Annotated in this window: 108 protein-coding genes, 3 tRNA genes and 2 pseudogenes (2 of these 113 cut by a window edge); 82 read left to right on the top strand and 31 right to left on the bottom strand. The window is 57.7% G+C overall.

Annotation, left to right across the window (positions count from 1 at the left end; genetic code table 11):
* The 4 genes from NOR51B_RS02895 to NOR51B_RS02880 all read left to right on the top strand — a co-directional run.
* On the top strand, positions 1-284 hold the 3' portion of the coding sequence (locus NOR51B_RS02895; RefSeq protein WP_009020811.1) for a nuclear transport factor 2 family protein. The gene continues 241 nt to the left of window position 1, outside the view; only the last 284 of its 525 coding nucleotides appear in the window; the start codon falls outside the window, past its left edge; it ends in the stop codon at positions 282-284.
* Between the two features lie 74 nt (positions 285-358).
* Positions 359-1,129 carry an SDR family NAD(P)-dependent oxidoreductase gene (locus NOR51B_RS02890; RefSeq protein ID WP_009019546.1) on the top strand — a complete coding sequence of 257 codons (771 nt, stop codon included), beginning with the start codon at positions 359-361 and terminating at the stop codon, positions 1,127-1,129.
* Positions 1,130-1,136: 7 nt separating this feature from the next.
* Positions 1,137-1,499 carry an EthD domain-containing protein gene (locus NOR51B_RS02885; RefSeq protein ID WP_040482278.1) on the top strand — a complete coding sequence of 121 codons (363 nt, stop codon included), beginning with the start codon at positions 1,137-1,139 and terminating at the stop codon, positions 1,497-1,499.
* Positions 1,500-2,507: an MDR family NADP-dependent oxidoreductase gene (locus tag NOR51B_RS02880; protein ID WP_009021187.1), complete on the top strand. Its 1,008-nt coding sequence runs from the start codon at positions 1,500-1,502 to the stop codon at positions 2,505-2,507.
* A 62-nt stretch (positions 2,508-2,569) separates the two neighbouring features.
* Here the strand turns inward: NOR51B_RS02880 and NOR51B_RS02875 are convergent, their stop codons facing one another.
* The 4 genes from NOR51B_RS02875 to NOR51B_RS02860 form a co-directional block, all read right to left on the bottom strand.
* A complete protein-coding gene (locus NOR51B_RS02875; protein WP_009020198.1) occupies positions 2,570-3,835 on the bottom strand; it encodes a ribonucleotide-diphosphate reductase subunit beta in 1,266 nt (421 codons plus the stop codon).
* Between the two features lie 25 nt (positions 3,836-3,860).
* Positions 3,861-6,746 (bottom strand): ribonucleoside-diphosphate reductase subunit alpha, encoded by a 2,886-nt coding sequence (locus NOR51B_RS02870; RefSeq protein ID WP_009019507.1) that lies wholly within the window; start codon positions 6,744-6,746, stop codon positions 3,861-3,863.
* A 331-nt stretch (positions 6,747-7,077) separates the two neighbouring features.
* Positions 7,078-7,983, bottom strand: a complete 906-nt coding sequence (gene argF, locus NOR51B_RS02865; protein WP_009019225.1) for an ornithine carbamoyltransferase — start codon at positions 7,981-7,983, stop codon at positions 7,078-7,080.
* Between the two features lie 3 nt (positions 7,984-7,986).
* A complete protein-coding gene (locus NOR51B_RS02860) occupies positions 7,987-9,192 on the bottom strand; it encodes an aspartate aminotransferase family protein (protein WP_009019636.1) in 1,206 nt (401 codons plus the stop codon).
* A 141-nt stretch (positions 9,193-9,333) separates the two neighbouring features.
* On the opposite strand from NOR51B_RS02860, the gene grxD reads away from it, so the two are divergent.
* Entirely contained in the window at positions 9,334-9,654 is a 321-nt protein-coding gene (gene grxD / locus NOR51B_RS02855; protein WP_009021169.1) for a Grx4 family monothiol glutaredoxin, read from the top strand.
* 78 nt (positions 9,655-9,732) lie between these two features.
* Here the strand turns inward: grxD and bfr are convergent, their stop codons facing one another.
* On the bottom strand, positions 9,733-10,218 hold the full coding sequence (gene bfr, locus NOR51B_RS02850) for a bacterioferritin (RefSeq protein ID WP_009019044.1): 486 nt from the start codon (positions 10,216-10,218) through the stop codon (positions 9,733-9,735).
* A 127-nt stretch (positions 10,219-10,345) separates the two neighbouring features.
* Positions 10,346-10,600, bottom strand: a complete 255-nt coding sequence (locus tag NOR51B_RS02845) for a (2Fe-2S)-binding protein (RefSeq protein ID WP_009019189.1) — start codon at positions 10,598-10,600, stop codon at positions 10,346-10,348.
* Between the two features lie 134 nt (positions 10,601-10,734).
* On the opposite strand from NOR51B_RS02845, the gene NOR51B_RS02840 reads away from it, so the two are divergent.
* From NOR51B_RS02840 to NOR51B_RS02785, 12 genes are all read left to right on the top strand, one after another.
* Positions 10,735-11,988: a glutamate-5-semialdehyde dehydrogenase gene (locus NOR51B_RS02840; RefSeq protein WP_009019915.1), complete on the top strand. Its 1,254-nt coding sequence runs from the start codon at positions 10,735-10,737 to the stop codon at positions 11,986-11,988.
* Positions 11,989-12,648, top strand: a complete 660-nt coding sequence (gene nadD / locus NOR51B_RS02835) for a nicotinate-nucleotide adenylyltransferase (RefSeq protein WP_040481652.1) — start codon at positions 11,989-11,991, stop codon at positions 12,646-12,648.
* Positions 12,645-13,001 (top strand): ribosome silencing factor, encoded by a 357-nt coding sequence (gene rsfS / locus NOR51B_RS02830; protein WP_009018993.1) that lies wholly within the window; start codon positions 12,645-12,647, stop codon positions 12,999-13,001. Before nadD ends, rsfS begins: the two co-directional genes overlap by 4 nt.
* Complete coding sequence (gene rlmH, locus NOR51B_RS02825; protein WP_230198386.1) at positions 12,971-13,468, top strand: 23S rRNA (pseudouridine(1915)-N(3))-methyltransferase RlmH; 498 nt, start codon at positions 12,971-12,973, stop codon at positions 13,466-13,468. Before rsfS ends, rlmH begins: the two co-directional genes overlap by 31 nt.
* 3 nt (positions 13,469-13,471) lie before the next feature.
* On the top strand, positions 13,472-15,319 hold the full coding sequence (gene mrdA, locus NOR51B_RS02820; RefSeq protein WP_009020122.1) for a penicillin-binding protein 2: 1,848 nt from the start codon (positions 13,472-13,474) through the stop codon (positions 15,317-15,319).
* Positions 15,312-16,451, top strand: coding sequence for a rod shape-determining protein RodA (rodA, locus tag NOR51B_RS02815; protein ID WP_009019093.1), 1,140 nt, complete (start codon positions 15,312-15,314; stop codon positions 16,449-16,451). Before mrdA ends, rodA begins: the two co-directional genes overlap by 8 nt.
* Positions 16,452-16,538: 87 nt before the next feature.
* Complete coding sequence (mltB, locus tag NOR51B_RS02810; protein ID WP_009021080.1) at positions 16,539-17,534, top strand: lytic murein transglycosylase B; 996 nt, start codon at positions 16,539-16,541, stop codon at positions 17,532-17,534.
* Positions 17,531-18,304 carry a septal ring lytic transglycosylase RlpA family protein gene (locus NOR51B_RS15835; RefSeq protein WP_081443877.1) on the top strand — a complete coding sequence of 258 codons (774 nt, stop codon included), beginning with the start codon at positions 17,531-17,533 and terminating at the stop codon, positions 18,302-18,304. The genes mltB and NOR51B_RS15835 overlap by 4 nt, the downstream gene beginning before the upstream one ends.
* A 66-nt stretch (positions 18,305-18,370) precedes the next feature.
* On the top strand, positions 18,371-19,516 hold the full coding sequence (locus NOR51B_RS02800; protein WP_009018881.1) for a D-alanyl-D-alanine carboxypeptidase family protein: 1,146 nt from the start codon (positions 18,371-18,373) through the stop codon (positions 19,514-19,516).
* A gap of 2 nt (positions 19,517-19,518) precedes the next feature.
* A complete protein-coding gene (locus NOR51B_RS02795; RefSeq protein WP_009020885.1) occupies positions 19,519-19,788 on the top strand; it encodes a YbeD family protein in 270 nt (89 codons plus the stop codon).
* Between the two features lie 4 nt (positions 19,789-19,792).
* A complete protein-coding gene (gene lipB / locus NOR51B_RS02790) occupies positions 19,793-20,413 on the top strand; it encodes a lipoyl(octanoyl) transferase LipB (protein WP_009021204.1) in 621 nt (206 codons plus the stop codon).
* 42 nt (positions 20,414-20,455) lie between these two features.
* Positions 20,456-22,201 (top strand): carboxypeptidase regulatory-like domain-containing protein, encoded by a 1,746-nt coding sequence (locus tag NOR51B_RS02785; protein WP_009019298.1) that lies wholly within the window; start codon positions 20,456-20,458, stop codon positions 22,199-22,201.
* Here NOR51B_RS02785 and NOR51B_RS02780 read toward each other — a convergent pair.
* From NOR51B_RS02780 to NOR51B_RS02765, 4 genes are read right to left on the bottom strand one after another with little or no spacing between them, the layout of a single operon-like run.
* Positions 22,187-23,461: a hypothetical protein gene (locus NOR51B_RS02780; protein WP_040481646.1), complete on the bottom strand. Its 1,275-nt coding sequence runs from the start codon at positions 23,459-23,461 to the stop codon at positions 22,187-22,189. The two genes, NOR51B_RS02785 and NOR51B_RS02780, sit on opposite strands and share 15 nt — an antisense overlap.
* Positions 23,462-23,481: 20 nt before the next feature.
* Positions 23,482-23,895: a hypothetical protein gene (locus tag NOR51B_RS02775; RefSeq protein WP_009020430.1), complete on the bottom strand. Its 414-nt coding sequence runs from the start codon at positions 23,893-23,895 to the stop codon at positions 23,482-23,484.
* Between the two features lie 9 nt (positions 23,896-23,904).
* Complete coding sequence (locus NOR51B_RS02770; protein WP_009021708.1) at positions 23,905-24,234, bottom strand: hypothetical protein; 330 nt, start codon at positions 24,232-24,234, stop codon at positions 23,905-23,907.
* 3 nt (positions 24,235-24,237) lie between these two features.
* Complete coding sequence (locus NOR51B_RS02765) at positions 24,238-24,708, bottom strand: hypothetical protein (RefSeq protein ID WP_009020167.1); 471 nt, start codon at positions 24,706-24,708, stop codon at positions 24,238-24,240.
* A 333-nt stretch (positions 24,709-25,041) separates the two neighbouring features.
* Here NOR51B_RS02765 and NOR51B_RS02760 point away from each other — a divergent pair, with 333 nt between their 5' ends.
* Positions 25,042-26,625, top strand: a complete 1,584-nt coding sequence (locus tag NOR51B_RS02760) for a peptide chain release factor 3 (RefSeq protein ID WP_009019339.1) — start codon at positions 25,042-25,044, stop codon at positions 26,623-26,625.
* On the opposite strand, the gene NOR51B_RS02755 is transcribed toward NOR51B_RS02760, so the two are convergent.
* The 5 genes from NOR51B_RS02755 to NOR51B_RS02735 all read right to left on the bottom strand — a co-directional run bounded on the left by NOR51B_RS02755 (position 26,622) and on the right by NOR51B_RS02735 (position 31,823).
* Positions 26,622-27,107, bottom strand: a complete 486-nt coding sequence (locus NOR51B_RS02755) for a glutathione peroxidase (protein ID WP_009021498.1) — start codon at positions 27,105-27,107, stop codon at positions 26,622-26,624. The two genes, NOR51B_RS02760 and NOR51B_RS02755, sit on opposite strands and share 4 nt — an antisense overlap.
* A gap of 54 nt (positions 27,108-27,161) precedes the next feature.
* On the bottom strand, positions 27,162-28,505 hold the full coding sequence (locus NOR51B_RS02750) for a glutamine synthetase family protein (RefSeq protein WP_009019306.1): 1,344 nt from the start codon (positions 28,503-28,505) through the stop codon (positions 27,162-27,164).
* A gap of 87 nt (positions 28,506-28,592) precedes the next feature.
* Positions 28,593-29,432 carry a helix-turn-helix transcriptional regulator gene (locus NOR51B_RS02745; protein ID WP_009018982.1) on the bottom strand — a complete coding sequence of 280 codons (840 nt, stop codon included), beginning with the start codon at positions 29,430-29,432 and terminating at the stop codon, positions 28,593-28,595.
* Positions 29,433-29,485: 53 nt separating this feature from the next.
* The gene (locus tag NOR51B_RS02740; protein WP_009019218.1) at positions 29,486-30,106 is read right to left on the bottom strand and encodes a lytic transglycosylase domain-containing protein; all 621 of its coding nucleotides are present in this window, start codon (positions 30,104-30,106) and stop codon (positions 29,486-29,488) included.
* A 34-nt stretch (positions 30,107-30,140) separates the two neighbouring features.
* Positions 30,141-31,823, bottom strand: coding sequence for a proline--tRNA ligase (locus NOR51B_RS02735; protein WP_326544566.1), 1,683 nt, complete (start codon positions 31,821-31,823; stop codon positions 30,141-30,143).
* A 252-nt stretch (positions 31,824-32,075) separates the two neighbouring features.
* Here NOR51B_RS02735 and NOR51B_RS02730 point away from each other — a divergent pair, with 252 nt between their 5' ends.
* From NOR51B_RS02730 to queC, 16 genes and pseudogenes are all read left to right on the top strand, one after another.
* Positions 32,076-32,495, top strand: coding sequence for an HU family DNA-binding protein (locus NOR51B_RS02730; RefSeq protein ID WP_009018866.1), 420 nt, complete (start codon positions 32,076-32,078; stop codon positions 32,493-32,495).
* 351 nt (positions 32,496-32,846) lie between these two features.
* Positions 32,847-33,167 carry an FmdB family zinc ribbon protein gene (locus tag NOR51B_RS02725; protein WP_009021733.1) on the top strand — a complete coding sequence of 107 codons (321 nt, stop codon included), beginning with the start codon at positions 32,847-32,849 and terminating at the stop codon, positions 33,165-33,167.
* A 34-nt stretch (positions 33,168-33,201) separates the two neighbouring features.
* Positions 33,202-34,992, top strand: coding sequence for an aspartate--tRNA ligase (aspS, locus tag NOR51B_RS02720; RefSeq protein WP_009019846.1), 1,791 nt, complete (start codon positions 33,202-33,204; stop codon positions 34,990-34,992).
* 11 nt (positions 34,993-35,003) lie between these two features.
* Positions 35,004-35,747, top strand: coding sequence for a YebC/PmpR family DNA-binding transcriptional regulator (locus NOR51B_RS02715; RefSeq protein WP_009021311.1), 744 nt, complete (start codon positions 35,004-35,006; stop codon positions 35,745-35,747).
* 64 nt (positions 35,748-35,811) lie between these two features.
* Positions 35,812-36,342, top strand: coding sequence for a crossover junction endodeoxyribonuclease RuvC (gene ruvC, locus NOR51B_RS02710; RefSeq protein WP_009019656.1), 531 nt, complete (start codon positions 35,812-35,814; stop codon positions 36,340-36,342).
* On the top strand, positions 36,339-36,962 hold the full coding sequence (ruvA, locus tag NOR51B_RS02705) for a Holliday junction branch migration protein RuvA (RefSeq protein ID WP_009018979.1): 624 nt from the start codon (positions 36,339-36,341) through the stop codon (positions 36,960-36,962). Before ruvC ends, ruvA begins: the two co-directional genes overlap by 4 nt.
* Entirely contained in the window at positions 36,959-38,017 is a 1,059-nt protein-coding gene (ruvB, locus tag NOR51B_RS02700; RefSeq protein WP_009019710.1) for a Holliday junction branch migration DNA helicase RuvB, read from the top strand. Before ruvA ends, ruvB begins: the two co-directional genes overlap by 4 nt.
* Positions 38,014-38,439, top strand: coding sequence for a tol-pal system-associated acyl-CoA thioesterase (ybgC, locus tag NOR51B_RS02695; protein WP_009019249.1), 426 nt, complete (start codon positions 38,014-38,016; stop codon positions 38,437-38,439). Before ruvB ends, ybgC begins: the two co-directional genes overlap by 4 nt.
* Positions 38,440-38,453: 14 nt before the next feature.
* Positions 38,454-39,158 carry a protein TolQ gene (tolQ, locus tag NOR51B_RS02690; RefSeq protein WP_009021611.1) on the top strand — a complete coding sequence of 235 codons (705 nt, stop codon included), beginning with the start codon at positions 38,454-38,456 and terminating at the stop codon, positions 39,156-39,158.
* Between the two features lie 6 nt (positions 39,159-39,164).
* Positions 39,165-39,580, top strand: a pseudogene (gene tolR / locus NOR51B_RS02685) (protein TolR).
* An 8-nt stretch (positions 39,581-39,588) separates the two neighbouring features.
* Complete coding sequence (locus NOR51B_RS02680; protein WP_009019085.1) at positions 39,589-40,311, top strand: energy transducer TonB; 723 nt, start codon at positions 39,589-39,591, stop codon at positions 40,309-40,311.
* Positions 40,311-41,618, top strand: coding sequence for a Tol-Pal system beta propeller repeat protein TolB (gene tolB, locus NOR51B_RS02675; protein WP_009021281.1), 1,308 nt, complete (start codon positions 40,311-40,313; stop codon positions 41,616-41,618). Before NOR51B_RS02680 ends, tolB begins: the two co-directional genes overlap by 1 nt.
* Positions 41,619-41,729: 111 nt before the next feature.
* Positions 41,730-42,272, top strand: a complete 543-nt coding sequence (locus NOR51B_RS02670) for an OmpA family protein (RefSeq protein ID WP_009021380.1) — start codon at positions 41,730-41,732, stop codon at positions 42,270-42,272.
* Between the two features lie 13 nt (positions 42,273-42,285).
* The gene (gene ybgF, locus NOR51B_RS02665) at positions 42,286-43,200 is read left to right on the top strand and encodes a tol-pal system protein YbgF (protein ID WP_009019490.1); all 915 of its coding nucleotides are present in this window, start codon (positions 42,286-42,288) and stop codon (positions 43,198-43,200) included.
* Between the two features lie 18 nt (positions 43,201-43,218).
* Positions 43,219-43,872 (top strand): 7-carboxy-7-deazaguanine synthase QueE, encoded by a 654-nt coding sequence (gene queE / locus NOR51B_RS02660; protein ID WP_009019412.1) that lies wholly within the window; start codon positions 43,219-43,221, stop codon positions 43,870-43,872.
* 7 nt (positions 43,873-43,879) lie between these two features.
* Positions 43,880-44,554 (top strand): 7-cyano-7-deazaguanine synthase QueC, encoded by a 675-nt coding sequence (gene queC / locus NOR51B_RS02655; RefSeq protein ID WP_009020092.1) that lies wholly within the window; start codon positions 43,880-43,882, stop codon positions 44,552-44,554.
* Here queC and NOR51B_RS02650 read toward each other — a convergent pair.
* Complete coding sequence (locus tag NOR51B_RS02650) at positions 44,545-44,979, bottom strand: VOC family protein (RefSeq protein WP_040482275.1); 435 nt, start codon at positions 44,977-44,979, stop codon at positions 44,545-44,547. The two genes, queC and NOR51B_RS02650, sit on opposite strands and share 10 nt — an antisense overlap.
* Before the next feature lie 79 nt (positions 44,980-45,058).
* On the opposite strand from NOR51B_RS02650, the gene NOR51B_RS02645 reads away from it, so the two are divergent.
* Positions 45,059-45,134: transfer RNA gene (locus NOR51B_RS02645), tRNA-Lys, on the top strand.
* 190 nt (positions 45,135-45,324) lie between these two features.
* On the opposite strand, the pseudogene NOR51B_RS15885 reads toward NOR51B_RS02645, so the two are convergent.
* The 3 genes and pseudogenes from NOR51B_RS15885 to NOR51B_RS02635 form a co-directional block, all read right to left on the bottom strand.
* Positions 45,325-45,465, bottom strand: a pseudogene (locus NOR51B_RS15885) (integrase core domain-containing protein); the annotation flags it as partial.
* Positions 45,466-45,521: 56 nt separating this feature from the next.
* Complete coding sequence (locus tag NOR51B_RS02640; protein WP_009021490.1) at positions 45,522-47,315, bottom strand: DUF885 domain-containing protein; 1,794 nt, start codon at positions 47,313-47,315, stop codon at positions 45,522-45,524.
* Positions 47,316-47,682: 367 nt separating this feature from the next.
* Positions 47,683-49,944, bottom strand: a complete 2,262-nt coding sequence (locus NOR51B_RS02635) for a TonB-dependent receptor (protein WP_009019717.1) — start codon at positions 49,942-49,944, stop codon at positions 47,683-47,685.
* Between the two features lie 586 nt (positions 49,945-50,530).
* Here NOR51B_RS02635 and NOR51B_RS02630 point away from each other — a divergent pair.
* The gene (locus NOR51B_RS02630; RefSeq protein WP_195891461.1) at positions 50,531-50,965 is read left to right on the top strand and encodes a VOC family protein; all 435 of its coding nucleotides are present in this window, start codon (positions 50,531-50,533) and stop codon (positions 50,963-50,965) included.
* Positions 50,966-51,011: 46 nt separating this feature from the next.
* Here NOR51B_RS02630 and NOR51B_RS02625 read toward each other — a convergent pair whose 3' ends face one another.
* From NOR51B_RS02625 to NOR51B_RS02610, 4 genes are read right to left on the bottom strand one after another with little or no spacing between them, the layout of a single operon-like run.
* Entirely contained in the window at positions 51,012-52,418 is a 1,407-nt protein-coding gene (locus tag NOR51B_RS02625) for an NAD(P)/FAD-dependent oxidoreductase (protein ID WP_009019524.1), read from the bottom strand.
* Positions 52,411-52,734 (bottom strand): (2Fe-2S)-binding protein, encoded by a 324-nt coding sequence (locus NOR51B_RS14775; RefSeq protein ID WP_009020791.1) that lies wholly within the window; start codon positions 52,732-52,734, stop codon positions 52,411-52,413. The genes NOR51B_RS02625 and NOR51B_RS14775 overlap by 8 nt, the downstream gene beginning before the upstream one ends.
* Positions 52,734-53,933: an NAD(P)/FAD-dependent oxidoreductase gene (locus NOR51B_RS02615; protein WP_009019697.1), complete on the bottom strand. Its 1,200-nt coding sequence runs from the start codon at positions 53,931-53,933 to the stop codon at positions 52,734-52,736. Before NOR51B_RS02615 ends, NOR51B_RS14775 begins: the two co-directional genes overlap by 1 nt.
* Positions 53,934-54,857, bottom strand: coding sequence for a dihydrodipicolinate synthase family protein (locus tag NOR51B_RS02610; protein WP_040481637.1), 924 nt, complete (start codon positions 54,855-54,857; stop codon positions 53,934-53,936). It abuts the gene before it with no gap.
* A gap of 156 nt (positions 54,858-55,013) precedes the next feature.
* Between NOR51B_RS02610 and NOR51B_RS02605 the strand changes: the two genes are divergently transcribed.
* The 10 genes from NOR51B_RS02605 (at position 55,014) to NOR51B_RS14770 (ending at position 66,172) form a co-directional block, all read left to right on the top strand.
* The gene (locus tag NOR51B_RS02605; RefSeq protein WP_009021003.1) at positions 55,014-55,931 is read left to right on the top strand and encodes a LysR family transcriptional regulator; all 918 of its coding nucleotides are present in this window, start codon (positions 55,014-55,016) and stop codon (positions 55,929-55,931) included.
* Positions 55,932-56,368: 437 nt separating this feature from the next.
* The gene (locus NOR51B_RS02600; protein WP_009021697.1) at positions 56,369-57,643 is read left to right on the top strand and encodes an amidohydrolase family protein; all 1,275 of its coding nucleotides are present in this window, start codon (positions 56,369-56,371) and stop codon (positions 57,641-57,643) included.
* A 42-nt stretch (positions 57,644-57,685) separates the two neighbouring features.
* The gene (locus tag NOR51B_RS02595; protein ID WP_009019523.1) at positions 57,686-58,999 is read left to right on the top strand and encodes an NRAMP family divalent metal transporter; all 1,314 of its coding nucleotides are present in this window, start codon (positions 57,686-57,688) and stop codon (positions 58,997-58,999) included.
* Between the two features lie 19 nt (positions 59,000-59,018).
* Complete coding sequence (locus tag NOR51B_RS02590; RefSeq protein ID WP_040481633.1) at positions 59,019-59,510, top strand: VOC family protein; 492 nt, start codon at positions 59,019-59,021, stop codon at positions 59,508-59,510.
* The gene (locus NOR51B_RS02585) at positions 59,507-60,964 is read left to right on the top strand and encodes a DPP IV N-terminal domain-containing protein (RefSeq protein ID WP_040481630.1); all 1,458 of its coding nucleotides are present in this window, start codon (positions 59,507-59,509) and stop codon (positions 60,962-60,964) included. Before NOR51B_RS02590 ends, NOR51B_RS02585 begins: the two co-directional genes overlap by 4 nt.
* A complete protein-coding gene (locus NOR51B_RS02580) occupies positions 60,937-61,734 on the top strand; it encodes an alpha/beta hydrolase family protein (RefSeq protein WP_040481628.1) in 798 nt (265 codons plus the stop codon). Before NOR51B_RS02585 ends, NOR51B_RS02580 begins: the two co-directional genes overlap by 28 nt.
* A 32-nt stretch (positions 61,735-61,766) precedes the next feature.
* Positions 61,767-62,186 (top strand): RidA family protein, encoded by a 420-nt coding sequence (locus NOR51B_RS02575; RefSeq protein WP_009020170.1) that lies wholly within the window; start codon positions 61,767-61,769, stop codon positions 62,184-62,186.
* 2 nt (positions 62,187-62,188) lie between these two features.
* A complete protein-coding gene (locus NOR51B_RS02570) occupies positions 62,189-63,847 on the top strand; it encodes a DUF885 domain-containing protein (protein WP_040481625.1) in 1,659 nt (552 codons plus the stop codon).
* Positions 63,848-63,884: 37 nt separating this feature from the next.
* Positions 63,885-64,610 (top strand): hypothetical protein, encoded by a 726-nt coding sequence (locus tag NOR51B_RS02565; RefSeq protein WP_154647583.1) that lies wholly within the window; start codon positions 63,885-63,887, stop codon positions 64,608-64,610.
* 695 nt (positions 64,611-65,305) lie between these two features.
* A complete protein-coding gene (locus NOR51B_RS14770; protein WP_009021040.1) occupies positions 65,306-66,172 on the top strand; it encodes a sugar phosphate isomerase/epimerase family protein in 867 nt (288 codons plus the stop codon).
* 196 nt (positions 66,173-66,368) lie between these two features.
* Here the strand turns inward: NOR51B_RS14770 and NOR51B_RS02555 are convergent, their stop codons facing one another.
* Positions 66,369-66,791: a hypothetical protein gene (locus NOR51B_RS02555; protein WP_009020382.1), complete on the bottom strand. Its 423-nt coding sequence runs from the start codon at positions 66,789-66,791 to the stop codon at positions 66,369-66,371.
* 200 nt (positions 66,792-66,991) lie between these two features.
* Positions 66,992-67,375, bottom strand: a complete 384-nt coding sequence (locus NOR51B_RS02550) for a hypothetical protein (RefSeq protein WP_009019369.1) — start codon at positions 67,373-67,375, stop codon at positions 66,992-66,994.
* Between the two features lie 399 nt (positions 67,376-67,774).
* Between NOR51B_RS02550 and NOR51B_RS02545 the strand changes: the two genes are divergently transcribed.
* Positions 67,775-68,515, top strand: a complete 741-nt coding sequence (locus NOR51B_RS02545; RefSeq protein ID WP_040481623.1) for a TorF family putative porin — start codon at positions 67,775-67,777, stop codon at positions 68,513-68,515.
* A 239-nt stretch (positions 68,516-68,754) separates the two neighbouring features.
* On the opposite strand, the gene NOR51B_RS02540 is transcribed toward NOR51B_RS02545, so the two are convergent.
* The gene (locus NOR51B_RS02540) at positions 68,755-69,996 is read right to left on the bottom strand and encodes an aromatic ring-hydroxylating oxygenase subunit alpha (RefSeq protein ID WP_009019376.1); all 1,242 of its coding nucleotides are present in this window, start codon (positions 69,994-69,996) and stop codon (positions 68,755-68,757) included.
* A 67-nt stretch (positions 69,997-70,063) separates the two neighbouring features.
* Entirely contained in the window at positions 70,064-71,128 is a 1,065-nt protein-coding gene (locus NOR51B_RS02535; RefSeq protein ID WP_009020380.1) for an Ldh family oxidoreductase, read from the bottom strand.
* 91 nt (positions 71,129-71,219) lie between these two features.
* Here NOR51B_RS02535 and NOR51B_RS02530 point away from each other — a divergent pair, with 91 nt between their 5' ends.
* The 7 genes from NOR51B_RS02530 to recQ all read left to right on the top strand — a co-directional run bounded on the left by NOR51B_RS02530 (position 71,220) and on the right by recQ (position 80,592).
* The gene (locus NOR51B_RS02530) at positions 71,220-72,122 is read left to right on the top strand and encodes a hypothetical protein (RefSeq protein ID WP_009020192.1); all 903 of its coding nucleotides are present in this window, start codon (positions 71,220-71,222) and stop codon (positions 72,120-72,122) included.
* A 58-nt stretch (positions 72,123-72,180) separates the two neighbouring features.
* On the top strand, positions 72,181-72,984 hold the full coding sequence (locus NOR51B_RS02525) for an EthD domain-containing protein (RefSeq protein WP_009020533.1): 804 nt from the start codon (positions 72,181-72,183) through the stop codon (positions 72,982-72,984).
* 17 nt (positions 72,985-73,001) lie between these two features.
* Positions 73,002-73,397, top strand: a complete 396-nt coding sequence (locus NOR51B_RS02520; RefSeq protein WP_009020626.1) for a nuclear transport factor 2 family protein — start codon at positions 73,002-73,004, stop codon at positions 73,395-73,397.
* Between the two features lie 424 nt (positions 73,398-73,821).
* Positions 73,822-75,411: a class I adenylate-forming enzyme family protein gene (locus NOR51B_RS02515; protein ID WP_009021148.1), complete on the top strand. Its 1,590-nt coding sequence runs from the start codon at positions 73,822-73,824 to the stop codon at positions 75,409-75,411.
* An 84-nt stretch (positions 75,412-75,495) separates the two neighbouring features.
* The gene (locus tag NOR51B_RS02510; protein ID WP_009020233.1) at positions 75,496-77,682 is read left to right on the top strand and encodes a TonB-dependent receptor; all 2,187 of its coding nucleotides are present in this window, start codon (positions 75,496-75,498) and stop codon (positions 77,680-77,682) included.
* 169 nt (positions 77,683-77,851) lie between these two features.
* Positions 77,852-78,646, top strand: coding sequence for an SDR family oxidoreductase (locus NOR51B_RS02505; protein ID WP_009020038.1), 795 nt, complete (start codon positions 77,852-77,854; stop codon positions 78,644-78,646).
* Between the two features lie 107 nt (positions 78,647-78,753).
* The gene (recQ, locus tag NOR51B_RS02500; RefSeq protein ID WP_009021319.1) at positions 78,754-80,592 is read left to right on the top strand and encodes a DNA helicase RecQ; all 1,839 of its coding nucleotides are present in this window, start codon (positions 78,754-78,756) and stop codon (positions 80,590-80,592) included.
* Positions 80,593-80,787: 195 nt separating this feature from the next.
* Here the strand turns inward: recQ and ppnN are convergent, their stop codons facing one another.
* On the bottom strand, positions 80,788-82,215 hold the full coding sequence (ppnN, locus tag NOR51B_RS02495; protein WP_009019325.1) for a nucleotide 5'-monophosphate nucleosidase PpnN: 1,428 nt from the start codon (positions 82,213-82,215) through the stop codon (positions 80,788-80,790).
* A 54-nt stretch (positions 82,216-82,269) separates the two neighbouring features.
* On the bottom strand, positions 82,270-83,808 hold the full coding sequence (locus tag NOR51B_RS02490; protein WP_009021293.1) for an AbgT family transporter: 1,539 nt from the start codon (positions 83,806-83,808) through the stop codon (positions 82,270-82,272).
* A 416-nt stretch (positions 83,809-84,224) separates the two neighbouring features.
* Here NOR51B_RS02490 and NOR51B_RS02485 point away from each other — a divergent pair, with 416 nt between their 5' ends.
* The 13 genes from NOR51B_RS02485 to feoB all read left to right on the top strand — a co-directional run bounded on the left by NOR51B_RS02485 (position 84,225) and on the right by feoB (position 100,211).
* A complete protein-coding gene (locus NOR51B_RS02485; protein ID WP_009020260.1) occupies positions 84,225-86,099 on the top strand; it encodes a putative nucleotidyltransferase substrate binding domain-containing protein in 1,875 nt (624 codons plus the stop codon).
* Entirely contained in the window at positions 86,099-86,764 is a 666-nt protein-coding gene (locus tag NOR51B_RS02480) for a 3'-5' exonuclease (RefSeq protein WP_009018834.1), read from the top strand. The genes NOR51B_RS02485 and NOR51B_RS02480 overlap by 1 nt, the downstream gene beginning before the upstream one ends.
* 113 nt (positions 86,765-86,877) lie before the next feature.
* Entirely contained in the window at positions 86,878-87,414 is a 537-nt protein-coding gene (locus NOR51B_RS02475; RefSeq protein WP_009019943.1) for a YeeE/YedE thiosulfate transporter family protein, read from the top strand.
* A 4-nt stretch (positions 87,415-87,418) separates the two neighbouring features.
* Complete coding sequence (locus NOR51B_RS02470) at positions 87,419-87,946, top strand: YeeE/YedE thiosulfate transporter family protein (protein WP_009021352.1); 528 nt, start codon at positions 87,419-87,421, stop codon at positions 87,944-87,946.
* Positions 87,947-88,086: 140 nt separating this feature from the next.
* Entirely contained in the window at positions 88,087-89,958 is a 1,872-nt protein-coding gene (locus NOR51B_RS02465) for an AMP-binding protein (RefSeq protein WP_009018918.1), read from the top strand.
* 348 nt (positions 89,959-90,306) lie between these two features.
* Entirely contained in the window at positions 90,307-91,302 is a 996-nt protein-coding gene (locus NOR51B_RS02460; protein ID WP_040481618.1) for an NADPH:quinone oxidoreductase family protein, read from the top strand.
* Complete coding sequence (locus NOR51B_RS02455) at positions 91,299-92,450, top strand: iron-containing alcohol dehydrogenase (RefSeq protein WP_009020979.1); 1,152 nt, start codon at positions 91,299-91,301, stop codon at positions 92,448-92,450. The genes NOR51B_RS02460 and NOR51B_RS02455 overlap by 4 nt, the downstream gene beginning before the upstream one ends.
* A complete protein-coding gene (locus NOR51B_RS02450) occupies positions 92,447-92,884 on the top strand; it encodes an acyl-CoA thioesterase (protein WP_009021018.1) in 438 nt (145 codons plus the stop codon). Before NOR51B_RS02455 ends, NOR51B_RS02450 begins: the two co-directional genes overlap by 4 nt.
* A 303-nt stretch (positions 92,885-93,187) precedes the next feature.
* Complete coding sequence (carA, locus tag NOR51B_RS02445; RefSeq protein ID WP_040482268.1) at positions 93,188-94,321, top strand: glutamine-hydrolyzing carbamoyl-phosphate synthase small subunit; 1,134 nt, start codon at positions 93,188-93,190, stop codon at positions 94,319-94,321.
* A gap of 18 nt (positions 94,322-94,339) precedes the next feature.
* A complete protein-coding gene (gene carB / locus NOR51B_RS02440) occupies positions 94,340-97,561 on the top strand; it encodes a carbamoyl-phosphate synthase large subunit (protein ID WP_009019271.1) in 3,222 nt (1,073 codons plus the stop codon).
* Positions 97,558-98,034, top strand: a complete 477-nt coding sequence (gene greA / locus NOR51B_RS02435) for a transcription elongation factor GreA (protein ID WP_040481616.1) — start codon at positions 97,558-97,560, stop codon at positions 98,032-98,034. Before carB ends, greA begins: the two co-directional genes overlap by 4 nt.
* A 75-nt stretch (positions 98,035-98,109) precedes the next feature.
* A complete protein-coding gene (locus tag NOR51B_RS02430; protein ID WP_040481614.1) occupies positions 98,110-98,382 on the top strand; it encodes a FeoA family protein in 273 nt (90 codons plus the stop codon).
* A complete protein-coding gene (feoB, locus tag NOR51B_RS02425) occupies positions 98,379-100,211 on the top strand; it encodes a ferrous iron transporter B (RefSeq protein ID WP_009021255.1) in 1,833 nt (610 codons plus the stop codon). The genes NOR51B_RS02430 and feoB overlap by 4 nt, the downstream gene beginning before the upstream one ends.
* Here feoB and NOR51B_RS02420 read toward each other — a convergent pair.
* Positions 100,208-100,552, bottom strand: coding sequence for a hypothetical protein (locus tag NOR51B_RS02420; protein WP_009019859.1), 345 nt, complete (start codon positions 100,550-100,552; stop codon positions 100,208-100,210). The genes feoB and NOR51B_RS02420 overlap by 4 nt on opposite strands.
* Positions 100,553-100,555: 3 nt before the next feature.
* Positions 100,556-100,879, bottom strand: a complete 324-nt coding sequence (locus NOR51B_RS02415; protein WP_009019618.1) for a YhbY family RNA-binding protein — start codon at positions 100,877-100,879, stop codon at positions 100,556-100,558.
* Positions 100,880-100,941: 62 nt separating this feature from the next.
* Here NOR51B_RS02415 and rlmE point away from each other — a divergent pair, with 62 nt between their 5' ends.
* The 15 genes from rlmE to pnp form a co-directional block, all read left to right on the top strand.
* Complete coding sequence (gene rlmE, locus NOR51B_RS02410) at positions 100,942-101,562, top strand: 23S rRNA (uridine(2552)-2'-O)-methyltransferase RlmE (RefSeq protein ID WP_009019055.1); 621 nt, start codon at positions 100,942-100,944, stop codon at positions 101,560-101,562.
* Positions 101,563-101,790: 228 nt separating this feature from the next.
* Positions 101,791-103,710, top strand: a complete 1,920-nt coding sequence (ftsH, locus tag NOR51B_RS02405; protein WP_040481611.1) for an ATP-dependent zinc metalloprotease FtsH — start codon at positions 101,791-101,793, stop codon at positions 103,708-103,710.
* 13 nt (positions 103,711-103,723) lie between these two features.
* Entirely contained in the window at positions 103,724-104,602 is an 879-nt protein-coding gene (folP, locus tag NOR51B_RS02400; protein WP_040481609.1) for a dihydropteroate synthase, read from the top strand.
* Complete coding sequence (gene glmM, locus NOR51B_RS02395; protein ID WP_009021017.1) at positions 104,599-105,939, top strand: phosphoglucosamine mutase; 1,341 nt, start codon at positions 104,599-104,601, stop codon at positions 105,937-105,939. The genes folP and glmM overlap by 4 nt, the downstream gene beginning before the upstream one ends.
* A 98-nt stretch (positions 105,940-106,037) precedes the next feature.
* Positions 106,038-106,775 (top strand): triose-phosphate isomerase, encoded by a 738-nt coding sequence (gene tpiA / locus NOR51B_RS02390; protein WP_009019314.1) that lies wholly within the window; start codon positions 106,038-106,040, stop codon positions 106,773-106,775.
* Between the two features lie 17 nt (positions 106,776-106,792).
* Entirely contained in the window at positions 106,793-107,209 is a 417-nt protein-coding gene (gene secG / locus NOR51B_RS02385) for a preprotein translocase subunit SecG (protein WP_009019161.1), read from the top strand.
* 11 nt (positions 107,210-107,220) lie between these two features.
* Positions 107,221-107,306: transfer RNA gene (locus tag NOR51B_RS02380), tRNA-Leu, on the top strand.
* A gap of 690 nt (positions 107,307-107,996) precedes the next feature.
* Positions 107,997-108,073: transfer RNA gene (locus NOR51B_RS02375), tRNA-Met, on the top strand.
* Positions 108,074-108,193: 120 nt separating this feature from the next.
* Positions 108,194-108,700 carry a ribosome maturation factor RimP gene (rimP, locus tag NOR51B_RS02370; RefSeq protein WP_009020477.1) on the top strand — a complete coding sequence of 169 codons (507 nt, stop codon included), beginning with the start codon at positions 108,194-108,196 and terminating at the stop codon, positions 108,698-108,700.
* A 36-nt stretch (positions 108,701-108,736) separates the two neighbouring features.
* Positions 108,737-110,236: a transcription termination factor NusA gene (gene nusA / locus NOR51B_RS02365; RefSeq protein ID WP_009021414.1), complete on the top strand. Its 1,500-nt coding sequence runs from the start codon at positions 108,737-108,739 to the stop codon at positions 110,234-110,236.
* 52 nt (positions 110,237-110,288) lie between these two features.
* Positions 110,289-112,976: a translation initiation factor IF-2 gene (gene infB, locus NOR51B_RS02360; RefSeq protein WP_009020437.1), complete on the top strand. Its 2,688-nt coding sequence runs from the start codon at positions 110,289-110,291 to the stop codon at positions 112,974-112,976.
* A 19-nt stretch (positions 112,977-112,995) separates the two neighbouring features.
* Entirely contained in the window at positions 112,996-113,400 is a 405-nt protein-coding gene (gene rbfA, locus NOR51B_RS02355; protein ID WP_009019735.1) for a 30S ribosome-binding factor RbfA, read from the top strand.
* Position 113,401: 1 nt separating this feature from the next.
* Entirely contained in the window at positions 113,402-114,334 is a 933-nt protein-coding gene (truB, locus tag NOR51B_RS02350) for a tRNA pseudouridine(55) synthase TruB (protein ID WP_009019876.1), read from the top strand.
* 77 nt (positions 114,335-114,411) lie between these two features.
* Positions 114,412-114,681: a 30S ribosomal protein S15 gene (gene rpsO, locus NOR51B_RS02345; protein ID WP_009021372.1), complete on the top strand. Its 270-nt coding sequence runs from the start codon at positions 114,412-114,414 to the stop codon at positions 114,679-114,681.
* A 54-nt stretch (positions 114,682-114,735) separates the two neighbouring features.
* On the top strand, positions 114,736-115,343 hold the start of the coding sequence (gene pnp / locus NOR51B_RS02340) for a polyribonucleotide nucleotidyltransferase (RefSeq protein ID WP_009019775.1). Its footprint extends 1,546 nt past the window's final position; only the first 608 of its 2,154 coding nucleotides appear in the window; the start codon lies at positions 114,736-114,738; its stop codon lies off the right edge, out of view.

Here is a 115,343-nt window from a genome sequence, read left to right as displayed (position 1 = left end):
ATATCAGCATCCATGGTGATCGTGCCGAGGGTGAAATTTACTTTTTCGCCCAGCATCGCGTCATTGACGGTGACAACGCCTTCGATCTGTTGGTATCGGGCCGCTACGTGGATGAATACGAGTGTCGCGCTGGTGACTGGCGAATCGTCAAACGCTATGAAATTGTCGACTGGGTCCGCAATGATCCCGCCACCGATCAGGATTTCCGCGAGCAGAACCCCAGGGTTCCCTTCGGCCAGCGTGGTGGCAGGGATTTCAGCAGCCTGCGCAACTGGCCGGTATAGGCCGTTTCACTGCTTCGGCGGCACTGATCAGGCACAACAACAGACAAGACAGACAAGGTAGGAGGGAGATAGTGATGGGGTTACTCGAAGGTAAGGTAGTCGTCGTTTTGGGCGCATCCGATGAACGCAGTATGGGTGCCGCCGCCGCCAGGTATTGTCTTGAATCGGGAGCGCAGGTGGTTGTCGCGTCACGTTCCGGGGAAAAGGTCGCCGCGCTCGCCAAGAATCTGGGTTGTGCCGCATTTACCTGTGACATTACCAGCGATGAGCAGCTGGAAGGGCTCGCGAGTTTTGCCGTTGAACAGTTTGGCCAGCTGGATGTGGCGCTCAATTTTGCCGGTGTTGAGGCCGGAGGCGCCATCGCCGAACTCACTCGCGATGCCGTGATGCACAGCGCCGATGTTCATCTGGCCGGTACCGTCATGTTTATCCGCTTTATGGCGGAGAAAATGAGCGATGGCGGTGCCATCGTTACCACGTCATCGCAAACGGCGCTCCTCGCGCCCCCCGGACTTGCAGCCTACGCGGGCGCCAAAGCGGGCGCCGATCACGTGGTGCGAATCGCGGCCAATGAATACGGCGCCCGGGGCATTCGAGTTAATGCCGTCGCCCCCGGATTTACCCCTTCCGCCATGACAGAGGCCTATCTGCAGATGCCGACGGTCGAGAAGGCGTTTAAAAAAGAGATTGCCCTGCCTCGACTCGCGTCGGTACTCGATATTGCCAAAGCCGCAGCCTGGCTGGCGAGCGACGATTGCTTCGCGACCGGTGTCGTGCTCGATGTCTCGGCGGGGCAGACGCTAAGGCGTATCCCTACCGTTGATGAAATGATGGGTGAGGGCTGAGATACTCATGATCAAAATGGTAACGCTACTTACTCGACGCCCGGATATCAGCCGGGAAGAATTCCAGCAGCGCTACGAAAACGGGCATCGGTTGATCGGTGAGAAGTACCTCAGGGGGTATGCCGAGCGTTATGTCAGACGCTATTGTCGCCCTGCGACGGGAGCGCCGAAGGCAGGGGAGCTGCCCTGTGATGTGGTCCTGGAGATCTGGTTCCCTGACCAGGCGACGTTTGATGCGGCCATGGTTGCGCTGAGTGAACCAGAGGCGGCAGCAGAAATTGCAGCAGACGAAGCGCGGTTATTTGATCGCGATAAAATTGTGAGTTTTATGGTCGATGAGTTTGAATCATCGATAAAGGAGAAAAGTTAGATGCCTAAAGCCGTTGTTTTGGCCCGATATCCACAGGGTGAGATTGCCGAAGAGGACTTCGCTGTTGCTGAGGTGCCTATGCCTGCCGTTGAGGAGGGGTTTTTTCTGATCAAAAATCGCCTGTTTTCCCTCGATGCCGGTTTCCGGGCGTGGATGAATGAGGGCGCCGGTGATAACTACCTTGAGGGGATGAAACTCAACGAGCCGGTACAGAGTATTGTGCTCGGCGAAGTCATTGAGTCCCGACACCCTGACTATCCTGTAGGCGCTATCGTCAATGCGCGCACCGCGTGGGAAGAATTCAGCGTGCTCGATGGCAGCGACCTGACGTCAATCCTTGAAACGACACCGGGCGTGCCCCTGCATGAATACATGTCCACCCTGGGTCCGACGGGTGTTACCGCCTGGATAGGATTGATGGAAGTGGGTAAGCCCCAGCGCGGGGACACCGTGGTGGTGAGTGCCGCCGGTGGTGCTGTGGGAACGGTTGTGGGCCAACTGGCCAAGGCCGAAGGGTGTTACACCGTTGGCTTGACAAGCTCGGCGGCAAAAGCGAAATGGTTGGTCGAAGAGGTGGGTTACGACGCCGCGATTTCGCGGGAAGAATCTCCCGACCTGGACGCTGCTCTGAAGCAGGCGCTGCCTGAGGGTATCGACCTGTTCTTCGACAATGTCGGTGGAGCGGCGTTGAACACCGTGATGGGCCAGTTACGGGAAAACGCGCGCTTGGTGCTTTGCGGTGCGATATCTCAATATGAGGCAGAAGCTCCCGATCCTGTCACCAACTGCTGGGAATTGATTACCAAGCGCGCGCGTATGGAAGGGTTTATGTTCTCTGACTACATCGATCAGTTTCCCGCGATTATGGACGATCTGGGCAGACGCCTGAAGAAAGGCGAGTTAAAAGGTTTTGACCAGCAATACCATGGCATTGAGAAAACGCCACAGGCCTTCTGCGACATGATGCACGGCAACGCCCGGGGTAAGTGTCTCGTTACCCTCGATTGAGGGTCGGGAATAAAAAAAAGGCCGACAACGTGTGTTGCCGGCCTTTTTTAAGGTCTAGCTTTTTAGTCCCAGGTGAGGGCGCCGCCCGTCTGGTACTCGATGACCCGAGTCTCGAAAAAGTTCTTTTCCTTGCGCAGGTCCATGATCTCTGACATCCAGGGAAAGGGATTCTGTACGCCGGGGTACTGCTCTGACAGGCCCAGCTGGTTGAGTCGTCGATTACAGATAAACTGGAGATATTCTTCCATCATGGCGGCGTTCATACCCAATACGCCGCGCGGCATGGTGTCACGGGCATATTCAATCTCGAGTTGGGTGCCCTCGAGTATCATCTGCACCACTTCTTCCTGGAATTCCGCAGTCCACAGATGTGGATTTTCCAGTTTGATCTGGTTGATCACATCGATACCGAAATTCAGATGCATCGACTCATCCCGCAGGATGTACTGGAACTGCTCGGCAACGCCGGTCATTTTGTTGCGTCGGCCCATGGATAATATCTGGGTAAAGCCGCAGTAAAAGAAAATACCCTCGGTGACACAGTAAAACCCGACCAGATTCCGCAGCAGCTGTTGATCCGTTTCAACGGTACCGGTCTTGAAGTTTGGATCCGACAGGGAGTGGGTGTGGCTGAGGCTCCAGGTCGCTTTTCTGGCGACCGACGGTACTTCGCGATACATATTGAAGACCGCGCCCTCATCCATCCCCAGCGACTCAATACAATACTGATAGGCGTGGGTATGAATCGCCTCTTCAAAGGCCTGGCGCAGCAGGTATTGGCGGCACTCGGGGTTGGTGATCAGGCGGTAAATACCCAGTACCAAATTGTTGGCCACCAGCGAATCTGCGGTCGAGAAGTAGCCCAGCGAGCGGAGTACGATGCGACGTTCGTCCTCGGTGAGCCCATCACTGCTCTTCCAGGTGGCCACATCGGCCGTCATGTTCACTTCCTGCGGCATCCAGTGATTGGCGCAACCATCAATGTACTTCTGCCACGCCCAGTCGTACTTGAAGGGCACCAGCTGGTTGAGGTCGGCGCGACAATTGATCATTGCTTTTTCGTCCACGGAGACGCGCTGCGCACCCATCTCCAGCTCCTCGAGACCGGGAGCAACGTCGAGGCTGGCGACAGCCTCTGCCGCCTTCCGGATCGCTTCGGAAGCCATGGGGTCTTGAGCTTCAGGGGTCGCGGTGGACACAGACGCCGCACCATCATCGATAGCCTCGGCCTGCGTTATTGTATCCAGGGTTTTTTCAACCACAGCGGGGGCGATATCAGCTGCGTTATTGCCGCCGTCTTCTTCGTGGTAGTCATCCCAATTCAACATAATTCATTCCTCTTGTTGTGCTTACTTACTGACAGGCTTCGCAGTCGGGGTCGTCCAGGGAGCATGCCTGGGGAACCGGAGCGGGTTGGGGCGTTGCCGAGCCGCTGGATACCGCGTTGAGCTTGCCACTTTCGACGGTGGATTTCTCTGTCCCGGTCGCCGCCAACGAGCGCAGGTAATAGGTCGTCTTCAATCCGTTAAACCAGGCCATACGGTAGGTCACATCGAGCTTCTTGCCGCTGGCGTTATTGATGTAAAGATTGAGGGACTGTGCCTGGTCTATCCACTTCTGCCGACGACTGGCGCTGTCGACGAGCCAACGGGGCTCAACCTCAAAGGCGGTTGCGTATTTTGCCTTGAGATCGTCGGGTATCCGGTCGATGGCCTGGACACTACCGTCGTAGTACTTAAGGTCATTGACCATGACCTTATCCCACAACCCGCGAGCCTTCAGATCCTTGACCAGATAGGGGTTAACTACCGTGAACTCCCCAGAGAGGTTGGATTTCACGTACAGGTTTTGATAGGTCGGCTCGATCGACTGTGAGACCCCGGTGATGTTGGCGATGGTCGCAGTGGGTGCGATCGCCATCACGTTGGAATTGCGCATCCCGTTGGCGGCTACCTTGGCTTTGAGCGGTGCCCAGTCCATGGATTGGTCACGATTGACCTGAATGTAGTCTTCACCGCGGTGCTGGATGAGCAGATCCAGCGAATCGTGAGGGAAAATGCCCTGGCTCCACAGTGAGCCTTCATAGGACGAGTAGCTGCCGCGTTCCTCTGCGAGCTCGCTCGACGCTTCAATCGCGTAGTAGCTGATGGCCTCCATGGACTGGTCGGCAAAGCTCACCGCCTGGTCGGACCCGTAGGCGACATCGAGTTTGTAGAGCGCATCCTGGAAGCCCATGACACCCATACCAATAGGTCGATGTCTAAAGTTGGACTGCTCTGCCTGCGGTACCGAGTAATAGTTGATATCGATGACGTTATCGAGCATTCGAATGGCGGTACGAATAGTGCTGCGCAACTTATCCAGATTGAGTACGCCATTTTCTATATGCTGCGGCAGGTTGACGGAACCCAGATTGCATACCGCGATTTCATCCGCACTGGTGTTCAGTGTGATCTCGGTGCACAGGTTTGAGGAATGCACCACGCCGCAGTGTTGCTGGGGTGATCGCAGGTTGCAGGGATCCTTGAACGTCATCCAGGGATGGCCGGTTTCAAAAATCATTCCCAGCATCTTGCGCCACAGACTCTGCGCCTTGAGGGTTTTATGCAGCTTGAGTTCGCCGGACGCCGCCATCGCCTCGTACTGCTGGTACCGCTCTTCAAACGCCTTGCCGTAAAGGTCGTGCAAGTCAGGTACGTCGTTGGGTGAAAACAGGGTCCAGTCACCATCGTCGAAGACACGCTTCATGAACAGGTCGGGAATCCAGTTGGCCGTGTTCATGTCGTGGGTACGGCGACGGTCATCGCCGGTGTTCTTGCGCAGTTCAAGAAACTCTTCGATATCCATATGCCAGGTTTCAAGGTAGGCGCAGACCGCGCCTTTTCGCTTGCCGCCCTGATTCACCGCAACGGCGGTGTCGTTGACCACTTTCAGGAAGGGGACAATGCCCTGGCTTTTGCCGTTGGTGCCCTTGATGTAAGCGCCCAGCGCTCGCACCGGGGTCCAGTCATTGCCCAGACCACCGGCAAATTTGGACAACATGGCGTTGTCCTGGATCGCGCCGTAGATACCGAACAGGTCATCGGGAACCGTGGTCAGGTAGCACGACGACAGCTGCGGCCGCAGCGTCCCTGCATTGAACAATGTGGGTGTCGAGCTCATGTAGTCAAACGAGGACAGCAGGCGATAAAACTCGATCGCGCGCGCGTTCTTGGCTTCTTCGCGAGCCGCCAGACCCATGGCTACGCGCATAAAGAAGATTTGGGGTAGTTCAAAGCGCGTGTTGTCGCTGTGGATAAAGTAGCGGTCGTACAGGGTCTGCAGCCCCAGGTAGGAAAACTGCAGGTCACGCTCGGGGAGCAGAGCGGAGCCAAGCTCTTCAAGATCGAAGTCCTGCAGGTCGGGTGCCAGCAGTTCAAGCTCAATGCCGCGCTTGATAAAGGCCTTTAGTGCGGCGGGGTAGTGGATTGTCATATCCTGCTGGGTCGCCAATTCGGCGACGCCCATGAAACTGAGGCCTTCAGCGCGAAGGTTATCGAGTAGTAACCGGGCAGCGGCGTAACTGTAATTGGGTTCCTGTTCGATCAGGGTTCTGGCGGTAATCACCAGCGCCGTGCTGACCTCTTCTGCGGCGACACCATCGTAGAGGTTACGCAACGCTTCATCGATGATTGCGGCTTCGCTGACGTCAGCCAGCCCCTCACAGGCTTCCGCCACAATGGTTCTTACCCGCTCAATATCCAGCGGGCTGCGACTGCCGTCAGCCTGTACCACGTTGATCCGTTCTGCGGCCTGCTGCGACTCGGGGGACAGTGCGGCCTTGGCGGCGCGCTCCTGTGCCCGCGCTTCACGATAGATCACATAATCACGCGCTATCTTGTGCTCGCCGGCTCGCATCAGGGCCAGCTCAACCTGATCCTGAATATCTTCGATATGGATGGTGCCCCCCGAGGGCATCCGCCGCTTGAAGGTGGCAACGACCTGCTCGGTCAGTTTTGCTACGGTTTCATGAATACGAGAGCTGGCCGCCGCTGTTCCGCCCTCTACGGCCAGAAATGCTTTGGTGATCGCCACTGAAACTTTGCTGTCTTCAAACGCGACGACGGTTCCATTTCGTTTGATGACTCTAAGCTGACCGGGCGCTGTGGCTGCCAGTGGGCTGGCGCCGGGGTTGCTGGTAGTAGGAATAGGGTTGGAACGGGTTGGGGCGGTTGCTGGTAAGTCGGTCCCTGGTTGCATTACGTCTCCACCTTCGTGCCTGGCCTGGGCATCGCTGGGTTTATTGTTGGGGTGACTCGTCGACGAAACCCCATATGTTGGGGTTTCTTGTCCGAGAAACCCCAAGATAGGCGGGTCGCGATGCCAATGCAAGGGTATTGGAGCGGGGTTATTTTGTGGAAAACATGTTCGCAACACGACGAGCTAGTGCTCGCTAACTTGCCAGATCAGTAAATGCAACAAATCAGTCTGGGGACAAGGCGAATCGCGGGTATCGAGCGAGGTGGATTATTTTTTTATAACCATAATCTGTTTTAGCGACTTTGGTTATTGGTCGACTTCCCGGCCGGTGCTAGCCCAGCAGGAATTCGAGCAGCGCTTTCTGCGCATGCAGCCTGTTTTCGGCCTCATCCCAGATGACCGAGTCGGGGGCGTCCATAAGCTCGGCGGTAATTTCTTCACCCCGATGGGCCGGCAGGCAATGCAGGTAAAGCGCATCTTTTGCCGCCCGGGCGAGCAGGCCGCGCGACAACTGGAAGGGGGCCATTGCCGCCTCCCTGATTTTCTGCTCTTCCTCCTGACCCATCGATGCCCAGACATCGGTCACCAGCAGGTCGACACCCTCAACTGCAGCATCGGCATCGTGTTCGATCCGGACGCGCTCGGCATTCTTTGCGACCAGATCAGCGTCGGGTTCGTAGCCCTCGGGGCAGGCAATGACCAGTTCAAAGTCCAGTAATCTCGCGGCGTTGATGTAGGACTGGCACATGTTGTTGCCGTCACCCAGCCAACACACCCTGCGGCCGGCGATATCACCGCGATGCTCAAACCAGGTTTGCATGTCGGCCAGCAGTTGGCAGGGGTGAAAATCATTGGTCAGCCCGTTGATGACCGGGACGCTGCTCATGCGGGCGAAGCGTTCCACCGTGCTGTGTTCGAAGGTGCGAATCATGACAGCGTCAACCATCGAAGAGATAACCCGCGCCGTGTCCTCAACAGGCTCGCCGCGACCCAGTTGCGTATCGGCGGCGGACAGGAACATGGCGCTGCCGCCGAGTTGCGTCATTCCGGCCTCGAAGGAGACCCGGGTTCGGGTGGAGGCCTTGGCAAAAATCATTGCCAGCACTTTGCCCGGATAGCGCGCGTGACTGATACCCTCGCGCTGCAAACGTTTAAGTTCCGTTGCGCGAGCGATAATCGAACGAAACTCGTCCGCATTGATATCATCTAGCGTCAGGAAATGCCGGGGCTGAGCCATGGTTCACGCTCCTTTTGTTTGCGTTTGTCGGGCCATCATTGCGCCGATAGCCTCTGCAACACCACCGCCGAGGACCCGGGCGTTTTCATCGGACATGACCAATGGTGGCAGCAGGCGTACCGTACGGCCTGCAGTCACATTGAGTAAAACCCCCTGATCGAGGCCGCACTGAACAAGCCCGTCACAGGGAAGGGTCAGTTCAATACCGATCATCAGTCCCGTACCCCGTACCTCCCTGACCCAACCGGGTTCGGCGAGTCGTTCCCGAAACCCTTCAAGCACGGCGGCCCGAATCGGGTCTGCCCGATCCCAAAGCTGCTCGCCGATGAGGGTATCGACGACGGCCTGAGCCGCGCTGCACGCCAGCGGATTGCCGCCGTAGGTGGTGCCATGATGGCCGGGTGCCATGACCTCGGCGGCGTCGCCCCGCGCCATGCAGGCCCCAATGGGAACACCGTTACCGAGGCCTTTCGCTGTGACCAGGACGTCGGGGGTAACACCGATGCGCTGGAACGCGTAAAGGCTGCCACAACGCCCGTTGCCGCACTGGACTTCGTCAAACATCAGCAGCCACTGGTGTTGGTCGCAAATTGCCCGAAGCTGCTTCAGGTACTCAACGGGGAGCGGATATACGCCGCCTTCTCCCTGAATCGGTTCCACGAGTACGGCAACAATATTGGCGTGCGCTTCAGCCAGCCTTGATATGGCCTCGATGTCGTCTCTCGCCACCCGATAGAAGCCCTCGAGCATTGGGCCAAAACCTAGCTGCAGCTTTTCATTCCCGGTCGCTGAAAGGGCGGCCATGGTGCGACCGTGGAATGCCGCCTCGAGCACCACGATACCGGGGTGCTCGATGCCTTTTTGTGCGCCGTACTGGCGCGCGAGCTTGATCGCTGTCTCGTTACCTTCCGCACCCGAGTTGCAGAAAAACACGTTATCCATACCGGTCGCATCGGTGAGCGTTGCGGCCAGTGCTTCCTGCGTATCAATGCGGTAAAGATTGGAGGTATGCACCAGCGCACCAGCCTGGGCTGTGATCGCCTTGGTGACGGCGGGGTGGCAATGGCCGAGGTTGGTCACGGCGATGCCGCTGACACCATCGATATAGGGTCGATCGTCGCCATCGAACAGGAGCTCGCCTGCGCCGCGGCTGAAGGACACGGGCAGGCGACCGTAAGTAGGCATGATGCGGGATGCGTAGGTGGTCATGAAGAAAACCAAACCTTAGAAAAAAGAGCGCTGAAGCATACCGATTAAGCGGTGCCCGCGAAACACCCGCCGCTTGAATTAACACCTTGGCACCACAACCTATTACACTAGGACATTGAACATTTTTGTTGAGGAAGCGTTATGGACGTTATAGAGACTATCAAGGATCAGATCAGCAATAACCGTGTGATTCTGTACATGAAGGGTTCGCCCAATCAGCCCCAATGTGGCTTTTCGGCGAGAACGGTGCAGGCGCTGATGGCGTGCGGTGAGCGGTTTGCCTATGTCGACGTGCTATCGAATCCGGAAATTCGCGCCAATCTTCCCCAGTACGGCAACTGGCCCACGTTTCCCCAATTATGGGTTGATGGCGAATTGGTGGGCGGTTGTGACATCGTTTGTGAGATGCACGAAGCCGGCGAGCTCAGTGAAGTAGTGGCGGGGGCGCCGGAGTCCGAGTAACAGCCCGCTGAAGTCTGGCATCCGCCAGACGCAAAAAAGGCGGGAATTCCCGCCTTTTTTTATTTCACCAACTGCCCATTATTCGTCAGGCTTGACGGTCTTCATGGCGGTCTGGAGATAATTCTGCTCTCCGACACGATCCATGAGTGATATCTGGGTCTCGAGCCAGTCGATGTGCTCTTCTTCGGCGTCGAGAATCCTCAGCAGCAAGTCCCGGGAGACGAAGTCACCCACTGTCTCGCAATGAGCAATGCCTTCTTTCAGGTCGACGTGGGCGATATGCTCCAGCTTAAGATCGCATTCGAGCATTTCACGGGGCGTCTCACCAATCAGTAATTTACCCAGGTCCTGCAAATTTGGCAGACCCTCAAGAAAAAGAATGCGTTCGGTCAGCTCATCGGCGTGCTTCATCTCATCGATGGATTCGTGGTACTCGTGCTCGCCGAGTTCGGTCAGGCCCCAGTCCTTGTACATCTTCGCGTGCAGGAAATACTGATTGATGGCCACGAGCTCATTGCCCAGAACTTTATTCAAATACTCGATTACTTTTGCGTCGCCTTTCACGGTTGTGCCTCCGGTGTATTAAGACCGCAGTGTAACGACTGTCGCGCGCGTGCTGCAACTGATCGTCTGCGTAAGTTTCTGAAATTTAAGAAAAAATAATGATAATCAGAGTGATTATTGACTGCACTCAGGCGGTGGCGAAGCCGCCGGCATCGTAGAAGTTGTTGCTCTTTTCGCTGGCTTCGATGCAGTCGGAAACCACTTCTCGGGCGAGTGAAGTGCACTTGCCACACTGGGTGGATACGCCCAGCTCGTCGCGCACTTCACGGAACGACCGCGCGCCACCGGCAACCGCTTTTGCGATCGCTCGATCCGACACCTTTTTGCAGACGCATACGTACATGCGATTAAAGTTAATGCGATTGAGAATGATTGTCAACAAAATTTATGGCGCGGTAAACCAGCCCCCATCGTGCCGCGTCGGGCCCTGCACACGACGCACTCCATAAAGGTACTCCGGCGCCTTACATCGCGGGCGGCACCCCTTATACTGCGCGCTGGAAAAGAGGACTGAAAATGGACCCGAAAACCCTGGTCGCCGAACTTGGAAACAATGCGAGAGTCGCAGCGCGGCAACTGGCGGCGGCGCCTGTGGCAGTGCGCAACCAGGCGTTGGCTGCCATTGGCGCGGCGATATCAGATCACCGCACAGGCTTGCTGGAAGCCAATCAAAAGGATCTCGAGCGCGGCAGAAGCACGGGCCTTGACCCGGCGTTACTGGACCGACTCGAATTGACGCCGGCGCGTATCGACGACTTGCTGCTCAGCCTGGAACAGGTGGCGTCATTGGCCGATCCGGTGGGCGCCATGGATGACGTGCGTACCATGGATTCTGGAATCCGCGTGGGCAAAATGCGGGTGCCGCTTGGGGTGGTCGGGATGATTTATGAGTCGCGTCCGAATGTAACGGTTGAGGCCGCGAGCCTGTGCCTCAAGTCGGGCAATGCGGTGATTTTGCGCGGCGGTTCCGAGGCGATCGACAGCAATCGGTTTCTCGGCGCGCTGATAGAGAGCGGTCTTGAGCAGGCTGGGCTTGATAAGTCGGCGGTGCAGGTGGTTCAGGTCACCGACCGGGCCGTCGTCGGCGCATTAATTGCCGCCCCCGAGGCGGTGGATGTGATCATACCCCGTGGGGGCAAGGGGCTGATCGAGCGCGTCGCGGCCGACGCCAGGGTGCCGGTCATCAAGCATCTTGACGTATTTGCCACGTCTACATCGATGACAGCGCCGACCCCGCGATGGCCGGCCATTGCGCTGAACGCTAAAACCCAGCGCTACGGCACCTGCAATACCATGGAAACACTCCTGGTGTCGCAGGGCATGCAGTCGCTACTCCCGGGATTGGTCGATGCCCTGCAGCAGCGAGGAGTGGAGTTAAGGGGTTGCCCCCGGAGCCGAAAGATTGCTCCTGCTATCGCCATCGACGCTACCGAAGAAGATTGGGGCACCGAGTATCTCGCTCCGATTCTCTCGATTCGTGTGGTTGACGATCTCGAAGACGCCATGGAGCACATTGCGCGCTACGGATCGGGCCACACCGAGAGCATTGTCACCGAGCACCACGGTCGCGCGATGCGTTTTCTTCGCGAGGTTGATTCCAGTTCCGTCATGGTCAATGCATCGACCCGTTTCGCCGATGGCTTCGAATACGGACTGGGCGCCGAGATCGGCATTTCCACGGATAAGTTCCATGCTCGCGGACCGGTTGGCCTCGAGGGATTAACCTCGCAGAAGTACGTTGTTTTTGGCGAGGGACACGTGCGCAGTTAAATGGCGACCGCAATTGGCATTCTGGGCGGCACCTTTAACCCAATACATATTGGCCATCTTCGCGGGGCGATTGAGGCCCGAGAGCGACTGGGATTGGAGCGTCTCGTTCTGCTGCCGGCCGCTGCCCCGCCGTTGAAAGACGCACCCACGGTCACCCCCCGGCATCGCGCGGCGATGGTTGAGTTGGCCATTCGTGGGGTCCCGGGGTTTGAATTGGACGATAGGGAGCTCAGGCGTGAAGGCCCGTCCTACACCGTTGACACGTTGCGGGAATGGCGTTCGGAGTTGGGCGATCACGTGTCGCTGACCTTTATTATGGGTAGCGATTCCCTGTGCAGCCTCGATCGCTGGTCCCGCTGGCAAACCCTGCTCTCACTGGCCAACGTCGCCATCCTTGAACGGGCAACCGGTATCGGCGGGGTTCCCGACGGTGTCAGTGCCTGGCTAGAGGCGCACAACGCCGCTGCCGGAACGCTTCGTAACAGTGCCCATGGCCGTATTGCGATGATACGGCAGCCGCCCTTGACCGTATCGTCGACCGACCTTCGGGAGCGACTAACTAGTGGTAGCGATGTTCGATTTCTACTGCCGGACCCCGTTATCGAGTATATTGCCATGCATGATCTCTACTCATTTACCAAAGCCCCGGGGAAGCCGTGACTGAAGACAGCATCCCCCACGGCGACGAACTATCAGCATTGGCATTGTCAGCGCTCAACGATCTCAAGGCGGTTGAGCCTGTGGTCATAGACGTCCGCTCGGTATCTTCGGTGATGGACTTCCTCGTGATTGCCAGCGGTACATCATCGCGGCATGTGAAGTCGCTGGCGGACAACGTCATTGTTACCGCCAAGGAGCAGGGTGCCCGACCCATTGGGGTCGAGGGCCAGAATGCCGGGGAGTGGGTACTGGTCGATTTTGGCGATGTTGTGGTCCATGTTATGCAGCCCGCTACACGCGGCTTTTACGACCTGGAGCGGCTGTGGTCTGCAGCCGCCCCCGCACCGGGCTGATGGCGATTCGCGTCCTCGCAGTAGGTGCGAAGATGCCGCGGTGGGTCGATACAGGGGTCGATGAGTACCAGAAGCGGTTGCCCCGCGACTTCAAGGTAAGCTGGCACAGCATTCCACCGGCCAAGCGGCAGGGCGACGCGCCGCAGCGCTTGATGGCGGCCGAGGCCGACGCGATCCGTCGCCAGATTAAACCGCGAGAGCATCTCGTCGTGCTCGACGTGGGTGGTACCCTGGTGTCCACCGAAGCCATAGCGGCACAGATTGCCCGTTGGCAGCTGAACGGTGAATCGGCGGCCATTGTGATTGGTGGCCCCGACGGTATCGATCCCGAACTCGGGCAGAGCGCCACTGCCCAATGGTCTCTCGGTCGCATCACATTGCCGCACCCACTGGTCAGGGTGATTTTGGCAGAACAGTTGTATCGAGCGTGGTCGATCAACGCACAACACCCCTACCACCGGGCCTGATGCATGCTCGGTGAGCGCGATTCCCTGCGGGACACAGGCCGCGAATCAAGCATCAATACCGGCCGGGTGCTGCTGGCAGGGTTGTTGGTGACGGCCCTGATGGTCGGGCTGGTTGCCCGGTATTACTCGCTTCAGATCACCAACTACGAGCAGTTCCTCACCGAATCCGATCGCAACCGCGTCCGGCTCGAGCCGATTCCACCGACCCGTGGCCTGATTATGGATCGCAAGGGTCGACTGCTGGCGACCAATAAGCCCTCGCATCGTTTGTCGATCGTGATTGAGCGCGCCGATGACATCGATCGACTGCTCGATCGACTCGGCGAATTAATCGTTATTGAACTTGAGGACCTGGCGCGATTCGAATCGCGACGACATCGCCGCAGGCCCTACGAACCGGTGCCGCTCAAGCTGCAGTTGACCGATACCGAGCAGGCAATAATCGCGGTCAACCGCCATGACCTGCCCGGGGTGACCATTGAGGCGCAATTGACTCGCTATTACCCGCACGGTGACTTGCTCAGTCATGTCGTGGGTTATGTCGGACGTATCAATGAGCGCGAAGCCGCTCGCATTGATGCGGCGAATTACAGCGGCACGCTCCATATTGGCAAGGTCGGTCTGGAGCGGCGCTATGAAGCAATCCTGCACGGTCAGGTCGGTTACCAGAATGTCGAGGCCAACGCGCACGGACGCGTTCTCCGCGTGCTCGACAAACAACCTCCAAAAGACGGTGCGATCCTGCGGCTGCACCTCGATCTCGATTTACAGCGCGCCGCCTACGATGCGCTGGGAGAGCAGCGTGGAGCCGTCGTGGCAATGGACCCGCGAACCGGCGGTGTTCTGGCCTTGGTATCCAACCCCGGCTTTGACAGCAATTTATTCGTGAACGGCATCAGCAGTCGCGATTATGCGGCTTTGCGCGATTCGCCCGACACGCCGCTTCTGAATCGCGCGGTCCAGGGCCAATATCCGCCGGGCTCAACGGTAAAGCCCATGCTGGGGCTTGCCGGGTTGAAACTCGGACTGGTTACCCCCGAGAGCACCGTACCCGACCCGGGTTGGTATCGGATTCCGGGAGATTCTCGTCGCTATCGAGACTGGATATTGCGTATTCGTGGCACTGGTCACGCTCCCGAGGTCGATCTCAAGATGGCGATCGCAGAATCCTGCGACGTCTACTACTACGATCTCGCCCGGCGTATGGGTATTGACCGACTCGCACAGTCCCTCAAACCTTACGGATTTGGTGAAAAAACGGGAATCGACATTACCAGTGAAAAGGCGGGCATACTGCCCAATAGAGAATGGAAGCGGGGTTATCTGGGGCAGCCCTGGTATCCCGGTGAAACCCTGAGTGCAGGGATTGGTCAGGGCTATATGCTCGCGACGCCGGTGCAACTGGCCCAGGCCACCATGGTACTGGCCAATCGGGGGACAAGTCGTGTCCCGTCGCTGGTGCGTCGAATCGACAACCAGCCCGTGGGGTTCCTGCTGCGAAAGCCGCTGACGGCGTCAGAGAAAGACTGGTCTGCGGTGATCGCCGGCATGATGGATGTGGTGCACAGTCGCCGTGGAACGGCGCGAGCCATCGGCAAGGGCGCGTCTTACACGATCGCCGGAAAAACGGGGACGTCCCAGGTCATCGGCATCGCGCAGGACGCGGTTTACGACGAGGATGCCATCGCAGAGCGACATCGCAACCACGGTTTATTCGTTGCCTTTGCCCCGGTGGACGATCCCGAGATTGTGGTGGCAGTGCTTGCTGAGAATGGAGGTGGCAGTAGTGCCGCTTATCCGGTCGCACGAAAGGTCATGGACGCCTGGTTCGGAGGTATTGCCGATGGCTGATTACGAGCGGTCTCTACCGGGCTCAGAGCGCGATTTTTCTCGACGTAAAACCGTGCTGCAATTCCTGCACATTGATGCCTACCTGCTAATCCCTCTGCTGGCGCTGGTCGCCGGTGGCCTGGTGGTGCTCTATAGCGCGTCTAATGAGCACGTCGATACCGTAATGCGCCAGGTGCGTAATTTCGTGATCGGTTTTATTGTCATGTTGGCGGCGGCCCAGATCGGTATCGAGACCTACCGGCGATGGGCGGTGGTATTCTATGCTATGGGCCTGATGCTATTGGTGGCGGTACCCTTTTTCGGCGTGGGTGCCAAGGGTGCGCAGCGTTGGCTGGATCTATCTGTTATCCGTTTTCAGCCCTCAGAGATTATGAAGTTGGCGATGCCACTGATGATTGCCTGGTGGTTCAGTCGCTACACGATTCCTCCTCGGCCCCTGCCTCTGATCGGATCTTTGCTGCTTGTCGCATTGCCCGCTGGACTGATTGTGATCCAGCCCGATCTGGGCACTTCACTGCTGGTCGCCGCCAGTGGCCTTTTTGTTATTTTTATGGCTGGTATCAGTTGGCTTTACATCGGGGGCGCTGTCGCGCTCTTTGTCGCCTCCGCGTGGCCGGCCTGGCTGTTTCTGCTGAAGGATTATCAGAAGCAGCGTATTCTGACGCTGCTCGACCCCGAGTCCGATAAGCTGGGTGCGGGCTGGAACATCATCCAGTCTAAAACCGCCATTGGCTCCGGGGGATGGAACGGAAAGGGCTGGCTTGAGGGCACGCAATCCCACCTCGATTTTCTGCCTGAAAGCCAGACCGACTTCATCATTGCGGTGCTGGCGGAGGAGTTTGGACTGCAGGGCGTACTGGCACTACTCGGCGTTTATCTGCTGCTGGTATTGCGCGGCTTCTGGATTGGCCTGCATGCCCAGAGTGCATTCGGTCGGCTACTGGCAGGTGCCATTACGCTCACATTTTTCGTCTATATATTCGTCAATATGGGTATGGTTGCAGGCATACTCCCGGTGGTGGGTGTGCCGCTGCCGCTAATCAGTTTTGGCGGCACGTCGGTGGTAACACTGATGCTCGGTTTTGGCGTCCTGATGGCAATCAGTACCGAGCGGCGCATTATCGTGCAATGACAGCCGTGCAATGACAGCCGTGCAATGACAGCCGTGCAATGACCGTACTGGAGTATTGGGCAGTAAGTGAAGGATAAAGGAGTCAGGATGAACTATCGGGTACTAACCGTGACGGCCACACTGGTGTTTGTGCTCGGCTGTGGTGCTTCGCAGCGGTTGCTGGCTGGAGACTATGCCTCCCAGCCCGCCGGTGTCGCTGTGGTGGATGCGGCGGTTGCCGAGGGTGTGGATCGAGAGTGGGCGGAGTCTGTCATCGCCGCGGCGTCACGCCAGCAAAGCATCCTCGATGCCATGTCGCGCCCGGCTGAAAAAACCAAACCCTGGCACGAATATCGCGATATTTTTATGACGCAGAAGCGGATCGACGCGGGGGTGGAGTTCGCCGCCCAACACGCCGATGTGTTGTCGACGGTCGCCGCTGATACCGGAGTGCCGGTGGAGATCATTACGGCCATTATCGGTGTGGAAACCTACTACGGCCGTATTGCCGGGAGTTATCGTGTGGTCGATGCACTGGCGACATTGGCATTTGACTACCCCAAGCGGTCCGAATTTTTTACGTCCGAGCTTGAAAATTTCCTGGTTCTAGCCTGGGAATCAGGTAAGGATCCGCTTCAGCTGAAAGGCTCCTATGCCGGAGCGATGGGTTTCGGTCAGTTTATGCCGAGCAGTTACCGGGCGTATGCCGTGGATTACGACGGTGATGAGGTCATCGATATCTGGGAAAACCCGTCCGACGCCATCGCCAGTGTGGCCAACTACTTTATCGAGCACGGCTGGCGGGCAGGGCGAAAAGTGGTGGTTCCCGCCTCCGGTGATAAGGCGTCCCCCGAGGTGTTTGGCGGTGGGTTGAAGCCTCGTTTCACCGTATCCGAGCTTATTGAAATGGGCTTCGAGCCGCTCGGTGAGGTGTTCGTCGATGACGCCGCCACAGCGATGAAACTTGAGGGTAAGAACGGACCGGAGTACTGGATGGGATTGCATAATTTCTACGTCATCACCCGGTACAACCACAGTTCGATGTATGCATTGAGTGTCTGGCAACTGAGCGAAGCCATTGCCGAGGCGATGCGGTCCCAGTGAGGTCAATCACGCTAGTACTGCTGATGTTGATGGCAGCCTGCGGTGGCGCACCGCCAGGGGATGACGGCGTCAGTGATGGTACGCCGCCACCGATCGATCCCGCGATGGTGGCCGACGCCGTTGTGCGTCCCGATCCAATCCGGCTGTCGGGGAATATCAGCCCTTACACTGTGAATGGCCGTACTTACACCGTGCTTGATTCCGCAGCGGGCTATCGCAAGAAGGGTACGGCCTCCTGGTATGGCACAAAATTCCACGGTCGCAGGACGTCCAACGGCGAGATTTTCGATGTGTATGCGGCGACGGCCGCACATAAAACCCTGCCCATACCAAGCTATGCCCGCGTCACTAACCTGGATAATAACCGCAGCATGGTCGTCCGGGTAAACGACCGTGGACCGTTTCACGACAATCGAATCATCGATCTCTCCTATGGCGCTGCGGTCAAGCTGGGATTCGCCAACCAGGGCACAGCGCCGGTCATCGTTGAGGCGCTGTCGGTGGTAGGCGCGGAGGATCGACGGTTTAGTGAGGACGGTGATTACCGTAACCTGCAGATCGGTGCCTACTCGAACAAGGCATCGGCAGAAAAGCTCGCCAGCGGCATTGCCACAGTGATTGAAACACCGGTGCAGCTGAGTCCTGTGGATGGCCCTCATGGTAGGCTCTATCGGCTTCGCGCCGGGCCATTCAGTGATGCAGCTGCACTGGCGCAGGCACAGGCAGCGCTTCGCGCGGCGGGCTTTCCCGAGGGTCAGCCGTTACCGTGAGTACGCGTTTTGTCGCTAACTCAAGTCAACCTATAATTCATCCACATCCAGTTAATGAGAGTCAGAATGCTGCGATTTGTAATTTTGATGATGTTCAGCACATCTGTTTTGGCGTCGTCCGTTGTTCCGGCACCACCGAGTATCGCCGCAGACGGCTATCTGCTAATGGATTTCCATTCTGGTGAGGTGCTGGTTGAGCACAATGCCGACGATGTGCTTCCCCCCGCCAGCCTGACCAAAATGATGACGGCCTATATTCTCGCCGAGGAGATCGACGCGGGTCGGCTGTCGTTATCCGACGAAGTGCCGGTCAGCCGCACAGCGTGGTCACAAAATCCCACTTTTCGAGGATCGTCACTCATGTGGATCGAGCCCGGTAAGACGGTGACGGTAGGAGAGCTGGAAAAAGGCATCGTGATCTCCTCAGGCAATGACGCCACTGTGGCGATCGCAGAGCATATCGCGGGATCCGAAGAAGCCTTTGCGGGAATGATGAACCGCTACGCCGAGATTCTGGGTATGACGGCGACCCACTATGTGAACAGCCATGGACTGCCCAACTCTGCGCACGTGACCTCAGCCAGAGACCTTGCCACACTGGCGGCGGCGATTATTCGCGACCATCCCGAGCGATATAAAGTCTATAAACAGCTTTCCTTCACCTACAACGACATCACCCAGTACAACCGCAACCATTTGCTGCGTGACGACCCTTCCGTCGACGGACTGAAAACCGGCTACACCAGTGTTGCGGGCTACGGACTGGTGGCGTCTGCAGAGCGGGATGGCATGCGTTTGATATCGGTGGTCATGGGCAGTAACAGCACCCGCTCGCGCAAGGCAGAAACCCGTTCTCTGCTGAATTATGGCTTCCGCTTCTACGAAACGGTACAGCCCGTGGTTGCCAACGTCGCATTGGCCAGTACCCGTTTGTGGAAAGGGCTTGATGATGCCGTCGCAGGAGGGGTTCTTGAATCCAGCGCAATGACTATTCCCCGGGGCAGTGCACAGCCCGAAGTGGTCGTGACCTTTAATGAGCCGATTGAGGCGCCCCTGTCTCGGGGTGATGTCATCGGTGAGGTCGAAGTGCGAGTCGCGGGCGAGGCTGTGGGTCGTGAATCGCTGGTTGCCCTGGCCGATGCGCCGGAAGCTGGATTTTTTAAGCGACTCTGGGATGCATTGACACTCTGGTTCACCGGACTTTTTAAGTAATCATGTCGCCTCAGGATCCGCCCAAGATAGAGTTTCCCTGTCCCTACCCGATCAAGGTGGTGGGGCGCGCCGGGGAAGCGCTCGAAGTAGCCATTATCGAGATTTTTACCCGTCACGCCGATGATTTTGACCAGTCACTCATGCAGGTCAGGGCCAGTCGAGCCGGTACCTTTGTCTCCATCACTATCGTTATAGAGGCCACCGGTAGTGACCAGTTATCGGCTCTGCATGAGGATTTGATGGCAACGGGCCTGGTTTCGATGGTGATTTAGTCCTGTGAAGCTGCGCCGGCTGGGGCTCGTCGAGTATCCGTCTGTCTTTGAGCAGATGAAGGCGTTCACCAAAGCGCGGGAGGCGGATGCCGAGGATGAACTCTGGTTGCTGCAGCATCCACCCGTGTTCACCCAGGGTATCTCCGGAAAGGAAGAGCACATTTTGGCGCCGGGTGACATTCCCGTTATCCAAATTGATCGCGGCGGCCAGGTGACTTATCACGGACCGGGCCAGTGGGTGGTTTACCTGCTTATCGACATTCGCCGTGCCGGTATCGGTGTGCGGCAGCTTGTCACGCTGATCGAGGGATCGGTTATCGATCTGTTGGCGGGCTTCGGCATCAAGGCCGAGGCGGACCCCAAAGCCCCCGGGGTTTATGTCAACGGTGCAAAGATTGCGGCACTGGGGTTAAAGGTCAGTAAAGGGTGCAGTTACCATGGCGTGTCGTTGAATGTGGATATGGACCTTGAGCCGTTCCAGCGTATCAATCCCTGTGGCTACCAGGGGCTGGCGGTAACGTCGGTGCGACAGGAAATCGGTAGCGAGATTCCGACATTGCCCGTCGTCGGAGAGGCACTTCTGACCGCCCTGGCCGACGGCGTCGCCGCGGCAGTCGCCCGGTAACGGGCAATGTGCGGTCGATTCTTAATGCAGAGGGGGTGCTCCATGGTGAAGCGGGTAGTCAAACGAGGAGTCAGGACCAGCGGCGGTTTGGCTGCACTGATGCTGTTACTTTTCAGCGTGCCGGTGTTGGCCTCCCTGTCAGGCTCCGTGATCAACGCGGATGCAGACCCCCTCGAGGGTGTGGTGGTCAGCGCCACGGAACCCGACAGTGGTATGACTGTCTCGGTCAGCACTGACAGCGATGGTCAATTCGTATTTCCAACGGATCGTCTGAGCGAAGGTGCTTATGAACTCTCGATTCGCGCGGCGGGTTTCGAATGGGCCCAACCGGAAAACAGACGTGTCGCCATTCCCGCGGAGGGCTCTTCGCTCACCATTACCGTGAGACCAGTGACCGATCCGGAGGTGCTGGCCTCCCAATTGACGTCGCTGGAGTGGTTGAACAGTTTTCCCGGTTCGACAGCAGATAAGGATTTACTCACCCGCAATATGGTCAATTGCGCGTTTTGCCATTCCCTGGAGCGAATCGCCCGGTCGAACCATGATGCGGACGGTTTTATGAAGGTCATCCAGCGGATGAAAACCTACGAGACCGATCACTCCTCATCGGTTCGGATTCAGCGGGTTGCAGAGCCCGAGCCCCTGGAAGGGCTCGCCTGGTACGGACGCGATGCCCGGGCGATCTCGGAGTACCTGGCAACGGTCAATCTCGCGGGTGAAAAAACAGGCTGGGACTATCCGTTGCAAACACTACCGCGGCCTGCCGGCGCGGGTACCCGCGCTGTGGTTACTGTGTTCCCGATCCCGCGACCGGCCAGTGTTGTTCACGATCTGGACGTCGATGCACAGGGTAATGTGTGGTACGGCAATACCGGCTGGGATTACCTCGGTAAGTTGAATCCTACCACCGGTAAATTTTCGGAATGGCCAGCACCCAACTTTTTGCCCCCGGCTGCCGGCGAGGGCGTTGATCGAATCGTTGGTGTGCAGGATATCCAGGTCGATCCTCAAGGTAAGGTGTGGGCCGCGGTCATGGGCAATAAGCACGCCGCTTTCGATCCAGAGCTTGAGCGTTGGCAGGTTTTTGACCTGCCGGTCATTTGGAAAAATCCCTTTCTCGGTCCCGTGCGTGACGACGAGGTGATGCTCTGGGGATCGGGTATCACCCAGCCTCCCGAGGGCGAGGAGCGCTACGAGCATGCCTTTGCCCTCAATACCGCCACCGGAGAGTTGAGTAAAGGCATTGCGCTTTTCGCTGGTCTGCCGTCGCCGACCTCACCGACCCACGCGGATCGTCTCAATTACTGCTACATGTTCGATCAGGATGAGGCCGGCGATTTTATCTGTACCGCCTCAGAAACATCGGCGATTGTTCGCGCAGGACTCGATGGGTCCGTAGAGCGAATACCCACACCGACCCCCCATGCCTACCCACGTCGGGGTTATCGCGATGACAATAACCGCTTCTGGTTTTCCGAGTTTTTTGCCGATCGCGTCGGCATGCTCGATCTGGCCACCAATCAGATCACAGAATTTCCCTTGAGCCCGCGCTATATCTCACCGTATTTTACCCGCCCTGATCGCAACGGCCACATCTGGATTTCGAGCACGGGCTCCGATCGACTGTTGCGGTTAATACCCGAGACCGGCGAAGTGGTGTCCTATCTGATGCCGGTGTACTACGACGCGCGCAAGGTGGTCCTCGATGAATCGGCGCCGCAGGTGACCGTTTGGCTGCCCAATAAAAACGCCGCTGAACTGATTCGGGTTGAATTACTGACTGACTGAATCGCGGTTGTCGACGGGTTTTGTCTCCCCGGCGATCCAGCGCTGATGACCGTGGGCGATCGACCACAATCCCTGTGTTCCCAGCCGGCCCGGTAACGTCGGCAGAGCGTTGGGGCGACCACGGGTCACCTCGGTCGCGCCTTGCGCCGGATAGCCTGCTCGCAGATGGCAGCTCATGCAATTAGCGCGCAGTCCGTTGCCCTCACCGGAGTCGGTGAACACCGCGTCGAACCACGGATTGAAGCAGATATTGGGACCACCATCGGGTTCTCTAGGGTAGATGGGGTCGGTGGTCAGGTCGCCGCGATAATGCCGCCAGGGTGTGTGTTCCTCCAGTACGCCGTGGTTACTGCGGTCGAGATCGGGTTGCCACCAAAAGGTGCCCCAGATCCCTGCATCCAGCCCCGCGTGCATAAAGTGGAATCCCACCAGCCCAAGGTAATCTCCCTCCCGAAGCGGGCGTCCCAGGGCAATAGTCGCAGCCATTGCGAACGTGGGGCTTTGCATCAGTTGCAGCGACTGTTGGCGACTCAACGGCGTGCGATATAGCGTATTGGGTGGCAGACGACGGCTCGGGTCAATGCGCCGACCCGCAAACTGGGCCACCGGATCCGCGTTACGCGACGCCTCGTTGTCCCCCGATAGCAGGGCGATCTCAGGCCAGTTCAGATAACTATTGGCGCCCTGAGACCGATGCCGCTGCCCGGGGTTCCAAACGGGTATGGGTGTATCCCGATCACCGGCAATGGGCCACCATGCGGTCATAATGGCCACGGCGTCGGCGGGTAATGACGGTAGCGGCCTTGCTTCGCGGTGCCGGTTTGTTGTGGCGTTGGGTTGGTCAAGCTGCTCCTTGCGCAGGTAGCCGGCGAGCGCCCGGTTGTAATGAATAAAGTGAATCAGCGGTCCGCCGGTACCTCCGTGGCTGATCGCCAAACGTTCGCTATTGGTGATGACTGGCGGGCCGGGAAACGACCTTCTCTCGGCACCAGGCAGCGCCGGTTTATCGACGAAAAGGTCGGCTTCGGTCGGCCAACTGAGGAAGTCAGGCGGCGTCTTCTCGACAAACGCCTGCAACCATCGCCGAGTAATCGCTCGCTGATCCCGCCTCAGCGTGTCTGCAGCATCCCCCGTGGTCGCGCTACTCTGAAACGCTGCCGTATCCTGAATCAACGCTGTAAAAGGCGCCTCGCCCTCGGGTAAGGGTACAAACTCTGCTGCGGAAAGTGTCGGGCACAGCAGGAGCCCAACCGCAAACACGGCGACTCGTGAGTGTCGGATCATCGCTGTAGACGGCAGGTGATTTCCACCGGTGTTACCGCCCGGCCGCGGGGGAGTCTGCGATATACCTTTGACTGCGGATAATCACTATGGGAGCAGCGCGCCGCCACTTGCTGCGGGGTGATGTCGGTGGGTAACTCGAGTCGAAATCGCCCCCCCGCATCGGTTACCGCGACAAAATCGAGGTAATCGGTAGCCACCACGATCGTCGCACCGTACACGTAGCCACCAGACGCATTCTTTGCGGCGCCAAAATAAACGTTGGCGGGCTGCTGGGAGTCGCGGTCATAACTGAGGTAGTCGCCGTAGATTTGCGCGTATCCCGTACTTGGTGCAGCGCTGCAACAGCCCAGCAGAACACAGCCGAGAGCGGCGGATCGTTTTGCAGGTGCCAGTGACAAGAGATCGAGCATGGCGTGATTCTACAGCAGGTAAAACAGCATCAAAGCGGCCGTCGCGACCATCGCAATTACCGGTATAAGCGCAAGCGAAAGCAATAGTCCGTTCGAGAGCGCGAGGGTTTGCCGAAATCGGATAAAGCCCTCGAGTAGTACGGTCGATAGGACGGCAAACAAGGCGGCGCTGGCGAGCAGCCCGTACCAGGGCATAACGGGGCCCGCGGCGTCGGTGGCCAGCGTTAGGGTCCACTGTCCCTCCAGCGGGTAATAGTAGAACAATGGCCGCTCAACGCCGAGGGCAATGGCATAACCGATACACCAGAGTGCAGAAAACAGCGGTATTCGCGGCGACACCGGTTATAGCCCCCTGAAATTGTTGAGCACATGCCCGACGATAAAGTTGAACCAGACGACCACACTGAGGCAGAGCGTGAGGACTAATTTGGGTTGGCGCATTGCTGCGCTGCGCCAGGATTGTACGTAAAACGGCAGCAGGCCCAACCCGAGTGCAGCCCAGTGCTCCTTGATTTCAAACAGAGCGATGGCCCACGGTAGTTGCATTTCGGCGAAGGCGACGCGGACATCGAGTCGGTAGGTGGGGTACAGCACAGCGCCTATCGTGAAGGTAATCAGGTAGCACACCACGACCGCGGTGACCATGAGTCGGCCATTGATAGCGCTGTAATGACCCATAAAGCCCGCTGTTGGCTCGATTGAGCGATCATTGCTTTCCGGACGCCTGCGCAGCAGCGACGCGCTTTGGTGGGTAAGTGCACCCAGCAAAAGCACCGACAGCAGTCCGTGTAGCAGTAGTAGTAAAATAATCACCGGTTGAGGGTTATCCGCTCCTGACGCCCTCCGTGAGGGTAGGTAGAAACAGCAGGCAGAGCAAGACGCCCCGGATATTCGTCCATTTCCGACCGCTTGTGTATATTTAACCCGTTTTTGTAGCCGGCACTGGCACAGCAACGGCGATCAGATTAGGTGAGTCGGGCGCTATCGACTTACAATACGGCGTTGATCGATGCCGGTTTTTCGCATTCCCAGGGTCACTCTGAAGAGTAAGGGCCAACGGGTAAGCGTCGACCGACAACGTACGTGATCGCTGCGGTTTTGCCGCGCCGTATCCTGCAATAGCGATTCAACCAAAAGACCTTCTCAATGACCGATCAGAATTTACTCAACGAAATCAGTCGTCGTCGCACGTTCGCGATCATCTCGCACCCCGATGCGGGCAAGACGACAATTACTGAAAAGCTACTGCTTTTGGGTAGTGCGATTCAGGTGGCGGGTTCCGTCAAGGGCAAACGGGGGCCTCACGCCACCTCTGACTGGATGTCCCTGGAGCAGGAGCGGGGCATTTCAGTGACCTCCTCCGTGATGCAGTTTCCCTACCGGGACCGGGTTGTCAATCTCCTCGATACGCCGGGGCACGAGGACTTTTCCGAGGACACCTACCGCACCCTCACCGCCGTCGATTCCGCATTGATGGTGATTGACGGTGCCAAAGGTGTGGAGGACCGGACCATAAAGCTGATGAATGTATGCCGATTGCGCGACACACCGATTATCGGCTTCGTTAACAAGCTTGACCGCGATATCCGTGACCCCATTGACCTGCTCGACGAAATCGAAGCCGTGCTCGGTATCGAAGCGGCACCGGTCAACTGGCCCATCGGTATGGGGGGCTTTCTCAAGGGGGTTTACAACCTGTATACCGATACGCTGCATCTGTTCCAGCCGGGATCGGGTAGTAGTCTGCCGCCCGATGAGCGGATACAGGGGCTTGAAAGCGATGAGGCCAAAGCGCTATTAGGGGAGGATTACGACGATTTTTGTGATGAGATAGAGCTGGTGCGCGGTGCCAGCCATGTGTTTGATCTCGAAGCGTTTTTGTCCGGGAAAATGACCCCGGTGTTCTTTGGGACGGCCCTCGGTAATTTCGGCGTTCGCGAAATGCTGGATAACTTTGTCGAATGGGCACCGCAACCCTTACCGAGGCCCACCCAGTCGCGACAGGTCGACGCCACCGAATCGCCGTTCAGTGGTTTCGTATTCAAAATCCAGGCAAATATGGACCCCAAACATCGCGATCGCATCGCGTTCCTACGGATCTGTTCCGGTCGTTATGAAAAGGGAATGAAGATCCGTCATACCCGCATCGGTAAAGATGTAAAAATAGCGGATGCCGTGACCTTCAAAGCGGGCGAGCGAGTGCTGGTTGAGCAGGCGTTGTCCGGCGATATTATCGGACTGCACAACCACGGTACGATTCAGATCGGTGATACCTTTACCACCGGCGAGGAGTTGCAGTTCACCGGTATTCCCCATTTCGCCCCCGAGCTGTTCCGTTTGATCCGACTCAAGGATCCCATGAAGATGAAGGCCCTGCAAAAGGGGCTTCAGCAGCTCTCAGAGGAGGGTTCCACGCAGGTGTTTTCTCCGCTCAGTTCGACCGATTTGATCGTGGGTGCCGTGGGGCAACTGCAGTTCGACGTAGTGGCCTATCGGTTGCGGGACGAATACAAGGTCGAGGCGATTTACGAGCCGGTCAATATCTACACCGCGCGCTGGATCGATGCCGAAGACCCCAAAAAGCTCGAAGAATTCAGGAAAAAGGCCGCCGATAATCTGTCCGAAGACGGTGGCGGCTTTCTGACGTATCTCGCGCCAACCCGGGTCAATTTAACGCTGATGCAGGAGCGTTGGCCCGATATCCTGTTCCGCGAAACCCGGGAACACTAGGCCTCGAGCAGGGCTTCGATGTCCTTGGCGATCGATGCAGGCTTGTCTTTTGATGCGTAGCGCTTGACGACCTCGCCATTGGAATTGACCAGGAATTTAGTGAAATTCCACTTGATCGACTTGGTACCCAGTACGCCCGGTGCCTGTTCTTTCAGGTGCTCGTAGAGCGGATGGGCATCGGATCCGTTGACGTCGATCTTGGCGAACAGTGGGAATGTTGTGCTGAAGTTTAAGCTGCAGAACTCGACGATCTCTTCCTCGGTACCCGGTTCCTGATTACCAAACTGATTACAGGGGAAGGCGAGGATTTCGAAACCCCGGTCGCTAAAGTCACTTCGTAGCGCCTCGAGCCCCTCATATTGCGGGGTAAAGCCGCACTTGGAGGCGGTGTTCACGATCAGCAATACCTTACCCCGGTAGTCGGCCAGGTTGACGTCGCTGCCATCGGCCGTTGTTGCGGAAAAGTCGTAGATATCGCCCATGATTCTCTCCTTAATGCGTATGGCAAGCATATACGCAGGGAAGGTAGGGGGGGTTCAGATTTCCAGGTAAGTTTTGAGCTCGAATTCGGTGACTCGACTGCCGAATTCGGCCAGTTCCTGACGCTTGGTGAGGGCGTAGATCCGCTGAAACTGAGGGCTTAGGAAGTTGGCTATCGCCTCGGAGCTGCTGAAGCGGTCGATGGCGTCCCCCATCAGCGTTGGCAGCGTATCGCCCTCGGGCTGCTGGTCGTAGGCATTACCCGCTATGGGTTCGGGGGGCTCATTCTGACTGTCGAGGCCCTTCAGGACGCCGGCGAGCACTACCGCGAGTGTCAGGTACGGGTTGGCGTCGGCGCCGGCGACGCGGTGTTCAATGCGTTTCGCCTGGTGTGGCCCGGCGGGGATACGGACGGCTGTGGTGCGATTATCCATACCCCAGGCGGGAAAGGTTGGCGCATGATTCCCCGGCTGGAACCGGCGGTACGCGTTGTAGCTTGGCGCGAACACCAACATGCTGTCGGCCATCATGTCCAACGCACCGCCAACGGCGTGGCGCAAGTGCTGGCTTCCGGCATCGGTGCCATCGTTAAAAATATTGTTGTTTCGCTTGTCGAGCAGGCTGCAATGGACGTGCATACCATTACCCGGGACATTATCCATCGGCTTGGGCATAAATGATGCAATCAGTCCAAAGCGCTTGGCTATCGTCCGTATTCCCCGCTGCATTTTAATAATATGGTCGGCGACCTGCATGGTCTTAGCACTGTGGGCCATATTGATTTCAAACTGGCTGGGTGCGGCTTCCTTGATGATGCCTTCATACGGAAGGCCCTGTACTTCAAACAGCGCGCGCAGGGCATCGAGCATCGGCTCGACGCGATCAAGCTCATTCAGGGCGTAGAGATTCCCACCCACGTCGTGCTTTGAAGCCATAGTATCGCTCAGCAGCCCTTCCTTACCGGGGTCTGGCAACAGGCTGAACTCGAGCTCAACGGCGACGCAAGGGCGCAGGCCCATGCGTCTGAATCGATCGATGACCCCACTCAGAACCTGTCGAGGGTCACCCATAAAAGGGGCGTGCTCTTCGTCGGTCATTGTCATGAGTAGCTGCGCCTGATTCACCCCATTGGGTCCAAGGACCGGGGTCAGTGAGCCGGGCACTGCCATGCAATAACCGTCCATATCGCCATTTTCAAAGGCCAGTTCGGGGACATCGCGACCCCAGATATCCAGTGCCAATGCCGACTTCGGCAGTTTCAGGCCGCTACGGGTTACGGTGTTTAACTTGGTTTTGGGTATCCACTTGCCTCGGGCAACGCCATTGCAGTCCGTGATCAGTGCTTCGACCATGGTTACCGCCGGGTAGGCTTTGAGGAACAATTCGACTTCGCGGTCCATAGGACGAATACCGGGGATAGAATAACCTTCCTATTCTGGGCGTGGGGGAGCCGCAGGACAATGCCCTGAATGGGGCACGGCCGGGGCTCAACCCATGTAGATTTTCAGTGGGTCCTCGCCTCCGGCCTGGCCGATAAACGGCATGGTATTGATAAATAGTGAGAACAGATCCGCCTGGGAATTTACATCGAGCTTGCCGTAAATGGACTTGCGGTGTCGGCGTACGGTTTCGACTGAAATGCCCAGGCGCTCAGCGGAAGTCGCGGTGCCATAACCGCGTAGCATCAGCTCCAGCACCTCCCGCTCTCTCCCGCTGACGTAAGAAGCACCGAAAGAACTGAAGGCGATGTCAATCTGGTGGTCAATGCCCGGCTTAAGGAGGTTGCGAACCGCAAAATCATCGCGCAGACAGTGCGACTTTATCACTGCGGCAACGGGCTCGGCGAGTGCGTAGAGCAGGTCGTATTCGTCCTGGGTGAACGGCCCCTGCTGGGGGAGCCGCATCACACAGAGATTGGTCACGCTACCGCCATCGAGGCGCGACAGAAACATGACCTCGTCGACGGTATCCGTGTCCTGATAGTAGTCGCGGTAGTAACCCGAGTCAGGTAGTTTGCCTGAGGTCAGGGTACCCAGGCGGTAGATATGGCTGCGCGGACTCGCGATCGAAGTCTGGTAGAAGGGGTCTTCCTGATAAGGTCCCTCCAGGTAGCGATCAATCTGCAGTTTTACTGCCCGCTTGGGAATGTCATGACTGAGAATCTGTGGTGGCAGATCACGATGGTATAGCCAGGCCTGGGGGTAGGACAGCTTCACCTGAGTCCGCAGCGCCTCAAAAAGCGTCGGGAAGAAATCGTCGGTACCCAGAGTTTCAATGACCCGGGCCAGATCAACGTTCCATCGATTCAGTGTTTTGAGATCGACCAAAAACTGCCCCTCACTCTGCTCCGTCGAGTCTTGGTTCGTTGTTAGTAGTGGCGCTACCAATCCAGCGGCAGGGTCCGCCACCGATTCGCCCAGGCGCGGTATACCTTATCACTGTATCGATGACTGCCCAGCGAGCCATTGTAGGCGGCGAGTGCCCGGCGCAGGTTGCCCGACTCCCGCTGCAGATAGTATTGCAGGATTCGGCAGCCATAATTGAGATTAGTGGTGGTTTGCGTCAGGTTATCGTCATCGCGACCAATTTCATTTTTCCAAAAGGGCATGACCTGCATAAGGCCTTGTGCGCCCACCCGTGAAATGGCAAATCGATCGAAGCTGCTCTCGACTTCGATGACCGCGAGGACCAGCTCGGGTGGCAATTCACTTTGCGTTGCCGCGTGGTGCACCTCGCGAAGCAGCGCCAATCGCTCCTCGGGGGTGTCGATAAAGGGGGTCAGGCGATTTTGCATATCAAGCAGCCAGACTTCTGCGTCAAAGCGATCCTCAAAGCTGTTCGCATCGCGGATGGTGTGACTCAGAAATTCGCGCAGGGCGGCGCGGTCATCGATCGGTTCTGGCTGCGCCTGTGCAAGCCCGAGGAGCCACTGGCCTAAAAAGAACAGCAGCAGCGTCCCCGGGCGCTGTCGCAGGCCGTGTTTGAGAGCGAAGCTGACCATGCTCAGCCGTCGGCCAGTAAGTCCTTGATCGTCACTAGGGCTTCTGCCAGGGGGGTGTTACTGCTAATACTATCCGAACGGGCGCTGTATCTCCACCACCCTTTCTTGAGCGAGCGATCGCCAATGGTGACTCGAACGGGGATGCTATGAGCTCCATCTCGGCAAACTTGACGCCGGGACGTTGATCCCGATCATCCATAAAGACATCAATTCCCGCTTCGACACACGCGCTGTAGAGATCTTCCGTGGCGTCCGCGACGGCTTGGGATTTACCCATATTGAGCGGCACCAGGGCGACGGTGAAGGGCGCCATACTGACGGGCCATATAATCCCGTTGTCGTCGTTATTCTGCTCGATCGCGGCGGCAACAATCCGTGTGATCCCGATGCCATAACACCCCATCGCCATCGCGGTACTCTTGCCGTTTTCATCGAGCACTTCGGCCCCCATGGCTTCGCTGTATTTGGTGCCAAGCTGGAAAATATGGCCGACCTCGATGCCCCGGCAGATTTCCAGGCTGCCCTCTCCGCAGGGGCTGGGATCACCGGCAACGACTTCGCGCAGATCGGCGGTTTCGAAGTTACCCACATCGCGGTTCCAATGAGCTCCTGTCAGATGGAAGCCGTCCTCATTCGCGCCACAGGCGAAGCTGGCGAGCGCAGCGGCGGCGTAATCCACAATGATGCGGGTGTCGAGGTCCACCGGCCCTAGCGAGCCAAATCCGGCGCCTGCGCGGGCGCGGACGACTGCTTCCTCGGCCATCAATAGTGGCTCCGCAACACCGGGTATCTTCTCCGCCTTGATATCGTTGAGCCGGTGATCGCCCCGTACGACCAGGGCAATCAACTCCCCCTCGGCTTCGCCGGCAACCAACAGCGTTTTGACGGTCTGCTCCATCGGTAAGTGATGGGCATCCACCAGTTGTGCGATGGTCGTGACATTGGGCGTCGCGATTTTTTCCAGTGCCTCACTGGCATCAGCCACCGGCTCTGCCGCGGGCATGGTGGGTGCGAGTTCGACATTCGCCGCGTAGCTGCTGGTGTCAGAAAAGGCGATGGCATCTTCTCCCGAGTCGGCGAGGACGTGGAACTCATGGGAGTGGTTACCACCAATCGACCCCGTGTCCGCTTCCACCGGCCTGAACGCGAGGGACAGGCGATTGAAGATGCGGCTATAGGCGTCGTGCATGCGCCAGTAGGTTTCCTCCTGCGATGCCTGGTCGACGTGGAAAGAGTAGGCGTCCTTCATGATGAATTCGCGGGAGCGCATAACACCGAAACGAGGGCGCACTTCGTCCCTGAACTTGGTTTGTATCTGGTAAAGATTCAGGGGTAATTGCTTGTAACTCTTGATCTCACTGCGGGCGAGCGCTGACACCACCTCCTCATGAGTCGGTCCCAGGCAGAACTCCCGGTCGTGGCGATCCCGCAGTCGGGCAAGCTCCGGTCCATACTGCTCCCACCGGCCAGACTCCTGCCAGAGTTCCGCGGGTTGCACCACTGGCATGGTAATTTCGAGCGCCCCTGCGTTATTCATTTCTTCCCGCACCACCGCTTCAACCCGGCGCAACACTCTGAGTCCGAGTGGCATCCATGTATAAATTCCTGCGGCAATGCGACGAATCATTCCCGCCCGCAGCATCAGCTGGTGGCTGATAATTTCAGCATCGGAAGGCGTTTCTTTCAGAGTGAAGAGTGGAAACTGAGACGCGCGCATGGAGAGCTCCATAAATGGGAATGCTCTATTCTAATCGCCGTTCCACTCTGGCGGCCAGAAACCTTGCCGCTTTGATTTAAGAACCGTGAAAAGCTATAAAAATAGCGATTTTTTGTTGTTAACTGGCAAAAAACCCTTGTTTTATAGTGTTGAGTGGTTTTTAATCGCTCGAACTGTACGGAAATGGCAGTGGTTTAGGCACGTTCCGACGGTTGACAATCTTCGGGCAACCCAAACAAGGTGAGATAGCGCATGGCAACGAAAAAGAAAGTAGCGAAGAAAGCACCCGCCAAGAAAAAAGCAGCGGCCAAAAAAGCACCCGCCAAGAAGGCAGCGGCGGCGCCAGTAAAAGTGAAGGCGATCCGTGAAAAGATGACTAAGACCCAGATTGTCGGGTCGATTGCAGAGAGCACGGGCCTGAACAAAAAGCAGGTCGGTGATGTTCTCGGTGAGCTGGAAAGCCTGATCCAGGGCAGCATCAAGAAGCGCGCAGTGGGCGAGTTTACATTGCCGGGTCTGATGAAGGTCACCACAGTACGCAAGCCTGCTGTTAAAGCACGCAAGGGTATTAACCCGTTTACCGGCGAGGAGACCATGTTCAAGGCCAAGCCCGCCAGCACTGCGGTTAAAATTCGGCCGCTGAAGAAAATGAAGGAGTTCGCTAACTCCTGATCGCAGATCACCGGCCACTTCAGGTCGGTTTTCGCCGGGCCCGCTAGTTACGCGTAGTCGTTTAGAGAAGTATGTGTAGAGAGGGCCCGGTACTTCGTTCCCCGCCGTTGAGGTCGGTGTCTGGCCTCATTGCTATCCCTCCTGTCCCCGAAATTTTCTGATTCTTCGACTTCGAGATCCCGCCGCCAGACCGGTAAACACAACAATAGTCGCCGTTTAGCGACGCCGCCCCTTTACATTACTACTACTTTATTCGGCCCGGGCTTTGGGGTAGTCTCCGGCCCCTTGTTTTTCACCCTGACGCGCCTCATTTCTAGAAGCCCCCATGGGTGTTTTGAGGAGTCCCAGACCGTGCCTATTTATGAGTATCAATGCGGCCAGTGCCACCATTCACTGGAAGCCATCCAGAAAGTTGCTGACGCCGCGCTGACCGAGTGTCCGGAATGCGGAGCGCAGGCCCTGAAGAAACGGATCAGCGCCCCGGTATTCAGGCTTAAAGGCGGCGGTTGGTACGAAACCGATTTTAAGACCGGCAACAAGAAAAATCTTGCCGGTGAAAAAGGCGCAGACGGTGCCAAAACCAATACCGCCGAGAAGTCGGCCGGTTCGACGGAAGGTGCAGCCAAAAAGCCCGGGGCGGATGCCGCGGCGACGGCGAAAAGCTCCTCCTGAAACAACAGCCATTCTGAACGGACAGCGGATAACCATGCGCACCCATTATTGCGGCTCTATCGATGAGTCATTGATCGACCAAACCATCACCCTATGCGGCTGGGTTGACCGCCGTCGGGATCACGGCGGGGTCATCTTTCTCGACATGCGGGATCGTGAGGGCATCGTCCAGGTGGTGTTTGACCCCGATACCGAGGAGCATTTCGAGCGCGCTGACCGGGTAAGACCCGAGTACGTCCTGAAAATTACTGGCCGCGTTCGGGCTCGTAGCCCGGAAACCGTGAATCCCGCCATGGCGACAGGTGCGATCGAGGTTTTGGGGAAGTCCCTTGAAATTCTTAACGAGGCGGTCACCCCTCCGTTTCAGCTGGATGCGCATACCAGTGTCGGCGAAGACGTTCGGCTTAAGTATCGCTATATGGACCTTCGGCGCCCCGAGATGCAGTCCAATCTCATCGCACGGTCCAAGATTACCTACGGCGTGAGAGCCTTCCTCGAGGGGGAGGGTTTTCTGGACATAGAGACCCCCATTCTGACTCGGGCCACACCGGAAGGCGCCAGGGATTATCTGGTGCCCAGCCGCACACACCCCGGTGAATTCTTTGCCCTGCCGCAATCACCGCAATTGTTCAAGCAGTTGCTCATGGTGGCGGGTTTTGATCGTTACTACCAGATTGCCCGATGCTTCCGCGATGAAGACTTAAGGGCTGATCGACAGCCAGAGTTCACCCAGATCGATATCGAGACGTCGTTTCTCGAAGAGCGCGATGTCATGGATATCACCGAGCGCATGGTCAAGTCGCTGTTCCAGGATCACTTGGGCGTCACCCTCCCGGATTTTCCACATATGAGCTGGCACGAGGCCATGGACCGGTACGGATCGGACAAGCCTGACCTGCGTATCGATCTCGAGCTGGTATCGATTTCAGACCTGATGCAGGAGGTCGACTTCAAGGTATTCAGCGGTCCTGCAAAGGACCCCGAGGGTCGCGTGGCAGCGCTTTGCGTCCCGGGTGGCGCCACCCTGAGTCGCAAGGACATCGATGGCTACACCAAATTCGTCAGTATATATGGTGCCCGCGGCCTGGCCTGGGTCAAGGTCAACGACCGCGCCGCAGGGGTGAGTGGTCTGCAGTCACCCATCCTCAAGTTCATGCCCGATGCCGTGGTAGAGCAGCTACTTGAGCGGCTCGGTGCCGCCGATGGCGATATCATCTTCTTTGGTGCCGACAAGGCCCGGGTGGTCAATGAAGCTCTGGGTGCACTGCGCATCAAGGTCGCTGAGGACCTCGGTCGTGTGAGCGATGACTGGAAACCATTGTGGGTGGTGGATTTCCCCATGTTTGAAAACGACGCGGACGGTGATCTGACCCCACTGCACCATCCCTTTACCGCGCCGGCGTGCGATGTGGAAACCCTCAAGGCGGATCCCGCCAACGCCCTGTCCAGAGCCTACGACATGGTGCTGAACGGCAGTGAGATTGGCGGGGGCAGTATCCGTATCCACGATCAGGTCATGCAGCAGGCGGTATTTGATCTGCTCGGGATTGGCCCGGAAGAGGCGGAGGAGAAGTTCGGCTTCCTGCTGTCGGCACTGCAGTACGGAGCGCCACCCCATGGCGGGCTGGCTTTTGGTCTGGACCGGCTGATTACCCTGATGGTGGGCGGCCATTCGATTCGCGACGTGATCGCTTTTCCCAAGACCCAGTCTGCTCACTGCGTGATGACCGATGCGCCGGGAGAGGTCTCTCCAGCGCAGCTCAAGGAACTCAATATTCGTTTGCGCGGGTCTGACAAGAAGCCGGCCGACGACAGTAACGCCTGAGGGAGGGATACGTGGCAGGTCACAGTAAATGGGCGAATATCAAGCACCGAAAATCGGCCCAGGATGCCAAGCGCGGGAAGCTGTTTACCAAGCTTATTCGTGAACTCGTGGTTTCCGCCAAGCAGGGCGGTCCGCTGGTGGAGGATAACCCGCGGCTGCGCGCGGCGGTGGACAAGGCGCTCGGGGCCAATATGACCCGGGATACCATCGATCGTGCGATTGACCGGGGCGCCGGCAATACCGACAGCGAAAACATGGAAGAGCTGACCTACGAGGGCTATGCCGCCGGTGGAGTTGCGGTTCTCATTGAGGCGATGACCGACAATCGCAATCGGACCGTGGCCGAGGTGCGTCACGCGTTCTCCAAAAGGGGCGGCAATCTCGGCACCGATGGCTCGGTAGCGTATCTTTTTGAGCGCAAGGGTTCGATTAGCTTTGCACCGGGTGTCGACGAAGAGCAATTGATGGAGGTGGCACTGGAAGCCGGTGCCGAGGATATTGAGGGCCACGACGATGGTTCCTTCGACGTCACCACCCCCTGGGAAGACGTCGGCGCGGTAAAGGCGGCGCTGGTCGAGTCCGGTCTTGAGCCCGCCAACGCCGAGGTCACGATGATTCCCAGCACGACGGTGCCCGTGGATGTGTCAGGTGCTGAGACCGTGATCGGGCTGGTTGACATGCTCGAGGATCTCGACGACGTTCAGAACGTCTATACCAATGCTGATATCCCCGACGAGGTGCTGGACGCGTTGTGATCACCGGCGCGCATGACGTGAGGGCTTCTTTGCGTCAGAATGTGGCCATGCAACCGGCGCGACCATGACAGTCATACTCGGGATTGATCCCGGCTCACGAAAAACCGGATTTGGAATCATTCGTTTGGTATCCGGCCGCTCGACCTATGTCACCAGCGGTGTCATTCGGTTACCCGTGGAGGCCGAATTGGCGACCCGGCTGGGGGTTTTGTTTGCCTCGCTGAACGAGTTGATTGATGAATATCAGCCGACCGAACTCTCCATCGAGCAGGTTTTCATGGCCCATAATGCGGGTTCCGCACTGAAGCTTGGTCAGGCCCGTGGTGCTGCCATGGTGGCTTGTGTCCAGCGTGATATGGCGGTGCACGAGTATTCGGCGCGCCAGATCAAGCAGGCCGTTGTGGGAACCGGTGGCGCCGATAAACAACAGGTACAGCATATGGTGACGCGGCTACTGCAGCTCCCGGCGACGCCGGCGGAGGATGCGGCCGATGCATTGGCTGCTGCCTTATGTCATATCCACACACGCAGCACGCTGTTGCGCACCACCGCGACCCGCACTGCGGGCCGACGTTTACGCGAGGGTCGCCGATGATTGGTCGTATCCGCGGGATTCTCGCCGCCAAACACCCCCCTGAGATTGTTGTCGATGTGGGCGGTGTCGGCTACGAGATACAGGTGCCCATGACGACGCTCTTTCAATTACCGGATATTGGCACCGAAGTCAGTCTGGTGACCCATTTTGTGGTGCGCGAGGATGCCCAGCAGCTGTTCGGTTTCGTCAGTGAGGTGGATCGACGCCTGTTTCGCGAATTGATCAAGGTCAGCGGGGTAGGGCCGCGTCTGGCGCTGACCCTGCTGTCGGGCATGGACGCCCGGGAGTTCTCCCGATGTTTGCAGCGTGATGACGTGGCGTCGCTGGTCGCCTTGCCCGGGGTAGGCAAGAAAACCGCTGAGCGCCTGCTTGTGGAGATGCGGGATAAGGCGGGTAAGTGGCTGGGCGAACTGAGTCCGGAAATGGCGACGACGGTTGGCGTTGCCCCCGGTCCGGCTCCGGACGATGCCCGTGAAGAAGCCGAGCAGGCATTGGTGGCGCTGGGGTATAAACTGGCGGATGCCAGTCGATTGGTGGCTTCGGTGGATGATTCAGGCGCATCCAGCGAACAGCTTATTCGTCGCGCTTTGCAGGCTGCAGCACCGAGGAGTCAGCGGTGATAGAAACAGACCGGCTGATAGCGGCCAACCCCGAGGGCAGTAACGAGGAGGCCGTTGATCGGGCGATTCGACCCAAGACCCTCGCGGATTATCTCGGCCAGCGCGTGGTTCGGGAGCAGATGGAGATTTTCCTCAGCGCCGCGAAAGGGCGCGGGGAGCCATTGGACCACACTCTGATTTTTGGCCCTCCCGGCCTGGGTAAGACCACACTGGCCAGCATTATCGCCCATGAAATGGGGGTGTCGCTGAAGACCACCAGTGGTCCCGTACTCGAGAAGGCCGGTGATATTGCGGCATTGATGACTAATCTTGAGCCGGGCGACGTGCTTTTCATCGATGAAATTCACCGGCTTAGCCCCTATGTGGAGGAGGTGCTATACCCCGCCATGGAGGACTACCAGCTCGATATTATGATTGGTGAAGGGCCTGCGGCGCGCTCTATCAAGCTCGACCTTCCGCCCTTCACGCTGGTGGGTGCAACGACGCGGGCCGGTTTGCTAACGTCGCCGCTTCGGGATCGTTTTGGCATCGTACAGCGCCTCGAATTTTATGAGGTCGATGATTTGACGCGTATTGTTCTGCGGTCGGGGACCATTTTGTCGATTTCTCTTGATGAACAGGGCGCCCGGGAAATTGCACGTCGCGCCCGGGGCACACCCCGGATCGCCAACCGACTACTCCGGCGCGTCAGGGACTACGCCGAAGTCAAGGCCGATGGAGCGATCACCGCCGACGTGGCAGCCCGTGCTCTCGATATGCTCAATGTCGATCAGCTGGGTCTCGATCACCTCGATCGGCGTTTGTTGTTGATGCTGATTGAAAAATTCGACGGCGGGCCGGTGGGTATCGACAGTCTGGCCGCGGCCTTATCCGAGGAGCGAGGCACCCTCGAAGATGTGCTGGAACCCTATTTGATACAGCAGGGTTACATTATCCGAACGCCGCGGGGCCGAATGGTCACCCGCAATGCCTATGCCCACTTCGGTTTGCGGCCTCCTGAGGTCCCGGGCACCGCTGCACTGCCGCTGGAGCCCCTCGATGGGGAGGCGGAATGACGGGGGAATTTTCCCTGCCGGTCAGGGTCTACATTGAAGATACCGATGCGGGCGGCATCGTCTACTACGTTAACTATCTGAAATACTTCGAACGAGCGCGAACCGAGTTTATGCGTACGTTGGGTTACGACAAGGCGGCTTTGCTCGATGATGACCTGATGTTTGTGGTCACAGGAGTGAGTGTCGACTATAAACAGTCGGCTCGGCTCGATGATTGCCTTCAGGTGACGGCGTCGATAGTGAGTGCCGGTGCTGCGAAAGTCGTTTTTAACCAGAGTGTTCGCCGCGATGACGACGCCGTGCTCGCCGAGGGCACGGTGACCATCGCCACGGTGGCGAGGGAAGAAGGTGTAGCACGGCGCATGCCGGCGGAAATGCGCCGGACACTTAACAGGGCGGTGTCGGTGGGCGACAGCGACTAACAAGGGAGAAACCTGTGAACGAAGAACTCGGTCTGATCGAGTTGATTTTAGGGGCCAGTATTACGGTGCAGCTGGTCATGCTGCTGCTGGTGCTGGCATCGGTCACTTCGTGGTACATGATTGTGCAGCGGATGATCCTGCTGCGCCGGACCGATGATGCCCTGCTCGATTTCGAGGAACAGTTCTGGTCTGGCGTTGATCTGGCCGAGCTGTATCGCGAGGGCAATCAGGCGGTTAACGATGGCCAACCGCCAACGGGTATTGAGAGCATCTTCCGCGCTGGTTTTAAGGAGTTTTCCCGTTTATCCCAGCAGTCTGACATCGATGCTGATGCGGTGCTCGAGGGTGCACGGCGAGCGATGCGCGTCGCCACCTTACGGGAGGGTGATCGTCTGGAGATGCATTTGCCCTTTCTTGCCTCGGTGGGCTCCACCAGTCCCTACATCGGGCTGTTCGGCACCGTCTGGGGGATAATGCATTCCTTTCGAGGGCTGGCCAATGCTACCCAGGCCACCCTTGCCGCTGTGGCTCCGGGCATTTCAGAGGCGTTGATTGCCACCGCCATGGGGCTGTTTGCCGCTATTCCCGCGGTGCTGGCGTATAACCGTTTTGCCGCCAGGGTCGATGGCCTGATCAATAGGTACGACACGTTTGTCGATGAGTTCTCCGGTATTTTGCAGCGTCAATCCTACGCGGTTCGCTCGCGAAATCGGGGCTGAGTCATCATGCGCAAACGGCGAGCCGTCGCGGAAATCAATGTAGTGCCTTACATCGACGTCATGCTGGTGCTGCTGATTATTTTCATGGTGACGGCACCAATGCTCATGCAGGGCGTGGAAGTCAGCCTGCCCAAGGCCGATGCGGCGCCGGTTGATAACCAGGACAGCGAACCCCTTATTGTTTCTGTGGATGCTGCGGGCGCGCTCTTCCTCAACCTTGGCGGCGACGGCAAGCAGGCGCTGGAGTTGGCCACCATCCGCCAGCGTGTGGGTGCAGTACTGCGACGCAACCCCGATAAACCGGTATTGGTCTGGGGTGACGAGGCCGTTGCGTACGGGCGCGTGTCACGGTTATGACGGCCTTACAGGAGGCGGGTGCCCCCTCGGTTGGGCTGGTCACCGAGAGCCCCGTGGAGCCCTGAGGGTGGCCATGGATCGGACGTTTTATATTGGTTTTCCCCTGGCGGCGACGGTGTTGTTGCACGCTGTTCTGATTGCCTTTCTCACCCTGCGTTGGCCGGAGACCAAGACGGTGATTGCCGCCACTCCAAAGCCAAGAGCGATTCAGGCCACCATTATTTCAGCGGAACAGCTGCGCCCCAAAAAGCAGCCGCCTGCCCCCAAAGCGACACCGAAAAAGAAGGCGCCAGCGCCTAAGAAGACACCGCCGAAACCGAAACCTCAGCCTAAAAAGCAGGCGCCACCCCCTGACACGACAGTAAAACAGAAGCCACCCGAACCCACTCCTGAACCCAAGCCTGAATTTACCGAAACGGAGTTGGCTGCGTTAACCCGGACAGAGATGGATGCGGTCCTCGATAGAGAGACCACTGCTGCGGCAGGGACCAACGCGTCGATGACCGACACTGTGGCTGCGGTTATCCAGCAGGCGGTAGTCAGCCGCTGGACTCGTCCTCCCAGTGCCCGCAACGGTATGGTGGCCAGGCTGGAGATTCAGCTGGTGCCCACGGGTGATGTTGTGGGTGTAAGTGTGCTTCAATCCAGTGGTAACACCGCCTTCGATCGCAGTGCGATCAGCGCGGTGGAGCGTGCCGGTCGTTTTCCAGAGGTGGCGCAGCTAAAGCCCAACCTCTTTGAACGCGATTTTCGTCGATTTCAATTGATTTTCCGTCCAGAGGACTTGAGGTACTGATGCGTCGTTTCGCCGTTTTTGTGGGTTTGTTGGCACTGGTATTAAGCGCTGGCGCCTCGGCCCAGTTGCAAATTGAGATCAACCAGGGGGTCGACAATCCCACGCCTATCGCCGTGGTGCCTTTCGGTTGGCAGGGGGTGGGCACGGCGCCCGACGATGTGGCGCGGATTATTGATTCAGATCTGGCGCGCAGCGGCCAGTTCGCGCCGGTCAGCCGTCGCGACATGCTGAGTTTTCCCGACCGGGCGAGCGATATTTATTTCCGTGACTGGCGCGCCTTATCCAGTGAGTACGTGCTGATCGGTCGGGTGTCCGGCGCCAGGTCCGGCGATGGTCCGGTGCGAATCGAATACCAATTGTTCGATGCGATCCGACAGCTGGAGATTGATTCCGGGACGGTATCCGGTTCGGTTCAGGAAATTCGCATGCTGGCCCACCAGATCGCCGATGCGGTGTATGAGCGGCTGACGGGCATCCCCGGGGCCTTTGCCACCCGCCTGCTTTATGTCTCGGTGACGCGAAATCCGAACGGTAAGGACTTTTATCGCCTCGTACTCTCAGATGCCGATGGCGCCAGGCCCATCGTATTGTTTGAAGGCCGTGATCCTATTATGGCGCCATCGTGGTCCCCCGATGGTAGTGAAGTGGCTTATGTGTCGTTCGAGACCAGCCGCCCCGCCATTTATCGGCAGAATCTGCGTACCGGCGTTCGGGAGCAACTGACTAATTTTAAGGGCCTCAACAATTCCCCTGTCTGGTCTCCCGATGGCAACTCGATGGCAATGGTGCTCTCCAAGGATGGCAGCCCCGATATCTACCTGATGAATTTGGCCAGTAAAAAGTTACGCCGACTGACCCGGCATTACGCCATCGATACCGAGCCGACCTGGATGCCCGATGGCCGATCCCTGCTGTTTACCTCCGATCGTGGTGGCCGGCCCCAAATCTACCGTTACGACTTAAGCAGCGGCCAGATTACCCGTGTCACCTTTGAGGGGAGCTACAATGCCCGTGCAAGGGTGGCTCAGGACGGACGCAATGTAGCCCTGGTGCACCAGCAGAACGGTCAGTACCACATTGCCGTTCATGACCTCGTCACCAGCCGGCTGACCATATTGACCTCAACCAGCCTCGATGAAAGTCCGAGTATCGCGCCCAACGGATCGATCGTCCTTTATGCCACCAAGCGTGATGACAAGGGCATTCTGGGTGCCGTCGCTGTTGATGGGGGTGTTCGCTTCAGTTTACCCGCCAGGGATGGAGGTCATGTCCAGGAGCCGGCCTGGTCGCCTTATTTTTATCGCTAAACGGGGATTAGGGGGGTAAAATACCCTCTAAAGCCCTAAACAAACCAGGTAGACATACGCTACATTAGGCGTCTGTATTGTTTTGATTAATAAAACCATAGGAAGAATCCCATGAAAGCAGTTTCAAACGCTGGAAAACTCGTCGCTGTATCTTTTGCTTCACTGATTCTGGCGGCGTGTTCTGGCACTGACTCCAAAGAGCAGGAAGCGGCAGCCGCCGCCGAGGCCGCTGCTGCTGAAGCAGCCGCACAACAGGCGGCGGCCGAAGCCGAAGCGCAGGCGGCCCGTGCCGCGGCCATGGCTGAGCAGGATCGTCTTAAAGACGCGGCAATGGCGGCCGGTAGTGTGTTTTATTTCGCCTTTGACAGCTCTGAGCTCAACGACGCGTCGCGCATGGCCATTGATGCCCACATCGCCCTGCTGCTCGTTTCCGATGAAAGCATCCGGCTCGAGGGTCATACCGATGAGCGTGGAACCCGTGAATACAACCTCGCGCTGGGCGAGCGCCGTGCCAACGCCGTGCGCGATTACATGGTGGCGAATGGGGTGCCCAGCTACCGTATCGAGACCATCAGCTACGGGGAAGAGAACCCGATCGCCTTTGGCTCTGGTGAGGCGAACTGGAGCGAAAATCGTCGGGTAGAACTCAAGTAAGAGGACCTTCAACTTGAATTGGAACCTTCCGGTAAAGCCGGCGCTTGTCGCCGGCTTTTTCGTCTATGCGATGTCGTTCCCGGCAGGGGCGCAGGATTACATCGATGTTGAGGCCGAGCGCGCGGCTGCTGAGCGCCAACGGTTGCAGCAAGCCCCGTCATCACCCATGCCTGGCGCTGCCAACCCCAGCTCGACCGCCGTTGGCATTCGTCCCTATTCGGGAACGACGCTGGCAGCGGAGCCCATCGTTGAATCTCAGGCTGACGGGGGCGGGGCGATTAACAATGCAGGCGATCTGGTTATCCAGATCCAGCAGTTACAGGCCGAGGTCCGTCGCCTGAACGGGCTAGTTGAGGAGCAGTCGCAGCAGATTCAGCAACTACAGGAGCAAAGCCTCGAGCGTTACATCGATATTGATCGACGTCTGGCTGGGCTCTCCGGCGGCGCTCCGCTTAATCCGGCTGCGGCCGATGCGGGACGCACAGCCCCGTCAGTTTCGCCGCCGGTGGCGGGCTCGGGTGCGAGTGATGTCCAGGCGACGCCAGCCGAAGAAGCCGCTTATCAGAGTGCTTATGAATTGGTGAAGCAACGTCGATTCGCACCTGCGGTTTCGGCTTTCAAGGCCTTTTTGGGTGACTATCCCTTTGGCCGGTACGCGCCCAATGCGCACTACTGGCTGGGGGAGCTCTATCTGGTGGTTGATCCCGCTGAACCCGAGATGGCGCGGCAGAGCTTTAAGCTGCTGCTCGACCAATACCCCAATAACCCGAAGATCCCCGATGCGCTCTACAAGCTGGGCCGGGTGCATTACATCAAGGGCAATCGTCAGCGTTCGAAAGAGTATCTCGACCGGGCGATCCGCGAGTACGGTCAGAAGGGGCATCCCGCGGCGCAGCTGGCCCAGGATTTTCTCGATCAAAACTTCTGATTGGCCTAAGTTAAAGGTATGGCGGTTGCGACGACATTGCGTATCACCGAGATTTTTCACTCGTTGCAGGGTGAGGCCCGCACTGTAGGGCTGCCCACGGTATTTGTTCGTTTGACGGGCTGTCCCCTGCGCTGTGTTTATTGCGATACCGCCTATGCGTTCTCCGGCGGCGAACTCACCACCCTCGACGACATCCTGGAGCGGGTTGCAGGCTTCTCCTGTACTCGAGTTTGCGTCACTGGTGGAGAGCCGCTGGCACAACCCGAGTGTTTATCGCTGTTAACCGCGCTGTGTGATCGTGGCTACGACGTCTCGCTGGAGACCAGTGGCGCCATGCCGATAGCCGGAGCGGATACCCGGGTTAGCCGTGTGCTGGATCTGAAAACCCCCGACTCCGGCGAGTGCCATCGCAATGACTGGTCAAATATTGAGCAATTAACCCCCCATGACCAGATCAAATTTGTTGTTTGCAGTCGCACCGATTACGAGTGGGCCCGGTTTAAACTCGATGAGTTCAAGCTGCCGACCCGGGTGTCCGACGTGTTGTTCTCTCCGTCCTATGGCGTAGTCGAACCCGCCGAGTTGGCCCAGTGGTTGCTCGATGATCGGCTGGCGGCGCGGTTACAGCTACAGCTGCATAAACTGTTGTGGAACGATGCGCCAGGACACTAAAACAGCAATGAGCAGTAAAAAAGCGGTGGTGCTGGTCTCGGGAGGGCTTGATTCCGCTACCGTGCTGGCAATGGCGGCCGCTGCGGGCCGACAGTGCTTTGCGCTGAGTTTTGATTACGGTCAGCGTCATCGTGCGGAACTCAAGGCGGCGGCGCATGTGGCATCCAGCGTGCCGGGTACCGTGCACAAAGTCGTTCAGCTGGATCTCTCCACAATCGGTGGTTCCGCACTTACGGATACATCAATCGCGGTGCCTACCTCGCCCACCGAGGGGATTCCCGTCACCTACGTACCCGCGCGTAACACGGTGTTTCTCTCCATTGCGCTGGGCTGGGCCGAGGTCCTGGACGCCGATGAAATTCATATCGGTGTTAACGCCGTGGATTATTCGGGGTATCCCGATTGCCGACCGGCGTTTATTGACGCGTTCCGCTCGCTCGCGGCTGTCGCCACCAAAGCGGGCGTTGAAGGTCATCCTCTGGCGGTTTGTACGCCGATTATCGATATGACCAAGGGCGACATCATTCGCGCGGGCACTGAGCTCGGTGTCGATTACGCGTTGACCGTGTCCTGCTACCAGCCTGATGGCGAGGGCCTCGCCTGTGGTCGCTGCGACAGCTGTCGGCTGCGCAGAGCCGGTTTTCGAGAGGCCGGTGTCGAGGATCCAACCCGCTACGGCTGACCTTCATCGCTGAAGGGCTCAAAAATAAAGCGATCATCGGCGAAGCTCTTGAATTCGAGCGCGTAGCCGTCGGGGTCCAGGAAAAACAGCGTTTTTTGCTCACCCGCCGTCCCGGCAAAACGGACCGTGGGTTCGATCAAAAACGCCACTCGGTGTTCAAGGTGTTCCGCCAGACGATCAAAAGCCATCGGCTCAAGAATTACGCCGAAATGGGGTATGGGCACCTGGGCCTGGTCTACGGGATTGCTTGATTTGGGTAACACGAAGCCCCCGCATTCATGAAAAACCAGCTGGTGGCCGAAGAAGTCGAGGTCGATCCAGGAGGCGTCTTGTCGTCCAAGGGCACAACCCAGCGCCTCGACGTAAAAGTCCCGCGTACGCGCAAGATCAGATGTGGGGAAGGCTAAATGAAAGGGGCGTGGCATGGTTTCCTCGGGTAAATGCTTAAAAAGTATTGCAGTTTTCTGGCACTTGGGTACGATACGCGCCTCGCGATTTAGCAACGGGCCGTTAGCTCAGTCGGTAGAGCAGTTGGCTTTTAACCAATTGGTCGCTGGTTCGAACCCAGCACGGCCCACCATTTTTATTGGCTTGTAGCGTAAAGAAGCACTCACCGCGTCCCCATGCTACAGCCTTTCCCCATAGAATCTCTGATCATTGCTCCTCTACTTTGTTGTGCGGAGCGACCGCGATCTATCCGGCCTGATTACCGATGGTCTATCGGTCGAAGCCGTTTTCATGGATCGTCGCCATACATGTCCACTCACCCGTTAGTGAGACACCTCTGAACTCAAGTTTTCCGGTTTTTGCCGATAACTGCTGGGTGGCCTATATCCCAGACTTTCGTGCGGTCGTTCATCGCTGTAGTCGAGTCGCCAGAGCTGAGCCATTTCTCGAATCTGGCTTGTTGACCTCCGCCAATCGGAGGCTGGCGGTTATCTTTCACCGATTTGGGTAATTAACACGGTCAGTACCCCGCCCAGGACTCAATCTTATTACGCAATAGCGTAAGCGACACGGGGCCATTTTCCAGCAATACGGCATGGAATTGTGCCAGATCAAAGTCTTCCCCCAGTTGCTGCTCAGCTTCGGCTCTAAGATCGAGAATGACCTGCATGCCAATCTTGAATGCCGTGGCCTGCCCCGGCACAGCAAGATACCGGTCCACCGCCCTGGCATTGTTCTCCTCAGAGCTCGCTGTGTTTTCATTCAGATATTCGATAGCCTCCAAGCGTTTCCACTGTTTCAGGTGCAACCCGCTGTCGACCACCAGGCGGCAGGCGCGCCACAACTCGCCAGCGAGTCGACCGAATTGAGCATAGTCGTCCCCGTACAGCCCCAGCTCATCAGCCAAGGACTCTGCATACAGTGCCCATCCCTCAGTGAAAGCCGTGTTTGTCCACCACACATAATATTTGCGTATCTGGGGGATATCTCGCGACAGCATTACCGACGATTGTAGATGGTGCCCCGGGAGGCCCTCGTGGAATAAAAGCGCGGGCAGGTCAAAAGTCCCCAGGGCGGTCATGTCGTGCATTCCCAGATAGATGGTGCCCACGAAATCGTTTTCCACACTGCCCGATTCATAAAAGCCGATCGGTGCGGATTTTTCGCGAAAGGCTTCTATCCGCTTCACCTGCAGTTTATGGGGCAGCGGATAGGGAAGGACCTGGTGCATTTTTGCATCGGCCTTCTCAACCAGGCCTTGCGCTAGAGCGAGGTAATCTCTGCGCCCCTCATCCGTATTTGGCAGGTAAAAGGCAGGGTCGGTTTTTAGATGGGTAAAGAACGCACTCAGGTCACCGGTGAATTTTACCCGTTTGCGTATCGCATCCATTTCACCTTGAATTCTGGCGACCTCCGACAGACCCAGCGCGTGAATCTCTGCCGCACTGAGCTCTGCGGTCGTATACTGGTCGATTAGGAACTCGTAAAACTCCGCCCCGTCTGGCAGGGCCCACACGCCACCCTCATGCGCAGTGAGAAGTTCCAGCTCCAATGCTTCGATGATGGACTCATAGCCAGGCACAAAGCCGCTCTCGTAGGCCGCCTTTGCCTCCTCGAGCAGGGCTTGTTTTTCCTTTTTTCCAAGCTCCAATCCGGCGAGCTTCTCCTCAAAATCCGCCATGATGAGGTTGTCGTTCATGTCACCGGCAATAATCGACTCGGCTCCGTCTATTAGACGCTCAACCACAGCGGCGGGTATATTGATGCCGCGATCTCGCCTGGCTTGTAAGTGTTCGGCCAGTTGTCGCAGGGGAGTCGGAACCGTTCGAAGACGCTCGATGTAATAAAGGGCGCTGGCCTTGGAATTGACTGGATGACTGTTTAACAAGGTACCCGCGATGGTCAAATGGGGCCCGACTATCTGATTGATGGGGTTCAGGTGAAAGCGCCAGCGGTAACGCTTCTGCCGCAATAATAGGTCCGCTTCGAAGGCTAAGTAATTCACCCGTGCAGCGGAATCCAACGCGGCCAGGTCTACCTCCGACCGCAACGTCTTCAGATCCTGTGTTGTCCATTCGTGTTCTCGGTCCCAGGCGGCAAGTGAGAGATCGAACCAGGGCGCGACAGCCGCTGGGGCACCCACTCTGGATGCTAGAACCGGGTTGGCTGCCACACGACGCTGATAGACCGAGTCCAGCATTTTTTCCAGTTTGAGTGCGTCGTCCGGCGGAGCCTCTTTGTTGCAGGAACTAATACTCATCACCAGGACAACCATCAGTGCCAATATGCGCAGATTTGTTCGCTTAATTGTCATGGAGTGGCCCCTTGTAATATCGAGTCAAACTTTGCCAAACGGATATCGAATCTCCATTGGCAGAGCGAGGTAGCCGCTGCGCCGTAAGCACTTTGATCAAATGCCTCGTTGAACTGGGCGTTCGCGATAAATGTGTTGCCGCATTGCAATATCAATCAGATGGGCGCTGTGAATCTCCCCGGGTTTCCAGGGGCACTCCAGACGATCAGTGTGTTATGTCAGTGGACTAGTGCGGTTGCCTGGCTTGAGGGTATACCACGGACCTCAGTCGCCCAGGGACGTTAGCTGACCAATAACCTGATTTGTGTATTGCCCGGTGAGGGAAGACGGGGGTCGGGACCAACTGACCCCCGCCATCTGAGGTTATCTAGAACTGATAGCGACCTCTGATACCAAACACCTGGCGAGATGGCTCTACATGCAGCCCACCCATGAATGCCTTGCGGTAGGCATTGGTGTAGTACTGATCGTCAAACGCGTTTTCAGCGTAGGCAGTGATCGTATAGTTATCAGTCTGGATTCCCGCCCGAACGTTCCAGAAATCATAGCTGGGTACAATAAACGGGTATCTCTGCCCAGTTTCGCGGTTCTGAATAAGTTGTTCCGTATCCGATACTATCGAGTCCCGGTAAGCCCACTCGACCCTAACAAAGCCTTCGGTCGCATCTGTCAGGGGGAACCGGTAATCTGCGTCGAACGAGGCAGTCCACTCCGGGGAGTTGGGAATAGTCTCATTGTCGAGATTGCGATTCTGTCCGGTGATGAAAGCCGTGAACTCATCAAACTCCGCCTCTAGGTAGCCAATGGATCCGTTGAGGGTCAGACCTTCTGTCGGCAGTGCCGTGAATGAGAACTCAAGCCCCTGTGAATGCGCCTGCTCTGCGTTATCGACACCGCCGAACAGCACGAGGTTGCCTTCGTCATCCACACCTGACTGCTGAAAAGAGCTCTGCAGGTCCGTCCAGTCCATGTAGAACGCAGCGGCGGCTATTCGCAGGCGTCGATCCATCAGGTCCGCTTTGATACCCAGTTCGTAGTTCCACAGCTCTTCGGGGTCGTAGGACTGCAGATCGCGGATCGGGCTCTGCTGCACGCCACCCGATTTGAAGCCTTTTGAGATGGTGCCGTACACGCTTGCGTCATCCGTCAGGGTGTAATTAAAGGCAAATCTTGGTGAGAAATCGTTAAACTCGTCTTCTGCCGTTAGCTCTTCAATGACGGAACCTGAGAAGCCAGAGCCGTCGAACGTCAGCTCTTCCTGGCTATAGCGGCCTCCTACAGACAAGCTCAAACTATCGGTGATTTGATAGTCCAGCTGTCCGAAAACGGCCATGCTCTCTGCCGTATTGATTTCCTCGGCACTGTCGATCAGCCCACCCGCGGGGATACCAAAGGGCTCCTCGTCACCAACGAAGGTTTTGTTATCGATAGATCCCTCGACGTCTGAGTAGTAAAAACCAACACTCCAGGTGAGCTTGCCGTCCCCTGCGCTCTGCAGGCGAAATTCCTGAGTCAGGCTCTCACGAGGAATATTGCGGAACTCATTGAAAAAATCGCGACTACCACCGTCGATGTCACCAGCCAGGAAGAAGTCGGACTCCATATAACCTGTAATACTGGTAAAGGTCATATCAGAGAAATCGTAGTCCACGCGGCCCAGAATGTACTGAACTTCGGTTCCCACCGATTGTGGCGAGTTAAAGTTGACCCGGTCGTCGTTCTGCGGATAAAAGCCAACGCCATCAGGGTCGGCGTCCGCCAGGCCGTCGCCGTTGCGGTCGGGGAAGCCGGCGTACAAGGCATTTTGTGCGAACGGGGAGAAGACGCCTGAGGGTACACCTTCACGCATACCTACTGTTTCATCGCCGTCGATCATCGATATCAGGACAGACAGGTCTTCGTTTGGAGTCCACAGCACGTTAGCCTTGAAGTAATCGTATTCCGCGTCGTTTCCGCCGCCAAGCGGGTTGATATTCTCAATGTTGCCATCGCTGCGAAGCACTTTCGCGTTCAATCGCGCAGCCAGAACGCCCTCAACAATCGGGATGTTCACGATACCCTCAAAGTCCCTCGTGTCGAAGCTGGAGTAGTCCAACACAACGGAGCCTCCCCATTCCGTGCTGTCGGGTTGCACGGAGGTAATATTCAGGCCGCCACCGATGGCGTTACCACCGAAAAAGGTTGCCTGCGGTCCACGTAATACCTCAATCCGTTCGACATCGAGGATGGGTGGGTTGATGTTGCTGGTTGCCAGATTAAAGCCGTCGACGTAGAAGCCGAAGGTCGTTGCGGCCAGAGGGCGGTTGCCCGGTAGAAAGTCTGTAACACCGCGGATGCTGATGCTCCGCCGTGAACGAGCGCCATTGCTGGTAAAGCTGGCATTTGGTGTGCGGACGATGTAGTCGCCGACATCGTCAAACTTGTTACGCTCGATGGTTTCCGTTGAAAACGTCGAAATCGCGATCGGTACATCCCGGAGATTTTGCTCACGTTGCTGGGCGGTAACTACGACCTCTTCTATCTGTGGGCGAGCACCATCCTGTCCCCAGGCGGGGCCAGCGCTAGCTGCGAGTACGGCCACTGTCAGTGGCAGCAGACGGTGGGGAGACTGTTTACGAATAATTCTCATGGGCCTTCCTCCAGGAAGATGAAGTACTGCTGGGAAAATGAAGCAATTTGGCCGAACATAACCGCCAAGTGTTGTTGTCTTCCCACCATTTAAGGCCCGAAAGTCAATTGTATCAATAGCAGAGTTCGGTGATATTTGTTGCTTTATACGCAATCTGGGGTATTTGCAGCTGGAGGCCTCCACATTGCTGGAATCAGCCTATGACCGCCTGTAAACGAGCCCAATTTCCGGCGTCTTACAGGGTTAGGCGGACACTTGCCCTGCCAAGTTTTATGGTTGACGGCCATTGGCGATTAGACGGCTAAGCTCGCGTCAAACGATCTGCGGCTAACAGCCATGCCTGCATCGAGCGTCGCACCAGTCGGTGTGTTTTACCACCTGCTCAAAAAAGCGCATCGGTAGCCGCCACCCTGTATGATTCACCGGGCGCGCAGAAATCTGCGCAGGGCTGGGAAGAGAGGTCGCCGTTATGTTGATCAATCGCGTGATTCATGCTGTTTCTTTTGTGCTGCGATGGGCGAGACACATCCTGTCGAACGGATGCCGCTCTCTGATCGGGGCGATGGTTTTTTTAGGCGCCTCGGCCATGCCGGCCGCCGCAGATCAGACGCACGCTGATTTCCATGTCGAAGACTCGATTGTGATGTTCTATTACCCAGAGCTCTCGAGTGCGAAGCGGTTTTATGGTCAGTTGCTGGGCCTGGAGCAGACCTACGAATCTGAATCAGCGGTTATTTTTAGGGTAAGTGACACCGCTCAAGTTGGACTGGTCGCTGCAGGGCCCGGTGCTTTTCATGATGTTAGGGACGAGAATTCAGTGATGCTCAGTCTTGTTGTCAGGGATGTGGACGCCTGGTACGAGCGGTTGCTGGAGCAGGGCCAGGTCGATTTTTTGAAAGACATCGCTGACAGCAGGGCCAATCCAATCAGGAGTTTCCTGGTTGCCGATCCCGGTGGTTACACCGTGGAGTTTTTCTCCTGGGTGGCCGAAGGTGACGCACAGGTTTCAGCGCGGCCCTAAGGGATGCCCGGCGGGGGTCAGCGGTCGATTGGCGTATGTCGGGATCTCAGTCGCCTGGTGTTTTTGTCAGATCCCCGAGGCGTACGGGTTTGATGGGAAAACGCGCGGTAAAACCACCGAGTGTTGACTCGTCTCTGTCCCGTTCCTCAGCCATCAGCCACCGCGCCTGATAATGGCAATACCTTCCCTGGCAATGGCCCATGCCGCAGCGAGTCATTAGTTTCAGCGCGCTGAGGTCCTGTATGTCACCGTGTGTGTCCAGGGCTTTACGGACGGTGTCTACGGTCAGCTCTTCACATTTGCACAGGTAGGCAGTCTCCGACATAAGGCGTGAAAGCCGGTTACCGGGATAGGCTATGTCCGCCAGAAGTCGGGCGAACCGTCGGTGGTTTTCCAGCTCTTTTCTGAGCTGACCAGTGAGTCGGCAATACGCTTCCTGCGCCAGGGTACCGGCGTCCAAAGCAGCGCCCAGTCCCGCCAGCTGACCTTCGAGGCGAGCCACATTGGCGCCATCAACACCTGTGGCTTCACCGGCCACATAAAGGCCGGGCTGCGAAGAACGCATGTCTTCATCGTGGGTCGCTATCCAGCCGCCGCGTTTCCAGGACCAGGTACAGTCGGCACCCGCAAGTCTGACAAGGTCATTGTTTGTTAAAAAACCGTAACAGAGTCCGAGGCGATCGCAATCGATGGCCTGTGGTGTCTTATCCCTGTCGGGTGTTGCTACAAGAACGTGCTCCAATCGCTCGGTACCCGCCGCGGCAATCAACTCCCTGCCAAAACGAATGCTCACGCCGCTCTTCATGAGACCGAATAGGGATTGAAAGAGTAACGAGACATTGGGCAGCTGTCGCGACAGTGTCAGTGCGTGTCGGGTAACGGCGAGGAATTGGGAAAGTGGCTGTTCGAAGGCAACGCCGGCAATATCTGCCCCGGCTTTGCGCAGTTGATCCGCCACCAGTAGTTGCAGCGGATGGGTGCCAATGAAATAAAACCGCTCCCCCGGGACGATCTGCTGGGATTTGATAAACGCCTGTAGTCCCCCCGTTGCCATCACTCCCGGCATTTGAGCACCGTCAAAGGTAACCGGCATGTCAAAACAGCCGGAGGCGATCAGTACACGGCTCGCGCTGCAGACCTCCAGGCCGTCGGGTGTCATCAGGGACAGCTCCCAGCCTGCGTCGGTCGGGGCCAGACCAAGAACGGTGGTTCTGGATCGTCGCTCAAGGCGTTGACCGGCTTGGGTGAATTGGTCACACAGATGGTGCAGTGGCCGATAAACCCGATGGGTCAGCCAATCGGCTACCGAATAGCTATTCGGCGGCTGTCTGAAAATCTGTCCGCCGGGGTCGGGTCGATCGTCGATCACCAAAACCTGTAGACCATGGTGACTTGCTGCCAGTGCAGCGGCCATACCCGCAGGGCCGGAGCCTATGATCGCGAGGTCAATCATGCTGATCAAGCGCCATCGGCCCTGGGAAACAGGTGCCGGTGGCAATGCACATGTCGGGTTCGACGGGAGTGTTGCAGGCGAGAACCCATCTTTGATCCTCACCCTGGCCTACCACGACCCGGCATTCAAAGCAGGTCCCCATATTGCAGAACATCGTCCTCGGACGCCCCGTCGGCGTTGTGTAGCAATGGAGGTTGCCGGCGATAAGCAGTGCTGAGGCGATTGTCTCGCCCTCGTAGGTTTCGAAATCGACACCATCAATCGTGATGCGGATCGGTGTGGGTCTCGATACCCCCCTGTCAACACGGACGGGCATTATGCACCGACACCCTGTTGTGCTACGTGCAGACCGGGTCGGTCGGGTGAATACGGGTCCAGCGAAAAGCTGCTTTTACCGTTCAGGATCAGCTCAGAAAGCAAGCGGGCATAGGTCGGTCCGTAGGTAAAGCCCGAACCGCCAACGGCGCTAAAGAACCCCGGTGCTGATTTGCTGGCGCCGATGATGGGTAATTGATCGGGAGTCAGAGCCGTGGTCCCGGTCCAGCAGCGCAGAACAGCAACCTGTGCTGCCAGGGGCATCACTTCCTCGGCGGTGCGCAGGTTTTTGGCCAGTTCCACCATATCGATATCGGCCCGGTAATTCTTTGCAAGCAATTGATCTCTGGCGGGCAGCCGCGCAAGCCACCCACCGCCGATCAGGAGATTGCCATCGTCGGTCTGTTTCAGTGAAAGCTTCCTGCCGACGTGTTGCAGCAAGTGATTCATTACCACTGGCAGTTTTTCAGTCACGCTCATCATTAAACCTACGGGATAAATGGGCAGGTCGATACCCGCTTTGGCTGCGATGTGGCCGGACCAGGTTCCTGCGGCATTGACGACAATATCAGCGCTTTTGCTCCAGTTTCCGCGCTCCGCAGAACGCAGGTCAGCGTGCCACTGGCTTCCTTTTCTTTGCAGATCATCAACTACGGTACCCGTCACAATGGTGACGCCGAGTTTTTCTGCCTCGTGGGCAAAGGCATGGGTAAGCAGACGGGGGTTGCAATGCCCCTCATCCGGACAATGCAGCGCGCCGATAACGGCATCGCTCAGGTATGGGGCGAGTGCGACCAACGCACCACGGTCCAGAAGCTCAACCGATACGCCCTGGGCCCGCTCGATAGCGGCCTTGCGTTCTAGCTTGGCCATTTGCTCGGCGCTCTCGGCGATCATGAGGCCGCCATGCATGACCAAACCAATGGGTTGTCCGAGCTCAACTTCCAGACTTTTCCAGTCGGCTATCGAAATTTGCGCCAGCGCAGCGTAATGAGCCAACTCTTTGTCGAGCGTACCCTCGTGCTCCATGAGTCGATACTCAAGCTGAAAATGCAGGGATCCGGCATTGCGGCCAGAAGCACCACGATTCAGCTGCTCCTGCTCGACAAGGGTGACGGACGCGCCCCCTTTGGCGAGGTAAAACGCAGTGGCAACTCCCGTCAGACCACCGCCAATGACCAGTGCATCAGAGCAGGCCATTCAGGGCGTTAGTTTACCGAGCTGTTCCAGGGTTTTTTTGATAGCCGACTTGCCGGGGTCCTCGAGTGGTAGCAGTGGCCGTCGGGGGAAGCCACCGGGTAGCCCTTGCTGGTTGAGTGCTTCTTTGAATATTGCCTGGGCAGAACCAAAGCGTCCGGTGTAGTCCGGGTTAAACCATGCACGCATCAGGTAGGCGTCCTTTTCGCCGAATTCTTTCGCCTTTTCATAGTCTCCCTGCCAAATGGCATTGTAAAAATCCGGCTGATCACTACCCAGTACATTGCCTGCCCCCATTGTTCCGGCACAGCCATGACGTGTTACCAGAGAAATGCCAAGCTCGTTCATAGGGGCTCCAAATACCCGCACACGGTCCCCGACAGTAGAGAGTACATTGAAAAAATGTCCCAGGTCCGGTGTCGAATTCTTGATGGCAACAACACGCTCCAGATTGGCGAGCTCTGAAAGCAGTGGTTGCGACATATCGATATTGGTCCCCGGTGGCCAGTTATACACGCAGATGGGCAGGGCGCTGCCGGCACTGACTTCCTGGTAGAAGGAATAAATTTCGCGCTCGGTCGGTTTCATGTAGGGGGGTGGTGTAACAAGGGCTCCGTCGAACCCACAATTTGCCGCCTCGGTGATGTTTGCCAGCACATCGTGCGCCCTGTAGTCAGAACAGCCGGCAATCAAAGTCAGCTTTCCAGCCATCTCCTCAGCCGCCAGTCTCATGAGTGTTTTCCTTTCGGCTGTTGTCATATTGAACCACTCGCCCTGGGTACCCAGAACGATAAAGCCATGCACACCGTTGCCCTGAACCCAGCGGTGCAAAGATTTCACGCCGGCAGCATCTAGCTCACCCGCTTCGTCGAAAGGGGTCGTCAATGCGGGAATATAGCCGCGCCAGTCAATTGAATCCCTATCCATGTTGTCCACGTCCTTTGCGCTTGGGGGCGACCATTCTTCGCAGAACCGTCAAAGCGAAGAGTAGACCAACAGATCACCATCGCAATAGCAACGCTTTGACATTTTTGTAGCCTTCAAAGCAAAATTGACCGACTCCATGCCGCCGTGCGTAATCCCATGCCGAATAATGTCCGCCTGCGTTACCTCTATGAATCAGCCAGGCTGGGGACGATGCATGCCGCAGGGGACAGTTTGAATGTCGCCACCTCCTCGGTCAGTCGCCAGATCGCACAGCTCGAACTGGAATTGGGGCTACCATTGATTGAAAAGGGTCGTCGGGGAGTGAGGCTAACGGAAGCCGGTGAGGTGGCATGCGCCCACTACAAAGAAAAGCTGTCCCAGGAAGAAGCTTTCCTGTCTCACATTGAGGCGATGAAAAAAGTGAGGTCAGGTAAGATCAAACTGGCAGTGGGCGAGGCGTTTGTTACCCAGCGTTTCAGCAATATGCTCTCCGATTTCATGTCCGAATACCCGCAAATGGAGATCCATGTAAGCGTCTCGAATACGGCGCTTGTTTCCGCCCAGATCGTGGAGGATGAGGCGCATCTTGGACTTATTTTCGATATCCCGCGAGAGCCCAACATCAGCGCGAGGATGACTGTCTCACAGCCGCTGAAGCTGGTAGTGGCGAGTAACCACCCGTTGAGCGGTGCTAAATCCGTTGATTTTGCTGCTATTACCGCTGAGAACCTTGCATTGCCCGACGATGGCTATCGTATGCGGCAAATCATACGGGCCGCGGAGCAGGAGGCACACACGTACCTCGATCCATCCCTGACCATCAACTCGCTTACGTTCTTACGGGATTTCGTTTTATCCGGCCGGGGCGTGTCGATTCTCCCTGACCTTGCAGTCCAGGATGGGCTGGCCGACGGGTCATTACGGGCAATAAGTATTTCCAACGAGCTTCTCAGTGGCACCAAGACCAGCCTTATTACCCGTTCCGGTCGGCAGCTCCCGATGGGTGCTTATCTGCTGATATCCAGTCTTGAGGCGTATTTGCGGCAATCCTCCGCTGAAAATGCCGACTATTAGCCGGTCGCTGGTACCTGTGTGGACCACTTGGTTGTTTCAAAAGCAATAAAAACCCACTTTATGTGTTATTGATACAAACAGGGTAATGCCTTTGAATCTGAACTAAGGCACAACATGTCGTGAACCTCCGGGCCGACATTGGCAATGAAAACTGCAAGGTGGCAGCGTATGTCGAGAACCTTTTTGACGGTACCTACTTTACCAGTGCCTACCGAGAGGCTTTGCCCGACGGCTTGCACATTAAGTCCGGGGTCCAGTGTCAAGGCCTGTGCGCCTGAGACAGCTTCTGAACGCACGCCAGCCCAGCGTCGTCGCTCTCTCAGGAATCGTTTGGTCACGGCGGGAAAGTTTCTTCTTGAATCCGTCCCCCGTGGCTGTATTGCCGACCCGGTCGTGAAAACATCGATACTTTCCAATCAGAGGAGTTCCGCGTGACAATGCGAACCAAACTAACGCGTCTGGTACTGCTATGTGCCAGTTTCTGCTTTACCGCCAATGCCCTTGCTGCCTCCACAGCCCTGGTGGGTGGCACGATAGTCGATCTGGAGGGGGGTAAGTCACTGCCAAATGCCGTCGTACTCATCGACGGTGAACGTATTGAAGCCATCGGCTCCCGGGAAGATATAGCCATTCCCGATGACGTTGAAGTGATCGACGTCTCCGGTAAATGGCTAATCCCGGGCCTTATGAACATGCACGTCCATCTCGGTCTTAAATTACCGGGTAAAATGTCGGCTGAGCTTGCCAATGAAACAGAGGCGGAATTAGCGTTCAGAATCGCCGCGGCGGCTCGCGAGGTCCTCCATGCCGGTGTTACCACCATTCGTATGCCCGGTGATACGGCTCGCGCGGGCATAGCGTTGGACAAATCCATCCGCAAGGGTGAGTCCCACGGCCCGAGAATTTATTCTGCGGGTGAATCGCTGGTGATAACCGGCGGGCATGGCTCGGAACCGGGTGTTACCTACGCCGATGGACCCGATGAACTGGTCAAGGCTGCGCGACGGGAAATCAGTCTCGGGGCGTCCTGGAACAAAATCCTTATCTCAGGCGGCATCGCCACCGATGGGGGTGGTATCGCGGAGGCGTTGATGACACCGGAGGAAATGCGGGCCGTTATCGATGCGGCTCATCGATTCGGCGCCAAGGTGGCCGCTCATTCCGGCTCCACTCCGGCGACGTCGGCGGCGGTGGATGCGGGTGTCGACAGTATTGAGCATGGCTATATGCTCGATCGAGCGGTACTGAAGAAGATGGCGCGTGCAGGTACATGGCTGGTGCCTACGATCGTGGTCAGCCAGCCCGCAACGGCACCGTTTTTTGAGCGTATAGGTTCGCCCCAGTGGTACCTTGATCGTCGCGATTCCGTCGGCAAACTGCATTGGGAGAGCCTGCGTACAGCCATCGATGAAGGTGTGGATATCGCTTTGGGCACGGACCAGCTTCCCCATGAGCCCAACGATGGAACCACGGCCACAGCGCGAGAAGCACAGTATTACGCAGAGGCTGGCATGACGAACTTGCAGGCGCTGCGTGCCGCGACTATTGCTCCTGCACAAATGCTCGATATCAATGACCAAACCGGCTCCATAGAGGTGGGTAAATACGCTGATATTCTCGCCATTGACAGCGATCCGGTTGATGATATCAAAGCGCTTCGGAACATTTCGCTGGTGATGAAGGGCGGTACTGTCTATCGAAACGAGCTGTGATGTGAATGCCGCTGTCTCGTGTGATCAGGGCCACGCCCTAATATGAATATGTTGCTTCGCGCCGGTCACGCGATTATCGGTCCTTCTGCCGTTATTGCGGCAGGCACCATGGGCGCCGGAGCGGTGGCGTCATTCTTGCTTACTGGAGCGTGGTTTCAGTACCAGCTGTTGTGGGTTGTCCCGCTGATGTTGCCCATTTTTGTCATATCGGTGGATACGGCCTCGCGGATTGGCGCTCTCAATCCGGGCAGGGGCATGTTCACCCTGATCAGCCAGCGCACCCATCGCAGCGTGGCCTGGTTATTCTTGTTGGTTAACGTGCCTGTGCACGTGCTGATCATCATGGGCCAGCTGTCGGTAATGGATTCGGCGTTGACATCCGCGGCCACGCAGCTGACGGGCCGGCCTCTGGCCTTGCCGCCCATAGCCGAGGCCGGGATACCGTTACTTATCGGCGTATTCGTTCTCTGGTTGGTTTTTTCCAGCGGCTACGAGCGCCTGCAGAAGGTTATGACGGCATTGTTGATTGCAATGCTTATCTGCTTTTTGCTAGTCGCGATCCGTGGCTTTTCTGAATGGCGTATGATTCTCGATGGTTTTGTACCACAAGTGCCAAAGGATCTGCCGGTGCCCGGTGCCGACAGCCCCCGGTCGGCTAGCGCTTCGATTATCTCTATTCTCGGCAGTGCCATTGCGCCTGCTGCATTATTGGGTATGCCGTATCTGGCGGCCAATGCCGGTAGTAAGCCCTCTGCTTTACAGCAAAGCTTTCATCGTTCAATTATCAATCTGGGATTTATATTCGGCGCCTATGCGATTCTCGTGATGGTGGCCGGTGGCCACTCGCTGTTCAGTCTTGAAAACAACGCCGGTTTTGAGGATGTCGCCAGCGCTTCGGCTGTTATGCAGGGGGTGTTTCCGGGCACATTCGCCCCACTCGGACCCCTGGTTTTTTCTATCGGCGTATTCATAGCAGCATTGACTACTGTTGTAGTCGCCGCTCAAATCACCGTTTATTTCATGCTCGACACTTTCGGTCGAGATTGGAAGTTTGTCCCGGGGAATAAGCATTATCGGGTACTGGTAACTGTGCTGGTATTGGGCGCTGCTATCGCTACACCATTTTGGAGTTTCCCGGCGCTGCTGAAAGTTGTCTTGATGATGGGCATCAATTTTCTGGTAATACCGGCAGCTTTTGCCGTTGTTATTCTTCTTGCCAATCAGCGAGAGATTATGGGCGACCATCGTGCGGAGTGGTGGCGTAACCTGGTTCTTGGTATTGGCCTTGTCGTATCGTTGGCCCTTGCGTCGACCAAGGCACCCTATTATTGGTCCATTCTTGTGGGCGGTTCCTGACCAAAAAAGGAGTAATTTAATGTCTCAAAATGTCCCCATGTTTCGTAAAGTCGATCATGTTTCCCTGACCGTGGAGGATATCGACGAGGCGATCGAGTTCTACACGCGTGTGATGGGAGCGGAGCTGCGCTACCGGATGGGTCCTTTTGATGCCCGTGAAATACCCCGTGGTGAAGATGGGCGTGACTGGACCGATGCACACGTTCAGGTGCCGGACGCCAGGCTCAATATCGCGATGCTCAAACTTTGTGAAAACCTGGGTATGGAGCTCTTTCAATACGATAGACCGGAAGACGCCGCCACTGTGCCGCCGCGCAATTGTGACGTTGGTGCTCGGCATATTTGCCTACAGGTGGATGACGTTGAGGCGGCAATCAATTATCTCGCAGAGAACGGGTGCTCAGCGATGGCCGGGCCGATTGTTTCCGAGGGTGGCCCCGCGCCCGATTCCCTGTCCTGGTATGTGACGGACCCCTTCGGACACCAAATGGAATTGGTGCAGTACACATGAAAACAAACGTTCTTCAGACTTTCTCGCGGGAAAAGTCACGGAAGCTGTGGTCATACACGGTCTCTTTGCTGGGATTGAGCCTGCTTACAGTCGCGTCAGCGCCCTCTGTCTTTGCGGCCACCAAGGATCTGACACTGGACGCTATTTTCACCTCGAATACCTTCGCGGCCGACCTGCCGACAGCTCCCCGGTGGCTTTCCAGTGGCGACGCCTTTACCTACCTTGAGACGGTAGCGGCTGGCACCGTTGTCCGTGTTATGCGGGTCGGCGACACCGAACCGGAATTATTGCTTGCGTTGGCCGATCTTCCCGGGCTGCCCACCGGCTTTCAGGCTACTGACGTTACCTGGTCCGAGGAATCCGGATTTGCCCTGATCAAGGGGGTGCCAGGCACAACCTGGGAGGGTTACGAAGAAGCCGCCTATTACGTCTGGGACCCCGAGCGCGAGGCTGCATGGCCACTGGTGTCCGCAAGGAAAAAACTTCGACTGGTAAAAATGGCTCCAGACGGCCGTTCGATCGGATTTGTCGACGGCAATAATCTTTACGTTGTTGAAACGGCCTCAGGTGACATGCGCGCGATCACCACCGATGGCGGCGAGGATATTTTCAATGGCATTTTCGATTACGGTAGCACGGAGTTTGGGCCACGCGGCGCCTGGTTCTGGTCACCCGACGGTCGAAATATTGCTTTCTGGCGACTCGATGCCACCTCGGTGCCGTTCTATTCAATGATCGACCGTCTGCCGGGTTACCCGGAGGTCCGTCGTTTTCATTATCCGAACACCGAACAGGCTCACGCGAGCTATCAGGTCGGCGTTTACGCGCTGGATACGGGGAAAACACGGTGGCTGGAGACCGGCCACGATGTCGACGATTATCTGCCACATTTAAGCTGGTTTCCAAGCAGCGAGGGATTGTTTGTCCAGCGGCTGACGCGGGATCATCAGATCCTCGATGTGCTGCGCTTTGATCTCAGCACGACCGGCGCTCAGAGAATGGTCCGAGATACCCAGCCCACATGGCTCGATGTGACACTCGATATGATTCCGCTCTCCAACGAAGCTTTTTTGTGGAGCAGTGAGAAGACCGGTTGGCGCCACATTTACCTCTGCCGCGTCGACGCGGGTTGCGATCAGCTTACCGACGGTGATTGGTCGATGGATGAGTTACTCGCCGTCGACCCCGATGGCGATTGGGTCTATTTCTATGCCAAGCGCGACTCTTTGATCGATCAGCACGTCTATCGCGTGCCGTTGGCGGGTGGCGCGGTGGAGCATGTTACGGATCAGCCGGGCTGGCATGTATGCAGATCGCTCCGGGAGCAAAGCGGGCGCTGGCGACGCACTCTACCGCCACCTCGCCTCCGACCTTGTCCCTGGTCAGCACTACTGGCGCTAATATCAGCACCCTCGTGGAAAACTCCGTGCCCGAATTGGCTGACTACACGATGAGCCACACCGAATTTGTTTCTTTTGAAACCGATGATGGTATCGAACTGAACGGTTTTTTCATCAAGCCAACGGACTTTGACCCCGAGAAAAAGTATCCGGTGATCACCTATGGTTATGGCAACGCCGGTTCCCAGATTGTGGTCAATCGCTGGGGTACCCAGCGCGGGCCACAGCAGGACCTTTGGCATCGTTACATGGCGGAGCAGGGCTACATTGTGTTCGCCGTAGACAACCGAACCACCCAGGGTCGTGGCAAGGCGGCGAAAAATCTGACCTACGGCGAGTACGGCAAGTATGCAGTGCTCGACTACATACAGGCCGTCGATTATCTGAAGCAGCAGCCTTGGATCGACGGTAGCAGAATCGGCTTCTGGGGTTGGTCAGGCGGTGGTTATCTGGCAGCCGCGCTGATGACCAAGGCGGCGCCGCATTTCGCGGTAGCTGTCAGCGTAGCACCGGTCATTGATCTGACCCATTATCAGGCGGCGGGCGTGGAACGTTGGATGGGGACGCCCAGCGAAAACCAGTCCGGCTATGACGCGGTCAATGTGATGAATGACGCGGATAAGCTGCAGGGCAAGTTGCTGTTGATCCACGGTACGGGGGATGAGAACGTCAAATTCGCCTTCACGCTGCAGTTCGCAGATGCGCTGATTCGCGCGGATAAACAGTTCGATATGCTGGTATACCCCAATCAACGACACGGTATTTCGGACTTTCGCGGCCATGTTTTCAAGACCATGAGTCGGTACTTTGACGATCACCTATAACTGCATGGCGATCATCGGACAGGAGAATTCATATGACCAGTAAAACGATCAATCCGGAAGGCCTGTATAACAGTCTTCAATTCGGCTTTTCCCATGCAAAAGCTTCCGATGAGGCTGTCACGGTGCACTGCGCCGGCCAGGTGGCATGGGATAAAGAGTGTAATGTGGTGGGGGTTGACGATATCGGCGCCCAGGCACGACAGGCCCTCGCCAACCTCAGGCACGTGCTCGAAGAAGCCGGTGCCGGAATTGAAGACCTGGTTAGAATCCGTACTTATGTGGTCAACCACAATCCTGAATACATGCAGCCAATCGGTGCTGCGCTGGCGGAATTTTATGGTGATGTGACGCCCGCGCCGAACACCTGGATTGGTGTGCAGGCACTTGCGATGCCAGATTTCATGATAGAGATCGAGGCTACGGCACAGATCCCATCATCGTCCGGGAGCTAGTGTTGAAATTGACAAAGCATCGCTTTGGCCTGACTGAGGGTTTAGTGCTTCTGCTCGCCCTGGCATTCGCCGGGACGGGAAGCGCTGCCGGCCCGTTATCGGATGATGCAATACTTGATCAGCTGATCGATGGATACATTGCTACCGAGCGATCAGCCGGTGGTTTAGAGCCGGTAACACTGCGTGCTTTTGAGCAACGGCTCGAAAAGCAGACGTCACTCCTTGCCGCACTCGAAAACGTCGATGAATCCCGATTGAGTTTTGACGGAAAAATTGATCGCAAATTGTTGCGGGGAATTCTTGAAGCAGATATCGAGACCGCCAAAAAACGACGCCCCTGGGCAACAGTACCTACTCTTTACCTGCCGGCTTCACTGATGGGTGAGACCCTGAAGAAGTGGCAGCTAAAGCAGCTGACTGATTCTGAATTGATGGAATTCCTGGGGCGCATTGGTCCGAGAATTAAGGCCGCGCGGGCGAATCTTGAGGCGCCGCCGAGGCGTTTCACGGAGTCTGCAATTTTCCAGTTGCAGCAGTTACTTGTCTCGCTTGAAACGGTAACAGTAAAGCCGGATTCGCTCCTCGCTCAGTCGGTCGCTGCAACCGTGGAGCAGCTGCAGGCGTATTTACTGTTTTTGCAGAAAACGCTGTTGCCATTATCCAATGGGGACTGGGCGATAGGCCGTGAGCATTATTCTTATATTCTGTCTCGGCGCTGGCATATGGATACCACCGCTGAAGCAATTATACAGCGCGGTGAGAACGCTTTCGCAGAGACGGAGGCGTTGGCGCAGGCGGCGAGCGAACGTCTGGATCCCGGCAAGCACTGGAGCGAAGTCTACGACGCGTTAACAGCCTCCCATCCGTCGGCCGCGGGTTTGAAGGAGGCCTACCAGAATGCCATCGATAGTGCGCAGGCTTTTGTGCTCGAGCAGGGTATCGTCTCCCTGCCACGAGGTGAGCAAGTCGTCACGCTGGACACGCCGCCGTATATGCGTCGCTCTTCCCCCTATGGCACTTTCGATGGTGTGGATCCGTTCGGCACCGAGCTCGTCGGGCGGCTGCTGTTGACCCCCATTGAAGAGGGGTTGGACGCTGAGGCGCGGGAGCAGCGTTTGCGCGGCCATCACAGTGCCTGGATACCAGTAATTGCGGTACATGAGGCGTACCCTGGGCATCACGTCCACGCCCTTAAAATCAGGGAAAATCCTCGACCCCTGCGGCGGGTTGTGCACGAGCCGATTTTCAGTGAGGGCTGGGGGCTGTTTACCGAGGAGCTCATGTTCGAGGCGGGTTTTCTCGAGGGAGACGCAGTTCGCCTGACACAACTGCGTAACAGGCTCTGGCGCGCGGCGCGGGTGATTCTTGATGCCAGCCTGCACAGCGGCGCAATGAGTTTTGATGAGGCGGTGCAGTTTCTCGTGGACAGGGTAAGGTTCGATCCCATGGCCGCCTCACTGGAGGTGGGAATGTATATTCGCAACCCCACTTACGTGCTGGGCTATCTGATCGGTATGCAGGAGATAGCGGCAATTCGCGATGATTTTTACAGGATCAACGGCCAACCGGAACATCCCCGTGATTTCTATGATGAATTGCTGAAGACCGGGGCTATGCCTCCGGCGCTCGTCAGGGAAGTCATGTTCCGAGACAGTCTCTGACAGACTCGTTCGTATTTTTTACTCACTGGAGATAAGCATGCTTAGTCTAACAAAAACTGTGCGCCGCTCGGTCGCCATCGGAGCCGCGTTGCTGGCGCTGTCGCCTATGGCCAATGCGGATAACGTAACGGCGGAGGAAGTGGTTCCCGGACTCTGGGAATACACCGGCTTGATTTCATCCTCCGGTGTCGATATGCCGCTAACGGGTATTTTTCTGTTTGCAGACGGGACGTTTCTCCAGCACGCCATATTTAACGGCGAACCCTTCGCCGAGCAGGGCTCAATGGCGCACTCGGGTCCCTATGTGGGGTCAGAGGTAGGCATTGAGCTGACCGCCGAACAGACGCTCAGTCTGAACCCTTCCGCGGATAAGCCACTCACTTCTATGGGAGTGACAACGCATGACCTGACCGTTGAGCGCAATGGCGATGATATGACGCTCGTATTCAGTGCCGGGGAGGGCACTGTCCAGACCCTTAGTCTTCTTGGCCCTGCGGATGCGGTGTCTGTCTACACCCTTGAGAATGGCAAGCTGGCGTTTACCGGTGACCATTTTCTGCTGGTTAGCGGCGATGAAAGCGGCATGGTCTCAGGGTATGGCACGTACAGCAAAGTCGGCGATGACTATTCACTGATGCTCACCCGATGGTCGCAGAGCAATGGCCAGACTGCAGAGAATCTCCGTGATACCGCTATGGAAGTCCAGTTTGATGGTTCCAAACTGACGCTTCCCAATGGTCTTAATTTAGCCGTTATTCAATAATGGTTTTCATTTTGACATCCCCCAATCTCCTCGCCGCCCTAGATCCATCGGAATGAGATCCCGGGCGTCGGCCTCTGATCCGACGCAACAGGGCTATCACAGCATCTGCCGGTCTATTGGTGTCGTATTGACCAATGATTGTTGTGCGGTACAGAGATGGGTATCCGATACCAATCAGGGTAGGCGTGGCGCGGACCCATGAGGCTTTTCTCGTAAACGCTGCGGGCCACCAGTGTTTTCGGTCTTCTTGCAAGTGATCCGATATTCGGGTGCCGCTCATTTCCCGAAAAAAGGATCAGGTTCGCAAAACGCTTCTTCTGAAGCCAACCGGTCATCCTGTCGTTCTACCGACAGCGCTTCGCCTGAGGCGGCGTAGGTCAGTCCCCCCGGTTTTACCGGCAGTGATGCTGTAACCTTTTGCTATCAATGTGGCCCCAGCCTCGTGGGTAGCGGCAACGAAACGTCCGCCAAATTGTTCGACAAAGGCCCCAACCATGACTAGGCTTGTCTACTCAGGAGGTCAAAAATGATGTCGATACCCGCTTCTCGCAGCGCTCTGGCGGTTGCCCTGTGTACTTCCATGGCTTGTCCTTCTAAGCGGACTGACCGTTGGTGTGTGATTTTTAGAGATCGATATGCTTAGGCAATTGCAACAACGTGATCGCTGATAAAGGCGTTGAAAAGTGATCCATAAAATGGATCGACTACCCGAAACCTGCCTCTGGCCCGCCTGTGTCAAAACCCAGCCGTTCGATCGCCAGCTCGATGCCGCGGTGGCCGGCGGATTTGACGCCATTGCCGTTGGCGGACTCACCCATGACGCGCTTAAGTCGCAGGGAATGACCGGGGCTGATATTCGAGCCCTCACTGAAGGCAAGGGCGTCAGGCTGGGCCACTACGACGGTTTCACAGACTGGGCACCGGTTCGTTTTGACGATTCCATCCCCCCGCTGGCGCAGTCGGTGTTCGATTTCAGCACCGAAGCAGTGCTTGCGATCTGCGCGGATCTGGGGTTGCACTCGGTGGGCGCAACGGGCGCCTATCGACCCGGTCGTTTCAGTGTGAATGAACTGGCTGATGGGTTTGCGGCGTTCTGCGAACAGGCAGATCGGGTGGGTCTTTGGGTTGATCTTGAGTTCATTCCCTTTTGGGGCATCCCGGATCTGCCTGCCGCGTGGGATATCGTAGAGGCCTCGGGGGCCAGAAATGCCGGTGTGTTATTGGATACCTGGCATTTTTGTCGCGGCAACGCCGATCTTGAGTATCTCCGGAATCTACCCACCCACGCTATATCTGCCGTTCAGGTGGCCGGTGGATTAACACCATCATCGGGGATGAGCCTTATCGACGAGTGCCTGACCCTGCGCACCGCCCCCGGGCACGGTGACCTCGATATTACTGCCGTACTAGGGCTACTCGCGCGTCAGGAGACGATAAGAAGCATCGGACCCGAGGTTTTTTCTGATGCGCTCGATGCCGAGCCGGCGGAGTCGGTAGGAAAACAGATGGCGGAAGGATTGAGTTACGCGCTTGAAATTATGGGGCGATCGCACGGGGACTAAGCTCTTATTGCGGCGTGGCACCGCAATGCGGCCCAGATTCGGAATCCAGAGAATGTGGATCTGCCATCGCGCAGCTGTCCCAGCGGCCCCTTAACACCACGTGCGCCTTGGTCATTGGTCACCCATAGAAAAACGTGAGGCGCCGACAAAGTAGCCTGGGAAGTCGCGACAAATATGGCCAGACGAGGTTAGAGCGTTAGCTCATCCAGCCCAGTTCCCGCATGGCCCAGGGTGCATTCCAGACTTTAACCATTTTCGCCACGCGGTCATCGGCGCCCATGGTGAGCACATACACATAATGGCTGGTGGTGGTTTGACCGGTAGCCGGGACAGGACCACCTTCGCCGACATGCGTGCCCGTAAACGTGCCAAAGAACAGGGCCGTACGTGTGTTCTCGTCATAGGCCGAATTGTGCAGCTCGTAGCTGCACCCGGCGAGGGCGGTCTTGCCGAGCCCTGCCATCCACTCGCAGTACTCCTCGACGGATGAAAGCGTTGCGATGGGCTCGCTCTGTGCAGAAAAGTGGGCGCCTTTGCTGGCATAAGGACTACAGCCCTGCCAGCCCTCCAGGGATTCGCAGGCGTGGAAAAACCGGGTGGCATTGTCGAAGGCACTCATTAGGGAACACTCCAGGGGTGTTTAGTTGCTGGCGCTAGAAGCTTGAGTTTACTCCCGTCCAGGTCCGGCGTCGCGGCGCCATCGTGACCGCGATCTAAACGGTTGTTACCGGTGCGCGATAAGTGACTATCCATCAAGGCCAGATTGAGCCATCAAGGCCGTGGTGAAGCCTCCATCGGGAAGGACTATAGTCCTTGCCCTCAGTCGTCGCTGCCGCGATTGCGCTCGTAGGGTTTTTTCGAGGGGGATCCCGACAAGGGTCGGAAGGTAATCCCGCCCGCCTCAAAGCTGCCATCGTCCTCTTCATCTGACGCTGCCTCTGGCCTCGGCTCGTCTTTCGTGACTGTTTCACTTACCACCTCGGGTGCCGCAGCGACTTCCGCATAGCGGCCCGACATCGCCTTGACGCACGCGGAGCCGGCGGCGAGACGAACCAGTGCCGCATCATCGTCACTCATCGCGGTGTCGGCACCGGCGCGCACTTCCGCCAGCGTCGCGTTAACAATTTCCTGGCAAGGGTCTTCGGAAGCGTTGCCGGAAACACAACACACCAGACTTAACGCGCAGACGACAGATCGATACATAAACAAATCCTGGGGACGTAGTTGGGGAAATAGTTGAGGATACAGCGTCGGAGAATGATGACCCAGTTACCGCTTTTTTAAAAGCGCCGATGTTTGAAAGCGCGTTGGGGAACAGCTCGAAATCGGTAGGGGTTGCAAGCGGGATTGCCGATGCTGGCCCGTACGCACTTAATTGGTGCGCGGGGCGCCCCAATCTGGTGTCGCCGTCGGTGACAAAGCCGTGCCCGTGTGCGTATCGCCGTCCAAATTCCCCTAATTTTTCAATGAAATCAGCTAAATAGAAAACATGGCGCGGTTGTTGCTAAGTCCACGCCAGTGCTGGGTCAAAAGGTACGCTTAGATACCGCGCGCACAGCCTCGAACTCCCACGAAAACGAAACTGTTATTAGAGGAACCACCATGTCTACACTGCAAAATTCCCCACGTTTATTCAAAAGCATGACCGCGCTGGCCGCGGCTGCGGGCTGCTTGATGGCTTCACAGGCGAATGCCGGTGAGTGGAGCGCCAATGCGGCAATGACCAACAACTACATCTGGCGTGGTCTCACCCAGACCGAAAACGAAGCAGCGGTACAGGGCGGTATCGACTACGCCAGCGACAGCGGCTTTTATGCTGGTACCTGGGTGTCAAACGTTAACTATGGTGCAGGCGATGTCTACTCCTACGAGCATGACATCTACGCGGGCTTCGCCTTCGATACCGGCGATATCAGCTGGGATTTTGGCTACCTGTACTACAACTATGACAAGGAAGCCGAATTCGATTTCGGTGAAGTCTATGGCTCGGTTGCTTACGGTGGTTTCAGCGTCGGCCTCTGGGTGCTTACCAACACTGAGGCCGATGAAGGCCCCGGTCAGGACTTCGGCGCCGGCGAAGCGTACTACGCCTCAATCGACTACGGTTTCGAGATCGGAAACGGCGTTGAAATCGGCCTGCACGCGGGTTATCACGACGGTGACTTCGCCGAGGCCTTTAACGGCAACGACGATGGTTACTACGACTACAACGTCAGTGTTTCCAAGGGCGGTTTCTCATTCATGATTACCGATACCGACGTAAGTGGCGGTGCTGCAGAAGGCGGATTCGACAATGATCAGATGAAGGTCGTCGTGTCTTACGCGGTTGATGTTGAGCTCTGAGGCAAGCGCACCAGTGCCTGTTGAGTAAGTCTGAGGTTGTAGTTCGGAATTCTCCAATACACCTGTAGATTGCTCGATTGCTTAATGAAAAACCCGCCAAAGGCGGGTTTTTTATAGCTTGTGTTTATAGGTTCTGATGAGGCTTCAGGACCACGGAATGCACCACTATCACCCCGAGCAGCCGCTAGCGTTGGCAACACCACTGATACAGGTCGCCAGTTTAATGCTGTGGTTCGCTTCTAGGCCAGTCTCGGCTCGTTGGGGTGCACCCACTCATTGCCAATAACATCGGCTACCCGCAGTGCGGGTTCGATGTTATCGAGGCCGATCAACGCATCAGCCCATTGGTGCCAGTAGTAAATCCGCGCTTCCTGATAACTCAGAGGAATGCCCCGTTCGCCCGTGTCAGCCATGGCTTTCTGGATGGCTTCCGACATTTCAATATCTTCACGAAGCACGAGGCTGGGCTTTTCTCCGTTATTTTCAGTCCACATGTCCGGACCGGATTCGCGATGGTTCCGCCAGTCGGGTGCCAGGGTCCACGTCTCGACAATGCATTCGTCGGTGCCATTGGGCCAGAATTGTATCGGTGGCACGACGTATTGGTTCAACGGCATGACCAGGTTGGGGAAAACGTTGTAAGACAGTGTGCAGGTTCGCGCGATCTCTCCGGCGGACTTTATTTCCGGCCAGGAGGTCTTCCACGCCCCCCCTTGATGGCTTTGCGGGATGGGGGCGACCATCCGACCGTGCCCGCCAGGGTAGAAGGTGTTGACGTTGCGATTGGCATCGAGCGCGGCGGCCACGGTTTTTCGATGCACCATGGGCACGTGGTAGACCTCCATGTTCGCCTCCATGGCGATCTTCCAGTTGCTCTTTATGGTGAAGCGGTCGCGTCGCGACAGCCGGCAGTTCTGCAAATCGAATTCGGCCCACTCATCGATCAGTGATCCCAGGCTGGCTTCAAGGCTGGGTGCCTGCGAGTCAAAATTGACGAAAATGAGCGCACCCAGACGTTCGCAGCGCAGCGCAGGAAGCCCGAGATTTGCCTTGTCAATCGCGCCGAAGTCGCGGTCGCTGGCGATGGCAATTAGCTCGCCGTCATGTGCATAGCTCCAGCCGTGGTAAGGACAGGTGAGTCGCGGTCGACTGCCCGTTGCGGGCATAACCACCGGCGCACCGCGGTGACTGCAGCGATTGATCAGGGCGTGGATGGTGCCATCACTGGCGTGCACCAGAACAACCGGTGGTTCCGCGATATCCCAGCGCAGAAAGCTGCCGGGTTCGGGCAATTCGTCGATGTGGGCGGCGAGTAGCCAGGACCGTCGAAAGACCTGTTGTTGTTCCTGCTCATAAAAGGCCGGATCTGAGTAACGCCGGGAGGGCACCGGGGGGAGCGACGGAAACCCGGACGGGGGGCGATTACGTTGCGACTCCATGTCCATTAGCGTGCGCAGTTGCTCGGTGTCGATCGCGGTCACGGTTTACTCCTGTGTTGAGGCTTGCCGATACGGCGAATTGAATCGTACTGCTGCCGTGTCGATGCGTTCACCAGCTTTGGGTTGCCCGCGGGGCCTTGGCAGCTGCCACCAGACCCCGGTGGCTCACCCCCAGTTTACTCGCAAGATCCAAAAGGGCGGCCAGCGTGTGGTCGGCGAGGATCAGGGTATCACCCGGGCCCCGTGTTCCGCCGCTGCCGGGCATCCGATAGCCACAGCTTTCGACATAGCGGGTAAACGCACCGGCGCGACCCGCCCACGCCTCCCTCGGTGCGAAACGGGTAACGTCGAGCAGCAGGAACAGGGCGCCGTTGGTAAACCAGGGTACCTCTTCTTCTCCGGCCATGAGTCCGCCGGCCATTGAGGCGAACATCTCGGCGGCGACCATCAGCCCAAAACCTTTATGGCCGGCGCTCGCGCCACCCAGCGGTCGCAGGGCCGCCAAGCCATCGAGAAAGGCCTGGGGATCATCGGTGATACCGCCGTCCGCTGCGATGACCCAGTCGGGGTTGAGTCGGTCACCGGCATTGGCCGCCTCGCGGATACGCGACCCCGAGACCTGGGAGGTGGCGAAGTCGACAATGACGTGATTTTCTGTGGCGCCGCAGGTAGGTATGCCAAAGGCAATCGGGTTGGGTGCAAGTACCCGGCTGGCCTTATTGGGCCCGGCGACGGTCAGTGCGCCGCCGCCGGTATTGCCGAAGGCGAGGAAAGCAATATCGGCGTCACAGGCGCGCTCGGCCCACTCACCGAGGCGACCAAGATGGGTACCGTCGCCGATTCCAATCGCCGCCACTCCCTGTTGTTGTGCTTTTTGGATACCCACGTTGACCGCTTCACTGCCCGTTAACTGGCCGAATGCCGCACGCCCGTCGACGCGGGCCAGGCTGGCGCCGAGGTCGTGAGTCACGGGTGTGGCAGTGGCGTCAATGACGCCGGCTTCAGCCATTTGCACATACAGGGGTAGCAGACTCAAGCCATGGGTAGGGGCTCCGCGTCGATCGGACTCGAGCAGGGAATGTGCGACCTGCGCGGCGGGTGTCGGGGGCGTTCCGATGGCTTCGAGGATATCGGTCGCAAGCTTTGCAAGGGTGAGCGTCTTTGTTTCCATCATCCGGGTACCGGCAGCCTAAACTTGCTTGACACGAGCAAGAACTTAGACGACCTTGGAGCGCTTAACAAGGGCCAGCGATCAAACAATAACTATGGGTGTGGATCACTCGTTTTGCCAATTCAAGGTGTGGGCGTTCCTGAAGCGCAACGTTGCCCTGCTCAGCCACGATGAATACCGGGCAGGTCATGTGGGTTTTCATTGCTCCAATACCCGGCGCCTCAATGCTATTCGCGGTTACTCGGTCAATATTCACGACGAGGATTCAACATTGAGCGCCCGCCTTGCGCTCGAAGCGGGCGCGCAGGTACGTAATGAGCCCAGGCACTTCCTGTCGCTCTGGGATGGGTTCCCAGCGGTCTATTTCGATAGCTGGCAATCCTGGACGCAGGCGGGTGTGCAGGAGCCCACTCGGGCAACCAAAGACGGCGTGGTTATTGATGTCGACTGGACGCTTGCCGATGGTCCTTATCTATTCGATCGGGTCAGCGACGACAGTCCGCAATTTCGTTCTTACCACATTCGTATGGAAGAGATGCTGGCAAAGCCGGTGCTGCGGGAGGAGCGGCGGCCCGTTAAATTGGTGCAGTTTTTTCGCGCCAAACCCTCGTTGTCGGCAGCGGAGTTCAAAGAGCGATTGCGTTGCGAGTATCTGGTCTTACTGGCGGAATTAGACGCGCTCAATGGCTTGATCGGGAACCTTCGTTATCGGGATATCGATGCGGCAGTCAGGGGTTATTACCCCGAGGATCACTGGTGTTTTACTGAACAGGGTCGCACCGAGCGCGAAGCCTTCTTCGATCTGTGGGACGGTGCCAACGAACTCTACTTCTCCTCGCTTGAGGCGTTCATCGAAGCGCGCAGGCAGTTTCGCGATCACGACCGTCTGAACGCGCTGGAAGATGAGCTTTTTGAGGCGAATTGGTATGTGGCGGTCGATGAAAACGTGATTGTAATGCCCAACCGATCCCGGCCACCCGAGTATTACTTCCGATGATCACCGGGAAGACTGTACCGTGTTAAAGGTCGCGAGCCTCACCTGTCGCGCGAGGGGCATGAGTAGAGACGACTACCGCGCCGCGCATATTGGGTATCACAGTTCCTGTGTACGCCGGTTGAAGGGTTTGCGTGGCTATCTGGTGAATATTCGCGCTGAGTCCAGCACACAGGACTGGATCGCCGATACCATCGCCGGCCCAATGGGTGTCGAGAGAGACGACGTCGCCACCGACTGGGATGGTTTGAGTCAGCTTTTCTTCGATTCCATTGCCGATTATCGCGCCGCCCGAGCGCTGGTCCAGGACAGACCCGGCCCCGCCGGGCTTGAGCGCGACGAACGGCTCCTGGACCTCGGCGGTGATGAGGCTTTTCTGTATTCCACACCGCCACTATCGTTCGCGGTTGATGAGCACGTCGTATTACCCGTACGCCGCCCGGAGCACAAGGTGTTCAAACTGGTACAGCTGGGCCGAAAGAAAGAAGGCGTGAGCGATCACGAATTCAGATCGGCCTGGTGCACCCAGTATGCCGATCAGGTTCGCGCTGCCCCGGGATTACTGGGATACACGGTCAACTTTCCACAGCTTACCGATGTAAAGACCGACTTTTACCCGCCGGGCTCCTCAGTGTTTAGCCCGCAGGCCACCGAGCGTGAGCTGGATTTTCATCGTCGCTGGGATGGCTATGCAGAGTTGTGGTTTACCACGCCCGAACACTTTGTCGACTGGCGGAGCACTATGCATGATGCGCTTCGCCCCATCGAGGCCGAATGGTTTGACCACTGGTGTTATGTCGAGGTTGACGAGACCGTGGTGGTATTGCCCGACCGGTCCGCCGCCGCCCCCTTTTACCACCGATAAGCCAAGGAGTAAGTACAATGACCCCGGAAGCACTGAAGGCCCATTTGCAGGGCTGTTACTTTGATAACGTGGATACGGCCAACCCCGATGGCGCGGTAATGGCGTTTACCCCCGATATGGAATGGCAGCACACCCAGGTGTGGGCCCACGACGGCCACGATTCCCGGCAAACCGATCGCTTGAGCGGACGCCAGGCGTTGCTCGATTTTATGCGGGTCCGCGTTAAGGAGACCCAGATCATCCAAATCAAACACAAGGTCGATGAAACGATCGTCACCGGTAACTCCGGCGCGTTTCGAGGCCGTGTGGTTGGCCCGTCGGGGAAGGAGCTGCGCTTTCTCGGGTGGGTGGAGCTGCGCGATGACCTGGTGAGTCGTTATATCGTGGTCCCGGAAGACTTCGCGGCATCCTGATCGGGGCGCCGACCTATCGCGCTGACCCCCTGGTGCATCCCTTGTGCATAGGTTGCGAGGGTGTCCCGCAGGGGGCCATTAGCGACTGAACAGCGTCATGCCGGCGCGGGCATTGGCCGGTCCCGGTATCTTTTGTGTTATACCTTGATCGCGAAGGTGGCAAACTGAACACTATTGCGACAGGCGTTGCATTCGGATACTCTTTCACTCGCTTGTTGCAAACAAGTAATAATAATAACCTTATAAAAGGTCCTTCCCGGGATGTACGTACAGCGAATCAGACCGTTTTTACCGTCCACCCGGAGCGTGGGGAGAGGGCGCACGTGCTAATGCAACCGGTGAACGCCGTGAGTCGCGGTCGTCGCCGTGCCTGCGCGCGGGGCATCATTGTCTTGATCTGCATCACCAGAAGTGAGGTCGGGTAATGGCGGATAGTTCTTCGGCATCGCTGCCGCCCGCCGACTACTGCCCTCCCGCCTATGTCATGGCGGCCGGAAGTCTCAGCGTCTTCGATCTCTTTCGCGAGGCGGCCGGCCGAACCCCCGATCAGCGGTCACTGGTGGATAGCGAGCGGGTGTTCACTTACGCCGAGACCCTGGCACGGGTTCTTTCGGTCGCCAACGCGTTGCAATCGATGGGGCTTGCGCGGGGGGAGCGTGTTGCCATCCTCGCCCAGAATTCGATCGAATACGTCGAACTTCACCTTGCGGCGGCATATCTGGGGCTGATCGTTGCCTGTCAGAATTGGCGTGGGTCTACGGATGAGGTCGAGCAGTGTGTACGTCTTGTGACGCCATCGTTGTTGTTGTACTCGGAGCGGTTTGCCGATGCGGCGGGCGCGCTTTCGGAGCGCACCGGCATCAAGGCGGTATCGCTGGAGGCGAGCTTTAGTCGCTGGGCATCGACGGCGACGATGCCGCGCGGCGCGCCGGAAATGAATATCGAATCAGGGTTGCTCATTCTCTATACCAGCGGTACGACGGGGCCTGCGAAAGCGGCGCTGCTCAGCCAGCGCGCACTGATTGCCCGAATGACCTTGTTTCGCACCGATCTCGATACCACTCCCGAGGACGGCTTTATTGCCTGGTCACCGATGTTTCATATGGGTGGGTCGGAGCACAGCCTGTCAACGCTGATGATGGGCGGAACTGTTTTTGTCGCCGACGGCTTTGATCCGGCATTTATTGCCCGGACGATCGGTGCAGAAAAGTTGAGCTGGCTACTGTTGGTGCCTGCGACCATCGATCGCCTCATAGAGGCCCTCGACGCGCAAAATATCGAACCCAAAGGCGTGAAACGCGTCGGTGCAATGGCCGATCTACTACCTAAAAAACAGTTGGCCATGATCAGCCGTCGAATCAATGCGCCTTTCCTCAATACCTTCGGTGCCACCGAGACCGGTATCGCGCCGGCATCCGGGCACGCCATACCCATTGGCGAGGAACCCGAGAAGTTGTCCAAGCAGCTCAACTCCCTGTGCGCCTTTCGCCTTGTTGACCCCGACGGTAACGATGTGCCGCGTGGCGAAGTGGGTGAAGCCGCTGTCAAAGGGCCGACGCTGTTCAGCGGTTACTGGAACAACGATGAGGTGAACGCCAAGGACTTTGCCGGTGGCTGGTTTCGTATGGGCGATTTGTTTACCCAGAATCCGGACGGATCGATTGATTTTTACGGTCGCGCCAAATACCTGATCAAGTCGGGCGGCGAGAACATTTATCCCGCCGAGATCGAAACGGTCCTGCTGGCGGATCATCGTGTCGACGACGCGGTCGTGATTTCAGCGCGAGATGACCAATGGGGTGAAGTGCCGGTCGCCGTTATTGCCGCGGCAACGAGCGATACCGAGACCCTTTTCGATGAATTGCGTGCCGCGTGTCGCGAACAGTTGGCCGGCTACAAGTGTCCGAAAAAGTTTATTTCCATTGCGTTTGAGAAATTGGCGCGAAATACCAGCGGCAAGATCGATCGCAATGATCTTGAACATCAATTGAAAGCACAGGGAGTGATTGACTAGCAGTACCGTAGCAAAGCAGTGATTGGCCATCGTGCCAGGTTAGATCCAACGTTAAATTGATACTAATAAACAAGGAAATCCACTATGAGATCGATACCCAAAACCAAACTGGCCCTGGCCATTGCCCCCATTTTATTCTCGACCTCGGCCTATACCGCGGCACAAAGCGTAACCCTCGAGGAAGTCGTGGTTACCGCACGTAAAAAGGAAGAATCCCTGCAGACGATTCCCCTGTCGGTATCGGCGGTTACCGGTAAGGCCATGCGCGAGACGATGGTCAGCAATATGGAAGACGCCCAGCAAGGGATGGCCAATGTTAACTTCGCCGTACGACTGGGATCTGCCGTTCCCACGATCCGCGGTGTCGGTTTCTCCATTTTGAACAACGGCACAACTGCCAACGTCGCCATGCACGTCAATGGCGTCTACATCGGTCGACCGATGGCGGTTGCCTCTAGTTTCTTTGATGTGGATCGCCTCGAAGTCGTGCGCGGCCCCCAGGGCACCCTATACGGTCGTAACGCGACCGGTGGTGCTGTGAATATTGTCACCAACCGGCCTACCGAGGAGCTCTCGGGTTATATCGATACCAGCTTTGGTAACTACAACTCGGCGACGGTTGAGGCGGCTATCAGCGGCCCGCTGTTCTCGGACAAAGTGCTCGGACGAATCGCGATTCGTACCGATCGACACGATGGTTGGGCGAAGAATATTTTCTCGGGTAACGATACCGATGCCCAGGACCTCCAGGCGATTCGGGCAACCATGCGTTTCCTGCCCAGCGACAACCTGACCCTCGATTGGGTGGTGGAAAACTACCACCAGGACGACAGCATGTACGGCATGAAATTCGGTGGTAAGACCAACCCCGAGGCCGAGCTCGGCGGTGTATTACTCGGTGGTGATGCCTTCCCCATTGGCAGCCGGGACATCAATACCGAGCGGGATATCCTCAACAAACGGGATATTTTTGGTACCGACCTGACCGCCGTTTGGGAGATGGACGACTATACGTTCAAGTCGATCACCGCGTTCCGCGACACCGAGGTCAACGTTGAATCCGATATCGATGCCACCAACGTGGTGGTTTTCTCGGGCCCCAACCGGGAGGAGGAAGCTGAGCAGTGGAGCCAGGAATTCCAGCTCACCTACGACGGTGACAAGCTCAGCTGGCTGGCGGGTGCGTTCTATTTCAATGAAGAGAACGACATCGCCACGGTATCCAAGGAGGGTTTCCTGCTGCCCTCGGCACCGGCACCGTTCTATCCGCCCGATGATGGCGTCGGTACCGTGTTGCTGTTTGTTAATGGCGCCAATGTAGAGACCACTTCCTATGCGGTTTTCGGTGAAGCGACCTACCAGTTCAGTGATGCCTGGTCGGCCACTGCTGGCCTTCGTTATACCTACGAAGACGTCGAGATTAATGGCGAGTATTCGCCTTTAGTTACCGTTATGCGTGACTGCGATGCGCTCGAGTGTGATCTGGATTTCAGCAACGTTTCACCCCGAGGGATTATCCAATATCAGCCCTCCGATGAGTGGATGTTCTTCGCCAGCGTCTCCGATGGCTTTAAGAGCGGCGGCTTCTCCGTCGGTGCCCTGGCGCCCTCGTTCGATGAAGAAGAAATTCGCAGCTATGAAATCGGCGCGAAGGCGACGCTGATGGATGAGCGGGTGCAGTTGAGCCTGACGGCCTTTAGTTACGACTACGAAGACCTGCAGGTGACCAAGGTACTCGACGCCAGTGCGCTGACGGAAAATGCAGCGAACGCCGGTATTGAAGGTCTCGAATTTGAAGCCAAAATGCTGCTCACCGATAACTTCCAGATCGATGCGTCGCTGGGCATCCTGAACGCGGAATTTGAGGATTTCGAATCCGAAAACCCCACCTTCCCCGGTACACCGCCTCAGGATCTCTCGGGTAACCAGCTGCCTCAGGCGCCCGATGTGACCGCCAATATTGCGGCGGAGTACACCTGGACGGTTAAGGGGGGCGATCTGACCCTGCGTGGCGAAGCGGTGTATTCGGACGAGTACTACCTCACCAGCTTCAATGAGCGGCCTGATTATCAGGATTCCTACACCATGTATAACGCCTTCGTGAACTACAACCACCCCAGTGGTGTTCGCGTTGGTGCCTACATCCGCAATGCCGACGATGAACTGGTCAAATCATCGGGCTACACCACCATCTTCGCTCTGGGTACCCCGTCGTTCACGGCCTATCTACCCCCCAGAACGTATGGGGTTAGTTTCGGCTATTCATTCTAGGGTTTGACGCGCGCCCGACCGGTTTTGCTACCGGCCGGGCGTTTTTGAGCACCGAGGAATGTTATCCAAGCGGAGGCTGGTTGTCTGAGGATGCCCGCGCTCCGCTTTTTTTTGCCAATAGCGATCTGCTTTTTAACCGAGTGGATCCGGGAATTAACGGGATTGAGCCATGGATAGAGTCAAAGGTAAGGTGGCCATTGTCACCGGAGCGGCGGGGGGGCTGGGCGAGGCCATTACACGAATGCTGCTGGCGGAGGGTGCACGGGTAGCGGCTACTGACCTGGAAGTCTCCAAACTCGATCAGCAGTTCGATGAAGCGGCCGACACGCTGCTGAAGTTGTCCCACGATGTGACGGACGAGGCATCGTGGCAGGCGGTGGTCGAAAAAACGGTCGCCACCTTCGGTCAGCTTGACGTCCTCGTGAACAACGCCGGAATTGTGGTCGCAGGGTCTGTAGAGGAGACCTCTTTGGCGGATTTCCGCAGGGTGCAGCAGGTCCACAGCGAGGGTACCTTTCTCGGCTGCAAATATGGCTTGCCCGCCATGCGTAATACCGGGAGCGGGAGTGGCTCAATCATCAATATGTCGTCGGTGACGGCCATTGGCGGCTTTCCTTATGTGTTTGCCTACTCCGCGGCGAAGGGCGCGATCCGCTCGATGACCAAGTCGATTGCGGCGGGAACGTCGGCGGCGGGGGAGCCGATTCGCTGTAACTCGATCCATCCGGGGCGAATTGAAACGGCGATGGTGCGCGGGCTGCGCGAGGAGCGCGAACGGCGTAGCGGCGAGCAGGAAGTGGAACGGGGCAATCCGTCGGGTCACCCGGATGACATCGCTTACATGGTGCTATACCTCGCATCGGACGAGTCGGTACTGATGAACGGGTCCGAGATCGTTATTGATAACGGCGCGACCATTACCGATGGCAGCGTGAAGCAGCGCGTTGTTCGCGATCGCCAGTGACAACGCATTTTCCTTGACGATGAGTTGAACGCTCATTTTTGGGATCAACGGGTATTTGATGCGGGTGAGAGTGGCATTCATGCGGAGCTAACCCTAAAGTACGCCGCATGAATTCCCCGTCTGATACCCCGTCATCATCCGCCAGCGACACAAAAAACGCCCCGGCACTGGACGTGCTGCAGCGGGTATTCGGTTATGGCGAATTCCGAACGCCCCAGCAGTCGATTATTGACTGTCTGGTGTCGGGTGAAGATGCGTTGGTCATCATGCCCACCGGGGGCGGCAAATCCCTGTGTTACCAGATTCCCGCGTTACTACGACCCGGTTGTGCGATAGTGGTTTCACCGCTGATTGCGCTGATGCAGGATCAGGTCGAGGCCCTGCAGCAGCTCGGGGTGCGGGCGGCTTACCTGAACTCCAGCCTGAGCGGGGAGGACGCCCAGGCGGTCGAGCGGGCCTGGCTGGGTGACCAGTTGGATCTTCTTTACGTCGCGCCCGAGCGGCTGTTGCAGCCGCGAATGTTGGAACTGTTGCAGGCGACGGAGCCTGCGCTGTTCGCGATCGATGAGGCGCATTGTGTGTCCCAGTGGGGGCATGATTTCCGCGAGGACTACCTCCAGTTAAGCGAGTTGCACCGGCGGTTTCCAACCGTGCCGCGAATCGCCCTCACCGCGACCGCCGATACCCGTACCCGGGAAGAAATAGAGCGCCGACTGAATCTGGAGACCGCGCAAAAGTTCTACTCGAGTTTTGATCGGCCGAATATTTGCTACCAGATCGCGTTGAAGGAAAACCCAAGGGCCCAGTTATTGCGCTTCCTGCAGCAGGAGCACCCGAATGATGCCGGTATTGTTTACTGTCTGTCGCGCAAACGCGTGAATGAAACCGCCGCTTGGCTCGCCGATCAGGGCTTTGAGGCGCTTCCTTATCACGCCGGCCTTCCGGCGGAGGAGCGCGCTCAGAACCAGCGTCGATTTTTGCGCGAGGAGGGCGTGATCATAGTGGCGACCATTGCCTTTGGCATGGGCATCGACAAGCCCGATGTGCGCTTTGTCGCCCACCTCGATCTGCCCAAAACGGTAGAGGCCTATTATCAGGAGACCGGCCGCGCTGGCCGCGATGGACTTCCCGCCAACGCCTGGATGGTTTATGGCTTGCAGGATGTAATTACCCTGCGCCAAATGCTGGATACCTCACAGGGTAGCGAAGAACACAAGCGTCGGGAGCAGCAGCGACTCAGTGCGATGCTGGGCTTGTGTGAGATCACCTCCTGTCGTCGTCAGGCCTTGCTGGCCTATTTCGATGAGGACATGCCGCAGCCCTGCGGCAATTGTGATGCCTGTCTGACGCCGGTGCCGACCTGGGATGGTACCGAGGCCGCGCAGATGGCGTTATCGGCGGTTTACCGAACAGGCCAGCGTTTCGGTGTGAATCATCTGATTGATGTCTTGCGCGGTGTTGAGAACGATAAGGTGTTTCAGAACGACCACCATCGACTCAGCACTTTCGGGGTCGGTGACGCGCTGGATACGCGGACCTGGCGCTCGGTAATCCGGCAGTTGGTTGCCCGCGGTTTTCTGACAGTAGACGAAGCCCGTTACGGCGCGTTGCGCCTGCAGGAAACGGCGGTCGAAGTACTTCGCGGTGAGATCGAAGTGCAACTGCGCAAGGATCCCAAACCCTCCGCGTCCAAACGCACCACGAAAACACCCCTACCCGAGCACGTCGATGTCGAGCTGTGGGAGGCGCTGCGGGATTGTCGACGGGAGCTGGCGGAGGCACAGGGGATTCCGCCCTACATTATTTTTCACGATAAAACGCTACAACAGATTTGTGAGCAGCGTCCGCGCAGCGTCGACGAATTCGCCGCCATTTCCGGCGTCGGTGATCGCAAGTGTGCCAAGTATGCCCAGGCCTTTTTGGCGGTCGTTGAAGCGAGGGGCTGAAGCGGTATCACACCGGTGTGTGCGGCTGGATGTCCGGGGAAAGCCTACTACCTGAGCCATCATGAACCGGGTGATTCATCGCTTCGGGTAGCGCGCCAAAGTTCTCCGTCCCCTCATGCCTCGTAGTGCGCGCGCTGCCATCAGTGACTGAGTCGCAAGCGCCACGATTACAAAGCGGTGGGTTGGCCTGACTGCTCAGGTATCCTCTGGCTTGCCTGCGGCGAGCTCAAAGCAGGGTTTGTAGGTACCCGGGTCGATTTTCATACGCCCATCGCGCACAAAGGCGTGCAGAAGACCGGCGAGCCCATCAATAATCTCGCCTTCCCCGTGCAGCCGATAGGGTCCATGGGCTTCGATAGCGCGCACGCCGAAGTCTTTCACGTTGCCTGCAACAATACCTGAGAACGCTCGTCTGAGTTCCGCGATAAGCAGGTGTTGTGGTTGATCCCGGTGCAGTTTCAATCCCGCCATGTTGTCGTGGGTGGGAATAAACGGTTGCTGCAGTTCATCAGGGATGTGGAGATTCCAGCAATAGCTGAAAGATTCACTGTGGGTGATTCGCTGGCGACGTACCGCCTTGACCGCAGTCCTGGTCGCGCGAGCGACGTTCGCGGGATCCCCGGTAATAATCTGGTAATGCTCGGCCACGTCATCGCCGAGGCACATCCGAAGAAAAGTGTCGATTTGTTCAAAATACGCGCTGTTTTCCGCGGGTCCCGTAAAGATCAGCGGCAGCTCGATATCCGCATTCCTGGGGTGAAGTTTGAGCCCCAGCAAAAAGAGTATTTCCTCGGCGGTACCCACGCCGCCCGGAAAAATAATGATGCCGTGGGCAACACGCACAAAGGCCTCAAGCCGCTTTTCGATATCCGGGAGGATGACGAGCTCATTGACGATGGCGTTGGGGGATTCGGCGGCGATGATGCCGGGTTCCGAGATCCCCACGTATCGGCTATCGCGCTTGAGCTGTTTGGCGTGGGCGATGGCGGCACCCTTCATTGGGCCCTTCATCGCACCGGCGCCACAGCCTGTACAAATATCGAAACCGCGTAGCCCCAGTGAGTAGCCTACATTTTTTGAATAGTCGTACTCGGTGCGTGAAATCGAGTGCCCGCCCCAACAGACGATGAGTCCGGGTTGGGTATCACTTCGGACGACGCCGGCGTTGCGCAATATCCGGAACACGGTATCGGTGATGCCCTCGCCCGAGGAAAGGTCGAAGGTCTCCCGCTCATTGATCTTGTGTTCCGTAAAGACAATGTCGCGCAGTGCGGCGAACAGGTGCGAGCGGATACCCGCAATCATGGTTCCATCGACAAACGCCTCAGCCGGCGCATTGAAGAGTTCCAGCTTCAGACCGCGGGGTTCCGGGATCACATTAACGTCAAAATCCGCATAGGTGTCGTAAACCGAGCGGGCGTCATCGGTCTCGCCGTCGGTATTGAGAATCGCCAGTGCACAGCGACGAAAGAGCTCGTGAATAGCGGCGTTGGCGTTCGCGAGGCTGGCCATCTCCCGCTGGGAAAGCAAATCCAACGCGGACATGGGACGCACCGTGGTACGGCTAATGCGCCGGGTTTCAGCGCGGCCAGGGGTGCCGTCAAATTCGTTTTCAATCGTCATGTGGTCGATTATACCGGGTTGATTCAGGATGCTGCGCGGATCCCGGTGGACCGCTTAGCCGTAGCTGTAGCTCGACTGCAGCCCCAGCGGAAGGCCCGTGGCCCAGTACAGCATCAGGAACAGGGTCCACAGCAAAAGGAAAACCGAAGAGTAGGGCACCATCATAGCGGTCACGGTGCCAATGCCGGTGTTTTTGACGTAGCGCTGGCAATACACGACCACGAGCGGAAAATAAGGCATGAGCGGGGTAATGATATTGGTCGTTGAATCGCCCACGCGATACGCCGCCTGCGCCAGATCGGGACTAATACCAAGTTCCATCAACATGGGAACAAAAATCGGTGCAAGCAGTGCCCACTTGGCCGATGCGGAGCCAATAAACAGGTTGAGAACGCCCGTCAGTAAAACAATGCCCATAATCGTCATGGCAGAGGGTAGCCCAATCGATTTCAGCAGTGCGGCGCCTTCAAGCGCCATGAGTACCCCGAGATTGGATTCGCCGAAGACGTAAATAAACTGCGCGATAAAAAACATGATGACCAGGTAATACGCCATGCTGTGCATCGCCTGGGTCATACCATCGATGATGTCTTTGGCGCTGCGTACGGTACCCGCAACAACGCCGTAAACCACACCGGGCAGTAAAAACAAAAGGAAGATTAGCGCGACAATGGAGGACATCAGCGGAGATCCCGATTCGGTGAGTGAGCCGCTACTGCCTCTCCACGCCGAGTCCCCAGGCCAGGCGGTAAAGGCCAGTAGCGCGGTGCTCGCCAGCATCACCCCCAGCGCAAATCGAAGGCCACGGGTTTCACTGGCGGACAGGGGTTCAAGCGTCGGGGGTGGTTCTGCGTCGTCGTCAACCGGCAGGCTGGCAAGGCGAGGTGTCACCCACCGGTCGGTGATTAACCAGCCCAGCCCGATAATCACCACCGAGGAAATCGCGGTAAAGAAATAGTTGTTGAGTGGATTGATCGAAAGGTCGGGATCGATAAGCTGGCCACCGGACTGGGTTATACCCGCAAGCATGGGGTCAATCGCTGAGGGGATGAAGTTCGCTGAAAAGCCCCCGGATACGCCGGCAAATGCGGCGGCGATCCCCGCCAGCGGGTGTCGACCCGCAACATAAAAAATAACGCCGCCCAGCGGTATTACCAGCACATAGCCGGCATCGGCCGCGGTATGACTGACAATACCCACCAGTATCACCATGGGGGTTAGCAGCCAGTCGGCGGTAACCCGTAACATGGACCGCAGGGCCGTATTGATAAACCCGGTATGCTCGGCAACACCAATCCCCAACATGGCGACCAGCACGACGCCGATCGGATGGAAGTGGGCAAAGGTACCCACCATGTCCCCAAGAAACTGGGTGAGACTGGTGCCTGCGAGTTGGTTGACAATGACCACCGGCTCGCCACTGCGAGGGTCGATAGCATTGAACGTCACGCCCGACAGCAGCCACGACACGACCCAGACGATGACCAGCAGTGCGATAAACAGCAGCGCAGGATCGGGCAGGCGGTTACCGGTGCGCTCGATAGTGGCGAGCAAACGTTCAGCCAGGGAGGGTCGGTTTTGGTCACTGTTCATTTTTAGTGCAGTGCCTCAATGTAAACGGATCGGCCGGCCTTTATAGCGAGTACCCTGCCAAATACAACCCCCGCGATGGCAAATCATGCCCGCCGCATGATGCACCATTGGACTGGATTTGACGCCTGAAACCCCTCGCACAGGCCGCCCATGAGCACAGCGTTACCCGGCGCGGCAGCGCCACTGGCCCCGTTTGTTATTGGCTTCATGGCTCCCCGGCCTGCCTGTATTCATCCAACCTGGCGCGTATCCCGGGCACAAGGGGTGCGTCGATCGTGTTCAGTGCCGCCGAGTAGCAGTGCGACTTTGGTTTGCGCTTGCATCACTTCCTGCCCGCATCCTGACTAACGTCGTGTATTCATCGTGCCGTCAGCTCGATTAAGCTAGTCACAGGCTTGTACGGGAGCATCTAACCAGTGGACGATTCCGAGGAAATGGCGCCGGGCAACGGCGCTACTGAGATGTTGGCGGTCGCTGAGTTTCTCCGGGGTTCGCTACCCTTTAACGAACTCGATGACGCTGATCTGAATCGGATGGTGGCGTGTCTGCGCGCGTCCTATCAGCCGCGGGGCGCTCGTTTTGAGTCCGCCGAAGCGCCCGCCGGGCTGCGAGTGCTGCGCAGCGGCGCGGTCGACATCCGTGATGCCGACAACAAGCTGCTCGACCGGCTGGGGGAGGGGGAAAGTTTCAGTATTGCCGGGCTCAATACCGAGCAGAAAAATGTCGTGGCCACCGTAATCGAGGATGCCCTGATTTATCGACTTCCCGAGTCGGATTATCAGGCACTCCGACGCAGTCATCGGGCTGTTGATCGTTATTTTACGGGCCAGCGCAGCCGGCGCCTGCGGCGGGCGGCTCGCTATCAGGCTGAGCCCAATGCGATGGCAGCAGAGCTGGCCACGGTAATGGCAAAAGACCTGTTGACGATTGCGCCGGAGGCGACGGTTCAGGCCGCCGCGGCGGCCATGGCGGCGCGACGGGTGTCGTCAACGTTTGTCGTTGATCAGGGCAAGCTCCGCGGGATACTGACCGATCGCGATTTGCGGGTCCGGGTTTTGGCGGCGGGAGTGAGCCCCTCGGTCGCCGTGAGTGAAGTCATGACCCCTCAACCCCGTTCGATCGATGCCGGCCAGTCCATTTTTGCGGCAACGCTGATGATGACCCAATCTGGAATTCATCACCTACCGGTAACCCGCGACGGTGAGTTGGCCGGCGTGGTGACCACCTCTGACCTGATTGTTGCTCGTCAGGATGACCCGGTCTATCTGGTGCAGCGGATTTCGCGGCAGCAGGATGTGGACGGCATCCGTCAATTGGTGGCGGGCATTAGCAATCTGATGGTGCAGTGGTTTAGCAGCGGTATGAGCGCCCAGCAGATATCGCAGATCCTGACGGCAATCTCTGACGCCATTGCCGTGCGCCTGATTCAGTTGGCGGAGGCTGAACTGGGGCCGGCGCCGAAGCCCTGGGCGTGGATTGGCTTTGGCTCCCAGGCGCGGGCAGAACAGCTTCTTGGCGCGGACCAGGATAACGGTATCGTCATTGATGACAACGTCGAACCCGGTGAACTTGACTGGTACAGCAAGCTCGCGACCCGGGTGAGCGATGGTCTTGCTATGTGTGGTTACAAGTATTGTCCCGGCGAGATCATGGCAACCACCGAGAGTTGGCGTCAGCCACTGGCGACCTGGCAATCAACCGTAAGACGCTGGGCGCGGGCGCCGACCAATGACGCGGTGATGCGGGTGAGTATTTTTTTCGATCTCAGGTGCCTTTACGGTGAGGCTGACCTCGTCGCCCGTTTGCAAAAGGTGATGCTGGAACAAGCCAGCAGCAACACGATTTTCCTCGCTGCACTGGCGGCCAACGTACTTGACACCCGCCCGCCTCTGGGCATCTTCAGGCGATTTGTGGTGGATCGAAACGGCGACCATCGCGATAGTCTCGACATCAAAAAGCGCGGTATTTTGCCGGTCACCGAAATTGCCCGATTGCATGCGCTGGCCCATTCACTACCGGCGGTGAACACCGAGGAGCGACTGGCCGGCCTCGCAAAGCAGGGGTTCATGACCATGGCGGATTCGAGAAATCTCGCGGATGCGCTTCATTTCATCCAGGGTGTTCGCATTCGCCACCAGTGCGACCAGGTTATGGCGGGCGCTCCCGTCGATAACTATGTCAATCCCCGCACGCTGCCGAGGCTCGCTAGAGAGCAGCTTCGCGATGCATTCACCATTATCGATGAGGCCCAGTCCGCGATTCGCCAGACCTATCGAGCGGGAATGGGCTGATGTGGCGATTGCAGGCCAGACGCTGGCTGCAAACCCGGCGTACGCCGCCCGCTCCGGAATTGGCGGCGCTGTGGGCGGGCCCGTTGCCGAAACCGGGAACGGCCGTGGAAGATCTGAAATTCCTCGTCTGTGACGCGGAGATGTCGGCGCTGGAGGTTGCCGAAGGCGAGTTGCTCAGTCTGGGCTGGGTGGTGATTGAGGCGGGTGAGATTGTATTGGCCAGCGCGCAACATCACTTGATTCGCAATGAGCGCAGCGTCGGTCAAAGCGCGGTGATTCATCAGTTGCGCGACTGCGAGCTATCGGCAGCGGGGGATACGGAGACGGCACTCAGGGCGCTGATTACCGCGGCCAGGGAAGCGGTGTGGGTGTTCCATCACGCCTCCCTCGATGTGGCATTTCTCGATCGTGCCTGCCAGCAGGTCTTTGGCGCGCCACTGCTGGTGCCGGTGGTGGATACCCTGCTTCTCGAGCACCGCTTGCTGGAGCGAAGACAGCAGACCATCGGGCCCGGTGATTTGCGCCTTCAGGCGTGTCGTGATCGCTATCATCTTCCACCCCATGATGCGCACAACGCGTTGGTGGATGCCATGGCGACTGCCGAGCTGTTACTGGGGCATGTTGGGCGCCGTGGCAGGGGGTTGGTCCTGCGCGATCTGCTGTGAGGTCAATCCATTGATCAATACCACTCCGTGCCTTGATTTTTTTAGGGCATAAGGTTATACCTGTATAGAATAACTAGCGTGGTGGGCACTCCAGCCCGCCCGGCGGAGGTGATATGCAGGACAAACAAGCCATTATTTCTTGGAAAGCCGCAGGGATTGCCCTCGGCTTGCTTCTTACACTGGCCACGGCACTGGTCAAGCCGCTGGGTGTCTCGACCCAGTTTGTCGTCTCAGACGCCGTGGTGGCACACGCGGTGGCCGAGAAGTTCGCGGAGGGTAACGCCTATCTCGCCAACTACGGTGAGGCGAACGATTGGGGCGTCGGCTACGGCTGGATGCTGGTATTCGGGATGTTTGTCGGTGGTGGTGCCTGTGCCTTGGTGTTCCGCGACAAACAGCCCCTTGCCGATCAGGGTTCGCTACCGGAACTGTGGGTCTCGGTGTTTGGCAGTTCACGGCTAAAGCGCCTGACGGCGGCCTTCGCCGGTGGCGTCTTGCTGTTATTCGGGGCGCGCCTTGCGGGTGGGTGTACCAGTGGTCACATGATCAGCGGTATCTCGCAGCTCGCTGCGAGTTCGTTTCTATTCGGGGTCTGCGCCTTTGGCGCCGCCATCATCACCGCTCATCTTCTTTACCGAGGCAGGAGCTGAAGTCATGACGCTATTTATCGGATTTCTTATTGGCTGCGCCTTCGGCGCTATTTTATTCCTCGGCGGTGCGACGAGCTATCGACGGATTCTGGGCACGTTGCTGCTGAAGGACCTGTGGATTATTAAACTCATGGCCACCGCCATCGGCGTCGGCACCATAGGGATCTATGCCCTTGATTTTGTCGGTCTTGCCAATCTCAGCGTGAAACCGGTGTATATCGGCGGCGTGGCTCTCGGCGGTCTCATCTTCGGCATTGGCTGGGCGGTTTCCGGCTATTGCCCGGGCACCTGTGTGGTGGGCTCGGCCGAGGGCAAGACAGACGCCATGGCGACCCTTGCCGGCGGCTTGGTCGGTGCGCTGTTGTTTGCACTTGCGATCCCATTGCTAAGCGGTGCCTTGATCGAACCTCTGAGTTTCGGCGCGGTAACCATGCCCGACCTGCTCGGAATCAGCGGTATCTGGCTCGCACTTCCCTTCGGGGCGGCATTGCTGATGGTCGCGTTCGTGATCCTGCGCGAGAGAGCCTCCTGACCGGGCCTGGGGATTGAATGACCGCGCTTTTCGCTCGAAAAGCGCGGTAAAAACTTGGGACTCCCAACCAAGGTCTAAGTGTCAATCGCCGGGGGGCGGGTTAACTTAGATGAATAATAGATAACGCACAGGGAGTCGGCATGACGTATCAATCTGAGTTTTCAGCCTCGGTAACCGACCCGGATCGTTTCTGGCTTAAACAGTCGGCGCTGGTCGATTGGTATGAGGCGCCAACGACGGGAGTTGCCACCGACGATCTGGGGATTGAGCGCTGGTTTCCCGACGGCACCCTGAACACCTGTTTCAACGCGGTGGATCGGCACGTTGCCAGCGGGCGGGGTGATCAGGTGGCGATCTACTACGATTCGCCGGTCACCAACAGCAAAGCGTCCATAAGCTATCGCGAATTACTGTCCAGGGTGGCGGTGTTCGCGGGTGCGCTGGCCGCGCGGGGGGTCGGTAAGGGCGATCGGGTCGTGATTTACATGCCCATGGTGCCCGAAGCCGCCGTTGCCATGCTCGCCTGCGCGCGCATCGGCGCTATCCATTCGGTGGTCTTCGGTGGCTTTGCTGCCAATGAATTGGCGGTCCGACTCGAGGACGCGACGCCGAAGGTCGTGGTTACCGCAACCTGTGGTGTCGAGGTCGCGAGGGTAATCCCCTATCTGCCGATTGTTAACGAGGCTATTGACTCGGTTGAGAACAAGCCGTCAACGGTTATCGTGATGGAGCGACCGCAGGCAGGTTTTGACCCGGTTGCCGGCCGTGACATTACCTGGGAAGCGGCCGTCGCAGCCGCGGAACCCGCTGACTGTGTACCGGTACTGGCGACGGATCCGCTGTATATCCTCTATACATCGGGCACTACGGGTAAACCCAAGGGTGTGGTTCGCGACAATGGTGGCCACGCAGTAGCGCTCACCTATTCGATGAACGCGGTATACGACGTAGACCCCGGCGACGTGTATTGGGCTGCCAGTGATATCGGCTGGGTTGTGGGCCATTCCTATATTGTTTACGCGCCGTTATTCGCGGGCTGCTCCACCATTATGTATGAGGGTAAGCCGGTAAAAACACCTGACGCTGGCGCGTTCTGGCGACTCATCGAGGAGTATCGGGTAAAGGTCCTGTTTGCTGCCCCCACGGCTTTCCGGGCCGTCCGCAAAGAGGATCCGGAAGGTCAACTGTTTAACGACTACGACACCACTTCACTGGAAGCGCTGTACCTGGCGGGTGAGCGTCTTGATCCGCCGACCTACCATTGGCTCGATACCCTCACCCAGCTGCCGATCGTCGACCACTGGTGGCAGACGGAGACCGGCTGGGCGATCGCCACCAATCCGCGTGGGCTCGAGACATTGCCGCCCAAGCCCGGGTCTGCCACCGTGCCCACGCCGGGCTTTAAGGTTGAAATTCTGGACCCTGAGGGTCGCGCGATGGCCGCGGGTGAGCAGGGCGCGGTAGTCATCAAGCGGCCGCTGCCACCCGGGTGTCTGCCCACGGTTTGGGGGCATCATGAGCGCTTCGAGCAGTCCTATCTCAATGCCTATCCCGGTTATTACCTGTCGGGGGATGGGGGTTATCTCGATGAGGACGGTTACCTGTTCATCATGGGTCGTACCGATGATGTGATCAATGTCGCCGGACATCGCCTGTCCACCGGGACGCTGGAGGAGGTGGTTGCTGCGCATCCTGCGGTTGCCGAGTGCGCTGTGATCGGTGCGGCAGACGACCTCAAGGGGCAGGTGCCTGTGGGGCTCGTAGTATTGAAGGACGGCGTGGCTATGGACCTGGCGTCGCTCGAGCGCGAATTGATCGCCGACGTACGCAGCCAGGTCGGTGCCGTGGCGAGTTTTCAGCGGGCGTTTCTGCTCGAGCGCCTGCCGAAAACCCGATCCGGAAAAATCTTACGTGCGACGCTCCGAAAGATCATCGATGGCGAACCTTATTCGGTGCCATCGACTATTGAAGATCCCGCGGTACTTGAAGAGGTCGCCGCCGTCATTACCTGATGCGGCCCTTGGGCTGAATCTCTCCCAGACCCCTGTGCTCGGGAGACCTTCCGGGGCGTCCCATTGTCTTGGCTGCTATCCGATGCGTTGAAGCCGCGGGAGGTGGTCGTATATCGGCGCGAGCCGGAATGCGTCCGTATGCGGAATCGTGTATTGACGAAAAGATGCCCTTATGCGGATAGAATTGCGCCATTACAGCGGTGACCATCGGTCGGGGCGGGGTGCGACGCCCCTTCGTAACACCTGTATTGGCCGCTGATGGCCAGTCTTGGCGTGCCGGTTTGTCCGACGGGCGCCGCACATCAAGACGCCATGGCGCGGGCATCAACAACTCGTCGAGGAGCAGTAATGGCAGGCACGACTCGGGCACTGGTGTGCCGGGAGCATGGAAACCCCGACACACTTGATCTCTCGGATGAGTGGCCGCTACCCGAGCTGGGGCCCCGTGACGTGCAGATCAGGGTATTGGCCGCAGGGCTTAATTTCCCCGATGTACTGATTGTGCAGGGCAAGTATCAAATCCAACCCGACCTGCCCTTTGTCCCGGGGGGGGAGTGTGCCGGTATCGTCGAGGCAACGGGAGATGCGGTTACGCGCGTCAAGGTTGGTGAACCCGTTATTCACATAGGGTTTGCCGGAGCCTTTGCCGAGCAGATCGTCGTCGATGAAAAATTAGTAGTGCCCAAGCCCGGTGGGCTTGATTTCATTCAGGCGGCTGGGGTGGCAATCACCTACTTCACCTCCTATCACGGCCTGGTACAGCGCGCAGCCCTGCAACCCGGGGAAACGCTTTTGGTGCTGGGCGCTGCCGGGGGCGTGGGCTCCAGTGCCATTGAGCTGGGTAAGGCGCTGGGCGCCCGCGTCATTGCTGCAGCATCGACTGACGAAAAGCTTGAATACTGCCGTTCCATCGGTGCCGACGAGGGGATTAACTACAGCACCGAATCCCTCAAAGACCGGGTCAAGGCACTGACCGAGGGGCGTGGCGTTGATGTCACTTACGACCCCGTCGGTGGAGATTTTTCTGAGCAGGCGGTGCGCGCCATGGGGTGGAACGGGCGCCATCTCGTGATCGGCTTCGCAAGCGGCCCCATTCCGTCGATTCCATTGAACCTTGCTTTGCTCAAGGGGTGCTCGATCATCGGCGTATTTTACGGTCGCTTTATGAATGAACAGCCGGACCAGAATCAGGCCAATATCGAGGCGCTCTGGGATTGGTTTGACGATGGCACATTAAACCCCCAGGTGGATGACGTCTTCCCGATCGATGACTACGCGGCAGGATATGGCGCGGTGACCGGGCGACGCGCCAAGGGCAAAGTGGTATTCACCTTCGACCCATGACTGATTATCTCTTTCAAACCGTATCCACCATCGCCGTCGGCACCGATCGCGTGCTGACCCTCGATGGTTTCTGTAAGCAGTTGGGTGTCTCGCGTCCTTTACTGGTCACTGATTCGGGTTTGGTCGGGTTGGGCCTCATTGACCCTCCCGCAGCTGCATTGGCGGCAGCAGGCCTGGAGGCCACTGTCTTTGACGAGGTTGAGGCCGACCCGTCCGAGGCGGTCGTTGAGCGTGCCCTGGCTCGTCTGAGGCAGGCCGACTGCGATGGTGTGATCGCTGTGGGCGGGGGGAGCTCGATGGATACGGCGAAGGTGGTGGCTGCACTTGCCGTAGCCGACCAGCCCCTGTCGGAAATGTACGGTGTGGATCAGATTGCCGGGGCGCGTCTGCCGCTGATACTGGTCCCGACGACGGCGGGTACGGGTTCCGAGGCCACCCCGGTGGCAGTGATTACCACCGGAGATACCACAAAGGCAGGTATTAGTGATGCGACGTTGCTGCCCGATGTCGCGGTACTCGATGCGGCGCTGACCACCGGCCTGCCGCCCGCAGTGACCGCCATGACCGGGATTGATGCGATGGTGCATGCCATCGAGGCCTTCACGTCAATTCATCGTAAAAACCCGATTTCCGATGCGCTGGCGTTAGAGGCCATGAAGCTGCTGACCCACAATCTCCTGACGGTTCTTGATGAGCCCCACAACCTGGCAGCGCGTGAGTCGATGCTGCTCGGTTCGCTGTTTGCGGGCCAGGCCTTCGCGAATGCGCCCGTTGCGGCCGTGCATGCGCTGGCCTACCCCCTGGGTGGGCACTTTCACATACCCCATGGCCTCAGCAACTCACTGATGCTGCCCTCGGTCCTGTCGTTCAACGCGTCCGCCGCAGGACAACATTACGCGGCATTGACGGCGTGTTTGCCGGGTAGCGTGCCCGCCACCGCAGAGGGCTTGATCGCCTGGCTCGAGGAGATGATCGCGGCCAGCGGTTTGCCGCGATCCCTCGAAGCCGCGGGAGTTCCGCTGTCGGCGATACCCACACTGGCTGCGGATGCGATGACCCAGCAGCGGCTTTTGGTGAACAATCCCGTACCCGTGTCTGAATCCGATGCGGTGCGCTTGTATGAAAAAGCCTGGGAGGGCTTACGATGAGTGAGCAACGGCCGGTACCCGCGCCGCGCAGTATCTTCAACCTGTTCTATGACCTGTCTACCCGCTGGGCAGACAACGATATGTACGGCCATGTGAACAACGTCGTTTTTTACGCGTATTTCGATACGGTGGTCAATCGCTACCTGATTGAAGAGGGGGGCATGCGGCCCGGCGTCGACCCGGTGGTGGGCTATGTGGTGAGCTCCTCTGCCAATTATTTCGCCTCGATCGCCCACCCCGCCGAGATTGTCTGCGGTCTCCGGGTGGTGCGTCTGGGCGCTAAGTCGTGTACCTGGGAGATCGGGGTGTTCCTTGAGAACGATGAGGAATCGCGGGTAACGGGCCGTTTTACCCATGCTTTCGTCGACACCACCACCGGTGCGTCCGCGGAGATTCCAGAGCCCTTGCGCCGGGTATTGCAGAAATTGACCTGATCGAAGTGGCTGCCATCGGAGTCTGGACGATCTGAACCCGCCCGAGGGTCATCCTGATGAGCTCCCGATGGGTAAAAGCGTCTCCAGACTTCGGTTTTTGTTGGACACCTTTCGGGGTCATACGTACACTACAGTCCCAGCCTGAGCAGGTGGCGACCGGTGCAAAAACCGGGCGCGATGTTGCTCATCATTTATCCTGAGTCCAGCGCAAACGGACGACCGCTCAACGGGCGGGGTGCCGAAGAAGCGCTCGGCCAGCGCTTGGCGCTGAGCAGGAACCGCAGACCAGACTGGGAGGTCCTTGTGTCAACACCCGCTATTCTTGCCTTGGAAGACGGCACCGTTTTCTGCGGGCTTTCAATAGGTGCTACCGGCGTTTCGGTGGGTGAGGTGGTGTTCAATACCGCCATGACCGGATACCAGGAAATCCTCACTGATCCGTCCTACGCGCGCCAGCTCGTCACACTGACTTATCCCCATATTGGTAATACGGGTACCAACCCCGAAGACGACGAATCCGGCCAGATACAGGCCGCCGGCCTGATTATTCGTGATTTGCCCCTGATGGCGAGTAATTACCGTAGTGAAGCCAGCCTGAGTCATTACCTCACGGCTGAGAAGACCGTAGGTATTGCCGAAATTGATACCCGACAATTGACACGAATCCTGCGGGACAAGGGCGCTCAGGGCGGTTGCTTGATGGCGGGTGACGACATCGACCAGCAGCTTGCTATCGAGAAGGCGAGAGGGTTCGCCGGACTCAAGGGAATGGACCTGGCCAAGGAGGTCAGCACCCGCGCCGCCTATGATTGGAACGAGGGGTCGTGGGTCCAGGGTTCGGGCCACGCTGCTGCAGGCGAGGCGAAATATAACGTCGTGGCGCTGGACTTTGGGGTGAAGCGAAACATTCTGCGAATGCTCACCGATCGAGGGTGCGCGGTGCGCGTGGTTCCCGCCCAGAGTGATCTCGAATCGGTGTTGGCGACGGATCCTGACGGTGTGTTCTTTTCCAACGGGCCGGGTGACCCGGAGCCCTGTGACTATGCGATCGAATTGGCGAAAGGGCTGATGCAGCGGCAGATCCCCTTGTTTGGGATCTGTCTGGGGCACCAGCTCATGGCCCTGGCCAGCGGAGCGCGTACGGAAAAAATGAAATTCGGCCACCATGGCGCGAATCATCCGGTGCAAAGCCTCGCCGATCGGTCGGTTATGGTGACCAGCCAGAACCATGGTTTTGTCGTCGCTGAGGAGGGGCTGCCGGATAATCTGGAGGTCACCCACCGCTCCCTGTTTGATGGAACCCTGCAGGGGATCTCGCGCACCGACGTGCCTGCCTACAGTTTTCAGGGGCACCCGGAGGCCAGCCCAGGCCCCCACGACGCCAGCCCACTGTTTGACCCATTTATCGCCGCGATGCGAAGCCGTCGCGGTCACTGAGTACGGAGTCACTTCGCAATGCCCAAACGCACCGACATTGAGAGCATCCTGATTCTGGGAGCAGGCCCGATTGTTATCGGTCAGGCCTGCGAGTTCGATTACTCGGGGGCCCAGGCGTGCAAAGCCCTGCGCGAGGAGGGCTATCGCGTCATTCTGGTCAATTCCAATCCCGCCACCATCATGACCGATCCGTCGATGGCCGATGCCACCTATATCGAGCCGGTCGAGTGGCAGACTGTGGCGCGAATTATCGAGAAAGAAAAGCCCGATGCCATTCTCCCGACGATGGGGGGGCAAACGGCACTCAATTGCGCGCTCAAGCTCGCCGAGAGGGGTGTGCTGCACGAGCACGGTGTAGAGATGATTGGCGCTACCCGAGAGGCGATCGACAAGGCTGAAAATCGCGAGCAGTTTGACCGGGCAATGAAACGTATCGGCCTGGAGACGCCCCGGGCCGACCTTGCCCACAGCATGGAAGAGGCCTTTAAAGTCCTCGACGATATTGGCTTTCCCTGCATCATCCGGCCCTCCTTCACGATGGGTGGCTCTGGTGGCGGTATCGCCTACAACCGCGATGAATTTGAACAAATCTGTACCCGCGGGCTGGAACTGTCCCCGACCAGCGAGCTGCTGATCGACGAATCACTGATTGGCTGGAAAGAGTTCGAAATGGAGGTGGTCCGGGACCGCAACGACAATTGCATTATTGTCTGCGCGATCGAGAATTTTGATGCCATGGGGGTGCACACCGGGGACTCTATTACGGTTGCACCGGCGCAGACGCTGACCGATAAGGAATACCAGATTATGCGCAACGCCTCCCTGGCGGTGCTGCGCGAGATTGGTGTGGAAACCGGCGGCTCCAACGTTCAGTTTGGCCAGTGTCCCGATACCGGCCGTCTGGTGGTCATTGAAATGAACCCCAGGGTCTCCCGGTCTTCGGCGCTGGCGTCAAAAGCCACCGGCTTCCCCATCGCCAAGGTCGCCGCGCGTCTGGCGGTGGGATATACCCTCGATGAACTCGAGAACGACATCACCGGCGGCGTGACCCCGGCGTCCTTCGAGCCGTCTATCGACTATGTGGTGACCAAAATCCCACGCTTTGCCTTTGAAAAATTCGCCGCTGCCGATGCTCGCCTGACCACCCAGATGAAGTCGGTGGGTGAAGTCATGGCGATTGGTAGAACCTTTCAGGAATCCTTCCAGAAGGCCCTGCGCGGGCTGGAAGTGGGGTCCGCGGGTTTCGAACCTCGACTCAAGGTCACCGATGCGGATACCCGGGCTGAGCTCATTGACTACCTGACCAACCCGGGTGCCGATCGTCCGTGGTATCTCGCCGATGCCTTCCGCGCCGATTTTTCTCTCGAGGAAGTGGCCGGTTATTCGGGTGTCGACCCGTGGTTTCTGGTCCAGATCGAAGAATTGGTTCGTCTTGAGCAGGAGCTCACGGGCAGTAGCCTCGACGCGCTGGATGCCGTGACCCTGCGTCGGTTAAAGCGGAAAGGTTTCTCAGATGCGCGGTTGGCGACGTTGCTGGATAGTAGCGAGGCGGCGGTAAGGGTACACCGACACGCGCTGGGTCTGCGCCCCGTCTATAAACGGGTGGATACCTGTGCGGCTGAGTTTTCTTCGGCGACTGCCTATATGTACTCCACCTATGAAGATGAATGCGAGGCGGCACCGAGTGATCGCAAGAAGATCGTGGTGCTGGGGGGTGGGCCCAACCGGATTGGCCAGGGCATCGAATTTGATTACTGCTGCGTCCATGCGGTGCTCGCCATGCGCGAGGATGGTTACGAAACCATCATGATTAACTGCAACCCGGAGACGGTCTCTACCGACTACGACACATCGGATCGTCTCTACTTCGAGCCGGTATCCCTTGAGGATGTTCTTGAAATCATTGACCTCGAACAGCCCGAGGGGGTCATTGTTCAATTCGGTGGCCAGACGCCGCTGAAGTTGGCGCGAGCTCTCGAGGAGGCGGGTGTGCCTATTATCGGCACCACGCCCGATGAGATAGATCGTGCCGAGGATCGAGAACGCTTCCAGCAAATGATTAATAAGCTGGGATTACGCCAGCCCGCCAACACGACGGTTCGCAGTGTGGATGAAGCGATCGAAGCGGCACGGAATATCGGTTATCCCCTGGTCGTGCGCCCCTCCTATGTATTAGGCGGACGGGCAATGGAAATTGTTTATCGCGAGGAGGATCTGCTGCGTTATATGCGCGATGCGGTCAGGGTGTCCGATGATTCACCGGTGTTGCTGGACAGCTTCCTCAGTGCGGCGATCGAGGTCGATATCGACGCGGTCAGTGACGGGAAAGACGTGGTGATCGGCGCCATCATGCAGCATATCGAACAGGCTGGCGTGCATTCGGGGGATTCGGCATGTTCGCTACCGCCTTACAATCTTGATGCTGAAGTACAGAACCGAATGCGCGATATCGTCAAGCAGATGGGAATAGAGCTGGGTGTCTGTGGGTTGATGAATGTGCAGCTCGCCTATCAGGATGGTGAGATTTATGTGATTGAAGTGAATCCCAGGGCTTCGCGTACCGTGCCGTTTGTGTCCAAGGCGATCGGGTTGTCATTGGCCAAGGTGGCCGCCCGTTGCATGGCAGGACAGTCGTTGGGCAGCCAGGGGGTTACCCGCGAGATCGTGCCCAATTACTACAGCGTCAAAGAAGCCGTGTTGCCGTTCAATAAATTCCCGGGTATTGACCCTATTCTCGGGCCGGAAATGAAATCGACCGGTGAGGTGATGGGCACGGGTACCTCTTTTGCCGCTGCATTTGCCAAGGCCCAGTTGGGTGCGGGCGACGTGGCTCCGGAATCGGGCACGGTGTTGTTCAGTGTGCGCGATGCGGATAAACCTGGAGCGGTTGCGGTTGCCGCCACGCTCGTCGCCCGTGGCTTTACGCTGGCGGCCACTGCGGGTACGGCAGCGGCGCTGGAGGCGGCGGGCCTTGCGGTCAGGCGGGTCAACAAGGTCAGTGAAGGTCGCCCCCATATCGTTGATATGATCAAGAACGATGAAGCGGCGATGATTATCAACACCACCGAGGGGCGGCGGGCTATTTTGGATTCAGCGCCCATCCGGGCCAGTGCTGAGCAGCATAATGTGTTTTACACCACTACGCTGGCGGCTGCAGAAGCCGTCTGTATGGCGCTGGAGCAGGAGGCCGATATGGCGGTGCGCTGTCTCCAGGACCTACACGAGAGTATTGCATCATGAATAGAGTACCGATGACGGCCGAGGGTGAGCGGGCACTTCGAGAGGAGCTCGAGCGCCTGAAAAAAGTGGATCGGCCGCGAATCACCCAGGCCATTGCAGAAGCCCGCGAACACGGTGACCTTAAGGAAAACGCGGAATACCATGCGGCGCGCGAGCAGCAGAGCTTCGCTGAGGGTCGCATCAAGGACATTGAGCACAAGCTGTCTCACGCCCAGGTGATCGACGTATCGGCCATTGCCCACACCGGAAAAGTCATTTTTGGAACCACCGTGGATCTGATTAATCTCGATGACGACTCCACCGTGACTTACCGTATTGTCGGTGAGGACGAGGCCGATGTTCGTAACAACATGATTTCCGTAGGTTCACCGATCGCCCGCGCGTTGGTCGGTAAATCGGAAGGTGACGAGGTCGTGGTTCGGGCGCCCGGCGGCGATATCTGCTATGAGATCGACCAGGTCCGTCACGTCTGACGATCAGCCGAGGTTATTTGTAAACAATTCTCATTCGTGGTAGCGTCCGCCGACTTTTCAGAGATCCTCCCGATTATGAATGCCTCCGCCATAACCAAGACGCTCTGGTCGCTGCAGGCCGGCGATGCGGTTCGCGTTATCGGCTTTGATGACTCGTTACCCGAGCGTTATCGGGTGCGTCTGGAAGAGTTCGGATTTCACCCCGGGGAGAACGTCGAGTGCCTGATGACGCCCGGGCTTGGCGCACCCAAACTGTACCGTGTCAGTAACACGGTGTTTTCCCTGGACGATGACATTGCCAGCTGCGTATTGGTCCAGATGGCGGTCTCCCCGGGGGCGGCGCTGTGAACAAGGTTCTGTTGGTAGGTAGTCCCAACTCGGGCAAGAGCTCGCTGTTTAATCGCCTCACGGGGCTGAGTCAAAAGGTAGCCAACTTCCCGGGTATCACCGTTGATGTGACCTCGGGTTCGCTGTTGGCACTGCCCGACGTCGAATTGGTTGATTTTCCCGGGACCTATTCCCTTCAGGCGATCTCCGCCGAAGAAGAGGTGGCGGTCGAGTATTTTCGCCGCGCCCTCGCGGATCCCGAGGTTCGTCATGTTCTCTGTGTTGTAGACGCCACGCGGCTGGAGAAAAGCCTCTACTTCACGCTACAGGTCATCCGCGACGCTCAGCACCACGGCAAGTTAATCACTGTACTTGCCAATATGGCAGACATCATCGATCGCAATAACCTGACGCTTGATGCCGACGCGTTGGCCGCGGAAATCGGCGCGCCTGTGCTTATGGTATCGGCGAAGAGCGGGTCGGGTATCGAGTCGATTATTGATCGTTTGCGCGATGCGCTGGTCAGGGAGGAGGTGTCGGGGGGACGTTGGTCGGAGACGCCCGATGCCCTGTTACGGGGTACCGCCCATCAGCTGGCGCACCAGCACGGTCCGCGCGGGGATGTACTTATCCAGAGTCAGACCCGGCTGGATCGCTTTTTTCTCAGTGGCTTTACCGGTGGCGTGGCGTTTTTCGGCATTATGCTGCTGTTGTTCCAGTCGATTTTTACCTGGTCTGCTCCGGTTATGGATGCGGTGGAGGCGCTGGTTGGCGCTGTGGGCTCCGTCGTTGTCCCGTTGATTGAAAATACCGTGATCGCGGATTTTGTCGCCGACGCGCTGTTCGGCGGTATTGGCGCTTTTCTTGTTTTTGTACCCCAGATCTTCGTGCTGACTTTTATCATCGGGCTTCTCGAGGATTCGGGTTACCTGGCCCGGGCGGCCCTGATTTGCCACCGTCCGCTGCGCCTGTTTGGCATGACGGGGAAAAGTTTTATTCCCATGCTGTCCGGGGTGGCCTGCGCTATTCCCGCTATTTACGCGGCGCGTTCGGTGGATTCGCAGCGCCAGCGTCTGATGACGTACCTGGCCATACCGCTGATGCCCTGTTCTGCTCGCCTACCGGTTTATGCGCTGCTGATCGCGACCTTTATCCCCGATGAAACCATGTTCGGTGGATTGCTCGGCTGGCAGGGCGTGGCGATGTTCTCGATTTATTTTCTGGGCATGCTGATGGGGTTGATCGTTACGGGAATCACCCATCGAATCAGTCGCGTGGTGGCTGATGATTTACCGTTTGTTCTTGAACTCCCGCCGTACCGATTGCCGGGCTTGCTGCCCATTCTTCGCAATGCGGAGAAGCGGTGCCGTCACTTTGTTACAAAAGCAGGCAAGGTGATTCTCAGTGTGACCATTGTCGTCTGGATTCTCGGCTACTTCCCGAATTACGGCGCCGATCTTGCGACCTCCTGGCTGGGTACCATAGGCCATTTCATCGAGCCTGTTTTCGAGCCCATTGGACTCGATTGGCGCTACGGTGTGGCCATCATCAGTTCGTTCCTGGCGCGGGAAGTCTTTGTTGGGACGCTCGGTACTATCTTCGGTATCGAGGATGCGGAGGACAATATGGCGCCGCTTGTTGACCAGATTCAGGCCAGCGGCCTTCCGATAGGCAGTGGTGTCGCGCTGCTGGTCTTTTTCGCCATTGCGCTTCAATGCGTATCGACGCTCGCGATCCTCTCCCGAGAGACCCGCTCCTGGAAAATACCGTTGCGGATGGCTGCGGCGTACCTCGTGTTGGCCTACATGTCGGCGCTGGGGGTCTTCTACCTGGTGGAGTGGCTGGTCTAGCGGCTGCGCTGTTGTTGAAACAGCCGCATCTCTGCAAGTACCAGGCGAGCGGCAAGCGTCAGCATCAGTCTGTGGTTCTGGCGATGTACCGCGGCGACCCCCTCGGTGATCTGGGATTGCAGGGTTTTGGTTTCGGCCTCGGTAATGCCGCCGGGCAGATCGACCTGAAAGGCGACATCGTGGCCAGGATCGAGTTCAGCGTAGACCGCCGTCAATGTCTCCAGCGCGAATTCAATCAGCGCGTCGTCAGCACCTTTGGCTTGCAGCAAGCGTCTTAGCTCGCGCTCGAGAAACGCGAATGCCTGTGTTTCCCGCGTCGGGAATTCGAGCACCTCGGCCATCGATCAGAGTGTTCGCTGCAGATTCGACTTGCGCGGATCGGCTTTCGGATTTCGCCTCAGAATCGTCGCGGTGTTGCCGATTCGCTGGATCAAGGCAGTGCCGCACAGCTCGGTCAGCTGCTTTATCAGGGCGTCCCGCTCATCGCGATCCCCCACGGCCACTTTAAGTTTGATCAGTTCGTGATCATTGAGGGCACGGTCGATTTCGGCGAGCACGGACTCGCTGAGCCCGGCTCCGGCGACGGTAACGACGGGCGATAGCTTGTGCGCGATGGCCCGGTACTGCTTGATCTGTGCCCGGCTGGGCGCGTTTGATTCGGTATTCATGATTTCTGGCGTTAGACTCGGAAGTTAAGTGTAAAGCAGTGGGCGCAGGGAGTCGCCGGTGCATGGGGAAGAAAAAATCGTCAAGTCGGGCATGGCTGAAGGAGCATCGCGAGGACCCCTACGTCCAAAGGGCTCAAAAAGAAGGTTACCGCTCCCGCGCCTGCTATAAATTACTGGAGCTCAATGAGCGCGACCGACTGATCAGGCCGGGAATGACGGTGCTGGATCTCGGCGCCGCACCGGGTGGCTGGTCCCAGGTGGCGGCCAACCTGGTGGGTGCCAAAGGCCGTGTCGTCGCGAGTGACATTCTGCCGATGGATAGTCTGGCGGGCGTCACGTTCCTGCAGGGAGATTTTACCGAGGAGGCGATTTACCAGAAGTTGCTGGCGGAGTTTGAGCTCGCACCGCCCCAGTTGGTGATGTCAGACATGGCGCCCAACCTGAGTGGAATGACGGCGGTGGATCAGCCGCGGGCCATGGCACTGGTGGAGTTGGCCCTTGATCTTGCGGTCACCCTGTTGCCACCGGGAGGCGCTTTCGTTGCCAAGGTTTTTCACGGCGAGGGATTCGAACCCCTATTGAAGGCGTGCCGGGGCCAGTTTGATCGGGTTCTGACGCGCAAACCGACGGCATCGCGTCCGAGATCGAGAGAGGTTTATCTGGTTGCCACGGGCAAGCGGTAGTTTTCGGTGTTCATTGTGCTGTCGGGGTTGAAATCCGTCCGATAAACCATCAGGTTAGGTCATTATCAGGAGCAAACTCCGCCCATCCACCCGTTGTGCGGTCCAGGCCCGGCGCGCCGCACGTATACCCTGCAAATCCGCAGAATCCGGATTCTGTAAAAGACGCGCTATACTGTGCGGCCGCGCAACGCAATACCAACGTTTTATGAGGAAGGCGCTTTGAACAATATGGCAAAGAATTTACTGCTCTGGCTGGTCATTGCGGCCGTGCTGTTGTCAGTTTTTAACAATTTCAACATGCAAAGCGCTGCCGAGCAGGTGGGGTATTCTGAATTTATCGAGGAAATCCAGAACGACAACGTGAAAAAGGTTGTGGTGGATGGCTTGACCATAACGGCCTCGCGCTACGATGGCTCGTCTTTTGAGACGATTCGACCCATGGTCGAAGATCCAAAGCTGATGGATGATTTGCTCGCCCACGACGTGGTGGTTGAAGGGCGTAAGCCCCAGGAGCAGAGCGTCTGGACCCAATTGCTGGTCGCCAGCTTCCCGATTCTGATCATTATCGCCGTTTTCATGTTCTTTATGCGCCAGATGCAAGGCGGTGGTGGTGGCCGCGGTGGTCCGATGAGTTTCGGAAAGAGCAAAGCCAAGTTGCTGGGAGAAGACCAGATCACCACCACCTTTGCCGACGTGGCGGGTGTTGAGGAGGCCAAGGAAGACACCCATGAGCTGGTGGATTTCCTTCGGGATCCGAGTCGGTTCCAGAAACTGGGCGGTCGCATTCCCCGCGGCGTACTCATGGTCGGACAGCCCGGTACGGGTAAGACGCTATTGGCGAAGGCCATCGCGGGAGAGGCCAAGGTTCCCTTTTTCTCCATCTCTGGCTCTGACTTTGTCGAAATGTTTGTCGGCGTCGGTGCGTCCCGGGTCCGCGATATGTTTGAGCAGGCCAAGAAGCAGTCGCCGTGTATTATTTTCATCGACGAGATCGATGCCGTAGGTCGGCATCGAGGTGCCGGACTCGGCGGCGGTCATGATGAGCGCGAGCAGACGCTTAACCAATTGTTGGTAGAGATGGACGGTTTTGAGGCCAACGATGGCGTCATCGTGATTGCCGCCACCAACCGCCCTGATGTTCTTGATCCCGCCTTGCTGCGTCCCGGACGCTTCGACCGGCAGGTGGTGGTGGGCCTGCCTGACATTCGCGGCCGCGAACAGATCCTCAAGGTACACATGCGCAAGGTACCTCTGGGTGAGAACGTCGATCCGAGCAAGATTGCTCGGGGTACTCCGGGTTTTTCGGGAGCGGATCTTGCGAACCTGGTCAACGAGGCGGCGCTCTTCGCCGCCCGTGCCGGTGTACGTATGGTCAATATGGAGCAGTTTGAGCTGGCCAAGGACAAGATCATGATGGGTGCCGAGCGGCGTTCGATGGTCATGTCGGAAAAGGAAAAGCGCAATACGGCTTATCACGAGGCGGGACATGCCATCGTTGGGCGCTTGATGCCCGAGCACGACCCGGTTTACAAGGTATCGATAATTCCTCGCGGCCGCGCATTGGGTGTCACCATGTTCCTGCCCGAGGAAGATCGCTATAGCCACAGCCGGCGCCACATCATCAGCCAGATTACCAGTCTGTTTGGCGGTCGGGTTGCCGAGGAAATGACGCTTGGGCCGGACGGTATTACGACGGGCGCCTCCAATGATATTCAGCGCGCCACCGAGATGTCGCGCAACATGGTGACCAAGTGGGGCCTCTCCGAGGCGCTCGGTCCATTGATGTATGACGAAGGCGGTGAAGAGGTCTTCCTTGGCCGGTCGGCAGGGCAGCCTACGAAGGCCATGTCTGACGAGACGGCGCGGTCTATTGATAAGGAAGTGCGCAAAATCATTGATGAGTGCTACACCAAAGCGACGACGCTGCTTGAAGAGAATCGCGGCAAGCTCGATAAGATGGCGGACGCACTGATGCTGTATGAAACTATCGATGCGGAGCAGATCGACGACATCATGAACGACAGGGAGCCGAGGCCACCCGCGGGATGGTCTGACGATGACCGTGACAGCCCTTCCTCAGGGGGTGGAGAGACCGAGGCGACCGAGAGCAGCACAGGCCCCATCGGCGGACCGGCTAGCGACCACTGAGTTTTCGGCTGCCATGACGTCAGCCGCACCCCCTCAAGCCGCAGGCGTTATGTTTTGCGGCGATAAGCCCCTCGATTTGAGCACTCCGCAGTTAATGGGGGTGCTCAATATCACACCAGACTCTTTTTCAGACGGTGGTCAGCTTTATCGCGACGGCGAGCTTAGGGCCGACGTGCTCTGCCGGCGTGCTGAAGCCATGGTAGATGCGGGAGTGGCGGTGCTTGATATTGGCGGAGAGTCAACGCGGCCCGGAGCGACAGCCGTCTCGGAGCAGGAGGAGCTCGACCGTGTACTGGCAGCCCTCGCCGTCATCGAGAGTCGCTTCGACGCCATTATTTCGCTGGATACCAGCTCGCCCCGTGTGATCACCGAAGGAGCGGCGGCAGGTGCCGCCGTCATCAACGATGTGCGCGCCTTGCGTCGACCCGGTGCGCTTGAGGCGGCCGCCGCTGCCGGACTGCCGGTGTGTTTGATGCACATGCGTGGTGAGCCGGGTGATATGCAGGATCAACCCCATTACGATTCTGTGGTCGATGAGGTATCGACGTTTTTCGCCGAGCGAATCAAGGCTGTTGAGCTGGCCGGTATTCCTCGCTCCCGGGTGCTCCTCGATCCGGGATTTGGGTTTGGTAAGACCCCGGAGCATAATTTCACCCTGCTCAGAAGGCTGGGTGAATTTCTCGTATTGGGCTGTCCACTCGCGGTCGGCTTATCGCGCAAATCAATGATAGCCTCTGTGATTGACCGCACCATGGATCAGCGCGTCTCCGCGAGTATTGCACTGGCACTTATGGCGGCTGAGCGTGGGGCGCGACTATTGCGGGTTCATGATGTGAGGGAGAGCAGCGACGCCCTCGCTATGCTGACAGCTATGGAGCAAGTGGGATTGTGAAAAAGAAATATTTCGGCACCGACGGTATTCGTGGCCGGGTGGGTACAGCACCGATTTCCCCCGATTTTATGCTGCAGCTGGGTTGGGCCTGCGGCCGTGTGTTCGCTGATCAGTGGCAGGGTAAACCGACGGTGATTATCGGCAAGGACACCCGAGTATCCGGCTACATGTTTGAGTCTGCACTCGAGGCCGGGCTGGTGGCTGCAGGGGCAGATGTGCGCTTGCTGGGTCCGATGCCTACCCCCGCAGTGGCACTACTGACCCGCTCACAGAACGCGGCAGCGGGGATAGTCATCAGTGCCTCGCACAATCCCTTTTATGACAATGGCATCAAGTTCTTCTGCGATAAGGGTGCGAAGTTGTCCGATGAGACCGAGCTGGCCATCGAGGCCGCACTGGAGATGCCACTGGAAACGGTCGACTCGCGTAAGCTGGGTAAAGCGAGCCGTGTCGTCGATGCTGCAGGTCGCTATATCGAGTTTTGCAAATCAACCCTACCCGAAGACGTGAGTCTCCGGGGGCTGAAAATAGTGCTCGATTGCGCCAACGGGGCGACTTATCACATTGCCCCGGCGGTATTTGCTGAGCTGGGTGCCGAGATCACCGTTATTGGTGCGAGCCCTGATGGCTACAACATCAACCATGAGTTTGGTTCCACTGCACCGGATGCCCTTATTGCGGCGGTGATTGAAGCGGGGGCCGATTTGGGGATTGCTTTTGACGGCGACGGTGATCGTGTGCTGTTTGTCGATGCCGATGGCTCGGTTGTCGATGGTGATGAGCTGCTGTACGTGCTGGCCACGCATCGGGTGATGACGGGGCGATCGGACTCTGGCGTCGTCGGCACGCTGATGTCCAATATGGGTCTTGAGCTGGCCTTGCAGGAACACGGATTGAAGCTCGCACGCGCCAATGTGGGTGACCGCTACGTTCGTGAAATCATGAATGCTCAGGGCTGGCACCTCGGTGGTGAATCATCCGGGCATATTATTTGCTCCGATGTGACAACAACGGGCGACGGGATCGTGTCTGCCCTTCAGGTACTCGCAGCGATAGTGATGACGGAAATGTCGCTGGGGGAATTGCGCGGCGGTATGTGCAAAATGCCCCAGGTTCTTGTCAACGTACCGGTTACCAATGGGGCCCAGTTGCGGGATCATCCGCAGGTGCAGGCCGCCACCGCGGCGGCTGAGAAGTCTCTGGAAGGACGTGGGCGCGTCCTGCTCCGCCCCTCCGGGACCGAACCCGTGATTCGGGTGATGGTCGAGGGTGAGGATCAGGATACTATTCACCAGCTCGCGCACTCGATGGCGGATACGATTGCTGACCTGACCTGACCTGACCTGACCTGCTGCTCGGTTCGGGTGTCGTAAGCGCCGGTTGCGGTGTCGGTCACTGTTGGGTAGTATCGCGCGCCTGAAAAGCAGGGGTTCGCATGGCGGATAAGCTGGTTATCGGTAACTGGAAGTTGTTCGGCTCGAATGAGCGGATCCGCGAGTTTGCGATTGAGCTGAAAGCACTCAGTGCCGGACGGTTGGATGCGCAGCAGGTGGTTATTTGCACGCCATACCCATACCTGGCGACGCTGGCTGCGGTGTTGCCCGAGGTGGGTGTTGGCGCCCAGGACTGCTCTGTTAACACCGAGGGCGCTTTTACCGGCGAGGTGTCGGCAGCAATGCTGGCGGATGTCGGGTGCCGGTGGAGTATTGTCGGCCACTCGGAGCGGCGGCAATACCACGCCGAAAGCGATGCGGGTGTGGCGCTCAAGGCGGTGGCGGTACAGCAGCAGGGTTTATGTGCAGTAGTTTGCGTTGGAGAATCGCTTGAAGAGCGCAAGCGGGGCGATCACATACAACGTGTGGCCAGTCAGGTTCGGGCGTCGCTTGAAGGTGTTGCCGCAGAGAATCTGGTCGTTGCTTACGAGCCTATCTGGGCGATTGGCACCGGCGAGACGGCAACTCCTGAGCAGGCTGATGAGATGCATGGGGTGATACGCCAGGTGTTGGTGGAACTCTATGGAGAATCGGGCCGAGCGCTGCGAGTCCTGTACGGGGGCAGCGTAAAGCCGAGTACGGCGGGTGGTTTGTTTGCCTGTGACAATATTGATGGGGCGCTGGTTGGCGGCGCCTCACTTGAAGCCGAGAGCTTCTGGCAGATTGTGACCGCGGCATAGCGCGTCACGGAGGAAGAATGGAACAATTGATTTTAGTGGGTCACCTGTTTGTCGCACTGGCGATTATTGGTTTGATCATGTTGCAACAGGGCAAAGGCGCTGACATCGGGGCCTCTTTTGGCGCAGGTGCGTCACAGACGCTGTTTGGCAGCACGGGCACGACCAATGTGCTGACCAAATCGACGGCGTGGTTGTCCGCAGCGTTTTTTGCCTCGAGCTTCAGTCTGGCCATGATCGCCGACAGCCGGACGGCTGGCGATGAGGATCTCGGCTTTGAGATCCCCGTTGAGGCGTCATCCAGTGCGCCTGAAGCGCTGCCCATAGATCAGGCGGGATTCGAAGCACCTGTGCTAGAATCGTCGAGCGAAATTCCTCAGATTGACGGTAGCGAGTCAGGTGCCGCTGGCACGGATTCAGAGATCCCCTCGGGTTGAGGACAGTATTTGCGGAAGTGGTGGAATTGGTAGACACGCTATCTTGAGGGGGTAGTGGCCATTGGCTGTGCGGGTTCAAGTCCCGCCTTCCGCACCATACAACGAAGAGGCTCCACGTTTAGTGGGGCTTTTTCGTTTCTGGGGTACGCGTTGCATGCGGGACTATTCCAGGCCTCGCTTTTTCCGTCGCGCCAGAGTCGCGCCGGGCTCGGCCGTGATTGCCGGTGGCAATCACCCCGCCTTCCGCACCATACAACGAAGAGGCTCCACGTTTAGTGGGGCTTTTTCGTTTCTGGGGTACGCGTTGCATGCGGGGCTATTCCAGGCCTCGCTTTTTCCGTCGCGCCAGAGTCGCGCCGGGCTCGGCCGTGATTGCCGGTGGCAATCACCCCGCCTTCCGCACCATACAACGAAGAGGCTCCACGTAAAGTGGGGCTTTTTTCGTTTCTGGGGTACGCGTTGCATGCGGGACTATTCCAGGCCTCGCTTTTTCCGTCGCGCCAGAGTCGCGCCGGGCTCGGCCGTGATTGCCGGTGGCAATCACCCCGCCTTCCGCACCAAATACCGAAGAAGCTCCACGTAAAGTGGGGCTTTTTCGACCGTAAATGCAGCGATCACTGAGGGTGGCAAGGCAATCACTGTACATTTTGCAGTGTGTCGCCCTTGACGTTATCAAAAGCACTACCTATACTTCGGCGCCTCTGATTTGAAGCATTTATTCAAGTCAGGCGTGACAGCCAACACCGAGCGTTTTGGTGTACTAGGGGGCGGTCACAGCAAGTTTTGATGCGGGGTGGAGCAGCCTGGTAGCTCGTCGGGCTCATAACCCGAAGGTCGTCGGTTCAAATCCGGCCCCCGCTACCATTTAGATGGTGCCTACTGCTCAGGTAACCATCATTTGTGGAAGCCCCTCTTTGGGGCTTTTTTGTGTCTGTTGAATGTGGACAGGCGAATAACACAATAGATTGGGGATCAATCGATTAGATGGCAGGCAAGACCACCCAGTTGAGCGAATTGCTGACACCGACCATCGAGTCGCTGGGGTTTGAATTGTGGGGCCTCGAATTACTGCCCCCGTTTCGAAAGCCGACTTTTCGCGTTTACATCGATCGTGAGGAGGGTGTGACGGTCGACGACTGCGCCATGGTGAGTCGCCATATCAGTGGTGTACTCGATGTGGAGGATCCCATCCAGACCGAGTTTACGCTGGAGGTCTCCTCGCCAGGAATCGACCGGCTGCTGTTCCGTCCTGAGCAGTATCGCCTGTATATCGGCGAGCCGATAGAAGTTCGCCTGCGGATGCCCTTCGAGGGCCGGCGTAAGTTTCGTGGCTGGCTGGTCGGGGTGGAAGGGGACGAGGTCGTGGTACGTGCGGGTGAGCATGAGTATGTATTGCCGTTGAATTCGGTGGAGCGCGCCAAGGTGGAGCCCCGCGTTGAAATCGGCAAGGGAAAGAACAAGTTAAAGCGCGAAAGTGCCAAAGCTGAATGAAATCGGTTGAATACCGGGAAGGGTGAGAGAGTGACAATGAACAAAGAAATCCTGATGGTGGCGGAAGCGGTATCGAATGAAAAAGGGGTGTCAGAGGACATCATCTTTGAAGCGATTGAGCTGGCGCTCGCGACGGCGGCCAAGAAACGCTACGACGAAGAGTCGGACATCGAGGTGCAGATCGATCGCGAAACCGGCGATTACGTCACGACACGCCGTTGGCTGGTAGTACCCGACAGTGAGCTGGCTTTGTTGGGCACCCAGTTCACTACTGAAGAAGCCATTGAGGTTAATGCCGAACTGAAGCCCGGCGATGTCCACGAAGAAGTCGTCGACAATGTGGATTTCGGACGCATCGCCGCACAGACCGCCAAGCAGGTCATCGTTCAGCGTGTTCGCGATGCGGAGCGCGCGCAAATCGTCGAGCAGTATCAGAGCCGCGTCGGCGAATTGCTCGCGGGAACGGTCAAGAAAGTCACCCGGGACAACGTCATCGTTGATCTCGGCGGCAATGCTGAGGGCTTGCTGCCGCGCACCGAGCTGGTGGGCCGTGAGACCTTCCGAATCAACGATCGTGTCCGCGCCATTCTTACCGAGATCAACACTGAGTCGCGGGGACCACAATTGATTCTGTCCCGCGCCTGCAAGGAAATGTTGATTGAGTTGTTTAAAATAGAGGTCCCCGAAATCGCGGAGGGTGTCATACAAATCCGAGCGGCAGCTCGGGATCCGGGTTCCCGTGCCAAGATCGCGGTCAAGACCGGCGATCAGCGAATCGATCCGGTCGGCGCTTGTGTCGGTATGCGCGGTTCGCGGGTTCAGGCGGTGTCCAATGAGCTCGATAACGAGCGTGTTGACATTATTCTCTGGGACGATAATGCGGCGCAACTGGTCATCAATGCCATGTCTCCGGCCGAGGTCGAGTCGATTGTGGTCGACGAAGACAGCAACACCATGGAAGTGGCGGTCGCCGAGGACAATCTCGCCCAGGCGATCGGCCGTGGTGGCCAGAATGTTCGTCTTGCCTCGGATTTGACCGAGTGGACCATTAATGTGATGAGCGTGGATGATGCGATCGAGAAGCAGGAGGCTGAAGCCATCCAGGTCATGGAAACCTTCATGAACGCTCTCGATGTTGATGAAGATGTCGCCGGGGTTCTGGTCGAAGAAGGCTTCACCACGCTGGAAGAGGTGGCTTACGTGCCGCTTGAAGAGATGATGTCGATTGAAGGCTTTGACGAGGATATCTCCGAAGAGTTGCGCGCACGAGCCAAAGATGCGCTGCTGACCATGGCGATCGCCTCGGAGGAACAGTTGGGTGCCAATGAGCCGGCAGAAGACTTACTGGCCATGGAGGGCATGGAACGGCATCTCGCCTTTGTCCTGGCGAGCCGCGGCATTGTCACCATGGAAGATCTTGCCGAGCAGGGTGTCGACGACATTATGGATATTGAAGATATGACCGAGGAGCGTGCGGCCGCATTGATTATGACCGCCCGCGAGCCGTGGTTCGCTGAGGAGGAATCGGCTTCCTGATTATCAGAGCGGATGACTTCGGCGTAAAACCAGACGGGCAAGGGAGTTCAAAATGGCACAGGTGACAGTAGAGCAGCTGGCAAAGACAGTAGGCGCATCGGCGGAACGGCTGTTGTCGCAGATGAAGGAGGCGGGCTTGCCGCATTCTTCGGCGGCACAGGAAGTGTCCGATGAAGATAAGCAGACGCTGTTGGCGCACCTAAAGCGCAGCCACGGCGAAAGCAGTGATGCGCCCAAGAAAATTACACTCAAGCGTAAGTCGTTAAGCACATTGCGGACTGGCGGCGCGGGTAAGCGCACCGTCAATGTAGAAGTGCGCAAAAAACGCACCTATATCAAGCGTGATGACATGGAAGCCGAAGTTGAGGCTGAAGTAGCCGATACGGACGCGGTCTCACCTGAAGATCAGACTGCTGCGGCGCCTGAAGTCGAAGTGACAGCGGCAACACCCGACACCGTTTCTGAGCCGGTAGAGGCCCCCGTGGCTGAGACACCCGCCGCTGCTGAGCCCGAGGTTGAGCCCGAACCTGAGGATGAGACGGATCTCGATCCGGAAGTGCTGCGACAGCGCGCGGCCCAGCGGCGTCAGCGTGAAGAGGAAAAACGTCAGCAGGACATGGAGGCCGCAATTGCGGCGCGCAAGGAAGAGGAAGCGCGCAAGCAGGCGGAAGCCGAGGAGGCCAAGCGTCAGGCCGAGCTCGCCAAGACTGCGCCCGATGCCTCTGCCGGTGCGGCAGATCGCAAGCCCAAGCGATTGCATGATGCGCCGGCCCGCGAAGAGGTACAGCGCAAGAAACCCAGTCGCGGACGCCTGAGCAAGTCCAATATCCCCGGCGCTCGCGGTAAGCAACGGGGTCACAATCTATCGCTGAATGTGCTCGATGCTGTCGAATCGGGCGTTGCCCGACGACGCGGTGGCCGGCGCAAGAAGTCGAGCCACGAGGAGCATAGCAAGCACGGTTTTGAGCAGCCTACCGAGCGCATTGTTCGCGATGTCGAGATTTCCGAGAATATCAGCGTGGGTGATCTCGCGTCGCAAATGGCAGTGAAAGCCGGTTTGGTCATCAAAGAACTGATGAAGCTCGGTGTGATGGCGACCATTAACCAGATGGTCGACCAGGACACGGCGGTACTCGTCGTGGAAGAGCTGGGCCATACCGCCAAGTTGGTCAGTGAAGACGAACTCGAAGAGCGGCTCGTCGAGACGCTGTCCAGCCAGGATGGCACACCGTTGCCGCGAGCTCCGGTGGTTACCGTAATGGGCCACGTAGATCATGGCAAAACGTCATTACTCGACTACATTCGTAAGGCGAAAGTAGCGAGTGGTGAAGCGGGTGGCATTACCCAGCACATCGGCGCCTATCACGTCGAGACCGGCCGCGGCATGATCACCTTCCTCGATACCCCTGGACACGCGGCGTTCACCTCGATGCGCGCCCGTGGTGCGAAATCTACCGATATCGTGATCCTGGTGGTGGCTGCCGATGATGGCGTTATGCCACAGACCGAGGAGGCGGTGCAGCACGCAAGAGCCGCTGGCGTCCCCATGGTGGTGGCGATCAACAAGATGGATAAAGAGGGCGCCGATCCGGACCGAGTCAAAAATGAGTTGTCGGCCAAGGAAGTGATCCCCGAGGAGTGGGGTGGCGATACCCAGTTCGTGCCGGTGTCTGCCCATACCGGTGACGGTATTGATGCACTGCTCGATGCGGTTCTTCTCCAGTCAGAACTGCTCGAACTGAGTGCACCGGAAGATGTGCCGGCCCAGGGCATTGTGATTGAGTCCCGATTGGATAAAGGTCGAGGCCCTGTGGCATCACTGCTGATCCAGGGCGGTACGTTGCGCCAGGGCGATATTGTTCTTGCGGGCCTGCAGTACGGTCGTGTTCGGGCGATGCTCGACGAAAACGGCGAGCCCATCAAAGAGGCCGGACCGAGTATCCCTGTCGAGGTGCTCGGACTCGATGGCACCCCCGATGCGGGAGATCCGTTTGCGGCGGTGGAGAGCGAAAAGCGCGCGCGGGAGATCGCCGATTACCGGCAGGAAAAAACCCGCAGTACCAAACTGGCCCGTCAGCAAGCCGCCAAGCTCGACAATATGTTTGAGACCATGACCGCAGGTGAAGTGGAGTCACTGAATCTGGTGGTTAAAGCAGACGTACGCGGCTCTCTTGAGGCTCTGCTCGGTGCGCTGTCAGATCTTGGCAATGATGAAGTCAAGGTGAATGTGGTTGCCGGCGGTGTCGGTGGTATCACCGAGACCGACGTCTCTTTGGCGATGACCAGTTCCGCCATTTTGTTCGGCTTCAATGTTCGTGCAGATTCCAAGGCGCGAAACGTCGCCGAAAACGAGGGTATCGAGGTGCGGTATTACAACGTCATCTACGATCTCATCGACGATGTTAAGGCGGCGCTTACCGGTATGTTGTCGCCGGAACTGCGCGAAGAAATTGTCGGTATTGCCGAGGTCCGCGATGTCTTCCGCTCGCCGAAGCTCGGCCAGATTGCCGGCTGTATGGTGACCGAGGGAACGGTGTATCGCGCCAAGCCTATTCGTGTACTGCGCGACAGCGTGGTGATTTACGAGGGTGAGCTGGAGTCGCTGCGACGCTTCAAGGACGATGCCAGTGAAGTGCGAAATGGCATGGAGTGCGGTATTGGCGTGAAGAATTACAACGACGTTAAGGTCGGCGACCTCATTGAGGTCTTTGACGTCAATGAAGTGGCGCGAACCCTCTGAATAGGGGATCGATCGCCTGATGGCGCGTGAATTCACACGGTCGCAACGGGTTGGTGACTTTCTGCAGCAGGAGCTGGCTCGGCTGATTCAACAGGAAGTTCGAGATCCTCGCGCGCATATGGTTAGCGTTACCGGCGTTGATGTGACTCGGGATTTCGCCCATGCCAAGGTGTATTACACCCAGCTTGGGGTTGATTCCCGGGAAGCCGCTGAGGAGACCACCCAGGTGCTGAATGGCGCCGCCGGATTCCTGCGCTCCCGCATCGCGCGTTCTGCGACTATGCGGACCGTGCCTCGACTGCAGTTTCGTTTCGACGAGAGCGTGGGTTACGGTCGCTCGATGGAGCAATTGATCGACCGGGTAAAGGACGCCGATCGCCGGTTGCGCGACGCTGAAGACGAAGACCCATCTGTGGGAAATTAAAGTGGCACGTCGTCGTCGTGGACGAGCCGTTAACGGCATCCTCGTACTTGATAAACCAAAAGGCGTTACTTCAAACGGTGCTCTGCAACGGGTCAAGCGGCTCTTTGGCGCAGCGAAGGCGGGCCACACGGGTAGTCTGGATCCTCTTGCGACCGGTGTGCTCCCCCTCTGCTTTGGCGAGGCTACCAAGGTGTCCCAGTTTTTACTGGACGCCGATAAGGCCTATCAGAGCACTTTTGCCTTTGGTGTTGGCACAGCGACGGGTGATGCCGAGGGTGATGAAACGGCTCGCGCTGACGCGTCTTCACTGACCCGGCACGCCGTGGAAGCTGCCATCAGCGAATTTCGTGGCGAAATCGACCAGGTCCCTCCCATGTACTCTGCACTCAAGCGCGATGGACAGCCGTTGTACAAGCTGGCACGCGAGGGTATCGAGGTCGAGCGGGAGGGTCGGCGGGTGACGATCGCCGCCTTTGAACTCCTGGATTTTATGCCCGGTGAGTGTGCTCACGCCGTGGTGGATATTCGCTGCTCCAAAGGCACCTATGTCCGCTCGCTTGCTGAGGATCTGGGTCGGGCGCTTGGACTTCCCGCGCACGTGGCTACATTGCGACGAACGGGTGCTGGCATATTTACCCTCGATCAGGCGCTCACGATGGAGCAGCTCGAGGACATTGCCAGCCAGGGGGGGCCGCCAGCGCTGGATGCCACTTTACAGTCCATGGAGCTCGCAATTACCCATCTGCCGCGGGTTGAGGTTGGAGAATCTGCGGGATATTACCTGCGTCAGGGGCAGCCCGTACTAGTGCCAAATGGCCCGCGAGATGGTATGGTGCGCCTCGCGATTACCGGGGGAGCGTTCCTCGGTATAGGTGAGATGCTGGAGGATGGCCGCGTGGCCCCAAAGCGCATTCTCGCGACGCAACGATTTTAGCCGGGAGTCCCCGGCCGAACCCATCTGTAAACCTGCACGGTTGGGCTCGTTAAACATCGCAGGTTGGAGATAACGACATGGCATTAAACGCCGCCCGTAAGGCGCAAATCGTCAAGGATTACCAGCAATCCGAGAGTGACACCGGCTCACCCGAAGTTCAGGTGGCACTGCTCACAGCCAACATCGAAGAGCTTCAGAAGCACTTCAAGGAACACGGACAGGATCATCATTCCCGTCGTGGTCTGATCAGAATGGTTAATCAGCGTCGTAAGCTGCTGGACTACCTCAAGCGCAAAGACACCCCTCGATACGCAGAACTCATCAAGCGTCTCGGCCTGCGCCGGTAATGTTCAGCCCACAGGCCGGCTTTTTGCCGGCCGTTTTATTTTGGAGAATAGTCAGTGAACGTAGTTAGTAAATCGTTCCAGTACGGTGGCCATGAAGTCACCCTGGAAACCGGGCGTATTGCCCGTCAAGCCTCAGGCGCGGTCATGGTCACCATGGGTGATACCAGCGTTCTGTGTACCGTTGTTGCCGCACGCAGCATGCGCCCTGGACAGGATTTCTTTCCCCTGGCCGTGCATTACATCGAGAAAACCTATTCCGTTGGTAAGATCCCGGGTGGTTTCTTCAAGCGTGAAGCGCGACCGAGCGAGAAAGAGACCCTGACATCACGATTGATCGATCGACCGATTCGTCCCTTGTTCCCGAACGGCTTCATGAATGAAGTACAGGTAGTCTGTACTGTGATGTCCGCCGGCCCCGAGATTGATCCCGATATTCCCGCAATGATCGGCACCTCTGCGGCACTCGCGATTTCCGGTGCACCTTTTAATGGCCCCATTGGTGGCGCCCGCGTCGGCTTTACCGAAGCTGAGGGCTACCTCCTCAATCCAACCTACAGCGCATTGAAGAGCAGCAAGCTCGATATGGTGGTTGCGGGTACCAAGGACGCGGTACTCATGGTTGAGAGCCAGGCCGACCAACTGACCGAAGACCAGATGCTGGG

Origin of the sequence: Luminiphilus syltensis NOR5-1B (assembly GCF_000158175.1) — a bacterium.
GTDB classification, from domain to species: Bacteria; Pseudomonadota; Gammaproteobacteria; order Pseudomonadales; family Halieaceae; genus Luminiphilus; species Luminiphilus syltensis.
Note: the sequence above shows the minus strand (reverse complement) of the source record. Positions and strands in the feature narration are given on the sequence as shown.

Excerpts from the sequence above, each read along its gene's own strand:
- NOR51B_RS02465 (WP_009018918.1), top strand. The coding sequence starts at position 88,087 with ATGACGTATCAATCTGAGTTTTCAGCCTCGGTAACCGACCCGGATCGT.
- NOR51B_RS02585 (WP_040481630.1), top strand. The coding sequence starts at position 59,507 with ATGAAAACAAACGTTCTTCAGACTTTCTCGCGGGAAAAGTCACGGAAG.
- NOR51B_RS02760 (WP_009019339.1), top strand. The coding sequence starts at position 25,042 with ATGACCGATCAGAATTTACTCAACGAAATCAGTCGTCGTCGCACGTTC.
- queC (WP_009020092.1), top strand. The coding sequence starts at position 43,880 with ATGAGCAGTAAAAAAGCGGTGGTGCTGGTCTCGGGAGGGCTTGATTCC.
- NOR51B_RS02610 (WP_040481637.1), bottom strand. The coding sequence starts at position 54,857 with ATGGATAGGGATTCAATTGACTGGCGCGGCTATATTCCCGCATTGACG.
- NOR51B_RS02615 (WP_009019697.1), bottom strand. The coding sequence starts at position 53,933 with ATGGCCTGCTCTGATGCACTGGTCATTGGCGGTGGTCTGACGGGAGTT.
- NOR51B_RS02625 (WP_009019524.1), bottom strand. The coding sequence starts at position 52,418 with ATGATTGACCTCGCGATCATAGGCTCCGGCCCTGCGGGTATGGCCGCT.
- nadD (WP_040481652.1), top strand. The coding sequence starts at position 11,989 with ATGGCGACCGCAATTGGCATTCTGGGCGGCACCTTTAACCCAATACAT.
- NOR51B_RS02750 (WP_009019306.1), bottom strand. The coding sequence starts at position 28,505 with ATGGACCGCGAAGTCGAATTGTTCCTCAAAGCCTACCCGGCGGTAACC.
- NOR51B_RS02480 (WP_009018834.1), top strand. The coding sequence starts at position 86,099 with ATGTGGCGATTGCAGGCCAGACGCTGGCTGCAAACCCGGCGTACGCCG.
- ruvA (WP_009018979.1), top strand. The coding sequence starts at position 36,339 with ATGATTGGTCGTATCCGCGGGATTCTCGCCGCCAAACACCCCCCTGAG.
- mrdA (WP_009020122.1), top strand. The coding sequence starts at position 13,472 with ATGCTCGGTGAGCGCGATTCCCTGCGGGACACAGGCCGCGAATCAAGC.
- NOR51B_RS02875 (WP_009020198.1), bottom strand. The coding sequence starts at position 3,835 with ATGTTGAATTGGGATGACTACCACGAAGAAGACGGCGGCAATAACGCA.
- recQ (WP_009021319.1), top strand. The coding sequence starts at position 78,754 with ATGAATTCCCCGTCTGATACCCCGTCATCATCCGCCAGCGACACAAAA.
- tolB (WP_009021281.1), top strand. The coding sequence starts at position 40,311 with ATGCGTCGTTTCGCCGTTTTTGTGGGTTTGTTGGCACTGGTATTAAGC.
- argF (WP_009019225.1), bottom strand. The coding sequence starts at position 7,983 with ATGGCTCAGCCCCGGCATTTCCTGACGCTAGATGATATCAATGCGGAC.
- NOR51B_RS02550 (WP_009019369.1), bottom strand. The coding sequence starts at position 67,375 with ATGTATCGATCTGTCGTCTGCGCGTTAAGTCTGGTGTGTTGTGTTTCC.
- NOR51B_RS02455 (WP_009020979.1), top strand. The coding sequence starts at position 91,299 with ATGACTGATTATCTCTTTCAAACCGTATCCACCATCGCCGTCGGCACC.
- NOR51B_RS02590 (WP_040481633.1), top strand. The coding sequence starts at position 59,019 with ATGTCTCAAAATGTCCCCATGTTTCGTAAAGTCGATCATGTTTCCCTG.
- NOR51B_RS02470 (WP_009021352.1), top strand. The coding sequence starts at position 87,419 with ATGACGCTATTTATCGGATTTCTTATTGGCTGCGCCTTCGGCGCTATT.
- NOR51B_RS02535 (WP_009020380.1), bottom strand. The coding sequence starts at position 71,128 with ATGATGGAAACAAAGACGCTCACCCTTGCAAAGCTTGCGACCGATATC.
- tpiA (WP_009019314.1), top strand. The coding sequence starts at position 106,038 with ATGGCGGATAAGCTGGTTATCGGTAACTGGAAGTTGTTCGGCTCGAAT.
- grxD (WP_009021169.1), top strand. The coding sequence starts at position 9,334 with ATGGACGTTATAGAGACTATCAAGGATCAGATCAGCAATAACCGTGTG.
- NOR51B_RS02775 (WP_009020430.1), bottom strand. The coding sequence starts at position 23,895 with ATGCTCGATCTCTTGTCACTGGCACCTGCAAAACGATCCGCCGCTCTC.
- NOR51B_RS02680 (WP_009019085.1), top strand. The coding sequence starts at position 39,589 with ATGGATCGGACGTTTTATATTGGTTTTCCCCTGGCGGCGACGGTGTTG.
- NOR51B_RS02755 (WP_009021498.1), bottom strand. The coding sequence starts at position 27,107 with ATGGGCGATATCTACGACTTTTCCGCAACAACGGCCGATGGCAGCGAC.
- NOR51B_RS02460 (WP_040481618.1), top strand. The coding sequence starts at position 90,307 with ATGGCAGGCACGACTCGGGCACTGGTGTGCCGGGAGCATGGAAACCCC.
- NOR51B_RS02795 (WP_009020885.1), top strand. The coding sequence starts at position 19,519 with ATGTCGCCTCAGGATCCGCCCAAGATAGAGTTTCCCTGTCCCTACCCG.
- NOR51B_RS02595 (WP_009019523.1), top strand. The coding sequence starts at position 57,686 with ATGAATATGTTGCTTCGCGCCGGTCACGCGATTATCGGTCCTTCTGCC.
- NOR51B_RS02545 (WP_040481623.1), top strand. The coding sequence starts at position 67,775 with ATGTCTACACTGCAAAATTCCCCACGTTTATTCAAAAGCATGACCGCG.
- NOR51B_RS14770 (WP_009021040.1), top strand. The coding sequence starts at position 65,306 with ATGGATCGACTACCCGAAACCTGCCTCTGGCCCGCCTGTGTCAAAACC.
- ruvC (WP_009019656.1), top strand. The coding sequence starts at position 35,812 with ATGACAGTCATACTCGGGATTGATCCCGGCTCACGAAAAACCGGATTT.
- secG (WP_009019161.1), top strand. The coding sequence starts at position 106,793 with ATGGAACAATTGATTTTAGTGGGTCACCTGTTTGTCGCACTGGCGATT.
- aspS (WP_009019846.1), top strand. The coding sequence starts at position 33,202 with ATGCGCACCCATTATTGCGGCTCTATCGATGAGTCATTGATCGACCAA.
- rbfA (WP_009019735.1), top strand. The coding sequence starts at position 112,996 with ATGGCGCGTGAATTCACACGGTCGCAACGGGTTGGTGACTTTCTGCAG.
- NOR51B_RS02735 (WP_326544566.1), bottom strand. The coding sequence starts at position 31,823 with ATGCGCGCGTCTCAGTTTCCACTCTTCACTCTGAAAGAAACGCCTTCC.
- NOR51B_RS02870 (WP_009019507.1), bottom strand. The coding sequence starts at position 6,746 with ATGCAACCAGGGACCGACTTACCAGCAACCGCCCCAACCCGTTCCAAC.
- rlmE (WP_009019055.1), top strand. The coding sequence starts at position 100,942 with ATGGGGAAGAAAAAATCGTCAAGTCGGGCATGGCTGAAGGAGCATCGC.
- ppnN (WP_009019325.1), bottom strand. The coding sequence starts at position 82,215 with ATGACGATTGAAAACGAATTTGACGGCACCCCTGGCCGCGCTGAAACC.
- NOR51B_RS02890 (WP_009019546.1), top strand. The coding sequence starts at position 359 with ATGGGGTTACTCGAAGGTAAGGTAGTCGTCGTTTTGGGCGCATCCGAT.
- NOR51B_RS02840 (WP_009019915.1), top strand. The coding sequence starts at position 10,735 with ATGGACCCGAAAACCCTGGTCGCCGAACTTGGAAACAATGCGAGAGTC.
- infB (WP_009020437.1), top strand. The coding sequence starts at position 110,289 with ATGGCACAGGTGACAGTAGAGCAGCTGGCAAAGACAGTAGGCGCATCG.
- NOR51B_RS02450 (WP_009021018.1), top strand. The coding sequence starts at position 92,447 with ATGAGTGAGCAACGGCCGGTACCCGCGCCGCGCAGTATCTTCAACCTG.
- NOR51B_RS02740 (WP_009019218.1), bottom strand. The coding sequence starts at position 30,106 with ATGGTCAGCTTCGCTCTCAAACACGGCCTGCGACAGCGCCCGGGGACG.
- NOR51B_RS02490 (WP_009021293.1), bottom strand. The coding sequence starts at position 83,808 with ATGAACAGTGACCAAAACCGACCCTCCCTGGCTGAACGTTTGCTCGCC.
- NOR51B_RS02475 (WP_009019943.1), top strand. The coding sequence starts at position 86,878 with ATGCAGGACAAACAAGCCATTATTTCTTGGAAAGCCGCAGGGATTGCC.
- NOR51B_RS02885 (WP_040482278.1), top strand. The coding sequence starts at position 1,137 with ATGATCAAAATGGTAACGCTACTTACTCGACGCCCGGATATCAGCCGG.
- NOR51B_RS02860 (WP_009019636.1), bottom strand. The coding sequence starts at position 9,192 with ATGACCACCTACGCATCCCGCATCATGCCTACTTACGGTCGCCTGCCC.
- rpsO (WP_009021372.1), top strand. The coding sequence starts at position 114,412 with ATGGCATTAAACGCCGCCCGTAAGGCGCAAATCGTCAAGGATTACCAG.
- NOR51B_RS02785 (WP_009019298.1), top strand. The coding sequence starts at position 20,456 with ATGGTGAAGCGGGTAGTCAAACGAGGAGTCAGGACCAGCGGCGGTTTG.
- NOR51B_RS02525 (WP_009020533.1), top strand. The coding sequence starts at position 72,181 with ATGAGTAGAGACGACTACCGCGCCGCGCATATTGGGTATCACAGTTCC.
- NOR51B_RS02650 (WP_040482275.1), bottom strand. The coding sequence starts at position 44,979 with ATGCCACGCCCCTTTCATTTAGCCTTCCCCACATCTGATCTTGCGCGT.
- nusA (WP_009021414.1), top strand. The coding sequence starts at position 108,737 with ATGAACAAAGAAATCCTGATGGTGGCGGAAGCGGTATCGAATGAAAAA.
- NOR51B_RS02515 (WP_009021148.1), top strand. The coding sequence starts at position 73,822 with ATGGCGGATAGTTCTTCGGCATCGCTGCCGCCCGCCGACTACTGCCCT.
- rodA (WP_009019093.1), top strand. The coding sequence starts at position 15,312 with ATGGCTGATTACGAGCGGTCTCTACCGGGCTCAGAGCGCGATTTTTCT.
- NOR51B_RS02640 (WP_009021490.1), bottom strand. The coding sequence starts at position 47,315 with ATGACAATTAAGCGAACAAATCTGCGCATATTGGCACTGATGGTTGTC.
- NOR51B_RS02530 (WP_009020192.1), top strand. The coding sequence starts at position 71,220 with ATGGGTGTGGATCACTCGTTTTGCCAATTCAAGGTGTGGGCGTTCCTG.
- mltB (WP_009021080.1), top strand. The coding sequence starts at position 16,539 with ATGAACTATCGGGTACTAACCGTGACGGCCACACTGGTGTTTGTGCTC.
- greA (WP_040481616.1), top strand. The coding sequence starts at position 97,558 with ATGAATAGAGTACCGATGACGGCCGAGGGTGAGCGGGCACTTCGAGAG.
- NOR51B_RS02505 (WP_009020038.1), top strand. The coding sequence starts at position 77,852 with ATGGATAGAGTCAAAGGTAAGGTGGCCATTGTCACCGGAGCGGCGGGG.
- NOR51B_RS02510 (WP_009020233.1), top strand. The coding sequence starts at position 75,496 with ATGAGATCGATACCCAAAACCAAACTGGCCCTGGCCATTGCCCCCATT.
- carB (WP_009019271.1), top strand. The coding sequence starts at position 94,340 with ATGCCCAAACGCACCGACATTGAGAGCATCCTGATTCTGGGAGCAGGC.
- NOR51B_RS14775 (WP_009020791.1), bottom strand. The coding sequence starts at position 52,734 with ATGCCCGTCCGTGTTGACAGGGGGGTATCGAGACCCACACCGATCCGC.
- queE (WP_009019412.1), top strand. The coding sequence starts at position 43,219 with ATGGCGGTTGCGACGACATTGCGTATCACCGAGATTTTTCACTCGTTG.
- ftsH (WP_040481611.1), top strand. The coding sequence starts at position 101,791 with ATGGCAAAGAATTTACTGCTCTGGCTGGTCATTGCGGCCGTGCTGTTG.
- NOR51B_RS02430 (WP_040481614.1), top strand. The coding sequence starts at position 98,110 with ATGAATGCCTCCGCCATAACCAAGACGCTCTGGTCGCTGCAGGCCGGC.
- NOR51B_RS02420 (WP_009019859.1), bottom strand. The coding sequence starts at position 100,552 with ATGGCCGAGGTGCTCGAATTCCCGACGCGGGAAACACAGGCATTCGCG.
- folP (WP_040481609.1), top strand. The coding sequence starts at position 103,724 with ATGACGTCAGCCGCACCCCCTCAAGCCGCAGGCGTTATGTTTTGCGGC.
- rimP (WP_009020477.1), top strand. The coding sequence starts at position 108,194 with ATGGCAGGCAAGACCACCCAGTTGAGCGAATTGCTGACACCGACCATC.
- NOR51B_RS02730 (WP_009018866.1), top strand. The coding sequence starts at position 32,076 with ATGGCAACGAAAAAGAAAGTAGCGAAGAAAGCACCCGCCAAGAAAAAA.
- NOR51B_RS02635 (WP_009019717.1), bottom strand. The coding sequence starts at position 49,944 with ATGAGAATTATTCGTAAACAGTCTCCCCACCGTCTGCTGCCACTGACA.
- NOR51B_RS02800 (WP_009018881.1), top strand. The coding sequence starts at position 18,371 with ATGCTGCGATTTGTAATTTTGATGATGTTCAGCACATCTGTTTTGGCG.
- NOR51B_RS02880 (WP_009021187.1), top strand. The coding sequence starts at position 1,500 with ATGCCTAAAGCCGTTGTTTTGGCCCGATATCCACAGGGTGAGATTGCC.
- NOR51B_RS02600 (WP_009021697.1), top strand. The coding sequence starts at position 56,369 with ATGCGAACCAAACTAACGCGTCTGGTACTGCTATGTGCCAGTTTCTGC.
- ybgC (WP_009019249.1), top strand. The coding sequence starts at position 38,014 with ATGACGGGGGAATTTTCCCTGCCGGTCAGGGTCTACATTGAAGATACC.
- NOR51B_RS02520 (WP_009020626.1), top strand. The coding sequence starts at position 73,002 with ATGACCCCGGAAGCACTGAAGGCCCATTTGCAGGGCTGTTACTTTGAT.
- NOR51B_RS02630 (WP_195891461.1), top strand. The coding sequence starts at position 50,531 with ATGCCGGCCGCCGCAGATCAGACGCACGCTGATTTCCATGTCGAAGAC.
- NOR51B_RS02555 (WP_009020382.1), bottom strand. The coding sequence starts at position 66,791 with ATGAGTGCCTTCGACAATGCCACCCGGTTTTTCCACGCCTGCGAATCC.
- NOR51B_RS02605 (WP_009021003.1), top strand. The coding sequence starts at position 55,014 with ATGCCGAATAATGTCCGCCTGCGTTACCTCTATGAATCAGCCAGGCTG.
- NOR51B_RS02575 (WP_009020170.1), top strand. The coding sequence starts at position 61,767 with ATGACCAGTAAAACGATCAATCCGGAAGGCCTGTATAACAGTCTTCAA.
- NOR51B_RS02565 (WP_154647583.1), top strand. The coding sequence starts at position 63,885 with ATGCTTAGTCTAACAAAAACTGTGCGCCGCTCGGTCGCCATCGGAGCC.
- NOR51B_RS02415 (WP_009019618.1), bottom strand. The coding sequence starts at position 100,879 with ATGAATACCGAATCAAACGCGCCCAGCCGGGCACAGATCAAGCAGTAC.
- NOR51B_RS02670 (WP_009021380.1), top strand. The coding sequence starts at position 41,730 with ATGAAAGCAGTTTCAAACGCTGGAAAACTCGTCGCTGTATCTTTTGCT.